The organism is Tessaracoccus sp. ZS01 (genome assembly GCF_022342445.1).
Lineage (GTDB): Bacteria > Actinomycetota > Actinomycetes > Propionibacteriales > Propionibacteriaceae > Arachnia.
Window position 1 is genome coordinate 1 of record NZ_PQFE01000010.1, and the last position, 94501, is coordinate 94501.

General features: G+C 68.0%; 75 protein-coding genes, 3 pseudogenes and 2 riboswitches. Of the genes and pseudogenes, 30 read left to right on the forward strand and 48 right to left on the reverse strand.

The annotated features are described in order from the left end of the window. The 3 genes from C3E87_RS09960 to C3E87_RS09970 form a co-directional block, all read right to left on the reverse strand. Positions 1-561: IS3 family transposase (locus C3E87_RS09960; RefSeq protein WP_143570987.1), on the reverse strand; the 561-nt coding region annotated here is incomplete at its 3' end. Next, complete coding sequence (locus tag C3E87_RS09965; RefSeq protein ID WP_076062255.1) at positions 558-842, reverse strand: transposase; 285 nt, start codon at positions 840-842, stop codon at positions 558-560. The genes C3E87_RS09960 and C3E87_RS09965, both read right to left, overlap by 4 nt. Before the next feature lie 256 nt (positions 843-1098). Next, positions 1099-1659 carry a transposase gene (locus C3E87_RS09970; protein ID WP_233120780.1) on the reverse strand — a complete coding sequence of 187 codons (561 nt, stop codon included), beginning with the start codon at positions 1657-1659 and terminating at the stop codon, positions 1099-1101. Positions 1660-1820: 161 nt separating this feature from the next. Next, positions 1821-1952, forward strand: a riboswitch (FMN riboswitch). A 108-nt stretch (positions 1953-2060) separates the two neighbouring features. Between C3E87_RS09970 and ribD the strand changes: the two genes are divergently transcribed. Genes ribD through ribH form a run of 4 tightly spaced genes read left to right on the forward strand, consistent with a single transcriptional unit; the run spans position 2061 to position 5461 of the window. Beyond that, entirely contained in the window at positions 2061-3146 is a 1086-nt protein-coding gene (ribD, locus tag C3E87_RS09975; RefSeq protein ID WP_233120781.1) for a bifunctional diaminohydroxyphosphoribosylaminopyrimidine deaminase/5-amino-6-(5-phosphoribosylamino)uracil reductase RibD, read from the forward strand. A 2-nt stretch (positions 3147-3148) separates the two neighbouring features. Further along, positions 3149-3772 carry a riboflavin synthase gene (locus C3E87_RS09980; RefSeq protein WP_076062262.1) on the forward strand — a complete coding sequence of 208 codons (624 nt, stop codon included), beginning with the start codon at positions 3149-3151 and terminating at the stop codon, positions 3770-3772. Then, on the forward strand, positions 3765-4994 hold the full coding sequence (ribB, locus tag C3E87_RS09985) for a 3,4-dihydroxy-2-butanone-4-phosphate synthase (protein ID WP_068750357.1): 1230 nt from the start codon (positions 3765-3767) through the stop codon (positions 4992-4994). Before C3E87_RS09980 ends, ribB begins: the two co-directional genes overlap by 8 nt. Continuing rightward, positions 4994-5461: a 6,7-dimethyl-8-ribityllumazine synthase gene (gene ribH, locus C3E87_RS09990; protein ID WP_076062264.1), complete on the forward strand. Its 468-nt coding sequence runs from the start codon at positions 4994-4996 to the stop codon at positions 5459-5461. The genes ribB and ribH overlap by 1 nt, the downstream gene beginning before the upstream one ends. A gap of 82 nt (positions 5462-5543) precedes the next feature. Here ribH and C3E87_RS09995 read toward each other — a convergent pair whose 3' ends face one another. The 4 genes from C3E87_RS09995 to C3E87_RS10010 form a co-directional block, all read right to left on the reverse strand. Next, on the reverse strand, positions 5544-5798 hold the full coding sequence (locus C3E87_RS09995) for a hypothetical protein (RefSeq protein ID WP_076062268.1): 255 nt from the start codon (positions 5796-5798) through the stop codon (positions 5544-5546). Between the two features lie 1094 nt (positions 5799-6892). Continuing rightward, on the reverse strand, positions 6893-9667 hold the full coding sequence (locus C3E87_RS10000; RefSeq protein WP_143570988.1) for a cation-translocating P-type ATPase: 2775 nt from the start codon (positions 9665-9667) through the stop codon (positions 6893-6895). A gap of 223 nt (positions 9668-9890) precedes the next feature. Then, complete coding sequence (locus tag C3E87_RS10005) at positions 9891-10418, reverse strand: YqhA family protein (RefSeq protein WP_143570989.1); 528 nt, start codon at positions 10416-10418, stop codon at positions 9891-9893. A gap of 142 nt (positions 10419-10560) precedes the next feature. Then, positions 10561-13290, reverse strand: coding sequence for a phosphoenolpyruvate carboxylase (locus C3E87_RS10010; RefSeq protein WP_076062272.1), 2730 nt, complete (start codon positions 13288-13290; stop codon positions 10561-10563). Positions 13291-13338: 48 nt separating this feature from the next. Here C3E87_RS10010 and C3E87_RS10015 point away from each other — a divergent pair, with 48 nt between their 5' ends. The 6 genes and pseudogenes from C3E87_RS10015 to C3E87_RS10040 all read left to right on the forward strand — a co-directional run bounded on the left by C3E87_RS10015 (position 13339) and on the right by C3E87_RS10040 (position 21656). Then, complete coding sequence (locus tag C3E87_RS10015; RefSeq protein ID WP_083665557.1) at positions 13339-13665, forward strand: helix-turn-helix domain-containing protein; 327 nt, start codon at positions 13339-13341, stop codon at positions 13663-13665. A gap of 120 nt (positions 13666-13785) precedes the next feature. Continuing rightward, on the forward strand, positions 13786-14283 hold the full coding sequence (locus tag C3E87_RS10020; protein WP_076062274.1) for a carbonic anhydrase: 498 nt from the start codon (positions 13786-13788) through the stop codon (positions 14281-14283). Between the two features lie 59 nt (positions 14284-14342). After that, positions 14343-15461, forward strand: coding sequence for a glutamine-hydrolyzing carbamoyl-phosphate synthase small subunit (gene carA, locus C3E87_RS10025; protein ID WP_076062276.1), 1119 nt, complete (start codon positions 14343-14345; stop codon positions 15459-15461). Beyond that, positions 15461-18877, forward strand: coding sequence for a carbamoyl-phosphate synthase large subunit (carB, locus tag C3E87_RS10030; protein WP_083665559.1), 3417 nt, complete (start codon positions 15461-15463; stop codon positions 18875-18877). The genes carA and carB overlap by 1 nt, the downstream gene beginning before the upstream one ends. Positions 18878-19322: 445 nt before the next feature. Further along, a pseudogene (locus C3E87_RS10035) lies at positions 19323-20353 on the forward strand (IS3 family transposase). Beyond that, complete coding sequence (locus C3E87_RS10040) at positions 20274-21656, forward strand: IS30 family transposase (RefSeq protein ID WP_076062282.1); 1383 nt, start codon at positions 20274-20276, stop codon at positions 21654-21656. Before C3E87_RS10035 ends, C3E87_RS10040 begins: the two are co-directional and overlap by 80 nt. A 7-nt stretch (positions 21657-21663) precedes the next feature. On the opposite strand, the pseudogene C3E87_RS10045 reads toward C3E87_RS10040, so the two are convergent. From C3E87_RS10045 to C3E87_RS10060, 4 genes and pseudogenes are all read right to left on the reverse strand, one after another. Next, positions 21664-22343: pseudogene (locus tag C3E87_RS10045) on the reverse strand (DDE-type integrase/transposase/recombinase); the annotation flags it as partial. Positions 22344-22406: 63 nt separating this feature from the next. After that, positions 22407-22850 (reverse strand): annotated as a pseudogene (locus tag C3E87_RS10050) (transposase); the annotation flags it as partial. A gap of 444 nt (positions 22851-23294) precedes the next feature. After that, complete coding sequence (locus C3E87_RS10055; protein WP_076062284.1) at positions 23295-24578, reverse strand: class I SAM-dependent methyltransferase; 1284 nt, start codon at positions 24576-24578, stop codon at positions 23295-23297. Continuing rightward, on the reverse strand, positions 24575-25822 hold the full coding sequence (locus tag C3E87_RS10060) for an FAD-binding oxidoreductase (protein ID WP_233120782.1): 1248 nt from the start codon (positions 25820-25822) through the stop codon (positions 24575-24577). Before C3E87_RS10060 ends, C3E87_RS10055 begins: the two co-directional genes overlap by 4 nt. A gap of 260 nt (positions 25823-26082) precedes the next feature. On the opposite strand from C3E87_RS10060, the gene C3E87_RS10065 reads away from it, so the two are divergent. The 4 genes from C3E87_RS10065 (at position 26083) to C3E87_RS10080 (ending at position 29150) form a co-directional block, all read left to right on the forward strand. Continuing rightward, positions 26083-26757, forward strand: coding sequence for an SDR family NAD(P)-dependent oxidoreductase (locus tag C3E87_RS10065; RefSeq protein WP_076062288.1), 675 nt, complete (start codon positions 26083-26085; stop codon positions 26755-26757). 35 nt (positions 26758-26792) lie between these two features. Continuing rightward, positions 26793-28154: a glucose-6-phosphate dehydrogenase gene (locus C3E87_RS10070; RefSeq protein WP_076062291.1), complete on the forward strand. Its 1362-nt coding sequence runs from the start codon at positions 26793-26795 to the stop codon at positions 28152-28154. 187 nt (positions 28155-28341) lie between these two features. Next, on the forward strand, positions 28342-28632 hold the full coding sequence (locus C3E87_RS10075) for a hypothetical protein (protein WP_076062293.1): 291 nt from the start codon (positions 28342-28344) through the stop codon (positions 28630-28632). 170 nt (positions 28633-28802) lie between these two features. Continuing rightward, positions 28803-29150, forward strand: coding sequence for a helix-turn-helix transcriptional regulator (locus C3E87_RS10080; RefSeq protein WP_198928278.1), 348 nt, complete (start codon positions 28803-28805; stop codon positions 29148-29150). A gap of 17 nt (positions 29151-29167) precedes the next feature. Here the strand turns inward: C3E87_RS10080 and arsA are convergent, their stop codons facing one another. Next, complete coding sequence (gene arsA / locus C3E87_RS10085; RefSeq protein ID WP_076062399.1) at positions 29168-30907, reverse strand: arsenical pump-driving ATPase; 1740 nt, start codon at positions 30905-30907, stop codon at positions 29168-29170. Then, the gene (gene arsD / locus C3E87_RS10090) at positions 30904-31284 is read right to left on the reverse strand and encodes an arsenite efflux transporter metallochaperone ArsD (protein ID WP_076062295.1); all 381 of its coding nucleotides are present in this window, start codon (positions 31282-31284) and stop codon (positions 30904-30906) included. The genes arsA and arsD overlap by 4 nt, the downstream gene beginning before the upstream one ends. Positions 31285-31377: 93 nt before the next feature. On the opposite strand from arsD, the gene C3E87_RS10095 reads away from it, so the two are divergent. The 4 genes from C3E87_RS10095 (at position 31378) to C3E87_RS10110 (ending at position 37953) form a co-directional block, all read left to right on the forward strand. Continuing rightward, positions 31378-32427: a low molecular weight phosphatase family protein gene (locus C3E87_RS10095; protein WP_083665561.1), complete on the forward strand. Its 1050-nt coding sequence runs from the start codon at positions 31378-31380 to the stop codon at positions 32425-32427. 86 nt (positions 32428-32513) lie between these two features. Continuing rightward, entirely contained in the window at positions 32514-33983 is a 1470-nt protein-coding gene (locus C3E87_RS10100; RefSeq protein ID WP_076062297.1) for an arsenic transporter, read from the forward strand. A gap of 77 nt (positions 33984-34060) precedes the next feature. Continuing rightward, complete coding sequence (locus C3E87_RS10105; RefSeq protein WP_076062299.1) at positions 34061-34447, forward strand: hypothetical protein; 387 nt, start codon at positions 34061-34063, stop codon at positions 34445-34447. Positions 34448-34575: 128 nt separating this feature from the next. After that, the gene (locus C3E87_RS10110) at positions 34576-37953 is read left to right on the forward strand and encodes a hypothetical protein (RefSeq protein ID WP_076062302.1); all 3378 of its coding nucleotides are present in this window, start codon (positions 34576-34578) and stop codon (positions 37951-37953) included. A 6-nt stretch (positions 37954-37959) separates the two neighbouring features. On the opposite strand, the gene C3E87_RS10115 is transcribed toward C3E87_RS10110, so the two are convergent. After that, complete coding sequence (locus C3E87_RS10115; RefSeq protein ID WP_076062304.1) at positions 37960-38619, reverse strand: HAD family phosphatase; 660 nt, start codon at positions 38617-38619, stop codon at positions 37960-37962. A 219-nt stretch (positions 38620-38838) separates the two neighbouring features. Between C3E87_RS10115 and C3E87_RS10120 the strand changes: the two genes are divergently transcribed. The 6 genes from C3E87_RS10120 (at position 38839) to C3E87_RS10145 (ending at position 45746) form a co-directional block, all read left to right on the forward strand. Beyond that, on the forward strand, positions 38839-39510 hold the full coding sequence (locus C3E87_RS10120; protein WP_076062306.1) for a hypothetical protein: 672 nt from the start codon (positions 38839-38841) through the stop codon (positions 39508-39510). Further along, the gene (locus tag C3E87_RS10125; RefSeq protein ID WP_076062308.1) at positions 39510-40595 is read left to right on the forward strand and encodes a hypothetical protein; all 1086 of its coding nucleotides are present in this window, start codon (positions 39510-39512) and stop codon (positions 40593-40595) included. Before C3E87_RS10120 ends, C3E87_RS10125 begins: the two co-directional genes overlap by 1 nt. Further along, the gene (locus tag C3E87_RS10130) at positions 40592-41728 is read left to right on the forward strand and encodes an energy-coupling factor transporter transmembrane component T (RefSeq protein WP_233120783.1); all 1137 of its coding nucleotides are present in this window, start codon (positions 40592-40594) and stop codon (positions 41726-41728) included. Before C3E87_RS10125 ends, C3E87_RS10130 begins: the two co-directional genes overlap by 4 nt. Continuing rightward, positions 41725-43305 carry an ABC transporter ATP-binding protein gene (locus C3E87_RS10135; protein ID WP_076062312.1) on the forward strand — a complete coding sequence of 527 codons (1581 nt, stop codon included), beginning with the start codon at positions 41725-41727 and terminating at the stop codon, positions 43303-43305. The genes C3E87_RS10130 and C3E87_RS10135 overlap by 4 nt, the downstream gene beginning before the upstream one ends. Next, on the forward strand, positions 43292-44128 hold the full coding sequence (locus C3E87_RS10140) for an ECF transporter S component (protein ID WP_076062314.1): 837 nt from the start codon (positions 43292-43294) through the stop codon (positions 44126-44128). The genes C3E87_RS10135 and C3E87_RS10140 overlap by 14 nt, the downstream gene beginning before the upstream one ends. A 142-nt stretch (positions 44129-44270) precedes the next feature. After that, positions 44271-45746 carry a hypothetical protein gene (locus C3E87_RS10145; RefSeq protein ID WP_143570991.1) on the forward strand — a complete coding sequence of 492 codons (1476 nt, stop codon included), beginning with the start codon at positions 44271-44273 and terminating at the stop codon, positions 45744-45746. A gap of 62 nt (positions 45747-45808) precedes the next feature. On the opposite strand, the gene dprA is transcribed toward C3E87_RS10145, so the two are convergent. From dprA to C3E87_RS10230, 17 genes are all read right to left on the reverse strand, one after another. Beyond that, entirely contained in the window at positions 45809-46909 is a 1101-nt protein-coding gene (gene dprA / locus C3E87_RS10150) for a DNA-processing protein DprA (RefSeq protein ID WP_076062318.1), read from the reverse strand. Beyond that, on the reverse strand, positions 46909-48441 hold the full coding sequence (locus C3E87_RS10155; protein WP_076062320.1) for a YifB family Mg chelatase-like AAA ATPase: 1533 nt from the start codon (positions 48439-48441) through the stop codon (positions 46909-46911). Before C3E87_RS10155 ends, dprA begins: the two co-directional genes overlap by 1 nt. Then, positions 48438-48806: a YraN family protein gene (locus C3E87_RS10160; protein ID WP_076062322.1), complete on the reverse strand. Its 369-nt coding sequence runs from the start codon at positions 48804-48806 to the stop codon at positions 48438-48440. The genes C3E87_RS10155 and C3E87_RS10160 overlap by 4 nt, the downstream gene beginning before the upstream one ends. Positions 48807-48897: 91 nt before the next feature. Then, a complete protein-coding gene (locus C3E87_RS10165) occupies positions 48898-49212 on the reverse strand; it encodes a DUF2469 domain-containing protein (protein ID WP_076062324.1) in 315 nt (104 codons plus the stop codon). Positions 49213-49224: 12 nt separating this feature from the next. Continuing rightward, positions 49225-49875 (reverse strand): ribonuclease HII, encoded by a 651-nt coding sequence (locus tag C3E87_RS10170; protein WP_076062326.1) that lies wholly within the window; start codon positions 49873-49875, stop codon positions 49225-49227. Beyond that, positions 49875-50684 carry a signal peptidase I gene (gene lepB, locus C3E87_RS10175; protein WP_083665562.1) on the reverse strand — a complete coding sequence of 270 codons (810 nt, stop codon included), beginning with the start codon at positions 50682-50684 and terminating at the stop codon, positions 49875-49877. Before lepB ends, C3E87_RS10170 begins: the two co-directional genes overlap by 1 nt. A gap of 123 nt (positions 50685-50807) precedes the next feature. Further along, a complete protein-coding gene (gene rplS, locus C3E87_RS10180) occupies positions 50808-51155 on the reverse strand; it encodes a 50S ribosomal protein L19 (RefSeq protein ID WP_076062328.1) in 348 nt (115 codons plus the stop codon). Between the two features lie 221 nt (positions 51156-51376). Then, a complete protein-coding gene (locus C3E87_RS10185; RefSeq protein WP_076062330.1) occupies positions 51377-52132 on the reverse strand; it encodes a succinate dehydrogenase/fumarate reductase iron-sulfur subunit in 756 nt (251 codons plus the stop codon). After that, positions 52129-54147, reverse strand: a complete 2019-nt coding sequence (locus C3E87_RS10190; RefSeq protein ID WP_076062405.1) for a fumarate reductase/succinate dehydrogenase flavoprotein subunit — start codon at positions 54145-54147, stop codon at positions 52129-52131. Before C3E87_RS10190 ends, C3E87_RS10185 begins: the two co-directional genes overlap by 4 nt. Before the next feature lie 23 nt (positions 54148-54170). Next, positions 54171-54833 (reverse strand): succinate dehydrogenase cytochrome b subunit, encoded by a 663-nt coding sequence (locus C3E87_RS10195; protein WP_083665568.1) that lies wholly within the window; start codon positions 54831-54833, stop codon positions 54171-54173. Positions 54834-55022: 189 nt separating this feature from the next. After that, positions 55023-55721, reverse strand: a complete 699-nt coding sequence (gene trmD, locus C3E87_RS10200; RefSeq protein WP_076062335.1) for a tRNA (guanosine(37)-N1)-methyltransferase TrmD — start codon at positions 55719-55721, stop codon at positions 55023-55025. Next, on the reverse strand, positions 55718-56236 hold the full coding sequence (gene rimM, locus C3E87_RS10205) for a ribosome maturation factor RimM (RefSeq protein ID WP_076062337.1): 519 nt from the start codon (positions 56234-56236) through the stop codon (positions 55718-55720). Before rimM ends, trmD begins: the two co-directional genes overlap by 4 nt. Before the next feature lie 77 nt (positions 56237-56313). Then, positions 56314-56562, reverse strand: coding sequence for an RNA-binding protein (locus C3E87_RS10210; RefSeq protein WP_076062339.1), 249 nt, complete (start codon positions 56560-56562; stop codon positions 56314-56316). A 2-nt stretch (positions 56563-56564) separates the two neighbouring features. Beyond that, entirely contained in the window at positions 56565-57053 is a 489-nt protein-coding gene (gene rpsP / locus C3E87_RS10215) for a 30S ribosomal protein S16 (protein ID WP_076062341.1), read from the reverse strand. A 213-nt stretch (positions 57054-57266) separates the two neighbouring features. Continuing rightward, complete coding sequence (locus tag C3E87_RS10220; RefSeq protein WP_198928281.1) at positions 57267-57710, reverse strand: FAD-dependent oxidoreductase; 444 nt, start codon at positions 57708-57710, stop codon at positions 57267-57269. Beyond that, positions 57707-57958: a hypothetical protein gene (locus tag C3E87_RS10225; RefSeq protein ID WP_198928282.1), complete on the reverse strand. Its 252-nt coding sequence runs from the start codon at positions 57956-57958 to the stop codon at positions 57707-57709. The genes C3E87_RS10220 and C3E87_RS10225 overlap by 4 nt, the downstream gene beginning before the upstream one ends. A 158-nt stretch (positions 57959-58116) precedes the next feature. Further along, on the reverse strand, positions 58117-64566 hold the full coding sequence (locus tag C3E87_RS10230; RefSeq protein ID WP_076062344.1) for a discoidin domain-containing protein: 6450 nt from the start codon (positions 64564-64566) through the stop codon (positions 58117-58119). Between the two features lie 127 nt (positions 64567-64693). Between C3E87_RS10230 and C3E87_RS10235 the strand changes: the two genes are divergently transcribed. Beyond that, the gene (locus C3E87_RS10235; RefSeq protein WP_198928283.1) at positions 64694-65041 is read left to right on the forward strand and encodes a metallopeptidase family protein; all 348 of its coding nucleotides are present in this window, start codon (positions 64694-64696) and stop codon (positions 65039-65041) included. Here the strand turns inward: C3E87_RS10235 and C3E87_RS10240 are convergent. After that, positions 65038-66249, reverse strand: a complete 1212-nt coding sequence (locus C3E87_RS10240; RefSeq protein ID WP_076062346.1) for a S49 family peptidase — start codon at positions 66247-66249, stop codon at positions 65038-65040. The genes C3E87_RS10235 and C3E87_RS10240 overlap by 4 nt on opposite strands. 109 nt (positions 66250-66358) lie before the next feature. Between C3E87_RS10240 and C3E87_RS10245 the strand changes: the two genes are divergently transcribed. After that, positions 66359-67291, forward strand: coding sequence for a hypothetical protein (locus C3E87_RS10245; protein WP_076062349.1), 933 nt, complete (start codon positions 66359-66361; stop codon positions 67289-67291). Here the strand turns inward: C3E87_RS10245 and C3E87_RS10250 are convergent. Next, a complete protein-coding gene (locus tag C3E87_RS10250) occupies positions 67284-68357 on the reverse strand; it encodes an amidohydrolase family protein (protein ID WP_233120784.1) in 1074 nt (357 codons plus the stop codon). The two genes, C3E87_RS10245 and C3E87_RS10250, sit on opposite strands and share 8 nt — an antisense overlap. Before the next feature lie 34 nt (positions 68358-68391). Further along, positions 68392-69936: a signal recognition particle protein gene (gene ffh, locus C3E87_RS10255; protein WP_076062351.1), complete on the reverse strand. Its 1545-nt coding sequence runs from the start codon at positions 69934-69936 to the stop codon at positions 68392-68394. Positions 69937-70075: 139 nt separating this feature from the next. On the opposite strand from ffh, the gene C3E87_RS10260 reads away from it, so the two are divergent. The 3 genes from C3E87_RS10260 (at position 70076) to C3E87_RS10270 (ending at position 75291) form a co-directional block, all read left to right on the forward strand. After that, positions 70076-72217: an ATP-dependent DNA helicase RecQ gene (locus C3E87_RS10260; RefSeq protein ID WP_076062353.1), complete on the forward strand. Its 2142-nt coding sequence runs from the start codon at positions 70076-70078 to the stop codon at positions 72215-72217. A gap of 118 nt (positions 72218-72335) precedes the next feature. Beyond that, entirely contained in the window at positions 72336-73871 is a 1536-nt protein-coding gene (locus C3E87_RS10265; protein ID WP_076062356.1) for a Re/Si-specific NAD(P)(+) transhydrogenase subunit alpha, read from the forward strand. A 1-nt stretch (position 73872) separates the two neighbouring features. Beyond that, positions 73873-75291, forward strand: coding sequence for an NAD(P)(+) transhydrogenase (Re/Si-specific) subunit beta (locus tag C3E87_RS10270; RefSeq protein ID WP_076062358.1), 1419 nt, complete (start codon positions 73873-73875; stop codon positions 75289-75291). Here the strand turns inward: C3E87_RS10270 and ftsY are convergent, their stop codons facing one another. The 10 genes from ftsY to C3E87_RS10320 form a co-directional block, all read right to left on the reverse strand. After that, the gene (ftsY, locus tag C3E87_RS10275) at positions 75292-76455 is read right to left on the reverse strand and encodes a signal recognition particle-docking protein FtsY (protein WP_076062360.1); all 1164 of its coding nucleotides are present in this window, start codon (positions 76453-76455) and stop codon (positions 75292-75294) included. 57 nt (positions 76456-76512) lie between these two features. Beyond that, positions 76513-80073 (reverse strand): chromosome segregation protein SMC, encoded by a 3561-nt coding sequence (smc, locus tag C3E87_RS10280; RefSeq protein ID WP_076062362.1) that lies wholly within the window; start codon positions 80071-80073, stop codon positions 76513-76515. Between the two features lies 1 nt (position 80074). Further along, positions 80075-80647, reverse strand: coding sequence for a GtrA family protein (locus C3E87_RS10285; RefSeq protein WP_076062364.1), 573 nt, complete (start codon positions 80645-80647; stop codon positions 80075-80077). Beyond that, on the reverse strand, positions 80644-81483 hold the full coding sequence (gene mutM, locus C3E87_RS10290; protein WP_076062366.1) for a bifunctional DNA-formamidopyrimidine glycosylase/DNA-(apurinic or apyrimidinic site) lyase: 840 nt from the start codon (positions 81481-81483) through the stop codon (positions 80644-80646). The genes C3E87_RS10285 and mutM overlap by 4 nt, the downstream gene beginning before the upstream one ends. Next, entirely contained in the window at positions 81476-82153 is a 678-nt protein-coding gene (gene rnc / locus C3E87_RS10295; protein ID WP_083665565.1) for a ribonuclease III, read from the reverse strand. The genes mutM and rnc overlap by 8 nt, the downstream gene beginning before the upstream one ends. Positions 82154-82176: 23 nt before the next feature. Then, the gene (gene rpmF / locus C3E87_RS10300; RefSeq protein ID WP_076062368.1) at positions 82177-82368 is read right to left on the reverse strand and encodes a 50S ribosomal protein L32; all 192 of its coding nucleotides are present in this window, start codon (positions 82366-82368) and stop codon (positions 82177-82179) included. A gap of 26 nt (positions 82369-82394) precedes the next feature. Continuing rightward, positions 82395-82943 carry a DUF177 domain-containing protein gene (locus C3E87_RS10305; protein WP_076062370.1) on the reverse strand — a complete coding sequence of 183 codons (549 nt, stop codon included), beginning with the start codon at positions 82941-82943 and terminating at the stop codon, positions 82395-82397. Between the two features lie 81 nt (positions 82944-83024). Continuing rightward, positions 83025-83498: a pantetheine-phosphate adenylyltransferase gene (coaD, locus tag C3E87_RS10310; RefSeq protein WP_076062372.1), complete on the reverse strand. Its 474-nt coding sequence runs from the start codon at positions 83496-83498 to the stop codon at positions 83025-83027. A gap of 30 nt (positions 83499-83528) precedes the next feature. Beyond that, positions 83529-84104: a 16S rRNA (guanine(966)-N(2))-methyltransferase RsmD gene (gene rsmD, locus C3E87_RS10315; protein ID WP_076062374.1), complete on the reverse strand. Its 576-nt coding sequence runs from the start codon at positions 84102-84104 to the stop codon at positions 83529-83531. Then, positions 84101-86317, reverse strand: coding sequence for an ATP-dependent DNA helicase RecG (locus tag C3E87_RS10320; protein WP_076062377.1), 2217 nt, complete (start codon positions 86315-86317; stop codon positions 84101-84103). The genes rsmD and C3E87_RS10320 overlap by 4 nt, the downstream gene beginning before the upstream one ends. A 38-nt stretch (positions 86318-86355) precedes the next feature. Between C3E87_RS10320 and C3E87_RS10325 the strand changes: the two genes are divergently transcribed. Next, positions 86356-87555, forward strand: a complete 1200-nt coding sequence (locus C3E87_RS10325; protein ID WP_198928284.1) for an MFS transporter — start codon at positions 86356-86358, stop codon at positions 87553-87555. 49 nt (positions 87556-87604) lie between these two features. On the opposite strand, the gene rpmB is transcribed toward C3E87_RS10325, so the two are convergent. The 4 genes from rpmB to C3E87_RS10345 all read right to left on the reverse strand — a co-directional run bounded on the left by rpmB (position 87605) and on the right by C3E87_RS10345 (position 94446). Continuing rightward, complete coding sequence (rpmB, locus tag C3E87_RS10330) at positions 87605-87790, reverse strand: 50S ribosomal protein L28 (protein ID WP_076062379.1); 186 nt, start codon at positions 87788-87790, stop codon at positions 87605-87607. Positions 87791-87885: 95 nt separating this feature from the next. Then, entirely contained in the window at positions 87886-88878 is a 993-nt protein-coding gene (locus tag C3E87_RS10335) for a ribonucleotide-diphosphate reductase subunit beta (protein ID WP_076062381.1), read from the reverse strand. 28 nt (positions 88879-88906) lie between these two features. Next, positions 88907-91420 carry a ribonucleoside-diphosphate reductase subunit alpha gene (locus C3E87_RS10340; RefSeq protein WP_076062383.1) on the reverse strand — a complete coding sequence of 838 codons (2514 nt, stop codon included), beginning with the start codon at positions 91418-91420 and terminating at the stop codon, positions 88907-88909. A gap of 94 nt (positions 91421-91514) precedes the next feature. Continuing rightward, positions 91515-91706: riboswitch (cobalamin riboswitch) on the reverse strand. Positions 91707-91794: 88 nt separating this feature from the next. Next, on the reverse strand, positions 91795-94446 hold the full coding sequence (locus C3E87_RS10345; protein WP_083665570.1) for an Rne/Rng family ribonuclease: 2652 nt from the start codon (positions 94444-94446) through the stop codon (positions 91795-91797). Between the last annotated feature and the right edge of the window lie 55 nt (positions 94447-94501).

Genomic DNA, 94501 nt, shown 5'->3' on the forward strand with positions numbered 1-94501 from the left:
ACGGATACTACTGTTGCGGATCGCCATCCCCATCGCGTCTGTGACCAACTCCGTGCGCATGTGATCGGCCAACGCGTAACCGACGACCTTCTTGCTGAAGCAGTCCAGCACCGTCGCCAGATACACCCAGCCCTCCCATGTCGGAATGTAGGTGATGTCACCGACAAGCTTCACCCCAGGCTCGCACGCGGTGAAGTCCCGCTGCAGCAGGTCCGGCAGCCCGCCGGTGACCGCCGGCACCGTGGTCCTGGGCACCCTCGGCCTCGGCTGGCACGACACCAAACCACGCTCACGCATCAGCGTCCGCACGGTCTTCGGGTCACAAGGCCTGCCCGCCTCGAGCAGGGCAGCGTGGACCCTGCGGTGACCGTAGGTGCCGTCCGAGTCGGCGAAGATCGCCTCGATCACATCACCGAGCTGGGCACGCCACCGCTCGGTCGCCGACGGGTCACGATCGCGCCACTCGTAGTACCCCGACCTCGACACCTTCGCCCACCGGCACATCGACCGGATCGGATACCCGCCCTCTTCGCTGTTGATGAATGCATACTTCGCGTTCACCGGAACTCCTTCGCGAAGAAGGCCGCCGCTTTTCCCAGGAACTCCTTCTCCATCCGGAGTTCGCGGTTCTCCTTGCGGAGTCGCTCCAATTCTGCACGCTCCGGCTCCGACAATCCTGGCTCGTCGACAGGACTCGACTTCTTGTACCTGTTCACCCACACCCGCAATGTCTCCGTTCCCACACCCAACTCGCGGGCAACATCGGCGATCGGCCGTGACGATTCAAGAACCAGACGGACCGCCTGCTCCCGAAACTCAGGGCTGAACTTCCTACGCGTCATTAGTAATCCATTCCATTCCTCCCGATACCCTACCAATCGGGTCCATGGTCCGGAATCAATCCCTCAGCTCAGTTTATCCCACGCGGGATCATGCTGTTCAGGATGTGACAAGATATATCGAGTTGCGTTACAATCAGAAAAGGTTGCACTCGGGTCTGGAGTATTCAACCCCGAATCGGGTCGAGGCGGCCTGGTACGAGGCCCAACAAGCAGCGTGAAATCATGTTTGGAACCGGTCCGAAATTCGTCCCACCGCTCAGACATGAATCGCGTCGATGAACACCACCGGATACACCGGGTCCAGTGGTCGGTTCTGCCACTCGCCCATCGAGTCCAGGACCTTGTCGGTGATCGTCGAGATCGTGGTCTTCGACACCTCAGAGCCATAAACATCGGCCAGATGCGCCGCGATGTCGCCATGGGTCAGCCCGCGAGCCGACAGCGACAACACCACGTCCTCGATCGCCCCCAAACGCCGTTGCCGCTTCGCCACCACGACCGGCTCAAACGACCCGGCCCGATCCCGAGGCACAGCGATCTCGACCGGGCCGGCCTTCGTCAGCACCGTCTTCGACCGCGTCCCGTTACGAGCGTTGTCGCTGCCCTCGACCCGCTCGTGCTTGTCATAGCCCAGATGCGCGGTCATCTCGCCCTCCAGGGCCGACTCCAGGACCAGCTTGGTCAGCTGAGCCAGCAGCCCGCCCTCGCCCTCCACGGACAGCCCCAGCCGCTGCGCGTCGCCCACGAGCTGCGCCACCAAATCCTTGTCCACCAGCGGGGGCGTTCCCGTCGCCGTCACCTGGTCCTCGACCTCCATCACGACCGCCTCAGCGACCGGCTCAACCTGCATCCTCATCGGGTACCTCCTACATCGGAGTTACACCGGAAAACGTACAGTCCCCTTTTCACCGTCGAAAGTGTTCAGTTTTCAAGCGTTGCCGACAGAGACGCGTGGAGTTCGCTACGCTTTGCCGCAAGAACGTGCTCCGGGGTCGGTGAAACTCCGAACCGGCGGTGATAGTCCGCGACCCGGCGGCTCCTTGTGAGCCAATGGTTGAACCGGTGGGATTCCGGTACCGACGGTTAAAGTCCGGATGGGAGGCGCACGCGGTTCGTGGCATTGCCGCGCGCCGACGCTCCTGCGTTGGCGGGTCCGGCTTCGCTGCGCGCTGGCATGTCCCTGCCCCGGAGTCGTCACACGAGACGACGGAGGGGCAGATGAGTCCGACCATCCTGGAAGACCGGCGATCAGCCGATGCGACCACAAGCGCGCACGAGAGCGCCATGGACCGTGCCCTCATGCTCGCCGCCCGGTCCCCGCGGGCCGACCCGAACCCACGCGTCGGCTGCGTCCTGGTCGACGATGACGGCCGGATCGTGGGCGAGGGCTGGCACCATGGCGCCGGAACGCCGCACGCCGAGGTTGAGGCGCTCAGCGGCGCCGGTCCGGACGCCGCGGGCGCCACTGCGTACGTGACCTTGGAGCCCTGCAACCACCATGGCCGCACCGGTCCCTGCGCCGAGGCGCTGCTGCGCGCCGGCGTCCGTCGCGTGGTGTACGCCCAGGCCGACCCGAATCCGCCCGCGTCCGGCGGCGCGGCCACGCTGGCCGCGGGTGGAGTGGAGGTGCTGGGCGGCGTCCGGGCAGCGGAAGCGGCCCTCCTCAATGAGGCCTGGACGTTCTCGGTGACGCACGGGCGTCCTTTCGTCACCTGGAAGGTTGCGGGCACCCTGGACGGCCGGACCGCCGCCGCGGACGGCACGTCGGCGTGGATCACGGGCCAGCCCGCCCGGCTCGACGTCCATCGGTTGCGGTCCCGCTGCGGGGCGATTGTCGTCGGGACGGGGACGGTGCTGGCCGACGATCCCCGCCTCACCGTCCGCCGCCCCGACGGCACGGAAGCGCCCCGGCAACCCGTCCGGGTGGTCGTCGGACGTCGCCCGATCCCCGCTGACGCCCGTGTCCTGTCGCCAGACGCGTCCACGCTGCTGCTCGCCGACGACCCGGCAGGTGTCCTGGCACGCCTGCAGGAAGCCGGTGTCCGTCATGTCTGGCTGGAGGGTGGGGCCACCCTCGCCGCGGCGTTCCTCACCGCCGGCCTGGTCGACGAGATCGTCGCCTACCTCGCGCCCGTCCTGGTGGGTTCCGGCTCCCCGCTGGTCGGCGACCTCGGCGTCGCCACCCTCGCGGACGCCCACCGGTACGCCCTGGTCGATGTGCGTCGTCTGGGCGACGACGTCCGGCTCACCCTCCGCCCCCTCCCCGATCTTTCAGAACCCCAACCGAACTCTGGCAAGGAGTGATCATGTTCACCGGCATCATCGAAGAACTGGGCGAGGTCGTCGAGATCCGCCACCTGGAGGACTCCGCCGTCGTGACCGTCCGCGGTCCGCTCGTCACCTCCGACGCCACCCACGGCAGCTCGATCGCCGTCAACGGTGTCTGCCTCACCGTGACCGGCCTGGACGGGGACCTGTTCATGGTCGACGTCATGGCCGAGTCACTCCGGCGAACATCGCTGGGCGGCCTCACCCCGGGGGACCGGGTCAACCTGGAGCGGGCGATGGGGTCCGACGGCCGGTTCGGCGGGCACATCGTGCAGGGACACGTCGACGGAACGGGCCGCATCCTGTCCCGTACGCCGGGCGAGCAGTGGGAGGTGGTCGAGATCTCCTGCCCAGCCGAGGTGCAGCGCTACCTGGTCGAGAAGGGCTCGGTCACCGTCGACGGCGTGTCCCTGACCGTGTTCGACATCCGGCCGGACCGGTTCACGGTCTCGCTGATCCCGACCACGCTCGAGCTGACGACCCTCGGTCCCGCCGCTGTCGGGGCGGTCGTCAACCTCGAGGCGGACATCCTCGGCAAGTACATCGTCGCCCACCTCGAGCGTCTCGAACTTGGCGCCCTGCGGGAGACCATCCATGCCTGAGTTCGCCACCATTCCCGCAGCCCTGGACGCGCTGCGCGCCGGCCGTCCGGTCCTGGTCCTCGACGACGCCGACCGGGAGAACGAGGGGGACGCCATCTTGGCGGCCTCGACGGCGTCCGCCGAATGGGTCGGGTGGATGGTGCGGCACACATCGGGCTACCTGTGCGCCCCCCTGCCCGTCGACTGGGCCGACCGTCTGGGCCTGCCCCTCATGGTTCCCGACAGCGCCGACCCGTTGCGGACCGCGTACACCGTCAGCGTGGACGCGGCGTCCGGGGTCACGACCGGGATCTCGGCGGCGGACCGGGCCACCACGCTCCGCGTCCTCGGCAACCCGGACGCCGCGGCGTCCGACCTGATCCGGCCCGGGCACGTCCTGCCACTGCGCGCCCGGCCCGGCGGGGTCTTCGAACGGCAGGGGCACACCGAGGCGACCGTCGACCTGTGCCGGCTGGCCGGCCTGCCGCCCGTGGGCGTGATCGGTGAACTCGTCCACGATGCGGGTGAGGTGATGCGGACGCCCGACGTCGTCGCCCTCGGCGCGGCCGAGTGCCTGCCCGTCATCACGATCGCGGACCTGGTCGCCTGGCGCGACCTGTACGACCGCGTCACGCTGGCCGCCGTAACGACGCTGCCCACCGCCCACGGGACGTTCGCGTTGCACGGCTACCGGGACCGGCGCACCGGCGCCGAACACCTCGCCTTGATCAGCCCACGCGGCCTCACCACCGATGGCGCGGCACCGCTCGTCCGCCTCCACTCCGAATGTCTCACTGGGGACGCGTTCGGTTCCCGCCGCTGCGACTGCGGCCGCCAACTCGACGAGTCCCTCGCCGTCATTGCCCGTCAGGGGGGTGTCGTGATCTACCTGCGAGGTCACGAGGGGCGCGGCGTGGGGCTGCTCGCGAAGCTGTCGGCGTACGCCCTCCAGGACGTCGGCGCGGACACCGTCGACGCCCAAACCCTGCTGGGCCTACCGGTCGACGCCCGCGAATACGGCGCCGCCGCCGCCATCCTGACCGCCCAAGGGGTGGTCCGGGCCGAACTGCTCACCAACAACCCGGCCAAGGCCGACGGCCTGCGCACGGCGGGGATCGACATCACCGGCCTCCGTCCGCTCATCGTGGAGCCCAACCCCGACAACGTGCACTACCTGTCCACCAAGCGCGAGCGGATGGGCCACCGCCTACCCACCGCGTCCACCCTCGTCCAGGAGGCCTGATGGCTGGCTCCGGCACCCCCCACCTCACCGTCGACGGCCGCGGCCGACGCATCACCGTCGTCGCCTCGTCCTGGCACGACCTCGTCATGAACTCTCTCGTCACCAACGCAGTTACCACGCTGGAACGGGCCGGCGCGACCGTCACGGTGGTCCGCGTCCCGGGCACGTTCGAGCTGCCGGTCGCCTGTGCCCGCCTGGCCCACCACTTCGACGGGCTGGTCGCGCTCGGTGTCGTCATCCGGGGCGGGACACCCCACTTCGACTACGTCTGCGCAGGCGCCACCCACGGCATCGTCGACGTGATGACCCGCACTGGAACGCCCGTCGGTTTCGGTGTCCTCACGTGTGACACCGAGCAGCAGGCGCTCGACAGGGCTGGGCTTCCCGGATCACCGGAGGACAAGGGACGCGAGGCGGCCGAGGCCGTCCTGGCCACCCTCTCTGCGCTGACCGCCGCGGTGCCCTGATCCTCCTACCATTGCAAGCGCCCGGACACCCGGAATGGCCGCCGCCGGTGAGCCGTTCGATCGTCTGCGCGTGTCACCACGTTCAAGGCGTGCGTGGCAGCTGGGCGACGTCCCTCACCTCTCCGATTGCTCGCTCGACGACGTCCTCGAGGATCGCGGCACCGATCGTTTCCTCACCGTCGACGACGAGCGCGAAGTGGGTGCCGCCCGCCTGCATGGCGGCCACGGCGGCCTCCAGGGGGGCGTCCTTCGCGATGGTCGCCAGCGGGCGGAGAAATGGACCGCCCGGCGCCACCCCGGCCGAACCCGCCACCAGTGGGGTCGTCGTCGACCGCACGCCGCACCCTGTCCCTGTCATCAAGGGTGGTGGCGACGTCTGGTCCGCCGACGTGGACGTCCGACTCTGGATTCGGCGGACAGGGACGATCCGTAGCGCCAGTCTCCTGGTGGCTTCGCGGCGCCCCTGTCCGCGAGGAGGAGCCGGAGCCCGTTAGGACGGATGTCGTGTTCGCTCGCCGCCGCCAGGAGGACGCCCATGAACCCCGAGCCACACCACCATGTCACCGGGACAGGATTGTGGCTCCAGGAGGCCGACGTCCACGGCGTCCTGCGCCGACGCGGGGCAAGTCGTACACCGAGATCGCCGAGACTGTGGGAGGTGTGACATGGAGGCCGTCGCTGTCACGTGCGTGGTTGCCCGAGGGCTCGTGGACGCCTTGGAGGCACTCCTCTTGAGCCTGCCTGGTCGGCGCCGCTCTGCTGGCAGCGTTGCGGTGAACGCCGGGTGGGTTGGGGCTGCGACGCTTGGCGGTCGTCGGCCTATGCTGAAGGCAGTCTTGGACGCGAGGTCCGCGCGGCCTTGGCTCCGGTGCTATTCCCCACGTATTCCCCACGACAAGGTGACGAAGTAGCAATCAACCCACATAAGACCTTGTCAGGGGGCCATTATCGGCTGACAGAAGAGAGCTTCAACTCCTCTCTCGCGCACAAAAGTGCCTCTGACTAGGGCAAATACAGGGAATCGGCGAGAGGTGAGAACCTCTCGCCGATTCTCTGTCTCTGGGTGCTGGTTCGCCTTTGGCGACGGGTGACACCGGGGGACGCGGTTCCCGATTGCCGTCGAGGACAGGCTTCTTGCCTGGTTGGGGGGGATCATCATTCCCCACGGGTTCCCCATGGGGAATGATGATCCCGGGCCTCAAGGAGGTGACTGACTTTCGGCCAGACTCTGGGTCGTGTGGGCCGCGATGGGCGAGACTGGACCGAGAGGACTGGAGGCGGGCGCAACGTGAGGGCCTGGCCGCGGTGGACTCCTCTGGAGCTCTCCGGATGACCGGCATGTCCGCATCGATGCCGGTGATGCCCTCCATCTGGACGGTCTCCGCTGCGGCCAACGGGCACACGATCCGCGCTGGCTGCACCAGCCCGGCCTCAGTCGCGTCCGATGCTGATGACCACGCCCCTGCCACGATCCACGGCCTTGACGCTCTCGATAAGCACCAGCAGTCCGACACCGGCGGCCGCTGCGATCAGCAGATCGACCGCGCCCAGCGGCTCCAGCCGCAGGAGCACACCCAGCGGCGTGTAGAGCGCTACCAACTGCAGTGCCAGCACCAGTGCGGCGATCCACAGCAGCAACGGGTTGGAACGCCAGCCGATCGTGGTGAGCGAGTCGTGGTGGGACCGGGTGGCGAAGGCCTGCCCGATCTGCAGGAACGCAAGGGTGGTGAACAGCATCGACTGCCACGCCGGGTTGCCGGTTTCGTGGTACCAGAAGCCGATTCCCAGCGCCACGACGCCGATGACCAGGCCGACCCACACCGTCCGACGGCCCAGACCACCCGTCCAGAGACTCCCGCCGGGCACGTGGGGCGGCCTGCGCATCACGGTGGACTCAGCGGGCTCCTTGCCCATCGCGAGGCCGAGCAGGCCGTCGGTCATGAGGTTGAGCCAAAGCAGCTGCAGCGGGAGCAGGGCCACAGCCGCCGTGGCATCGAATGGGAGGAAGAGGAACGGGATGGGCCAGCCGACCATGACGATGATCTTGCCGAGGTTGCCGGCCACGGCGAACGAGACGAACCGGCGAAGGTTGTCATAGATGACCCTGCCCTCCTCGACGGCGGCGATGATGGTGGCGAAGTTGTCGTCGCGCAGCACCATGTCCGAGGCCTCCTTCGAGACGTCGGTGCCGGTGATGCCCATGGCCACGCCGATGTCGGACTTCTTCAGCGCGGGTGCGTCGTTGACGCCGTCGCCCGTCATGGCCACGATCTGGCCATGACGCTGCAGCGAATCGACCAGGCGGAGCTTGTGCTCTGGCGAGACGCGGGCGAACACGCTCACAGTCCTGGTGGCGAGATCGAACTCCTCGGCGTCAAGGCGGTCCAGCTCGACGCCTGTCAGCACTCCACCGTCGCGCCCGATGCCGAGCTCGCGGGCGATGGCCTGCGCAGTCAGGGGGTGGTCGCCTGTGATCATGACCGGTCGGATGCCGGCGCCCTGACAGGTGGCCACGGCTGTGGCCACCTCGGGCCGAGGGGGATCGATGATGCCGACGACGCCCAGCAGGACGAGGTCGGTCTCAGGGTCGGCCGGCGTGTGCCCGGGGCGGATGAGCCGCAGGGCGAGGCCCAGCACCCGCTGGCCACGTGAGGCCAGGTCCTTGTTGGTGTTCTCGACCCAGGCGCGCGTGGCGTCGTCGAAGGCTCGGACGCCGCCGTCGGCGAGCACGCCAGCGGTGCGGGGAACGAGCGCGTCGACGGCTCCCTTCACGAAGAGGAGATCGTGGTCCTGCGGTAGCTGCGCCAGCTCGGAGACCCGCCCGGCTAGCGCCGCGTGCCGGGTGCTCATGCGTTTACGTTCGGAATCGAAGGGCAACTCCCCGATCCTCGGCAGGACCGTGCGCAGGGTTACCACGTCGATCCCGCCCCGCTTGGCCGCGTCGAGCAGGCAGGTCTCAGTAGGGTCGCCGATCGCCTCAGCCCCCTCCCCGGCGACGTGGCGAAGCTCGGCGTCGTTGCACAGTGCCCCGGCCGCCAAGGCGACGAGGGCCAGACCTGACGGCGGGCCACCTCCCGGTGTCCAGAGGCCCTCGGGCAGGATCAGCGTTGAGACGGTCATCCTGTTCTGGGTCAGGGTGCCTGTCTTGTCCGAGCAGATGGTGGTCACCGAGCCCAGGGTCTCCACCGCAGGCAGTTTGCGCACCAGGGCGTTGCGCCGCAGCATCCGCTGGGCACCCACGGCCAGCGTGAACGTCACGACGGCCGGTAGACCCTCTGGGATGACCGCAACGGCCACCGAGATGGCGGTGAGCACCAGGTCGCTCCACGTCTCGCCGGCGAGCGCGCCAAGGACCGCAACGACCCCTGCGGTGACGACGCCCAGGACGGCAAGTTGTTTTCCGACGCTGTCGAGGCGCGCCTGGAGCGGGGTCTGCTCCGCCGTCACCCCCTGGAGCAGGTCGGCGATCCTGCCCAGTTCCGTGGCCATGCCAGTGGCGATGACCAGACCCACGCCACGGCCGTAGGTGACCTCGGTTCCGGAAAATGCCATGTTGACGCGATCACCCACGGGGAGGTCTGAACCCGCTAGAGGTGCGGTCATCTTGTCCACGGCCTCGGACTCGCCCGTCAGTGCCGCCTCCTGGATCCTCAAGGAGACCGCCTCGAGCAGTCGTAGATCGGCCGGGACCACGGTGCCCGCGTCCAGATGGATCACGTCTCCCGGTACCAGTTGCCGTGCCGGTAATGGGACGGTGCCGCCGTCGCGGAGGACCCGCACGGTGGGTACCGTCATTTGGCGCAGGGCGGCGATGGCTTTCTCTGCTCGGTACTCCTGGAAGAAGCCGAGTAGTGCGAACAGCAGCACGATCCCGCCGATGGCACCGGCCTCCAGGAACTTGCCGAGGATCAGCGAGAGGACGGTGGCCGCGATGAGGATCAACACCATCACCGAGGTGAACTGCTCCCACAGGATCTTCCAGGCCGGTGTGCCGCCGCGGTCGATGAGTTCGTTGGTGCCGTAGCGCTTCAAGCGCTCCTCGGCCTCTGGCGTCGTGATCCCGGAGGCCCGCGAGTCAGTTCGCGCCAGAGCGTGGTCGGTGGTGATCAGATGCCAGGACGGATCAGTCTCGGCTGGGCTGTCGTCGGTGAGGCTGTCCGTGGGCAAGCTGTCTCCCGGAGTGAGGTGCATACGAGTGAGGTTCATGCAAAGGAAGAACGTCGAGTCTCTCCCGCCTTACGGCCGATCCGACGGGCTTGCGCCGTGCTGACGTCGGACCCGTTGTGGGGATATTCCCTCTCCGCACAACTCGAGGGTACCTGCCCTTGGGGGCAGCCGCAACTACGCTAGACGCATGCCTGGGCCGCCCCAGTTGCGTGGGACTTGACAGTGAGACAATACGCTGGGCCGACACTTGGCGGAGATGGCCCTATTGGGGTCGGTGCCAGTTGGAGAAAGCGAAGAGCAGTGCACCGATGAGGGTGACACTTAGCCCTACCGCCAACAACTCGTCCGGTTCCGGCCTGGCAACGAGCACCTCAAGGAATCGCACCACGATCACGAGCAGCAGCGTCCCAGCCGTTCGGCCCTTGAGGTGGTCAAAGGAGAGCGTGGTGAGGCTTGGGGGCAGGTTGAGGTCGCCCACAAAGAGTTCCCACAGTCCGTAGCCGACGATGAGCATCACCGTGGCGATGAGGATCGAGTCCACGCTCTCGTACAATTTGACCAGCGCAGCGTCGGGGTTAGTCGACGCGGTGAGCAGCGTCTCGACAAACAACAAGGCCTTGCTGAGTGCCCAGAGGTAGGTGGTCACGGACAGCAGAAGTGCTGTGACCGCCCCGATGGCCGCGATGTAGCGAAAAAGCTCGAGACCCCGTTTCATCGCCCCGGCGCCCCGCATGGATGGCCCTACGCCGGGGGCCTCAGCCTCGTCCCGGTGGGTCGGCTCAGTGTTCATCACGGTCCACAGGGACAAGCGTCCGGGGGTTGCAGCACCGTGGGTATCATGCCGAGAGTGTAGCAGTCCGGCAGACGGAGCATCGGCGCGGGAGCCGGCGCGCCACAAGCAAGTTACGAGGGCACGCCGGTCGTCCTTACGGCTATCCCGTGTTCTGCAGACCGGCAGCCGCTCCGTTCACGGTCGTCAACAGGACCCGCGTCCACTGTTCCCGGTCCTCCTCAGACGGGGCGTCGTCCCCCGGACCGCCCTCGCGGATGACGCGCAGTGCGCGCAACTGCAGGTGGCTGAGCGCGTCGATGGACGGGGCCCGCAGTGCAACCCGGGTGCCGAGGCGGAGTTTGCGTTCCAATAGCTCCTCCTGCTCCAGGGTCGCCAGCACCAAGCTGCGCGTCAGCTCGTACTCCGCCAGCACGGCGCTGGTGACACTCAGCTGCCCACCGAGTGCCAGGAAGGACTTCGCCAGGCGCGGGTTGGCCTTCGCGAGGCTCATCTCCGCAATGTCGATCATGCTGGCAAACAGCGGCCACTGACGGTAGGCCTCGCGCAACCGCTCGAGGTCATCCACAGCGGCCAACCCGGAGCCCAGCCCGAACCAGCCGGGCACGTTCGCCCGGATTTGGGACCATGCGAACACCCAGGGGATGGCCCGGAAGTCACTCAGATCCCTGCCCTTCTCCGCGCCGCTTCGCCGCGCCGGGCGGGATCCGAGCCTCAGCCGCCCCAACTCCTCAAGCGGGCTCGACGCAGCCACGACATCGGCGAAACCAGGCGTGCGCACGAGGCTGAGGTAGGTCTCGCGAGAGACCCGCTCCACCGTCGTCGCGACATCGTCGAACTCCTCAGCGGCGGCACGGTTGCGGTGCACCACGTCGTCGGTGTCTGCGAGCAGCACCGCCGAGGTGAGACGTTCCAAGTGCGCCTGGGCCAGGGTCACGTCCGCGTACCGGGCAAAGATGACCTCACCCTGCTCGGTGACCTTGAACCGGCCGGAGACCGAACCCGGAGGCTGGGCCAGGATGGCCCGGTGAACAGGGCCTCCGCCACGGCCCAGGGATCCGCCTCGGCCGTGGAACAGCGTGAGTTGGATGCCGTGACGCTGCGCCCACTCAACGATCTGGGTCTGCGCCCGGTAAAGAGTCAGGGTTGCGCTGGCCGGCCCGACGTCCTTGGCCGAGTCCGAGTAACCGACCATCACCTCGACGTGCCAGTCCACCTCGTCGAGCCAGCTGCGGGTGCTCTCCAAGGTGAGCCACTCTTCAAGGACACCGACGGCCCCGCTCAAGTCGGCTCCGGTTTCGAAAAGCGGAACCACGTTCAAACTGAGGGCGGCGTCACCGACCGCGAGGCGAGCAAGGGCGCGCACTGCGACGAGGTGCTGAGCCTGCTGGGTGAAGCTCACCACGTGACGGCCGCACGACTGAGCCCCCCAGCGCTCCTGAAGCCAGGACATGACCCGAAGCGTGTCGAGCACCTCGCGGGTGGCGTCGCTGAGAGCCTGGACGTGGGCCGGCCAACCGTTGACCGCGAGCGAGTCGAGCAACTCCAGCCGCGTGGGGCTGCCCGGCGCTTCCGGGTCCCAGTCGAGTTGCCCGAGCAGTTCGTCCAAGACTCGCCGGTGCACATCGCTGTGCTGGCGCACCTCCAGGTCGGCCAGGTGGAAGCCGAAGGTTTCGGCCAGCCAGATCAGGTGCTGGAGCTCCCCGAAAGCCGCCCGTGTGTCTCCTGCCTGCTCCAGGGAGGTCTGGATCAGACTGAGATCAGCCACCAACTCAGCGGGCTCGCGGTATGCGAGATCGATCTGGCCCTCTCTGGTGGCCGTGAGCCTGGTGGCGACGAAGAGTAGCTTCTGCCGATGCGGCTCTCCCGGAGACGATTTGCGGATGAGTTGGAAGATCTCCGGCGCCGTGACCGAATCACGGGCCAGCGCACTGGCCAGTTCGGGCGACGGGGGGCTGGCGTCCTCGCTCATCGTGAGGGTGCGGGCGACGCGATCTGCTCCGGTGGCGAGCGCCTTGAGAATGCACTCCGCCTGGATGGACATGGTCTGCCGGGTGACCTCGGCCGTGACGAACGGGTTGCCGTCCCGGTCACCGCCCACCCAGGAACCGAACCGCAGGAAACCGGGAACCGACGGGCGACAACGGCCCGGCTCCCCGTCGGCGATCGCGGACTCGACTGTGCGGTACAACCGTGGCACCGCTTGAAACAGCGTCTGGTCAAACACGGACATCACGGTGCGAACCTCGTCCGAGGGTTGGGGTGGTGTGGTGCGCAGGGGGGAGGTGCGGCTGAGGATGTCGATCTCCTCCAGCATCCGGCGCTGAGCGAAGTCCCGCTCCTGCGAGCCGGAGCCTGGATCGTCGTAGCGGTCCAGTTGTTCGGCGATACGATGCAGGGCTGAGGAGACAGCGCGCCTGCGAGCTTCCGTGGGGTGCGCGGTCAGCACCGGATGGATGCGGAGGTTCTTCACGCGAGCCGCCGCGGGGCCGAGTGCGGCCACCGCTGGCCAGACGTCCGGCGCCGTGCCTGCCACCTCGGAGTGTGTCCCGCGGATGAGTCTGGAGCGGTACCGCTCCTCGCTGAGGTTGATCAGGTGGAAGTGAACGGTCAGGGCCTGCGCGAGTTGAAGCGCCTGGGTAGCGGTCAGTGCCCCGACGACCCGGCCAGGCTCCTCGGGGTCGCCGCCATCGGCGGCCCGTGCCGCAGAGTCCTGCACTTGCTGCATAAGCGTGGCGAGCGCGCCGGCTCCTCTCTCGTGGAGAACCTGCTCATGCAGTTGTGTGAGGATGTCGATGTCGGCTTCCAGGAGCCGGTCAAGACCGTACGGATCCTGGTCCAGGTGGATCGCCTCGGCAAGGGGATTGGTCATTGCTACCTCTCTATTTCGTGAATGATGAATCGTGTATCATGCTCCGCTATGGCACCTGGCGACTGGACCTTTCTCTCCAACTATGGCCACGTTCTCGTGGCCCTTGCCCGGAACCCGACGGCGCGGATGCGAGACATTGCGCAGCAGGTGGGTATCACTGAACGAGCCGTGCAGCAGATAGTCGGTGAGTTGGTGACGCAGGGTTACGTGATCAAGGAGAAGTCGGGGCGGCGAAATCACTACCATCTGGCTCCCGGCACCCACCTGCGCCATGATCTGGAGCGCGGCGTCAGGGTCGCCGACTTCGTGGCGATGGTGAGCGGGGCGGACGAAACGAACGGGGCCCGCGCGACGCCGAGCAGGGCGAAGAGTTGATGTACCCATGTGCCCACCTCGCGATCAGGCGCTGCGGTTGGTCGACCACCGCCTCGCATCAATACTACTGCCTAGTTTCCGGAATTGCAATTCGCGTGTCAAGTCGCTACTGTTTCGGTCATGGACGAGGACATCTTCGGTGATCTGATCGCTGCGAACCAGCGCTACGCGAGGTCCGGACCTCGCCCCTTCGACGGCATCGCTCACGCCGGGATCGCCGTCGTGACCTGCATGGACTCACGCCTGGAGCCCTTGGCGATGGTGGGCCTGACTCTGGGCGACGCCAAGATCATGCGCACCCCTGGGGGCCATGTCACCGCGGACGCGCTCACCGGATGCGTGCTAGCCGCACACCTTCTCAACGTGGACCGCATCCTGATCGTCCAACACACCAGCTGTGCCGTGGCAAGCGGCGACGACGATGCGATCCGCCGCCGCGTTTCGGAGACGACCGGTGCCGACCTCGGCAACCTGCCCATCGGCGCGGACCCGGACCAGCGTGGCCGGATCCATGCCGATGTCGCACTGCTGCGACAGCACCCCCTGCTCGCTGACCGGGTCAGGGTCGGCGGCTTCATCTACGACGTTGAGACCAGCCTCCTGGAACAGATCACATGAGCGCCCCCCCTGCTCAGGGCGGCTCCACCGAGGCTTCCGCAGGGACCGCTCGTCTTCCGATGCCAGCACTGCTGGTCTTGGAGGACGGGCGGTTCTTCTGCGGCACGTCGTTCGGCGCCACTGGAGAAACCTTCGGGGAGGCCGTCTTCTCCACAGGCATGACGGGCTACCAGGAGACCCTCACCGATCCCAGCTACCACCGCCAGGTCCTGATCGCGACGGCCCCCCACATCGGCAACACCGGATGGAACGACCAGGACAATGAGTCGCGCAGGATCTGGGTGGCCGGTTACGTGGTCCGCGACCCCTCACGGACACACTCGAGTTGGCGCGCCAACGGCTCCCTGCATGACGAACTGCGTCGGCAAGGGATCGTTGGCATCGCCGACCTCGACACGCGGGCGCTGACGCGTCACATCCGTGACAACGGCGCGATGCGGGTGGGCGTCTCCACCATCGAGACCGACCCTCGGCAACTGCTTGCGCGGGTGCTGGAGACGCAGCCCATGCTGGGGGCGGACCTCGTGGCCGATGTCACCGTCGCTTCGAAGCAGGTCGTCCCGGCAGTGGGCAGGAAGCGCTTCACAGTCGCCGCGGTCGATCTCGGCATCAAGGACATGACTCCCACCCGGCTCGCCCAGCGAGGAATCGAGGTGCACGTCCTGCCTGCTGCGAGCACCCTCGACGACATCACCGCGGTGGGTCCCGATGGGGTCTTCTTCTCCAACGGGCCGGGCGACCCGGCGGCAGCCGGGCGTGCGGTGGACCTTCTCACCGAGATTCTGGATGCGGGGCTGCCCTACTTCGGGATTTGCTTCGGCAACCAGATCTTCGGTCGTGCACTTGGCTTCGGCACCTACAAGCTGAAGTACGGCCATCGCGGCATCAACCAGCCGGTGATGGACCTGGCCAGGGGCACGGTCGAGATCACCGCCCAGAACCACGGCTTCGCCGTAGATGCCCCCCTTGGCCAGTCCGTATCCACCCGCTGGGGAACTGCACGAGTTACCCACGTCTGTCTCAACGACGATGTGGTCGAGGGCCTGGAGTTGCGTAACGATTCCGGCCGACTGACTGCTTTCGCTGTTCAGTATCACCCGGAGGCAGCCGCCGGACCGCACGACGCCGACTACCTGTTCGACCGCTTCGTCGACGTCATGGCCGGAAAGGACGACTGATGCCCCGTCGCACCGACATCTCCTCGATCATGGTGATCGGCTCCGGCCCCATCGTCATCGGGCAGGCGTGCGAGTTCGACTACTCCGGCACGCAGGCCTGCCGCGTGTTGCGCGAGGAGGGGTTCCGGGTGATCCTGGTCAACTCCAACCCGGCCACCATCATGACCGACCCCGAGTACGCTGACGCCACCTACATCGAACCGATCAGGCCCGAGTACCTCGAACAGATCATCGCCACCGAGCGTCCAGACGCGCTGCTCGCGACGCTTGGAGGCCAGACCGCCCTTAACGCCGCCATGACCCTGTTCAAGAACGGGGTGCTCGACCGCTACGACGTCGAACTCATCGGCGCCTCCGTCGACGCCATCGAAAAGGCGGAGAACAGGCTGGAGTTCAACCAGATCGTCACCTCACTCAAGGTGCCCGGCGCTGACGCCGGCGTGGCACGCTCGCGTATCTGCCACGACATGGACGAAGTCCTCGCCGCCGCGGGGATCCTCGGATACCCCATCGTGGTCCGGCCGAGCTTCACCATGGGCGGGCTCGGCTCCGGCATCGCCTACAACGAGGAGGAACTGATCCGGATCGCCGGGGCAGGCCTTTCGGCGTCGCCGGTCACCGAGGTGCTGATCGAGGAGTCGATCATCGGCTGGAAAGAGTTCGAACTCGAAGTCATGCGCGACGGATCGGACAACGTCGTGATCGTGTGCTCCATCGAGAACCTAGACCCCATGGGCGTGCACACCGGGGACTCCATCACAGTGGCCCCCGCCATGACGCTCACAGACAGGGAGTACCAGGCCATGCGCGATGTGGCCATCGCGGTAACCAGGGCGGTCGGCGTCGAAACTGGCGGCTGCAACGTCCAGTTCGCACTCAACCCTGTCGACGGGCGGCTGATAGTGGTGGAGATGAACCCGCGGGTCTCCCGATCCTCGGCGCTGGCCTCGAAGGCCACCGGCTTCCCGATCGCGAAGATCGCAGCGAAGGTGGCGGTGGGCTACACCCTCGACGAGATCCCCAACGACATCACCGGCGAGACGCCCGCCTCGTTCGAACCGTCGCTGGATTACGTCGTGGTCAAGTGCCCGCGCTTCGCGTTCGAGAAGTTCCCCACCGCTGACAGCACCCTCACCACGCACATGAAGTCAGTGGGCGAGGCCATGGCCATCGGCCGATGCTTCACCGAAGCGCTCGGCAAGGCTCTGCGCTCACTGGAGGACCCAGCGGCACTCTTCGACTTCACCCGCCCGATCATCGAGAGCGTGGACGAGCTGCTGCGCCGCATCGCCCGACCGCACGACCACCGCCTGGCCTTCATGATGCAGGCGCTTCGCGCCGGCGCCACCTCGGCACAGGTGGTAGAAGCAACCCGCATCGATCCGTGGTTCGTCGACCAGCTCCAGCTGATCCGCGAGACGGCCGACCAGGTGTGCTCGGCCCCAGAGCTTACGGGCGGTCTCATGCGGCTCGCCAAGCGACACGGCCTCTCCGACGATCAGATCGCCGACCTGCGCAATCTCAGCCCTGACGTGGTCCGTGGCCTCCGCTGGGCGTTCGGCATCCGGCCCGTGTACAAGACGGTCGATACCTGTGCCGCCGAGTTCGCCGCCCGGACGCCGTACCACTACTCCAGCTACGACGAGGAGACCGAGGTCGAGCCCCGGACCCGGCCCGCCGTCATCATCCTGGGCAGCGGTCCCAACCGGATCGGGCAAGGCATCGAGTTCGACTACTCGTGCGTGCACGCGGCCATGGCGTTGCGGGACGCCGGCTACGAGACGGTGATGGTCAACTGCAACCCCGAGACGGTCTCGACCGACTACGACACCACCGACCGGCTGTACTTCGAACCCCTGACGCTGGAGGACGTGCTGGAGGTGGTCCATGCCGAGCTCGCGGCCGGGCCCGTGGCGGGCGTCATCGTGCAGCTGGGCGGGCAGACGCCGCTCAAGCTCGCACAGGCGCTCAAAGACCGTGGAGTCCACATCGTGGGCACGTCGCCAGAGGCCATCCACCTGGCTGAGGATCGCGGAGAATTCGGCGCCCTCCTCAGCTCCGCGGGCCTGCTGTCCCCCCAGCACGGCACGGCCGTCTCCGCCGGACAGGCGCTGGCGGTCGCCCACACGATCGGTTACCCCGTGCTGGTTCGTCCCAGCTACGTGCTGGGCGGGCGCGGCATGGAGATCGTCTACGACGACGCCTCATTGGCGAGCTACATCCAGCGCGCAACCGAGATCGACCCCTCGCACCCCGTGCTCGTGGACCGGTTTCTCGACGACGCGATCGAGATCGACATCGATGCGCTCTACGACGGGGCGGAGCTTTACATCGGCGGCGTGATGGAACACATCGAGGAGGCCGGCATCCACTCCGGCGACTCGGCGTGCACCCTTCCTCCGATTACCCTCGGTACCGAGACCATCGACCAGATTCGCAGCTCCACCGAGATCATCGCCAAACGGATCGGGGTGAAGGGCCTGATCAACATTCAGTACGCGCTGCTCGGCGATGTGCTCTACGTGCTTGAGGCCAACCCGCGGTCGTCGCGGACCGTGCCCTTCGTCTCGAAAGCCACCGGCACGCCGCTGGCCAAGGCCGCAGCCCGCATCTCACTCGGCGCGATGATCGCCGAACTCCGCTCAGACGGAATGCTTCGCTCCGGGGGAGACGGCGCGACGGCGCTCGAGTCGGCACCGATCGCCGTGAAGGAAGCAGTGTTGCCCTTCAACCGGTTCCGCAGCCCCGAGGGCGTCGGCGTCGATCCGCTGCTCGGCCCAGAGATGAGATCCACAGGCGAGGTCATGGGGCTTGATGCGGCCTTTGGCACCGCCTTCGCCAAGAGCCAGGCCGCGTCGTTCTCCGCTCTTCCCACGAGTGGGACGGTGTTCGTCTCGGTGGCGAATCGCGACAAGCGGCACGCGATCTTCCCGATCAAGCGGCTCGCCGACCTCGGGTTCCGGATCCTGGCCACAGAGGGCACGGCACAGGTGCTGCGCCGCCACGATGTTGCGGTCACTGTGCTCCGGAAGGCGTCGCAAGGTACAGGTCCCAACGGTGAGCCGACGGTGGTGCAGGCCATCGCGGCAGGCGAGATCGACCTCGTGGTCAACACGCCGCACGGCCACTCGCTCCATGGCAGCCCCCGACAGGACGGCTGGGAGATTCGCGGCGCGGCCATCCGCGCCGGCGTGCCTTGCGTGACCACGACCCAGGCCCTCGCGGCGTGCGTGCAGGGCGTCGAATCCCTGCGCCAAGGAACCCCGGGGGTGCGTTCGCTGCAGTCCTGGAACGCCGCGATTCGAGCTGATCTCCACCGATCCGTGCCCCCTGGAGTGGGCCACAGCCCCAAGGCCACACAAGAGGCGGAGTTGCGCACCGTCGCTCCCGACGACCACTGTACTCAGCGTGGCTGAGCCGACACCCTCGTCGACACTCCCTCTTTCATGAGGCGGCTTGAGAGACCCGCTTGCTGGGCTGGCTGGTCGCGATTTCGGTGCTGGCCGGGTGGGCTGTTTGCCGGCTGACGCTGCCGGGCAACGGCTGTGCAGGTTCTCGGTCGATGGGGTCCACGGATCGTGTGGCTGGAGCCAGCGGCGGGGTGTCTGGGTCTTGTGTGGGGGCCGGGGTGGCGTGCTTGTGTGGACGACGCTCAATAACTGGTCAGTTTCACCGGGGGCGTTGACAGGACTCCGGAGCTGAGGTCTCTGGTGCCAGTCCTTCTTCGCGTACTGGGTGCAGAACACGGTGGAGACGGCGTCGTAGCGGCGTTCGAGGAGTCCCAGCAGCATGCTGCGGGTGCTGTCTGGGGTGTGACACTTCTCGTGGACAGTCGTTACCAGGAAGGAACGACGAGACGAGATGTCATCGAAACGCAGGAAGTACACCCCGGAGTTCAAGGCTGACGCGGTCCAGCTCGTGGTGGTCGCTCAGCGGCCGATCGCGCAGGTCGCGCGGGAGTTGGAGATCAATGAGAGCTCGCTGGGCTACTGGGTCAAGATCTACCGGGAACAGCACCCTGACCCGGCGAAGGCCCCGCCCCCGGTGGAGGCGGCCCGCCTGGCCGCGTTGGAGGCCGAGGTGCGCCGGCTGTCGGAGGAGAACGCGTTCCTGAAAAAAGCCGCGGCCTTCTTCGCCAGGACGCAACCGTGACCGACATGTTCACGCTGATCCACGCGGAGAAGGCCACCCACTCGGTCGAGTTGATGACCCGACTGCTGCACGTTTCACGCGCCGGTTACTACTCGTGGGTGAAGCGACGCGACACCCCGAGCCCGGCGGCGACCCGACGGGCGGAGGTGACCGCCGCGGTGATCGACAGCCATACCGCCTCCAACGGCGTCAACGGGCACCGCCGGGTGCGCGCTGACCTGACCGCCGACGGCGTGCCCGCCTCGGAGGGAATGGTGCGCTCGATCATGCGCCAGGCCGGGATCGCCGGCATCCAGCCCCGCACGAAGAAACGCACCACGATCCCCGCCGACGACGCCGAACAGCGCCCCGACCTGGTCAAACGCGACTTCACCTCCGACACGCCACGGACCAAGCTGGTCGGTGACATCACCTACCTGCGCACCGGCGAGGGGTGGCTGTTCCTGGCCACCGTGATCGATCTCCACTCCCGGATGGTGGTCGGCTGGGCAATGGCCGAGCACATGCGCACCGAACTGATCAGCGCCGCTCTGCGGATGGCCCACACCCACGGACACCTCGCCCCTGGAGCGGTCTTCCACTCGGACCGCGGATCTCAGCGCAGGTTCAACCGGTCGTCGCAACACCTGAGGTCAGGAGGGTGTCGTGGGTCGACCGTCGATGTGGGAGACGGAGGTTGCCAAGCGTGGGCCGATGCGGTCACCGGGGCATCCGGGTCACCACCGCGCGAAGGAGCGTGAGTTCTGGGACGAGGTGGCCACGGGGAAGTTGCCGCGGGAGGCCGCCGAGGCGGTGGGCGTGGCTCAGGCCGTGGGGCAGCGGTGGTTCCGTCATGCTGGCGGGATGACGCCGTACTCCTGGCCTGCCCCGTCAGGCAGGTACCTGTCGTTCGCGGAGCGAGAGGAGATCGCGATCCTGAGAGCGCTCGGCAAAGGCGTCCGCGAGATCGCCGCCACGCTCAGGATGAGTCCGTCGACGATCTCAAGGGAGTTGCGCCGGAACGCGACGACCAGAAGCGGGAAGCTCGAGTACCGGGCCTCGGTGGCTCAGTGGAAGGCGGAGCTGTACGCCCGCCGGCCCAAGACCGCGAAACTCGTGAGCAATCAGCGGCTGCTTCGCTACGTCGAAGATCGGCTCTCCGGTCAGATCCGCTTGCCGAGCGGCGTGACCGTCGCTGGCCCCACGGAGCGGGAATGGAAGGGCTTGAACAAGCCACACCGTGAAGATCGTCGATGGGTCAGAGCGTGGAGCCCCGAGCAGATCTCCAACCGGCTCAAGGTCGACTTCCCCGATGATGAGTCCATGCGGATCAGCCACGAGGCGATCTACCAGGCCTTTTTCATCCAGGCCAGGGGCGCGCTGAACCGGGAACTCATCCTCTGCCTGCGCACCGGGCGGGCCCTGCGGATGCCCCGGGCCAGATCGAAACGTGTGGCCTGGGCCCACGTAACCCAGGAAGTCTTGATCAGCGAGCGCCCTGCAGAGGCCGAGGACCGGGCGATCCCAGGCCACCATGAGGGGGATCTGATCATCGGGACCAACAGGTCAGCGATCGGCACCGTCGTCGAGCGCACCACGGGCTTCACGACCCTGGTCCATCTCCCGCGAGAAGACGGATGGCGCGAACAGCCAATCGTCAAGAACGGGGCCGCTCTGTCAGGCTACGGGGCCACCTCGATGAACAAGGCGCTCGCGGCGGCGCTGGCATCCATGCCCGACGAGCTCAAACGGTCGCTGACCTGGGACCGCGGCAAGGAGATGTCGGCCCATGCCCAGTTCACCATCGACACCGGCCTCAAGGTCTACTTCGCCGACCCCCGAAGCCCCTGGCAACGAGGCACGAACGAGAACACCAACGGGCTCTTGCGCCAGTACTTCCCCAAAGGAACCGACCTGGCTAGGTGGGGACCAGAGGACCTCACCGCCGTCGCCCACGCTCTCAACACACGCCCCCGCAAGAGACTCGGCTGGCGCACACCAGCCGAAGTCTGGAACCAACATCTAGAATCACTCACACAACAACGCGTTGCGACGACCAGTTGAATCCGCCCTGCGACCCGCGGTCGGAATGCACGATGCAGCCGGCGACGTCGACGCCTAGCGCTGCGCGGGCGGTGACCGCGTTGTTCAGCGCCTGCACGGCCAGGCGGGACTTCATGCGGGCATCGATGGAGTAGCCGACGATCCGGCCGGACCAGAGGTCCTTGACCGCGCACAGGTAGAGCTTGCCCTCGCCGGTGGGGTGTTCGGTAATGTCGGTCAGCCACACCTGGTTCGGTCCCTTGGCGGTGAAGTCGCGTTCGACGAGGTCGTCGTGGGCGGGTGGTCCCGGCTTCTTCCCGTTGGCGCCTCGTTTCTTCCCGAACGCGCTCCACCAGCGGTTGGCAGAGGTGATCCGCCAGGCGGTGCGGTCCGCCATCACCTGACCGGCGTCGCGGGCCTCGTCGGCCAGCAGACGGTGCCCGAACTCCGGGTCGTCACGGTGAGCGTCGAACAATGCGTTGGCCCGATACGCGGCGACGAGCTCTCGCTCGCCGATCGGATGGGTGAGCCAGCGGTAGTAGGGCTGGCGGGCGAGCTTGAGGACCCGGCACGTCACCGCGACGGGGATCCCGTCGGCGGCGAGCTCACGCACGAGCGGGTACATCATTTTCCCGGCAGGTTCGCCTGCGACAGATACGCCGCTGCCCGGCGCAAGACCTCGTTCTCCTGCTCCAGCAGCCGGATCCGTCCAGCGACGCCCCACGGCGTCACAGATCAGATGTCACCTACTCGTGCAGCAGTCCCCTCGTTGACGTGCTGGTCGAGCTCGGCGGCCATCCGGGAGACCTGGGACTTCGAGAGTCCGTCGATGCCCAGGGTTTTGACGAGCTTGTCCATTCGGCGGGTGGACACCCCGGCGAGGTAGCAGTCCGCGACCACGGTGATCAGGGCGGTCTCGGCTCGTTTGCGGCGCTCCAGGAGCCATTCGGGGAAGTAGGAGCCGGTGCGCAGTTTCGGGACGGCGACGTCGACGGTGCCGACGCGGGTGTCGAGGGGTCGGTGGCGGTAGCCGTTGCGTTGCGCGAGCCGGTCGGCCGAGGGCTGGCCCCATTCGGCTCCGCAGACCTGGTCGGCGTCAGCGGACAGGAGGGCGTTGATCAGGGTCTGCAGGAGGGTGCGCATCATGTCGGGCGAGGCCTGGGTGAGCAGGTTGCCCAGCACGTGGGCGGGGTCGACAATGTGTGGAGCGGTCATCGTGGTGATGTCCCTTTCGAGAGAGCTGTGAGAGGTGAACTCGAAGGATCCCACGGTGACCGCGCCATCGTCTTCCGACTCGGCCACCGGGGCTACACCACTATGAGGGACTTAACTCCGGCGCGGACGCCCGACTCTGGGCATGAGCGCGATGAAACCCTCTCGGCATGAGCGACCCTCATCGACCGTGCGGCTGGTTGTCATGGCGCCGTCTTCATCCGGTTCGGAGCCAGGGCGGAATCATTGGCCTTGCGCGCGTCGGCACCGTCCCCTCCGTCGCACGTCCGCCGCACGAAACAATCCAGATCGAAGCCGATTCGGCGTACTTCGAAGTCAAACGGATTTCAAAGGAGGTTCAAGTCCTCTCTCGGACACACTGGAAACCCCGGTGATCAGCGGAAACGCAGATCACCGGGGGTTTTGCTTTCTCTACGCGTGCGTCGCTCACCAGGTGGGTCGCAGCGGGAAGCCGTTGGTGCCGTCGTCGGTGGCACGCACCGCGAGAACGTGGTGCAACTGGACGTGGTTGCGTTCGAAACTCAGCCTGGAACCGGCCATGTAGAGGCCCCAGGCACGGGCCTTCGTCTCCCCCACCTCCGCCACGCAGGCATCCCAGTGGTCGACGAGGTTGCGGCACCAGGCGGCGAGCGTGAGGGCATAGTGCGGGCGGAAGTTCTCCTCGTGCATGACCTCGAACCCGGCGTCCTGGGCGTCCCTGATGATGACGCCGGACCCGCTCATCTCGCCGTCGGGGAAGATGTAGCGGTCCAGGAACGGGCCCACCGGCTCGCGGCGGTTGTGGGAATGCGTGATGCAGTGGTTCAGGAGCCGGCCCTCCGGCCGGAGTCGATCCCGCAGGAACGCGAAGTAGGTGGGGTAGTTCTTCACGCCGATGTGTTCCGTCAGCCCGATCGAACTCACGGCGTCGAAGCCGCTCTCGGTCACGTCACGGTAGTCGCCGTGCCTGACCTCGGCGAGGTCAGCGAGCCCCTCCCGCGCGATGGCTTCGGTGGCCCAGAGCGCCTGCTGGCGCGACAGCGTCACCCCCACAGACCGCACGCCGTAATGCTCCGCCGCGTGGCGCACCATGCCGCCCCAGCCGCAGCCGACGTCGAGCAGCCGCATTCCGGCGCGCAGCCCCAGCTTGCGGCAGATCAGGTCGTACTTCTCCGCCTGCGCCTCCTCCAGCGTCGCGTCCTGCCTGGGATAGACGGCGCAGGTGTAGGTCATCGACGGGCCGAGGACATGCTCGTAGAAGGTGTTGGAGACGTCGTAGTGATGCGAGATGGCGTCCGAATCGCGGGCCTTCGAGTGGCGCAACCCCTTGGCGAGACGCCGCCAGCGTGGCGGGTACTCCAGCGGGGGCGGCGGGGGCGGCTTGAGCGTTTCGAGCCCGAGAGAGCGCGCCAGTTCGAGCGCCTCGGGGGCGCTGGGCAGCCGGAACGCCACCTGGTCCTGGACGAGCTTGAGGATCTCGTAGGGGTCGCCCGGGTGCACGCCCCGCAGCTCGAGGTCACCGGCGAGGTACGCCCTCACCATGCCGAGTTCACCAGGGGCGGTCAGCAGGTACGCGAGTCCGCGCCGGGTGCGGAGCGCCAGGCCGAGCTCCGAGTCCTCCGGTCCCGTGGCGCTCCCGTCCGATGCCGTGAATCTCAGGGGCATGCCCTCGCGCAGCAGCGACGCGACCGCGTCGGCGATGGGCATCCGTGCGTTCAGGTTCTGTTTCATCGTTCCTCCACCGCCTTCTCGTACAGGCTGGTCAGCCGGTTCTCAGGGTCATAACGGGCCTTCACCGCGGCGAGATTCGCGCCACCATACAGACGCTGGAACGTGTCCCGGTCGTAGAAGGCCTCGGAGTAGAGCGACTTGTGGCCTCCCAGCGCCTGCACCTTCTCCTCGATCGCCCTGTTGCGCGGCGCGAGCGGCGCATCCGGTCCGACGGGCACCGCGCCCCAGAAGCCCACGTTGACGTAGGTGGTGCCCCCGCACAGGGGGTAGGTCGGCCAGGGCCGGGCGCCGGGTCTGCCCGTCGCCCTCAGGCGCAAGGGGCAGAGCCACACCGGCCGCATCCCGACGGCCCCGTCGAACCAGGTGAGGAACTCCCCCACCCGCTCCACCGGCACCTCGACGTCCTGGATCACGCGTTCCTGCCGCGGGCGGCGGGCCAGTGCGTCCAGACGCTCGCTGAAGCGGGTGCGACGGTCGAGCCCGACCAGCCGGTGGTAGACATCGGAGCGGCGCCAGCGACGGGGCCACAGCCTGCGGACCAACGGGTGCTGAACTCCGAACGCGCGCGAGCACCAGAACCAGTCCGTGTCCCACCGCCAGAGGTAGTCGTAGCCGGTGAGCCGGTCGGTGGAGAGGCTCCGGATGGAGCGGTAGTAGATCTGTTGACCGGTGTAGTCGCTGACAGGTCCGGAGGGCGCGTCGGCCCAGGTGGCGAGGGTGAGGTAGTACTCCCCCGGCGCGAAGGCCACGCCGTCGAGGCCGTCGACCGCGGCGCCGTCGTGGGAGCGGGTCGAGCAGATCTCGGCGATCGTGGCGGCCAGTGGTTCCGTGTCGCTGAAGCGCAGGTGACGGAGTGCGACGAAAGCGGGCGCCGGCTCGAGTTCGATCATGAGGCGGGTGACGTAGCCCAGGGAGCCGTAGGAGTTCGGCACGGCGTCGAAGAGGTCGTCGCCGGGCCTTGTCGTGACCACCTCGCCGGCCCCGGTGAAGACGTCCATCTCGAGGACGGACTCGTGCGGCATGCCGTTGCGGAAGCTCGTGGACTCGATACCGAGCCCGCTCACCGCACCACCGATGGTGATCGTCCGCAACTGCGGGACGACCAGCGGCATCAGCCCGTGGGCGAGCGTGGCGTCCACGAGGGTTTCGTAGGTGCACATGCCCTGGACTTCCGCCGTGCGCGTCACGGGGTCGACGGCCAGTACCCCGGTGAGGCCGGAAACGTCCAGTCCGGGAGCTGTCATGCCGGCTCTCGGACGGAACAGGTTCGACGTGGGCTTGGCGAGGCGCACCGGCGAGCCTGCCGGGATCGCCTCGCACGACGATCGCAGCCTCGCTATTGCCTGGTCATGCTCCGTCCGGACAGGTGCTGCTGCCACGAGGCCACAGTAACCCGGAGCCTCTCGTGTATCTGCCCGGACGGAGAATCCGTAGCCCTTTCGCTTTCGCCACTCAGGCCGACGCTACGCTCGGCGAGAGGGGACTTTGAGTGAAGGAGAGCCTCATGGCAACGTTGGCAATCGTCGGGGCGGGGCCCGGTCTGGGCGCCGCGGTGGCGCGCAGGTTCGGGCGCGAAGGATTCTCGGTGGCGCTCATCTCGCGCGACCAGTCGAAGCTGGACGCGCTGGCGTCCGGGCTCGCCGACGGCGGCGTGACCGCGCGCGGATACGCAGCCGATGTCCGCGATGCCGCGTCCCTCGAGGCCGCGCTGTCGGCAGCGGCTGACGAGCTGGGTCCGATCACCGCTCTGCAGTACAGCCCACTCCCGTCCCGGTCATACCTGGAACCCGTCCTCGACCTCACCCCCGAACTGGCGCTCGAGGCGCTGCGCTTCTCAGCGTTGGGGCTCATCACGGCCGCACGTGCAGTTCTGCCTGCGATGCGCGCCGCGGGCGGCGGCACGATCGTCCTGATCAACGGCGGCACCTCTGTGAAGGCCCGGGCGGGCTTCTCGGGCACGTCGGTGGCCTTCCCGGCCGAGAGCGCGTACGGCGAGATGCTGCATGAGGCGCTGGCCGACGAGGGCGTCCACGTCGTCCAGTTGGTGATCCCCGGCTCCATCCCCAAGCTGAAGGTCGCCGACGGCGTCGACGGGGTCGCGGAGCGCATCTGGCAACTCCACACAACACCGGGTGAATTCAGGACGATGCTCATCCCACTCGAGGAGGGGCGCGAGTAGCGCCCGATCCCGGGCGCGGTGCATAGAGTGGGCGCATGGCCGTTCCAGTCACGCTCGCGATCCTCGGCGCCTCAGGCGACCTCGCCACCCGCCTCCTCCTGCCCGGTCTGGGGACCCTGCTCGAGACCAACCCCGAGTACGACGTGACCCTGGTGGGGTGCGCCGCCGACGAGTTGTCCCAGGAGGAGTGGGTTGGGCGCGTCCGCGGGGCGCTGGGTGGCCGGTGCGCCAAGGCGAGCGTCGAGCGGGTGATCGCCACCACGCGCTACGAACAGCTCGACCTCACCGACGCCGGCGCCCTGCGCACCCTGCTCGATGGCCTCGGGGACGCACCGGTGCTCTACCTAGCGCTCCCGCCCCGGATCTCGATCGAGCTCTGCAAGGCCTTGACCACCCTCGAGATTCCGCCGGGGCTCCGGCTCGCCCTGGAGAAGCCATTCGGCTCCAGCCTGGAAACCGCCCGCGAACTCAACGGGGTGCTCGCCGGCCTCGTGCCGGAGAACCAGCTCTTCCGCATCGATCACTTCCTCGGTAAATCGGTGGTGCTCAATCTCCTCGGGCTCCGCTTCACCAACCGCATCTTCGAGCATGCCTGGAACAACCAGAACATCGAGAGCGTCGACATCACCGTCGACGAGGTGCTGGCGCTCGAGGGCCGCGCCGGCTACTACGACGGTGCGGGCGCGCTCCGCGACATGATCCAGAGCCACCTCCTGCTGGTCCTGGCCCTGTTCGCGATGGAGGAGCCGCCGTCGCTCAACGAGCGCGACGTCCGCGACCTCATCGCCCTGATGCTCCGGCACACCCACGTGTGGGATGACGACCCGGTGGCCTCCTCCCGTCGCGCGCGGTACACGGCCGGCCAGATCGGCGGCGAGGCTGTCCCGAACTACGTCGACGAGCCGGGTGTCGACGCCTCGCGGAACACCGAGACGCTGGCGGAACTCACCGTGAGGATCAACACGGACCGGTGGGCCGGTGTCCCGTTCCGGTTGCGCAGCGGCAAGGCGCTCGGCGACGCCCGCAACGGCATCACCGTGGCTTTCCGTCCGGTGGACCACGTGCCGGAGGGTTTCACGGAGGCCCCGCCGAACGTGCTGAGCATCGGCATGAAACCCGCCAACATCAGGCTGGGGCTGTCGACCAACGCGGAGTCCAACCGCTTCCAGTTGGACCAGTCGGTGCTCTCGACGGACCTCGCGGAGAGCCCGCTCAAGCCCTACGGCGAAATCCTCGACTCCATCTTCCGCGGCGACCCGCTCCTGACCGTGCGCGGTGACGTGGCCGAGGAATGTTGGCGGATCGTGCAACCGGTCATTCACGCCTGGCAGCAGGGCCTGGTGCCCTTGGATGAGTATGTGGCCGGAGGAGCAGGGCCGACGCGCTGGAACGCGTGACCCGGACTTCGGGGCGGAAGCACCGTTGGGCCCCAGATGTCCTTCATCGTCCCTCACCGCTTCCACACTCTTCGACGGGAAGTCCAGCAGCGCATCGGCGACACCTTCCAACAAGTCCACAGGTGACGGAAACAGTTCGGGACGCCTGGCGGACACAGCAGGAAGGGTGGGGGCGTAGTTTGGCTCAATGACGCAAGCTTCCGACGCTTCCCCGACCCCGCCGGGCTGGAAGCGGGCCCTCGGCATCCTGGGGATCCTCGCTCACCTCGTGGTGGGCTACATCTACCTGACGGTGGGGCTTGTCACCCCTATGCCGTGGCTCCTGGGCTTCTGGGTGATCTGGGTGGTGCTCCTGCTGGTCTGCCTGCGGCTGTTGCGGGACCGTCCGCTGCTTGTCCTCCTGGTCCCAGTTCTGGCGCTCGGCATCCTCATCGGCGGCCTGTCGCTTGGTGAGGCTCTGCTGGGATGGAGTGCTTGACCGGGCAGTGCCGCGACGAGGTGGGTGGCCACAGAATGAGCACAGTCCCGGGGTCAGAGGCTCAGGGTCAGCTGGGCGCGGTGGTGTCGGCAGTGCTTCGGTGCCCAGTCCAGCACGTCGAGGCGCGTCATCCAGGTGGCCGCCGCCAGCAATGCGCCTAAACTGGATGGATGTCCACCGTCCCCGAGTGCGCAACAGCCCCCACCTCGATGATGTCGGCAGAACGAGCAGCGTGTCTGGCCGAACTGTTCAAAGCGCTCTCAGACCCCACGCGGGTAAGGCTCCTGGCCCACATCGCAGACTCCCCCGACGGCACCGCCTGCGCCTGCCACATCCCGGACACGCTCGGCATCAGCCAGCCCACCTTGTCACACCACCTGAAGAGGTTGACGGCCGCCGGCCTGGTGAAGCGCGAGCAGCGGGGGCGTTGGGCGCACTACACGGCGGCCAGCGACGTGCTGGAGGTGGCCCGCGAGTTCCTGGGCACCACCACTGAGGACGCGGCCCGGTGCTGCTGACGGGCCGCTCCCCCAGTTCAGCGTGCGGCGCTCAAGCCGGCCAGCTCGGCACCGATCGGCGGGACCTCCTGCATGACGAGTTGCGCCAGTCTGGGCGCGTCGGCACTCACCTGGGCCAGCGGACCGGCCTCGTTCGCCGCCCGCTGCATGAGCAGCGGTGACGAGGTGCCGGTCTGGGACAGGGTCTGGTTGACCACCCAGGCCCAGGGCGCGATCCCCGCTCGAGACAGGTCTTCGACGAGGCCCTGCGCCTCCAGCACCGGGGTCGTCTCCGCGGTGGTGACGATGACCAGCTTCGTGTAGTCAGGGTCCTGGAGCCGCATGAGCGGTGTGGTGAACCTGGCACTGCCCAACCCGCGGGCCACCTCCCGGTGGTACGAACCGGTGGCATCCATCAGCAACAGGGTGTGCCCGGTGGGCGCGGTGTCCATCACCACGAACCGCTTGTCCGCCTGCCCGATCGCCTTCGAGAAGGCCTGGAAGACCGCGATCTCCTCCGTGCACGGCGATTTGAGGTCCTCCTCCAGCGCAGCGCGACCGGCCGCGTCGAGGTTCTTACCCTTCGTGGCCATCACCCGGTCCCGGTAGTCCTGGGTGGCCCGGTCCGGGTCGATGCTGGTGACCTCGATCCCCGCCGCGTCCATGCCGACGGTCCGGTCCAGATGCGCGGCCGGGTCCGTCGTCGTCAGCAGTACGTCCTTACCCCGATCGGCGAGCGCGACGGCGAGTGCAGCGGCAACGGTCGTCTTGCCGACGCCGCCCTTGCCCATACACATCACGAGGCCCTTGTCCGCGCTGACCAGCTCGTCGACCAGGGCGCCGAGCCCCGGGGCGCCGGCCGCTGGCTGGCCGGCCGCCACGGCCGCGGGCGGATCCGCCGGGCCGAACATGCGGCGCAGCGCGTCGACGCCCACCATGTTGGTGGCCCTGAGGGGCAAGGTGTCGAGCTCGAGCCGCTGCAGCCCGAGGGGCAACTGCTCCAGCGCCTGCGCCTCGCGGGCACGGATGGCGTCGGCGAGCGCATCGTGGATCTCCTCCGGGGGCAGGACTCCGTTGACGACGAGGTGGCTGGCATGAATGCCGACGGTGGCCAGTTCGAGCAGTGCCCGCTCAGCCTCGTCGAGGCTGGACTGATCGGCCCGGGCGACCAGGATGATCCGGGTGCGCTCCGGGCTCGCCAGGGCCTCGACGGCCGCAGCGTAGGTGCCGCGGGCCTTGTCCAACCCGGACATCGGCCCGAGGCACGAAGCGTCGCCCAGCCCCTCGTCGAGGAACCCCGTCCATTCGCCGGGCAGTTCCAGCAGCCGGATGGTGTGTCCCGTGGGGGCGGTGTCGAAGATCACGTGGTCGTAGGCCGCCGTCCGGGCGGGTTCTGCCAGCAGTTCGGTGAACTCGTTGAACGAGGCCACTTCCGTCGTGCACGACCCCGACAGCTGCTCGGTGGCCGCCGCAAGATCCTCGGGCTTCAGGAAGTCGCGCACCGGGGCGAGGGTCCGCTCCCGGTAGCGGTGGGCAGCCTCCTCAGGATCGATCTCAATGGCATCGAGCCCGGGGACGGCCGGCACAGACACGACGCGGTGCCCCACCTCGACGCCGAACACCTGTCCGACGTTGGACGCAGGGTCGGTGGAAATCAGCAGGACACGCCTGCCCTCATCCGCCAGCCGCGTGGCCAGGGCGCACGCCACACTGGTCTTCCCCACCCCGCCCTTACCGGTGAGGAACAGGTTGCGGGGCAGGTCCGTGAAGAACCTCATGAGCAGCATCCGCCTCCGCCACAGCAGCCGCCCTCACCAGCGGTGGCAGCCGTGAGGCCCAGATCCGGGTGTTCGTCGACGCCGGCGAATCGCGCCAGCTCCGAGCGGTCCGGGTAACGGCCGGTGAGGACGGTGGTGCCGCCCACGACGACCAGCGGTAGGCCGTCAATGCCGGCCACCCGCATGAATTCCTTGGCCGCCTCTTCCTCTGCGAAGGCTGCCGGGTCCGACGCCAGGTTCGCCCTTGTCACCGCACCCCCACGCTCCTTCAGCCAGGCGACGTCCGCAGCGAAGTCCACCAGTGTCTGGTCCACGTCGGTGCCACAGACACCGGTGTTGCAGCACAGCGGCGGTTCAAAGACCTTGATCGCGTTCATCATGAGACTCCTTTGTATTGATGCACATCGATATGATTCTCTGAGCATACAACTCGTCGAGCAGAGACTCGCCCCGCCCCTGAGAAAGTGGAAATGATGCCCGAGACCAAGCCCCACCTCCTGTTCGTGTGCGTCAAGAACGGCGGCAAATCGCAGATGGCAGCCGCCCTCGCCCGCCAGTTCGGCGGTGACGCCGTGGAGGTCACGTCAGCGGGCACGAAGCCCGGATCATCCCTCAACGAGGCGTCCGTCGAAGCACTCGCGGAGGTGGGGGCCTCCATGGAGGGCGAGTCGCCGAAGCAACTCACCGACGACATGCTGAGGGCCGCCACCCACGTCATCCTCGTCGGAACCGAGGCGCAGGTTGAGCCGGTCCCCGGCATGACCGCCCCCGTCGAGGTCTGGGACACAGACGAGCCGAGCCTCCGCGGCATCGAGGGCGAGGAGCGGATGCGGCTGGTCCGCGAGGACATCTTCACCAGGGTGGCCGAACTGGTCCTCGAGGTGACCGGGCAGAACCGTGCAGACCTCGAGCGGTACCGCGGCATCGTCGGCGACCTGGCACGGCACTATGACGGCATCTTCAGCTACGACGAGGTGCGCGCCGCCGTTCGCACGGCCCACGCCGAACTGGCAGCCACCACCAAGGCACCCCAGTTCCTGCCGCTCTTCGTGGAGCGGTTCGCGCACGACAAGCTCCGCGCTGCAGCGAAGGCCAAGGGACAGCCCACCGACGGCAAGCCGGAATTGCTGTTCGTCTGCGTCCAGAACGCGGGACGCTCGCAGATGGCCGCTGCCATGGCAAAGCACTTCTCCGATGGCCGGGTCAACGTGCGCTCGGGAGGATCCAGGCCTGCGGGCAAGCTCAACCCGGACGCCGAGGCAGTCCTGGCCGAGCGTGGAATGGATGCCACCTACCTGTTCTCCAAGCCGCTCACCAACGACGCCGTGGAGGCCTCGGACGTCGTGATCACCATGGGCTGCGGCGACGAGTGCCCGTTCTACCCCGGGAAGCGCTACGAGGACTGGGCGGTCGAGGATCCCAACGGCCGCCCCATCGAGGACGTCCGGCGGATCGCGGACGACCTCGAGACCAGGGTGAAGGCGCTGCTGAGCGACCTCGGCGTGCTCGAGCGTCAGTGACCCGCACCACCCGCAACCGGGTTTGACCCGCAGGGAGGATGACCCCTAAGTTCATATCGATTTTCATCGATACATAGAGGTGGACCATGGTCCTGGCGGCAGCAATCTTCGTGGCGACTCTCGTGCTGGTCATCTGGCAACCCCGCGGACTGGGCATCGGGTGGACAGCGTTGGGAGGAGCCGCCGTCGCGCTGGCCACCGGCGTGGTCCACCTGTCAGACGTTCCGACGGTCTGGGGCATCGTGTGGAACGCCACGCTGACCTTCGTGGCGGTCATCGTCATCTGTTCGATCCTCGACGAAGCAGGCTTCTTCGAATGGTCGGCGCTCCACCTGTCACGGTGGGCCTGCGGCCGCGGCGACGTCCTGTTCAACCTCATCGTGGTGCTGGGCGCGGGCATCGCTGCGCTGTTCGCCAACGACGGTGCGGCCCTGACGCTCACGCCCATCGTGTTCCAACTGATCATCGCGCTGAAATTCAGCCCGCGCGTCGCCTTCGGGCTGGTCATCGCCACCGGGTTCATCGCTGACACCACCAGCCTGCCGCTGGTGGTCTCCAACCTGGTCAACATCGTGATCGCCGACTACTTCCGCATCGGCTTCGCGCGCTACGCCCTGGTCATGGTGCCCGTCGCGCTCGTCTCGCTGGGCGCCAGCCTCGTTGTCCTGCGCCTCTTCTTCCGCAGGTCCATCCCGGGCGCCTACGACGTGTCGGCGCTGCGCCGCCCCGAGGAGGCCATCCGGGACCGCCCCACCTTCCTCGCGGGAGTCGTGGTGCTCGCCGTCCTCCTGCTCGGCTACTTCGCCGCCGATCCCCTCGGGGTGCCCGTGGCTACAGTGGCCAGCACCTGCGCCGTCGTCATCTCGTTGGTCGCGGCCCGGCAGCCCCGCGCGCTGTTCAGCGTGCTCCTGCCGGCTGCCCCGTCGGCCGACACCCACGCGGAGGATGCCGACGAGCTGCTCAGCGTCGGTGCGGGACATGTCGCCACGGACCTCCCCGCCGCGCCGGCCGGCCACGCCTCGCCCACCCCGCCAACTGCGGCCACTTCCGGCGCGCTGCGTCCCATCATCGACGTCTGGACCGTGGTGCGGTCCGCGCCGTGGCAGATCGTCCTGTTCAGCCTGGGCATGTATCTCGTCGTCTACGGCTTGCGCAACGCCGGCCTGACCGATCACCTCGGCCAGCTGCTGGCATGGGTGGCGGGCCATGGGCACACCGCCGCCGCCGTCGGCACGGGCTTCCTCGTGGCGGTCATGTCCTCCGTCATGAACAACATGCCCACCACCCTGATCGCCGCCCTCGGGATCGACGCGGCAGGGGTCACCGGCCTGACCAGGGAACTGATGGCCTACGCAGCCGTCATCGGCGCCGACCTCGGACCCAAGATCACCCCCATCGGCAGCCTGGCGACCCTGCTGTGGTTGTCGGTCCTGGACAAGAAGGGCATGCACATCGGGTGGGGCACGTACTTCAAGGTGGGCGTCGTGCTGACCGTCCCGGTGCTCGCCGTCACGCTGCTGGCGCTGGCGGGGTGGCTCACCGTGCTCAGCCTGTGACGGAAGGCCGCGCCACCGGGGTGCGTCAGGCTTCGGTACGCTTGCCCAATACCCTCCCCCGGACACAGGAGTCACCCATGGGCATTCTCAACAAGCTGTTCGGCCGATCTTCGGCCAACGACGACGCCCCGGTGACGCTGTCCACCTTCGACCCCGATGCGGTCCGCGTGAAGATCGACGAACTGATCGGCTCCCTGGGCGAGCTCGCGGACGCGATGGACACCGAGGACGCGCCCCTGTCCAACCCCGGTTGGCGCGGGCGGCTCCGCGACGTGCGCAACGCGCGTGGCGAACTGCGTCTGCTGTCCCGCAGGTCCCAGTTCACCAAGGACGATCTTTACGAGGTGCTGACCACCGTCCGGCCCCTGTACCGCGGTGAACCGCCGAAGGATTTCGCTCACCTCGCGGGCCTCAATGAGCGAGTGGTCAATGGAATCGAAGCGGTCCACCAGGCCGCCAACTGAGCCGGCAGGCACATAGGCGCTCAGGGCACTGAGCGATCGAGCAGCCGACGCATCGTAGCGCCACCGGGATTGAGCTATGAGCCACCCCGGCCTGACTGTCGCCACCGCCCCCTCCATAGAGTGGGGCCATGGCGACTTTCGCGGACACCGCTGCAATCAATCTCCGCCTCGGCCTGCTGGGACTTCCCCTCGTCGAGGGCAAGGACTCCCAGGAGGCCCTTAACCTGGTCCGGCCCGTGCTGGCGCGTCAGAGGGAAGCCAACCGGCGCCTCGGGCACCGCCTCCCCGCGGTCGACACCCGGATCCAGAACTTCCTCGATGCCTATCTCGAAGGCGTCGACGCCAAACCCCGGCTCCCCCGCCAGACCCTTGTTCTCGACCAGGCGGGCCTCGCGCGCGAGATGAGCCTCCCCGTCGACGGCGACACCTTCGCCTCCGCGCAACTCACGAGCTACCGCCTCGTCAACGGCATCCTCCACAACCCGGCCAACGACCGCCGCACCACCAAGGGCGTGTTCCACATCGCCGAGGGCGGCCTGCCCATCCAGGACGACAAGATCGCCGTGCCCCGCGGCACGTTCGGCAAGCTGTTGGAGCAGGCGTTCAACCCGCCGGCCGACGCAATGATCCTGCCCTACACCTCTGAACAGCCGGAGCAGCCGAAATGCTGGGTTTCGCTGCTCATGCGCCCCATCGTCGTGCCGGAGGTGCCGGGCTACATCCAGCAGAAGTCCATGGAGACCCGGTTCTTCGCCCCGGCCACCCTGATGGCCAACCTCGATTTCGTCGAGGGCATCTTCGGCAACGGCGGCGACCCGTACATCCCGGAGAACGACGCGAGTCTCAACCCCGAGACCTGGACGGGCCACACCGGCGCCGTCATCCTGGCACCGCACCTGACCAGGCTGAAGAAGAAGGACCTCGGGCTACCCCACTGGGACGACGCCACCGAGCGCCAGCGCCGTGACGGCATGTGCTGGAAGGACGAGGACGAGCTCTACAACGGCGGCTCCGCCTTCAAGGCCTGCGCCCGCGACGAGCGTGGCGTCATCGTCACGGTCATCGCCGACAACTACTTCGGCTACTGCAAGAAGGAGGTCAAGGCACAGATCAGCTATGCCGCGAACCTCCTGGGCCTCGTCGAGGAGGAACACTCGGGCGGCGCCATCGCCTTCCCCCGCTACAACCTGGGCCAGACCTTCACCGCCACCTACACGGACGAGTCCTTCAGGATCGCCGACGTGGTGGCCCGCGACCCCGAGCGCTTCACCGTCCAGCCCGAGGGCCACGCCCTCGATGCCGAGCAGCCGCACGTCATCCTCGTGCCGGAACAGGCGAGCTACTCGCTGCGCGATTCGACGGTGAGCTGGCACATCGACGGTGAGACCCGCACGATCCCGCTGCGCGCCGACGTGCAGTACGTCGGCCCGGACGGCTACCTCGTCGAACTCGGTCACATCGCGGCCGACGGCGACCAGTGGACCCTGCTGGGCACCTCGCCCGTCGCCACGAACTGCCACAAGCCGGCCACCGTGTCGGGTGGCGGCAAGTCCGAGATCTCCAAGTCCATCACCGACGCCTTCGTCTTCGGCAACGCCTACGTCAACGACTTCGTCGAGGACATGGCCGCCGTCGCTGCGATCGTCGACCGCGACTTCTCGACGCGGTTCACCGACCCCGCCGCGGACGACCACCGCCCACTGCTGTCCGACGCGCGCAGCGTGGGCTCCGTGATCAAACTCCTGACCCCCAGCCGCGAGTTCACCGACGAATACAACGAGTGGCTGGCCACCATCCCCCACCACATCAAGGAACTCGTGTTCGTGGTCAAGCGCTTCTACCGCCCCGAGTGGGGTGGCGACTGGGCCTCCCACTTCTCGGTGGGTCGCATCAACGGTCGCGCCGGTCACGCCATGCGTCTCGATGGCGACAAGATCACCGTCAACATGCTGCGGGTGGGGTTCGCACCGGACGGCTCGTGGCGGCTCTTCGGGCTGCGCCACGACTTCCACCCCTCGGCCAAGGTGCAGACGGAGGACGACATCAGCGCCTCCATCGTCGTGCCGGGTGAAGCGGCCGGGCGCGAGGACGGGTTGTCGCGCAAGTACACCACCAACTGCGAGTCGCTGCTCTTCCAACGGCCCGACGACGCCATCCACCGCGGCTACGACAAGCAGGCGGAGGCCGACATCGCCGGCGGCGCGTTCATCAGCAACTTCGAGCCCCTGACCCCCGACGACGCCAGCGCCCTGGTGGACAACGCGATCGAGTTCTCGAAGTTCACCAAGCCGATGCAGAAGCTCATCCGCCGCATGGCGAAGGGCAACCAGAAGGCCGGCTTCTTCGTCTCCTCCGCCCATCCCAGGATCATCAACGGGGCCCGCTCCAAGAACCCGCGCTACCTGCAGATCCGCTCCGACGTCTCCCGCCCGAGGGCCACCGCAACCGCCGAAATGGTCACCCGCCTCCACCGGTCGCTGCCGATGGACGCGCCGTTGCGCCTCCCCGTCGACATCGTGGCAGCCGGCCGCCGCAACAACGCGGCCGAAGAGGGCGTGCCGCCGCTGTGCTCGTACGCCCCGCTGCACTACATGGAACTGCCTGAGCTGTTCATGGAGTTCATCTCGTCGATGACCGGCAAGTCGCCGTCCACGACGGGCGCCGGCTCCGAGGGTGCGATGACGAAGGGCCCGTTCAACGCGCTGCCCTCCGCCGTGGACCTCAACGCCGCCTTCCTGTCGTTCGCGCTCACCGGGTACGACGGCTGGCTCTCCAGCGCCGGGGTCATCGGCCCCAACGTGCGCGTCGACCATGACATCTCGTTGCTCGTGCCGGAGGTGTTCTGCCGGATGACGCCCGAGGAACGTGACGCGAAGCACCTCATCGGCGAAGGCGCCCTGGAGCGGGTCGAGGACTTCGAGCACGACGGCGAGACGCTGGAGGCCTCCCGCCTCGGCTACCGCATGACCGCGAAGTTCCAGTCGAAGTACTTCGGCCGCATCTTCATGCACCCGCACGTCGTGTTCTCAGAGCCCATGCTGAAGCCTGAACTGCAGGACATCGACGCCTACGCAGAATCAGTGCGCACCATCGTCAAGACGCACCAGCGGGTGGCCCAGTCGTACATCGACGACGGGACCATCGCCCTGGCGGTGCCGCCGATCCGGGCGCTGTTGGAGATCATGGCCACCGGAAGCTCCGCCGAGGGCCTGACGTTGCACGACGAGGCGTTCCGCGCCATGTTCGACCGCGACAACGTGCTGGCCTCCGACTGGTACTTCGAGCGCCTCCGCTCGAAGACCGCTGCTGACGCCAAGTTGGCCGAGATGGCCACCGGCGCGATGCAGCGGTTCATCAGCGAAGAGGTCAACGCCGACGCCGCCCAGCGGCTCTGCATCAGCGAGAAGATCTCGGCGATGCAGTCCAAGCTGAAGAAGGCGTCGGGCCAGGAGGCCGCCGAAGCCCTCCGCGGCACACTGGGCCGCCAGGTCAACTGGCGGTTCTAGCGCGGCTCAATCCGCGACGAGGCCCTCGACGAGTTCATGCGTGAGCTCGTCGAGGGTCTCGAGCTTTGTGGTCCTCGCCAGGAGTTCGGCGGCCGGCGGGTGGAAGTGGGGCGGCACGGCGACCACGGCCATCCCGGCCGCCAGTGCCGACTTGATGCCGTTGGTCGCATCCTCGACCGCTACGGACCGCGTGGGGTCAACGCCGAGCAGTTCACAGGCCCTGAGGTAGCCGTCGGGGGCCGGCTTGCCGCGCTCGACCTCTTCCGTGGAGACACTCACCCGGACGACATCGGCCAGACCCATCACCTCGACCCCGGTGTCGATCAGCAGCCGGGGCGACGAGCTGGCGATGGCGACCGGGTAGCGCTCAGCCATCCGTCGGACCGCTTCAACTGCTCCGGTGAGCACCGTGATGCCCCTGCGATAAGCGGCCGCCATGCCCTCGATGGTGCGCTGGGCCGCCTCCTCCGGTGCGTACGGCAGCCCCACGACATCGACCAGGTGCCTGGCCCACTCCTGCGTCGACATGCCCATCATCGCCTGGGTCGAGCCGTCCGGCCAGGTCAGCCCGGCGTCGGCGGCGAGCCCGCGACGCACCTGGTCCCAGATCTCCTCGGTGTCCGTGAGCGTGCCGTCCATGTCGAACACGATGGCCTGAGGGCCCATGGGTGTCTCCTAACTCGATGCGGTTCCGCGCCAGCCTAGTTCTTTCGATAGCATGGGCTCTTGTCGGACGGCTGAATTCGGTGAGATCCCGGAACTGTCGCGCAACCGTGATCCCGCTGCTGCGGGGAGTCGGACCTCCGCCCGGCATCACGGTTACCTCCGTCGCGACCAGCGGAACCGCCTCTCGGGCGACGGACCTACACAGAAGAGGTCCAGCAGATGCTCCGACGCACCGCCCTCACCCGCCTTGCCGTTCCCACCGCCGCCGTCCTGACCATCGGTCTCGCCATCCCCGCACTGCACGCCGCGGCCGCCCCCAGCGAGGCCGAGGAATGCGTCCAGGCGGGCAACGTCTGGGTCCATATCGAATACGACGAGACCGTGACCGGCGCCTGCGCCACCGAGTTCGCCAGCGCGCAGGAGGCGCTCCTGAGCACCGGCGTGACCGAGGATGACAGCTGGATCCAGACCGTGGACGGCCGCCTCTCCGAGGGCACCGAGTGGTGGTCCGTCTACTTCATGTCACCCAACGACGACGGCACGTACCCCGGCGAGTGGGAATTCGCGGAGGTCGGCGTCGCCGAACTGGAGATGTATCCCTCGGAGGTGCTGGCCCTGAAGCTCCAGGACGACTACAACTTCATGGACCAGACGCTCGCACCGGCCGTGAACCCGGTCGACGGCGTGGTGCTGACCGATGAGGAGCCCGCCCCCAGCCCGTCGCCCAGCCCCTCGGTGAGCCAGTCCCCCGCCCCGTCCGCCTCGCCGACGGTTTCCGCATCACCGACGGTGTCCGCATCGCCGGTTGCTTCGCCCTCCGCCTCGGTGGAGCTCACCGCCACGGCCACCGCCGTTCCGAGCCGCCCGGGCCTGCCCAAGACCGGTAACTGATGAACGTGCGTCCTGCCGCCCTGCTCGCCTCCCTGTTCCTGGCCGTCGCCGGTAGCTGGGTGGCATCACCGTCCGCCTCGGCGGCCGTCACAGACGGTCACTGCACGACGGATACGGGGGTCACCCTCGTGGTGGACCACCAGGAGCTGGGCGGCGGACGCATCATCAAATGCGTCGAGGACGTGCCCGACGGCACCAGTGGCCTCCGGCTCCTCAAGCTGGCCGGCCTGGCCTCGGAGGGAACCATCCACGACGGGCCCGGCTTCGTGTGCCGGATCGGCGGGCGGCCCTCGGTCAACGAGAGCATCCCTCTGGACGGCAGCCCCGACTACCGGGAACGCTGCATCGACACCCCGCCCAAGACGGCGTTCTGGAGCTACTGGCACGCCCCCAACAACGGCTCCTGGACCTTCTCGCAGCTGGGTGGAGGCAACCGTGAGGTGATCCCCGGCGGCTACGAGGGCTGGTCCTTCTCCCTCAACAACACCGAGAACAGCAACCCGCCGCCGGGCGTCACGCCGTCGCACCCGGTGGTGAAGCCGCAGCCCGGCCCCACCACGAAGGCGCCGGCACCCACCACCCAGGCACCGGTCGCCACCACGACGGCCCCTGCCGCGACGACGGCCGCTCCCACCACGCAGGCCCCCGCGGCCACGCAGGCCCCCGCGGCCACGCAGGCTCCCGCGACGACGCCGGCGGCACCCACCACTGCGGCCCCGGCCAGAACGACCACAAAGCCCCGAACGAGCACCAAACCCCGCGTCGTCAGCACGCCGACGGAGCCGAGCCGGAGCGCGAGCCCCGAGGCCCCGGCCATCACGCCGTCGTCCGCGGAGCCCGAAAGCGCCGAGGCCACGCCGTCCGCGTCGGCCAGCCGCACCGTCGAATCCGGCATGACGGAAACCGCTGCGGCGGGCTCGAGCCCCACCGACGAGCAGATCGCAGCACCGGAAGGTGCCCCGCCGGTGGCCGCCACTGTCGCCGATGACGGCGGTGTGCCGACGGGCACCCTCGTAGGAGCAGGGGCTGTCGCCGCCATCGGGCTGGGTGGTGGCGTCATGTGGTGGCGACGCCGCGGCCTGTGATCAAACGCTACTTCCTTCCCCGACAACTGCACCCGTTCGCCTGGTGGGGGTGGGCGCTCGCGCTCGCCGTGGCCGCGTCGTCGACCTCCAACCCGCTGTTGCTGGCGGGTTTCATGGCAGTGGCCTCCCTGGTGGTCATCGCACGACGCGCGGACTCGCCCTGGGGAAGGGCCTTCAAGCTGTACCTCTACCTGGGCCTGTTCATCGTGGTGCTCCGTGTGGCGTTCCGGATCGTCTTCGGAGGCGGTGACGGCCCCACCGTCCTCTTCACGCTGCCCGAGGTCCCGCTGCCCGTCTGGGTGCGAGGCATCCGCCTGCTCGGGCCGGTCTCCCTGGAAGCGGTGGTGACCGGCTTCTACGACGGAATGCGCCTGGCCACGATCATCGTGTGCGTGGGCGCGGCCAACGCCCTGGCCAACCCGAAGAAGCTCCTCGCCAGCCTGCCCGGCGCGCTGTATGAACTGGGCACCGTCATGGTGGTGGCCGTGTCCGCGCTCCCCCAGCTGGGAGACTCGCTGCAACGCGTGGCTCGCGCCCGAAAACTGCGCCGCGCCCCGGCCGCACGGGGTCGCAGGCAGCGGCTGAAGGTGGTGGAGACCATCATCGTGCCCGTCCTCTCGGACGCCCTTGAGCGCTCCCTGGCGCTGGCCGCTTCCATGGACGTGCGCGGCTACGGGCGCGCCGGCAGCGCCTCCGCCCGGGACAGGGTCGTCTCCTTGGCGCTGGGGCTGGCCGCCATGTCGCTGTTGGCGGTGTGGGCCTACCGCTTCCTCGCCGCCGCCCCGGACCAGTTCGTCTTCCGGGTGCCGGTGATCTCCACGCTGCTCCTCCTCGCCGGCGTCGCCGCCGCGGTGGGCGCCTTGCGGGTCTCAGGCAGAACGGTGAAGCGAAGCCAGTACCGGCCCATCCGATGGGCGCTGGCGGAGACCGTCGCGGTGGCCGCGGGGGTGGGCGCCGCAGCCGTGGTCTACCTCATCGCCGACTCCGACGACGCGGGGGCGCTCTTCCCCAGCATCTATCCCTTCGTCTGGCCGGAACTGACCCTCCCGCTGCTGTTGGCGCTGGGCCTCGCCGCGCTGCCGGCATTCGTCACCCCGCCGCCCACCGCGGCCCAGAGGAGGACCAGGGCATGATCCGTTTCGAGAACATCTCCTTCCACTACGCGAGCAGTGAGACGCTGCGCCTCGGCGCGGTGGACTTCCGGATCGACGAGGGCGAACTCTGCCTCGTGGTGGGGCCCACCGGTAGCGGCAAGTCCACGCTGCTGGGCTGCATCAACAACCTGGTCCCGCGCTTCACCGGCGGCATCCGCACCGGCCGCGTCTTCATCGACGGCGTGGACACCACGCTCCTGCAGCCCCGCGAGCTCGCCACCACCGTCGGCTACGTCGGCCAGGACCCGTTGGCGGGCTTCGTCACGGACACCGTGGAGGAAGAGCTGGCCTATTCGATGGAGCAACTCGGGTTCGCGCCTCCCGAGATGCGACGGCGGGTGGAGGAGACGCTGGACCTGTTGGGCATCGCGGAACTCCGCGACCGGAACCTACGCACGTTGTCGGGCGGCCAACAGCAGCGGGTGGCCATCGGCAGCGTGCTGGCGAGCTCCCCCAAGGTGCTCGTCCTGGATGAGCCGACCTCGGCGCTCGACCCCATCGCGGCTGAGGAGGTGCTGGCGATCATCAGCCGGCTGGTGCGCGACCTCGGCACCACCGTCGTCATCGCCGAACACCGGATGGAGCGCGTCATCGAGTTCGCTGATTCAGTGCTGCTGGTGGGCGATGAGGTGCGCCACGGCGACACCCGCGACATCCTGGCGAAGGCCAGCATCAAGCCGCCGCTCGTCGAGTTGGGCGCCCGCATGAACTGGTCGCCGCTGCCCCTCACCATCCGCGAGGGACGACGGCTTGCCAGCGAGCATCGTCGCGTCTGGGCCGAGGTACCGCCCGTCCTCCCCCTGCCGGCCCCCCGGACGGAGGCGGAACTCACCGCCCGCGACATCATCGTGCGCTACGGCTCGAAGGTGGCGGTGGCCGGCGTCGACCTCACGTTGCACGCGGGCGAGGTCACCGCGCTGATGGGCCGCAACGGGTGCGGCAAGTCCAGCCTCCTGTGGGCCCTGCACGGCGCGGGCAGGCGCGACGGCGGCTCCGTCACCATGGCCGCCCCTGGCCAGGTCTCCGAGGTGCCAGGCATAGCGCTGGTGCCCCAGACCCCATCGGACCTGCTCTACCTCACATCGGTGGCCGCCGAATGTGAGCAGAGCGACCGCAACGCCGGCCTGCCCTCGGGCAGCACCCTGGCGCTGCTGCGCAGGCTGGTGCCGGACATCGAGCCCGACGCGCACCCGCGCGACCTGTCCGAGGGCCAGAAGCTCGCCGTCGTCCTCGCTGTGGAACTGGCAGGCAACCCCCGGGTGGTGCTGCTCGATGAACCCACGCGCGGGCTGGACTACGCAGCCAAGCAGGCGCTCACGGAGATCGTGGCCGGGATGGCCGCCGACGGCCGCGCGGTGCTGATCGCCACCCACGACGTGGAGATGGTGGCCCAGACCTGCGAGCGGGTGGTGGTCATGGCCGAGGGTGAGGTCGTCTCCGACGGCCCAACGCGCGATGTCCTCGCGGGGTCCGCGCTGTTGGCCACCCAGGTGGCGAAGGTGGTCAACCCCGTTCCGCTGCTCACGGTGGAGGAGTTCGTCGATGCGGCCCGCTGACCCCACGTTGGAGATCCCGGCGCCTGTGGTGGGCGTCGCCATCGGCTGGCGCAGTTGGCTGGTCATGGCACTGTCCACCGTGCTGGGCCTGTTCGCCATCGGCTGGCCGCTCCTCATCCCGGCCGTCGGGGTCGCCCCCGAGCATGCCGACGACGCGCCCTTCGTCTTCGCGGCGCTCCTGCCGGTGATCCTGCTGCTCGTGATCGCCCAGGTCACCGAAGGCGGGCTCGACGCCCGCTCCCTGGCGGTGCTCGGAGTGCTCTCGGCCATCAACGCGGCCATCCGCCCTGCCCTGGGCGCGGGTACGGCCGGCATCGAATCGGTCTTCTTCCTGTTGATCCTCGCCGGCAGGGCCTTCGGCCCCGGCTTCGGCTACCTGTTGGGGTTCACGTCGCTCTTCGCGTCCGCGCTGCTGACGGCAGGCGTGGGTCCGTGGCTGCCCTTCCAGATGCTGTGCGCGGGCTGGGTGGGTCTGACGGCCGGCCTGCTACCCAAGCGCGTCAAGGGTGGCTGGGAGATCGCGATGTTGATCGCTCTGGGCATCCTGTCCGCCTACCTCTACGGGGCGCTGATGAACATGTGGTTCTGGCCGTTCATCACGGGTATCAATCTCGACGGCACCGGTGGGAGCCTCGACTACGTGCCCGGCGCCCCCATCCTCGAGAACCTGACCCGCTTCGGCTGGTTCACCCTCCTCACCTCGACGGCGGGCTGGGACACGGGCCGGGCCATCACCACCACCATCGCCCTGCTGATCGTGGGCCGCCCCGTGCTCACGGTGTTGCGCCGGGCCTCGGGGATGGCCAGGGTCCACACCGGTTGATAGGGTCAGGACCGTCGAGCGGAGAACGCCGGTGTGAATCCGGGACTGACGCGCAACCGTAACTCCAGTGGAGAAGTCGGACCGAAGCTCGTGCATGGATCACCCGCACACCGTGTGCGGGTCTTACGCGAAAGGATCCTCAGTGCGTATGCGCACCCGCCTGATGGCGCTCCCCCTGATTGTCGGCCTCACCTTGGGCCTCGGCTCCCTTGCCTCCGCTGACACCACCAGCGATGCCCGCGAGGCCATGACCTGGTTGGCTGCCCAGACCAACCCCAATGGCACATTGTCTTCCTACGAGGACTATCCGGACATGGGCTTGACTCTTGATGCCGCGCTGGGCGCCGTTGCAGTGGGCGCGCCACAGGCAACAATCGATCGCTGGCTGGCTGGTGTCCAGAATGCGTCCGGCCCGAGTTTCAAGGACCTGACAACGGGTAGCAGTCCCGACAACGGCATGATCGGGAAGGCTCTTGTCACCCTCGCAGCGGCTGGAAGATCGACCACCTCGTTCGGTGGGATCAACCCAACAAAACTCGCAAAAGGCTCTCTGACTGACAAAACCATGCCTGGGCACGCGGCTGGTACAAACGCTTTCGGCCAGGCCTACATCATGATTGGGCTTGCTCGAACCAGTGTCCTTCCGCCGAACACGGTCTCGTTTCTCGCCGGTCAGCAATGCTCCAGCGGCGCATTTCCAATGTTTTTCGACGCCGATCCCGCTAAACACTGTGATGTGGCCAAGAAATCACACGATCCTGATGGAACGGCCATGCTCGTGATGGCGCTGCGGGCCGCTGACGCGGCTGGTGTGACCGCTGCCAAGGCCCCGCTTGCCAAGGCAGTGGCCTGGCTGAAGGCTCGGCAGCAAACAGATGGCTCGTACACAGGCGCACTACCTTTCACGCCGAGCCCGAACTCAAACTCCTCAGGTCTCGTGGCCGCAGCCCTGTCCGGTCTCGAGCCAACGGTCGTTTCGAAAATCGGCAGTTGGGTCAAGACGCTGCAGTTGAACGGACCCGAAAACACCGGGGCAATCGCCTACAACAAGGAGGCGCATGACCGAATTGTTGACGGCAGGATCTCCAGCATCGCGCGTGGCCAATGGCTCCGCGCAACGGCCCAGGCGGTCTTCGCCCTGGCACCGGTGGATCTCCTGCACGTGGGTGCTTCCCGACACATACGCACGGCGCCCTACACCCTCGCAGGGCAGCACTCTGTCAATGGGCGACAGTGGAAAACACAGTGCGAGCCATATTCTCGGACTGAGCGCTGCCGCACGGAGATTCTCGCCACGGTTGTTCGAATTGAGAACGGCCTTTTCGTGCGCAAGACTGACTGGGCTTTCAACAACCTCACCTACCTCCCCTACATGACGGAGGCGGCGTGGCAGGGCAACCCCCTCGCCGCGGACGACATGGACGGTTTCACCTCCGGTGGCCGCGAGTGGCGCACTGAATGCCACACCGCCCAGACCGGCACCGGCGCGTGCCGCTCCTACACCCTGACGACGGTGTACGGCGCCACGGCGAAGGCTGGCGGCGGCTACACGTTCAGCCAGTCCAACCAGTGGGTGTTCAACAACATCGTGATGTTCGGCAGCCCTGAGAAGCGCTGACGCGATCAACTGGACGAGGCCCCGGGTCTGCGGCTCTGCCGCAGCCCCGGGGCCTTGCCCATTCAGCGCCTCGCGGGCAGGGAGAAGAGCCCGCCCTGCTCGTCGAGCCATCCGGATTCCACGAGTTCGGCTGCGTTGGCCAGCGCATCCATCATCGCCTGGCCAGTACGGGCGGACAGTTGGGCGGCGCTCACGTGCTCCTTCGAGCCAACCGCCTCCCGGATCTCCATGAGCGGGAGCGGCAACTGGTCGATGGGCCGGCTCGCTCCACGGCCCGTGGGCTCGGCCACGGCGCCCAACGGGGACAGCACCGCTTGGACGTCCTCTGCACACGTGACGAGGATGGCCTCGCCGTCGCGGATGAGCTTGTGCGGCGTGGACGACAGGGACGACGTGATGGGGCCCGGCACCGCGAGCACCGGGCGGCCCAGCGAGTTGCCCCACGAGGCAGTGTTCTTGGCGCCGGACCGCGCGGCAGCCTCCACCACGATCACCGCGTCAGCCAGCGCCGCGATGATTCGGTTGCGTGCCAGGAAGGCATAGCGGGTGGGGCGGTAACCCGGCGGCAGCTCCGACACCAGCCCGCCTGACTCGATGATCCGATCGGCCAGGCGGCTGTTGGCCGCCGGGTACGGCTCGTCCACACCGCTGGCCAGCACCGCCACCGTGGTGCCACGCACCCCCAGCGCACCCCGGTGGGCGGCAGCGTCCACCCCGAAGGCGAGCCCGCTGATGACGGGACGATCCTGCATCGCCAGGTCTGCCGCCAGCGTCACGGCTGCGTGTTCGCCGTAGGTGGTGCAGGCCCGGGAACCGACAATGGCCACTCCTCCGCCCAGCCCGGTCAGCGGCCGTCCCCTGATCCACAGCCCGATGGGTTCCCCGGTCTGCTTGGCGACCTCCGCCGTTGCCAGGCCGGCCAGGGCGGACGGCCATTCGTCATCTCCCGGGATGATGAACCTGGACCCGCAGCGCTCTGTACTTCGCTGCAGCCCGGGCAGATCGATCGCCTGCGCCCGCCTTCCCCACGACGTATCCGGCTGGGAGAGAAACCCGCGCCAGAGTTCCTCGGCCCCGAACCGGGCGAGCGCCTTCACCACGTTGGGCTGCCCCAGAGGCGTGAGGGCGCACAGCGCCATCCGGGCCTCTACCTCCGTGACCATCACGCCGCCCTCTCCTGGTCGCCTTGGCGAAGGTGCAGCGCGACGCGCAGCTCCCTGTCCGAGATCCCGCTGCCGCCGGCCAGGTCCGCCAGGGTCCAGGCCAGCTTCAGCACCTTGTCCACGCCGCGTGCGCTGATGGCGCCGCGCTGCAATGCGCTGTTCAGCAGCCCCAGATCCAGCGGCAGCGGCAGCTTCTTGCGGAGGTAAGGCCCCGCCACTTCGCCGTTGGTGGTCCAGGGGGTACGGCGCAGCCGGTGGCGCTGGCGCTCGCGGGCCTCGAGCACGCGCTGCAGCACGACGGCGCTGGCCTCCGGCGCCGCGACATCTGAATCGAGCAGCACGCGGTTGATGCCCGCCATCTGGTGCCGGATGTCGATGCGGTCGAGGATGGGCCCGCTGAGCCGCTCCTGATATCTGCGCACCTTGACCGACTCGCAGGTGCAGTCCATCCCCGCTACCCCGAACCGTCCGCAGGGGCACGGGTTGGCCGCGAGGACCAGCTGAAAACGGGCTGGAAAGCGGGTGGACATGCGGGCACGGCTGACGTTGATCCAGCCGTTCTCCAGCGGGGTGCGCAGCGCATCCAACTTGCCGCCGAAATCCGGGCACTCGTCCAGGAAGAGCACGCCTCTGTGGGCCAGCGAGATGGCGCCCGGCTTCAGCTCCCCCGAGCCGCCGCCCACGAGCGCCACCTGTGTGGTGGAGTGGTGCGGGTCCGCGAAGGGCGGGCGGGTGATCAGCCCCGAGAGTTCGTGCCCCGCCAGCGAATGGAGCGCCGACACCTCCACCGATTCGTCGGGGTCCAGTTCCGGCAGGATGGAGGGCAGCCGCGACGCCAGCATGGTCTTGCCGACGCCTGGCGCCCCCGTGAGGAACAGGTGGTGCCGGCCCGCAGCCGCCACCTCGAGGGCGAACTTGCCGTCCTCATGCCCCACGACATCCGCGAGATCAGGGACGAAGACGGAGCTGGGTCCGGCCATGGGCTCTGACGGAGGGGCGGCCTCAGAAGGGTTGTCGACAGTGAGCCCGTTGACCAGCCTCACCACCTCGTCGAGGCGGCCCGCTCCGTCCACCGTGATGCCCGGCACCAGGGCAGCCTCCTCCTGCTGGCCGTAAGGGACGATGGCACGCTCGAAGCCAGCTTTCACTGCGGCCAACATGGCGGGCAGGATGCCCCGCACCCTCCGCACCCGCCCGTCGAGCGCCAACTCGCCGATCAGGACCGTACGCGCGGCCCGGCCGGGGCTGATGTAGCCCTGCGTGGCGAGCGCCGCCACGGCGATGGCCAGGTCATAGTGCGTACCCGCCTTGGGGAGGCCCGCCGGCGACAGGTTGATGGTGACCAGTTGCTCCGGCCACTTGAATTCGCACGCCCGCACGGCCGCCTTGACCCGCTCCTTGGCCTCGTTGAGGGCCTTGTCCGCCAGCCCTACGATCTGGGTGCGGGGCAGGCCGCCGCCCTCCGCCGCCTCCACCTCCACGGGATGCCCGTCGATGCCCTGCAGCGCCACTGACCACGACGACAGGCTCACCGCTCCTCGATCCCGCGGGCGTGCACCAGTTCGGAGCCGCCGTTCCGGGGCCACAGGATGCCGATGGCGTCCACCCTGAGCCGTGGCAGCCCCAGCTTGGACTGCCGGGCGTAGATGCCGGCCAGTTGCCGGAGCCGGCGTGCCTTCGCGTACGTGATCGTCTCCAGTGGCGAGCCGAACCCCAGGCCGGCCCGCGTCTTCACTTCGACGACCACCAGGGCCTGCGCGTCGGGGTCTATCGCAATGATGTCGGCCTCGCCCTCCGTGCAGCGCCAGTTGCGCTCAAGGATCTGCCAGCCGCATTCCAGCAGGTAGTCCGTTGCTCGTTGTTCTCCCAGACGCCCGAATGTCTGTTTGTGGTTCATGGGTCATCACCTCGGACCCATTTATGGTCAGAGGAGGTGGGCGATCACCGTTATCCACAGATTCCGGGGAACCGGGTGCAGCAGGAGGGGCTCAGTTCTCGTTGTCGGGCACCTGGAGATCCGAGTGCGCGATCTCCTCGATGGACACGTCACGGAACGTCAGCACCTTCGCCGACTTCACGAAGCGGGCCGGGCGGTACATGTCCCACACCCACGCGTCGCCCATGGAGACCTCGTAGTAGACGTCTCCGCCTTCGGTGCGCACCTTGAGATCCACCGCGTTGCACAGATAGAACCGCCGCTCCGTCTCCACCGCGTAGGTGAAGATGGACACGACGTCCTTGTACTCGCGGTACAGGTCAAGCTCGAGCTTGCTCTCGTACTGTTCAAGATCCTCGGCACTCATGGTTGCTCAACTCTAGCCTGATTCGGCCGCGGTAACATCTGCCCGCCTGGCACTGAGCCGGACGTTCTCGAAGCACCAGCGGTGGATGGGTGACGGCCCGTGCTCGTGCAGGGCGCCCTGGTGCAGCTTGGTGTTGTAGCCCTTGTGGATGGCGAAGCCATAGCTGGGGTAGGTTGCGTCGTATTCGGTCATGATGCGGTCTCTGGTGACCTTCGCGACGATGGACGCGGCGGAGACGCAGGCGGCCACCTTGTCGCCCTTCCACATCGCCAACCCCGGCACACCGAGGCCGTCCACGGGGAAGCCGTCGGTCAGCACGAACCCGGCCGCCACCTCCAGGCGCCCCACCGCTCGGCGAAGGCCGTGCAGGTCTGCCTGGTGCATGCCCAGCTCATCGCACTCCGCCGGCTCCACCAGCGACCACGCGACGGCGACCGCACGCTTGACGATCTCGTCGTAGAGCCGCTCACGGGCTGCGGCGGTGAGGACCTTGGAGTCGTCGAGGCCCTTGATGGGCCTGTCCGGGTTGAGGATGACCGCGGCCGCGACGAGGGGGCCGGCAGATGCCCCGCGCCCGGCCTCGTCGGCACCCGCGACGGGACCCAACCCGGCGCGTACCAACGCTCTTTCATACCCGTAGGGGCCCCGACCCGGCCGAATCATCAGCAGCCAGGCTCCACCCGGATGAGGTCCGGCTTCTCCGGCGCGGGGTCCGCAGGCGCCGGCACGCTCGCATAGGTCTCCGGCACGGTGAAGGTGGAAAGCCTCTGCAGCGGTGCGACGATGGCCACTGATGAACCCACCACCTTGCTGACCGGCACGAAGGCGCGCTCCCCCGGCACCTGCGACACGTCGCCCAGCCGGCAGCGGGAGTCGTTCGAGGCGTTGCGGTGGTCTCCCATCACGAAGATGCGGTCCTTCGGCACGATGATGTCGAACGGGACGGTGAACGGAGCCACCTGGACGCCGTTGGCGGCGTACAGGTACGCCGACTCCTCCAGCTGGTGGCCGTTGACCTCCAGGAAGCCGTCGTCCGTGGTGCGGACGTGGTCTCCCGGCATGCCGATGACGCGCTTGATGAGGTGCTCGGTGCCTGAGTTGGGCAGCACACCGATGAACTCGAGCGACTTCTTGACCGGGTTGTCCGTGGGGGTGCTGGGCGGCAACCAGTTGCCCGGATCCTCGAACACGACGACGTCCCCCCGCTGGAACCCGCCGAACTTGGCCACCAGCACCCGGTCATTGACCTGGAGCGTGTTCTCCATGGATCCCGATGGGATGACGAACATCTGCCCGACGAACGTGCGCAGGAGCGTGGCGATGACGACCGCCCCGACGATGATCAGGATGCCCTCCCCCAACCAGCCGAGCAGGCGACGGCCGAAGCCCGGCGGGGCGGGCTCGACATGCTCTGCCTGCGTCTGGGATGCCCCGACTGCGAACGGTTCGGTGGGCTCGGTGGTGGATGCCACGAATTCAGTCCTTAGAGGTCAGGCGGGGTCGCTCATCTGAGCATACCGCCGCCCACAGACGTGGATAACGCAGAACCGCCGGGCACAGGCCCGGCGGTTCATGCAGCTCTCAGGAGCAGGTGATCAACGCTTCTCGCGGATCTTGGCGGCCTTGCCGCGCAGGCCGCGGAGGTAGTACAGCTTGGCGCGACGAACGTCACCGCGACGCTCGACCTCGATCTTCTCGATGATGGGAGAGTGCAGCGGGAACGTACGCTCCACGCCCACACCGAAGCTCACCTTGCGGACGGTGAACGCCTCCTGCACACCACCGGCGTTGCGGGCGATGACGACACCTGCGAACACCTGGATACGGGAGCGGCTGCCTTCAACGACGCGCACGTGCACCTTGACGGAGTCACCGGCGCGGAACTGCGGCATGTCATCGCGCAGCGACGCCTTGTTGACCTCTTGGATGAGGGGGTTGGTCATGTTCAAACCTTTCCGTCAGCGCCACAGGTCACCGCGGTGTTGTCTGGCCCGGCAAACGCTCAGACGATCCCCCCGTGGCAGGAGCTGGCATTGCTGGGGTTGCCCAGGTGAGGGCAACGGCTACTCATTATGGCACCTTGGGCGCACCGTCGGAAATCAGGGTCCCACACAACGAGAGAGGGGCGGCGCCGAAGCGCCGCCCCTCCCTGTGTGGCAGATGACTACTTGCCGTCGCTCATGAACATCGCCTTGATGAGGTCGCGGTTCAACTGTGAGATCGACTCCAGCGGGATGCCCTTCGGGCAGACAGCGGCGCACTCACCGATGTTGGTGCAGTTGCCGAAGCCCTCTTCATCGTGCTGCGCCACCATCGACTTCACACGGCGGTACCGCTCAGGCTGACCCTGGGGCAGCATCGCCAGGTGCGTGATCTTCGACGAGGTGAAGAGCATGGCGGAGCTGTTCGGGCAGGCCGCCACGCAAGCGCCGCAACCGATGCAGGTGGCGTTGTCGAAGGCCAGATCGGCTTCGCGCTTCGGTGCCGGGGTTGCGTGGGCGTCCGGCGCCGAACCGGTGTTCGACGAGATGAAGCCGCCGGCGGCGATGATGCGGTCGAAGGCGGTGCGATCGACGGCGAGGTCCTTGATCACAGGGAAGGCCCCGGCACGCCAAGGCTCGATGTCGATCGTCGCGCCGTCCTCGAAGGAACGCATGTGCAGCTGGCAGGTGGTGGTGCGGAACTCGCTACCGCCGTGCGCGATGCCGTTGATGACGACGCCACACATGCCGCAGATACCCTCGCGGCAGTCGTGGTCAAAGGCCACCGGCTCTTCGTTGCGCTGCGTGAGCTGCTCGTTGAGAAGGTCAAGCATCTCCAGGAACGACATGTCCTCGGACACGCCGTCGAGGTCGTACTCGACCATCTTGCCGGCCGCCTGCGGACCGGCCTGGCGCCAGATACGTAGCTTGAGTTTCACTTGTAACTCCGTTGCTTCAGTTCGATTGCCTTGTAGATGAGAGGCTCGCGGTGCAGCACGGGCTTGCCGCCCTCGCCACCCCACTCCCAGGCGCCGACATACAGGTACTCGGCGTCGTTGCGCATGGCCTCGCCGTCCTCCGTCTGCGACTCGGCGCGGAAGTGACCGCCACACGATTCGCGACGGTGCAGGGCGTCGACGCACATCAGTTCGCCGAGTTCCATGAAGTCGGCCACGCGGCCGGCGCGCTCGAGGGCCTGGTTGAAGTCCTCGTTGACGCCCGTCACGCGGACGTTGGTCCAGAATTCCTCACGCAGCGCACGGATGAGGCCGATGGCCTTCGTGAGGCCCTCCTCGGTGCGCTCCATGCCGCAGTACTCCCACATGATGTGGCCGAGTTCCTTGTGGAAGGAGTCGACCGAGCGGGTGCCCTGGATGCTGAGCAGCTTCTCGATCCGGCCGCGGGCGGATCCGACGGCCTCGATGACCGCCGGGTGATCCAGTTCGACCTTCTCGAACGGGGCATCAGCCAGGTAGTCGTTGATGGTGTTCGGCAGCACGAAGTAGCCGTCGGCCAGGCCCTGCATGAGGGCCGAAGCACCCAGGCGGTTCGCCCCGTGGTCGGAGAAGTTCGCCTCGCCTGTCACGTACAGGCCGGTGATCGACGACTGGAGGTCGTAGTCCACCCACAGGCCGCCCATGGTGTAGTGCACGGCCGGGTAGATGCGCATCGGGGTCTCGTACGGGTTTTCGCCGGTGATCTGGGCGTACATGTCGAAGAGGTTGCCGTACTTGGTTTCGACGGCCTTCTGACCCAGGCGGTTGATGGCGTCCGAGAAATCGAGGTAGACACCGCGACGCATGTGCCGTTCGTTGCCCTCGGAGTCGCGCTCGGCGACGGCGGGGCCGACGCCGCGGCCCTCGTCGCACATGTTCTTCGCCTGACGCGACGCGATGTCACGAGGCACCAGGTTGCCGAACGCCGGGTAGATGCGCTCCAGGTAGTAGTCGCGATCCTCTTCGGCGATCTCACGGGGATCCTTGCCACAGTCTTCGGCGCGCTTGGGCACCCAGATGCGGCCGTCGTTGCGCAGCGACTCGGACATGAGCGTGAGCTTCGACTGGGTCTCACCGTGCACCGGGATGCAGGTGGGGTGGATCTGCGTGTAGCAGGGGTTGCCGAAGTAGGCACCCTTGCGGTGCGCGCGCCACGTCGCCGTGACATTGCAGCCCATCGCGTTGGTGGACAGGAAGAAGACGTTGCCGTAGCCACCGGTGCCCAAAACGACGGCGTCTGCGGTGAAGGCCTCGATCTTGCCGTTGATCATGTTGCGGGTCACGATGCCGCGCGCCCGGCCGTCGACGACGATCAGTTCGATCATCTCGTGACGGGCGTACATCTTGACCGTGCCCGCGGCGATCTGGCGCTCCAACTGCTGGTAGACGCCGATCAGGAGCTGCTGACCCGTCTGGCCACGCGCGTAGAACGTGCGCTGCACCTGCACGCCGCCGAAGGAGCGGGTGTCGAGCAGGCCGCCGTACTCGCGGGCGAAGGGCACGCCCTGGGCGACGCACTGGTCGATGATGTTGGCCGACACCTCGGCGAGACGGTGGACGTTGGTCTCGCGGGCGCGGTAGTCGCCGCCCTTGACCGTGTCGTAGAACAGGCGGTGCGTCGAGTCGTTGTCATTGCGGTAGTTCTTCGCCGCGTTGATGCCGCCCTGGGCGGCGATCGAGTGGGCCCGACGCGGGCTGTCCTGATAGCAGAAGTTCAGCACGTTGTAGCCGGCCTCACCGAGCGTCGCGGCGGCGGCGCCACCGGCGAGGCCGGTGCCGACGATGATGACGCTGAGCTTGCGGCGGTTGGCGGGGTTGACCAGGCGGGCCTGGAACTGGCGGGTCTTCCAGACCTCGTCGATGGAGACGCCCTGCGGCGCCTTCGTGTCGGAGATGTCCTGGCCGACGGTCCAGAAGTCCGTGGCCGCAGGCGTGGTGACGGCGGGCGCGGTCTCCACAGGAGCGGTTGCAGTGGTCTCGGTCACGAGATGACTCCCATCAGAACGGCGATCGGCATGACCATGAAGCCGATGAACAGGACAGCGGCGACGATGACGGACAGGATGTTCAGCCACTGGCGCGACTTGGCACTGGGGTTGCCGCCGAGGGTCGCGAAGGCGCTCCAGAAGCCGTGCCGGATATGCATGACGATGAGGACCATGCAGATGCCGTAGATGACGACCATCCACCACAGGCTGAAGCTGGCCAGCACCATCTCGTGGGGGTGTTCGCCGCTGCCACCGGCGCCGAGGGAGCCGGGGACGATCGTGAACTGGAGGAGGTGGAAGATCAGGAAGGCCGCGATGATGATGCCGCCCCAGCGCATGGTGCGCGACGAGTAGGTCTGGACCTTCTTCTTCGAGGTCACGTACTTGTCGCCACGCTGCGCGAGGGTCTTGGCGGACAGCGTAGCCGCCGACCAGATGTGCAGTACGACCGAAAGCACCAGGGCGAAGCGGAACACCCAGATGAAGGTACCGGCGGGCATGATCGGGTACAGGATGCCGCCATCGGGCGTCTTGCCCTTGAGCCATTCTGCGTAGTAGTCGAAGGCATGGAAGTTGTCCGCCGTGTAGAACATCTTCAGGTTGCCGTACATGTGCACTAGGAGGAAGGCGATCATGATGAGACCGGTCACCGCCATGATGACCTTCTTCACGACCGTGCTTCGCCTCGCACGTTGATGAATGGTGAGATTTGTTGCCACGGCGACACTCTAGCCAACGCGAATCACCTTGTGGGCCAAGGGGTCAGGTTAACCGACAGCCCGTCCTCATGCACTATTTACGTGCGTTTCAGCTCGCCAAATTCGCTGGAGGGGACCAGGTGGTTGTCAGCCCTCGTGGAGGAGGTCCGGGCGCCGTTCCCGGGTCCGTTCGGTGGCCTGTTCGAGGCGCCATTTCGCGATGTTCGCATGGTGTCCACTGAACAGGATCTCCGGCACTTCGCGGCCGCGCCAGAGCGGGGGCTTGGTGTAATTCGGGTACTCGAGCAACTGGTGCTCGGCAGAGTGGGATTCCTCGACGAGGGACTCGGGGTTACCCACGACGCCCGGCAGAAGGCGCACCACGGCCTCAGTGACGGCGAGCGCGGCCACCTCTCCCCCGTTGAGCACGTAGTCGCCCAGGCTCACCTCGATGACCTCGTAGTGCTCTGTGCAGTGGTCGATGACGCGCTGGTCGATCCCTTCGTAACGGCCGCAGGCGAACACCAGCCGCTCCTTGGCTGTGAGTTCGTAGGCCAGCGCCTGGGTGAACGGCCTGCCTGTCGGGGTGGTGACGATGACGGTCATGGGCCGGGGATCTGATTCCTCCAGCGCGTCGAACGCCTCGCCCCAGGGCTCCGGCTTCATCACCATGCCGGCGCCGCCGCCGTACGGCGTGTCATCGACGGTGTGGTGCCGGTCATGGGTCCAGGTGCGCAAGTCGTGCACGGCGACGTCAATGATGCCGCTCTCGATGGCCTTGCCCACCAGCGAGAGCTGGAGCGGTGCGAAGTAGTCCGGGAAGATCGTGACGTAGTCGAGCCTCATTCGATGTCCTCCAACAGCCCCGGCACATCGGCCAGTTGGACGTAGCCCGCCTCCACCTCGACGGTGGGCACCAGCGCCTCGACGAACGGGACCAGCCGCTCTTCGCCGTCGACGTCCAGCTGCAGCACGTCCTGCGCCGGGAGGTGCAGCACCTCCGTCACGGTGCCGCGTTCCGCGCCCGTGTGATCACGCACGACGAGGCCGACCAGGTGCCGGTCGAAGAACTCCTCGGGTTCGCTGGGCAGCTCGGACTCTGCCACCCGGTCGTAGAGCAGCTCTCCGGTGAGCTTCTCGACGGCCGTGCGGTCCGGGGTGTCCGCGAAGCTGACCAGCAGCCTGCCGCGGTTCCAGCGGACGGATGCGAGCTTCACCGGGCGGCGCTTGTCCCCCATCTGCAGCGTGCCGCCGGCGATGAACCGGCGCGCCGGCTCGTCCGTGCGCACGTCGATGAACACCTCGCCCCGGAGGCCGTGGGCGCGGCCGACGCGGCCGACGATGACTTCAATCTCGCTCATGTCTTCATGTCCTAGATAGGCGATGCCCCGGGACTTTCGTCAAGTCCCGGGGCATTGCTCGGCTTGTGAGGCTGCTGTCAGCGGCGGCTGGGCCGGTCCACATCGACGAAGTCGACACGGACGCTCTCTTTGCCCGCCAGCGCACCGACCACGGTGCGCAGGGCCTGGGCGGTGCGGCCCTGACGGCCGATCACCTTGCCCACGTCGTCGGGGTGCACACGCACCTCGAGCAGACGACCACGGCGCAGATCCTTGTCCTTGACAGTCACGTCGTCAGGATTCGACACGATTCCCGCGACGAGGTGCTCCAGGGCTTCAGCAAGCATGCTCAGGCCTCTTCGGCGGGAGCCTCGGCATCTTCGGCCGGGGTGGCCTCTGCGGCCGGGGCCTCAGCGGCGGCGGCTTCTGCAGCAGCCTTCTTGGCGGCGTCCTCGTCGGCCTTCTTCTTGGCCTTCGAGATGGCCGGCGCGGAAGCGTCGGCATCCTCGGCGAGGGCGGCTGCGAACGCGGCGTCGCGGTCGCGCGGCTCACGCTGCGGCAGGACGCCGGACGGCGAGGTGTCGCCGGAGAACTGCTGCCAGTCACCGGTGCGCTTCAGGATGGCCACCACGGCCTCCGTGGGCTGCGCACCGACGCCGAGCCAGTACTGCACGCGCTCGGAATCAACGCGGATGAGGCTGGGCTCGTTCTTGGGGTGGTACAGACCGATCTCTTCGATGGCCTGACCGTCGCGCTTGGCGCGCTCGTCGATCACGATGATGCGGTAGTGGGGCGAGCGAATCTTGCCGAGACGCTTCAGACGAATCTTGGTAGCCACGTGTGTGGGGTCTCCTGTTGTATCTGCCTCAGGGAGGCTGTGTCGAAAGGTGCCGCGCGACGTGTGGGGCACGTCGCACGTAAACCAAAGGGTCCTGCCGGGCGCGTGAGAGGGCACGCCTCGACGAGGTGCATCCGCCATTCTGCCAGAAATGATGCCTCTGGCCCAAACACCGCTTCCCGGTGCCCGTGGCCACATTCCCTGCGACGGCGGTCAGTAGCCCGAGAACTCCTCGGTGCGGATGTTGTCTTCGTCAGCGCCGGCTTCCAGAAGCAGGCCGCGCATGGCCTTGACCATACCCGCCGGACCCGACAGATAGTAGATGGGGGCGGCGACGTCTGCGACGTGGCGGCGCACCATCGCGCCGTCGATCCGGCCCACCTCCCCCGGCCAGTCCTCAGTCGGGGTGGAGAGGGCCTGGACGTAGGTGAAGTTGGGGTTCTCGGCCGCGAACCGTTCGAAGTCGGCGACGAACGGCGCCCCGCTGGCGTCCTCGTTCGCGTGGATGAGCAGCAGCTGGTGCCCGGTCCGGTCGTGGGTCGCCTGCGAGATGATGCTGCGCACGGGCGTCACGCCGATGCCGCCGATGAGGAAGACGGCCGGCGTCGACTCCTTCTTGTGCAGCCTGAAGTCACCCCAGGGCCCGTCGAACTTCACTTCGGTGCCGACGGGATATCCCCCCTGAGCACCCGTTTGAAGGCACTGTCCCGGAGCCTCGTGGCGAGGACCAGCTCGCCCTCATGCGGCGCCTGCACCAGCGAGAAGATGCGGGAGTTTCCCTCCTCGTCGGTTTCCGGAGGATCCAGGAGAGTGAATTCGCCGTATTGACCCGCGCGGAATTCAAAATCCGCGGGCTTCTCGAAATGGAAGGCCATGGTGCCCTCGGCAACCAGTTCCTTGCTCACCAACCTCAACTTTTCGACCATGAAAAGCCTCCGATCTTTGGCACATAGTAGGCCGGGATAAGAGGGTTGAACAGGGGCGCATGTCCCAGGACGGAGCACCGCCGGGAGTGGGGCTTGCCCACTCCCGGCGGTTCTCGTCGAGGATCAACCGGTCAGGGTCAGCGCCAGGACGGGTCTCCGAAGAGGACCATGTTGTTGAACACCCACCTGTTGGTCTGGCTGAAGGTATAGCCACCGCCAGCCTTCGCCGCGGCCGCGTACACCGTCGTCATCGTGTAGCTACGGCACGCGCCGCGACCGGTCGCGGCGGTGTCACATTCGGTGCGCCACTGCCGTCCGGCTGACGAGAACACCCCGCCCGTGGTGGCGGAAACGTCACCGAGCGGGTTGCCCCGCCACGACTCGCGCGTCATGTACGGGAGGTAGGTGAGGTTGTTGAACGCCCACCCGGACTTCCGCACGAACTGGCCGTCCTCGATGACCACGATGGTCGCCCAGATGTCGGTGCGGCAGCGCTCCGTCTGCGAGTACGCCTCGCAGGTGGTCATCCACTCCCGGTTGTTGACCGTGTGCTTACCTGGTGCCGTGTACGGGGCGGTGCGCTCGTACTTCGGCGGCCTGGGCGGCGTCGTCGGCTTGGCGGACGGCGACGTCGAGGGCTTCGGCGACGTCGAGGGTTCGGGCGACGTTGACGCCGACGGAGTCGGGGATACCGACGGCGACCCCGACGGGGACGGTGAAGGCGAGGCCGACGGTGTCGGCGACGGCGAGGGTGATGGCGAGGCCGACGGCGACGGCGACGGCGAGGCCGACGGCGACGGCGAGGCCGACGGCGACGGTGACGGCGACGGTGACGGCGACGGCTTCGGCGACACTGTCAGGGTGAAGATCCGCGTGGACACATTGCCCGATGCGTCGGTCACCGTGACCGTGAGGGCCGAGGTGCCCACCGTCGTCACCGTGCCCGTGATCAGGCCCGTGGCGCTGATCGACAGTTCACCGTTGCCGGAGAGCGCGTACGTCATGGCCTGACGATCCGCAGCGGCGACCTGGATGGACACCACCGAGCCGGCCTGCACAGAGCGGTCGGTGATCACCGCGATGGCGGGCCCGGTGGTGTCCGACACCGCGATCGTGAACGTCTCCGTGTCGGTCCCCGCCGCATTGCTCGCCGTGACGGTCACGGTGACCGGGGCGGCCGTGACGGCCGTCGGGGTGCCGGCGATGTCGGCCGTCGACGCGTTGAATGTCACGCCGACGGGCAGGCCCGTCACCTCGAGGGTGATCGGCGCCGTCCCCGTGGTGGACACGGTCACGGGGAGGATCGACAACCCCAGCTCGATGCTCTGGTCGGCGATCACCCCGATCAACGGCGCGGTCTCCGTAGCGGTCACGGCCACCTCCGCGGTGGCGAACGTGGTGCCGTCGGTGGCGGTCACGGTGGCCGTCCCTCCCGGCTGGTCCGCGGCGACCGACAGCGTGACGGCGATGGTGCCGTCAGCTGCGGCAGTGACGCTCTGGGAAGCGCTCCCCAGCGAGACGGTCACGGTGCCGCCGGCCGCGAAGCCTGCCCCGGTGACGCCCAGCGAAGCGCCGGCCTCCACCGTGGACGGGTCCACCACGAGCTTGGCGCCCAGGGGCACGTCGTCGAGTACCTCGGGCGTCTGGACCGTCGGCCCCGCCACCTTCAGTTCGGCGGCGTGCGCCCACGGCTGGCTCGTGCCGTTGGAGTTGGTGATGGCGGACAGCGACTTCAGCTTGAGGTAGCGCGTGGTGACCGGCTGGTCGAAGACGACCGTCTTGGCCGAATCGTTCGCCACGGAGAAGGTGCCCTCTGCCACCTTCGTGAAGGCGGCATCAGCGGGCTCCGCGAACGTGGTCAGCTTCAGTTCGGCCGGGGTGCGTTCCCCGAACGAACCGGTGCCGGCGTAGATCTCGTAGCCGGCGATCTGGCCGTTGCAGATAGGCGGTGCGACGGAGTTGCTGCACTCCGCGGAGGTGCGGGGCAGGTAGGTGAACGACGCCACTTCCTGCACGCTGCCCAGGTCGATCACCACATGGTGCGGATGGGTGGGGTTCGTCCCGTTCCACTGCGTGTGCCAGAACGTCGCCGGGTTACCGTCGACGGCAGCCGTGATGTAGCCGTTGGGAGACGCGGTGCCACCCTCGGCCGGTTCGGCCGAATCCCAGGCCACCGCACCCCCGATGGTCCGGACGGACGGGTCGTACAACGCGACGGTGAAGTCCACCGTTGAGCTCTTCCCGTCGAGCGCGGTGACCGTGGCGGTGATGACGCCCGACGTACCCGTGGCGGGTGCGCGGAGCGTCACGGTCGTGGAACCGTCACCGGGGGTCAGCCACTGCTCAGAGGGTGAGACCTGCCATCCCTCCGGCACCTCGACGCTCAGCACGCTGAACTCGAGGATGTCGGTGGTGGTGAAGGTGACCTCCGCGTCGCTCGACCACGCCATCGACGACGGCGCACTCTCGACGGCGATCTTCGGAGCCACCCCCACGCTCAGCGTGAAGGAGGCGGTGGACTGGTTACCGTTGGGGTCGGTTGCCGTGACGGTGACCTCGAAGAGGCCCTTCTCCGTCGGGGTGCCGACGATGGTGCCGGTGGTCTCCATCGTCGCGCCGGCCGGGAGGCCGGTGGCGGTGAACGACACCGGGGTGTTGCTGTCCTCGGCGGTGACGAGGATGTCGACCGGGTCGCCGAATTCGATGAATGCGTCGGCCACAGGAGCGATGACCGGGCCGGTCACATCCGTGGACAGTGAGTAGACGGCCAGCTCAGCGGCGTTGCCGAAGAACTTCCCCGAGCTGTCGGCGCGGGTGTGCGATTCCACCACCAGCAGCCTGGCGATGCTGCCCTCCACCGGCTGGTCGAGGGTGACGGTCTTCGTGCCGAAGGTCGCCGGCCAGGCGCCGGACGCCACCGTCGTGAAGGTGGTGCCGTCGGTGGACACCTGCCACTGGTACTTCGTGACGGTGCCGTTGGCCACCTCGGTCGCTCCGGAGATCTGTCGGGGCGTGTACGCGAAGCGCTGCATCTCGACGACCTCCGGCGAGGTCACCTGGATCCAGTGCGGCGGCGCTGCCGGGGCCGGCGAGTAGTCGGTGTGCCAGAAGGTGGCCGGGTTCTCGTCCAGCACAGACTGGGGGCGGCCGTTCGTCGGGAACTGCGACGAGGTCTCCCCGTTCTCCTCATAGCTGGAGGCCTGCGCCGTCCAGCCCGCGGGGGTGAGCTTGGTGCTGACGACCACGTTGAGGGTGAAGGCAGTGGTCGTGACGCCCTCGCGGCCGTCGTCGACGGTCACCGTCACCGGGTACGCACCCTCTGCGAGGGTGGAGCCGGAGATGACGCCGGTGGCCGCGTCGATGGTGACGCCCTCGGGCAGGCCGGTGGCGCTGTAGGTGAGGGTGTCGCCGTCCTGCGCGAGCACCGCGATGTCGACGGCACCGCCCCGCTCCACGAAGGACGTGGGGATGTCGGTGACGACGGGAGGCACGTTCTCTTCGGTGACGTTGAGCGGTGCCCATCCGACGACGGAGCCGTTCGTGCCGCGCAGCTCGACGGTGTAGTCCCCGGGCGCGACCGCCGTCGGGATCAGCACCCGGCCGGCGATCTGCCCCTCGGCCGGCTTCATCCAGCCGATGTTGGTGCGGGCATCCGCGTCATCGGTGATGGTGACGTAGCTCCAACCGGCGGGGGCATCGGGCACAGTGAGGTGCCCGCCGGCGGGTGCCGTGAGCGCGTTGCCGTTGAGCAGGTGGTTGAACGTGCCGGCCGTGATGTCGGGCAGGGTGGCCGGGGCCGAGGTGGGCGCGGCGTCGCTGGCCGGGGGCGCGAACACGTTGATGTCGGCGGCCGAGGTGAAGCCTCCGACGCCGCCGGTGGGGGCGTTGAGCCTCAGGTAACGGGCCGTCACCGGCTCGGTGAGGTTGACGGTCTTGGTGGTGTTGGTAGTGGCCCAGGCGCCGGAGTTGATGGTGGTGAAGTTCGTCCCGTCGTTCGACGTCTGCCACTGGTAGGCCCCCAGCGTTCCATTACCGGCGGACTCCGCGCGGGGCACGTAGTCGATGCGGTTGAAGGCGGTGGCCTCCCCCATGTCGATGGTCAGCCAGTGGGGTGCCGCCGTCTTGCTGGGGGTGTACTGGGTGTGCCACTTGGTGGAGCGGTTGTTGTCGAGCACGTTGCTGGCGCGGCCGTTCTCGCCGCTGACCTCCTGGCTGTTGGTGGTGGCCACCCAGGTGGTGGCATCCAGGCGGCCGTCCGACGGCGGTGGGGTCGCCGTCGACGCGGTGATCGCCTCGTTGGAGGCCTTCGCCTCGAACAGCAGCGTCTGGAACGGCTGCAGTTCGAAGGTGTGGGGGCGGAAGGCGTCAGCGGTGAACGGGGCGGCGTCGCCGTCGCGCTCAGTGAACGTGTAGCGGGTGGCCTGGTTCGAGGGCAGCTCGAAGGCCGTGGCCGGGTTGACGGTGAACGTTTTGGCCGACGCGGTGGGGTTGCGGAGCATCATGACGCCCTCGCCGTTGTTCTTCGGCCACCAGGATGCGGAGCCGTAGACGCCCACCATGGGGTCGGCGCCGATCATGCGCGCAGAGGTGAACAGTTGTTCGTTGTCGCGCGCCCACTTGGCGTAGTCCGCCAGGGTGTCCCACCACTCGACGGCGCCGGCCTTCTTGGCCTCGGTGCCGGTCGTGGGGTCGACCTCTGTGGAACGCACGTAGAGTTCCTGAAGCCCCAGACCCATGGAGAAGTAGGCCTTGATCGCCCGCTTCGCGTCGGCGAGCACCTCAGGCTTGCTGAGGTCGGTGTCGAAGTCGAAGTGCTGGGTGTTGGGGCGCGGCGAGAAGATCAGGCCGTGGTTCATCAGGCTGGTCTCGGGGAAGAGGCGGTTGCGCTTGGTGAAGTTGCGGTACTGCTCCTTGTCCCGGTAGGTCATGTACCTGTCGGTGGAGGATCCCTGCGCGCTGTTCCAATCTGCCGAGCCCTGGATGACGGCGTCGCCGCCGTCGCGCCAGATGGAGTCCACGTACCACAGCCAGTAGGGCGATCCCCAGGTGCCGACGGTGGCGTTGACGAAGACCTCCTGGTTGTGGTCGCGCATGTCGTCGAGCAGTTCCAGCATCGCCTCGTAGTCCGCGAGGTAGTTCATGTTGACACCGGTCTGGTAGAGACCGCCGCCGATGCCGTCGAACTTGAAGCCCTGGACGCCGTTGTTGTCCATCATGTCGAAGACGACGTCGCGGAAGTGCTGACCGTAGCGGGCGCCGGCCAGTGAGAAGCCGGCTGCGTTGCGCTCCATCTGCTCCGCGACAGGCTTGGAGGCGTTCAGGTCACGTCGGCGCGAGGCGGACGGGTCGTAGCCGCCGAACGGCGACATCCACACCGACATCGACGCGCCGTAGCTGTCGGCGATGGCCTTCTGGGGCGCGAATCCCGTGGGGTACTGGGTGGGGTCGAAGGACCAGACCTTCAGGTTCGTCTCGTCCGCGACCTGTGGGTCACGCAGGTAGTCCCAGCCGTCGTCGACCCAGAACGAGTCCAGCTTGGCGCTGCGGCTGGTGAGCTCGCGGCCGAACAGGTCCATCGACTTCTTGAGGTTCTCGCCGTTGACCATCAGCGGGTTCGCGACGGCGCCGGCGTTGGGCTTGAGGTCGTACCAGGACTGGTAGTGGAGGTAGGTGCGGCGCTCATGGGCCCGCTCACGCTCCACGTAGTACTGGGCGGAGCGACGCAGCTGGCCCGGGTTGCTCACGCCGTAGACGACGGTGCCCTCGATGGTCGGGTTCGTCGTGGCCGAGTAGGTGCGGCGCGACGGTACGACCTGGCGCACCACGTTGTCGGCGCCGATGGTGGTCTTGGCCATGGGGTGCTCCACCGAGGTGAAGAACGTCTCACGGGTGTTGATCCCCGAGGCCACCGGGGAGCCGTCGACCGGCGAGGTGGTGCGCGCGGCGGGCAGGGTCACCTCGAGCAAGCCGAGGTTGAGCGGATTGGCGCCTGAGGGGCCGACCGAGCCGGCCGTGATGTCCACTTTCAGGTGCTGACGCACATAGTTCGCGTCCTGGCGCAGTTCCGCAGTCCAGGTCACGTTCGCCGCGAAGCCGCTGGTGTTCGTCGCGGTGTAGGTGACGGCCACCTGCTTGCCGGGCAGCGTCTGGGCGATGCGGCTGGAGGTGGCATCTGCAGTGAGATCGGACACTGCGGGGGCCGCAGTCCGCGTCCACGTCAGCGCCCCGAGGTCGGTGGTGCCGTTGGCCGAATGCAGGAGGCGGCCCTGGTCGATGCTCTGAGGTGCGCCGGTGGCCTTGTTCAGGAAGGCGGTGACGTCCGGCACGGCGGAGACATCGAAAACGGCCTTCAGTGCCCCGTTCTCCAGAGTCACCACGTCTCCCGCGGCCGTCACGTTGGCAACGCCGGGCACAGGTCCGATGAACGCGACACCGGAGGCCTCGGCATACGTGGGCAGGGGCTGCAGGGTGGCCGCGATGGGATCTGGGGCCGCTTGGGCGGCCGGCGCGGCGAATCCGCCACCGGCCAGCAGCGCCAACGAGGCCACGATGCTCGTGACCCGGGCGGTGGGTGTGTTCAACTTCACTGGGGCTCCTCCACGGATGGGATCAGCGTTGATCTGCGTGCAACGTAAGGCTGTTAGCGCTAGCAGGGAAGGTTCCAAGCAGTATGAGTGCGCGCTTCCTTGGGCCCGCCCGCCTAGGATCGGGTCCGTGGAGATCAGTGGGGATGCGTTTGAGGGGCTCGTCGAGGAGGCGCTCGAGATGCTGCCCGAGCGTCTCACGGAGCATCTGGACAATCTCGTCTTCGTCATCGAGGACGAACCTGAGGACGGCTCGGACACGCTCGGCTGGTACGAAGGCACCTCGCTGACGGACCGTGGCGAGACCTACGGCTACGGTCAGCTACCCGACCGGATCGTGCTGTTCCAAGGCCCGCTGACCCGCCTCTGCGAGACGGAGGACGATCTCTACGAGGAGATCTGGATCACGCTCGTGCACGAGTTGGGGCACTACCACGGCATCGAAGAGGACTCGCTCCACGAGCTGGGTTGGGGCTAGCCGCAGACGGCGGCCAGTTCACCGGAGAACGCCAGCGGCTGTCCCCCGCCGCACAGGGCGCGGCTCACCGCCGGCACCATGCCTGGCCCCTGCTCGACGGCGGGAGCCTCACCGAAGGCCCGCTGGGCGCCCAGCAACGCTTCCCACGCCGTGGGTTGACGGGTGGCTTCGACGCGGGTGTTGTCCGGGTCCAGACCGGCGGCCTCCGCCGCGTGCCGGAAAAAGGCGTCGCGGCCCATGATGTCGTCGATGAGGCCGTGTTCCTTCGCCGTCTCCGGGTCGAACAGGTACGCCCCCAACTGTCCGGTGATCTTCTCTGCCGGGATGTCGCGATGCGTGGCCACGTGGGAGACGAAGTTGTCGTACTCGACGTCGAGGCCGGCCAGGTAGTGGGCCCTCTCCTCCTCCGTGATGGGGCGGAAGGGGTTGCCGAAATCTTTGCCCTTGCCCGCGGACAGGTATTCCTCGGTGATGCCGCCGGTGGTCGTGACGCCGGATTCGAGGATGGTGCCGGTGGTGGCAACCACGTCGGTGTACTGGCGCAACGGGCCGAAGATCACGCCGATGGAGCCGATGAGCGCGCCGTGGTCCGAGATGATCTCGTCTGCCGAGGCCGTGGCGTAGACGCCGCCGGAAGCAGACATGGAGGTGACGTGCACGAGCACCTTGTGGCCGGTGCGCTCCTGGTAGCGGTCGACGGCGTCGCTGATGGCGCGCGACCCACCGATGCTGCCGCCGGGGGTGTTGACCAGCAGCACCAGCCCCGAGGCGTCCTCCGCCGTCAGTTCGTCGATCTGGGCAGCCACCTCGTTGCCGAAGGTGCCCGCGGAGAGCAGCGCCCCGTCGGAGGCGTCGGACAGGATGGCGCCGGAGACGTTGACGGCGCGCAACGTGTCGGAACCACTCCCCCACATCGTGGTCAGACCGGTGCTCGCGGAGCCCGCGGCTGACGGGGCGAGCGCCGCGAGGCTCACCACCATCATGAGGGCGGTGACCAGCGAGGTCACCAGCAGCATCCCGCCCAGACCCAGGCCGAGCCCGACCCCGCCGCCGAAGCCCCGTGCGAACGCCCCCTTCGCCGGGGACGGACCCACCGGGAGGGGCGGTGGCCCCTGCGGGCCCTGCCTGGGCATGAGATGGGGCGACTGGATGTCGGTGCCGCGTTCGCGGGGTGAGGGTGGGGGAAAGTTGTGCCTGTCGTCGTTCACTGCCTGATGCCTCCTGATAAGCCTTGCCCACCCTAGTGGAGCGCCAGTCCGGTAGATTCAAGAACACCTCTCGCCGGCTGTGGTGGAGCCACGGATCAGGAGTAGTCAGATGAAGACCGTCACCCGTTGGGCAGCCGTGATCCTGAGTGCACTCGCGCTGGTCGTAGGTTCCGGCCCGGTGGCTGAGGCCGACTACCCCACCCCCACCTCCTCGGTCGGGCAGCACCTACTGGACATCGTCAGCGGGTGGAACCAGATTTTCCCGGGCTCGGTCGACGCATGGGAACTCCACGGGTCGGCCGCGCACTTGGCCTACCTCGACAGTTCGGTCCTGACCTGGCCGAGCATGCAGGAGGATCTGCGCCAGAAGATGCGCAAAGCCGGCGCCACCACGGTGGGCTTCACCGCGGTTGCGATACCGTACGCCACCGTCGAGGCGGCCGTGGCGACGCTCGAGAAGCGGTACGCGGCGGAGTTCACCAGCGGGGCGTTGGCGGCGATCTACCCCACCCCCGGCCTCACGCAACGGTCCCTGCAGGTGGCTGGGGAAAGCGCCGGAGTCGCGCTGCTGCAGGCACAACTCGGCACCAGCTACCAGGGCCTGCCCGTGGTCTACCGCGTGGGCGCGCAGCCGGCACCCGCAGGCCTGGACGTCTACATCACCCCCGGCATGCACCTGCTCAACGGCAGGGAGTGGCGCACCCGATGCGAGCCCTACTCGCGAACCAAGCGCTGCCGCACCGAGATCAAGGCCACTACCATCCAGAACACCAGCGGCAGTTACGTCCAGACCACCGGCTGGGTGTTCAACAACCTCACCTACGCCGCGTCGCCGCGTTCGCTGTGGAAGGGCAACCCCCTGGGTTACACCGTGCGCTGGTCCGCCGCCGACAGCCGGCAGTGGCGCACGGAGTGCGACACTGCGCTGACCGGTCGCAACGCGTGCCGCTCGTTCGTGATGTCGACGTTCATCGCGTTGGAGAACGGCCGGTTCGTGCAGAAGACGGACTGGCAGTTCAACAACATGGTGCGCTTCAGCTGAGGGCCACCCCGCGCAGCACCATCGCCAGCGGCCGACGGATGGTTTCGGCGCTGGTGCGCGGGTCCGCATCGAGCACGATGAGGTCTGCGCTGGCCCCCACCTCGATGCCGTCCGCGCCCAGCCATTCGCGGGCCGCCCAGCTGGCGGCGGCCATGGCGAACGCACGGCCCCCCACCTCTGCGAGGGCGTCGATCTCGTCGCGGATGCGGCCGTGTTCGACGACGGTGCCAGCGTCGGTGCCGGCGAAGACGGGCACCCCGGCTTCGATCGCCTTGCCGATGGTCTGCTTGCGGCGCGCGTGGAGGTCGTGCATGTGGGCGTAGTAGCTGGGAAACTTCTCCTGTGCCGGAGCGGCGTACATCGGGAAGTTCTCCAGATTGATCATGGTCGGCACCAGAGCCGTGCCCAGGCCGGCCATCTGCTCGATGCCCTCGTCGCTGAGGCCGGTGCCGTGCTCGATGCAGTCGATGCCGGCGGCAACGAGCTCATGGACGGCCTGCTCGCCGAAGCAGTGGGCGGTCACGCGGGCGCCCTCCTCATGGGCGGCGTCGATGGCCTGCTGCGCGATGTCCGCCGGCCAGAGCGGCGCGAGGTCTCCCACGCCGCGCTCGATCCAGTCGCCGACGAGCTTGATCCAGCCCTCGCCGGAGCGGGCCTCGTGCCGCACCTGTTCGACGAGCTGGTCCGGCTCCACCTCGACGCCGAGGTAGCGGATGTAGCGCCGGGGGCGGGCGATGTGGCGGCCGGAGCGGATCAGCCGGGGCAGGTCGTGCTCGCCGTGCACCCACCGGGTATCCGACGGCGACCCCGCGTCGCGCACGAGCATCGTGCCGGAGCGCAGGTCCTCCGTCGCCTGCCGGCGGACCGTCTCCGGGCTGACCGCGCCTTCGACGCCCAGCCCGATGTGGGAGTGGGCGTCCACGTAGCCGGGCACGATGAAAGCGTTCCGGGCGAGCATGGTGGCGTCGCGCACCGGTTCGTCGGTGAGGACGCCGTCGACGATCCAGAGGTCGCGGGGCTCCTCCTCAGGGAGGAACGTGCCATGAATGTGCAGGGGTTGGGTCACGGGTCGCTCCTCTGGCTGTCCTCAGGCTCGAGAATCAGAACTTCGGCTTGTTCTCGTTGAACATCTTCTGCAGTTCCGGCGGGAGCTGGAAGTCGTCGATGGTCTGGGGGATCTGCGGTGCGGCGGGATGGGCCGCCGGGCGGTTCGAGCCGGCGGGGCGTGCGGTGCCGCGGCGACCCTTCTTACCCTTCTGGTTCTGCTGCTTCTGCGGCTTGCGGCCACCGGGCATCCCAGGCATGCCGCCCATGCCGGGCATCCCGCCCATGCCCGGGAACTTGCCGCCAGCCATGGATTCCATCATCTTGCGGGCCTCGACGAAGCGGTTGACCAGCTTGTTGACGTCGGAGACCTCGACGCCCGCGCCGCGGGCGATCCGGGCCCGGCGTGAGCCGTTGAGGATGGCCACGTCGTCGCGTTCCTTCGGCGTCATGGAGAAAATGATCGCCTCGATGCGGTCGATCTCCCGCTCATCGATCTCGTTGATGGCCTGCTTGAACTGACCGGCGCCCGGCAGCATGCCGAGGATCTTCGACATGGGGCCCATCTTGCGCAACTGCTGCATCTGGGAGAGGAAGTCCTGGAGACCGAACTGGTTCCGGCTCATCAGCTTCTCAGCCGCAGCACGCGACTCTTCGGCGTCGAAGGTCTTCTCCGCCTGCTCGATGAGCGTGAGGACGTCACCCATGCCGAGGATGCGCGAGGCCATCCTGTCCGGGTGGAACATGTCGAAATCTGCCAGCGACTCGCCGTTGGAGGCGAACATGATGGGCTTGCCCAGCACGCGGGCGACCGAGAGCGCGGCGCCACCGCGGGCGTCGCCGTCGAGCTTGGTGAGCACCACGCCGTCGACCCCGACGCCCTCGTCGAACGCCTTGGCGGTGTTGACGGCGTCCTGGCCGATCATCGCGTCGACGACGAACAGCGTCTCGTGCGGGTTCACGGCGGCCTTGATGTCCGCGGCCTGCTGCATCAGCTCCGCGTCGATGCCGAGGCGGCCGGCAGTGTCGACGATGACGACGTCGTAGAGCTTGGCCTCCGCGTGGGCGATGGAGCCCCGGGCAACCGCGATGGGGTCACCGACTCCGTTGCCGGGCTCCGGGGCGTAGACGTGCACTCCCGCGCGTTCGCCGACGATCTGGAGCTGCTGCACGGCGTTCGGCCGCTGGAGGTCAGCCGCCACCAACAGCGGGGTGTGCTTCTCCGACTTCAGCCAGCGGGCGAGCTTGCCCGCGAGCGTGGTCTTGCCGGCGCCCTGGAGGCCGGCGAGCATGATGACGGTGGGCGGCCGCTTCGCGAAGCGGATCGTGCGCGCCTCCCCGCCGAGGATGGAGACCAGTTCCTCGTTGACGATCTTGATGATCTGCTGCGAAGGGTTCAGGGCCTTGGACAGTTCAACTTCCAGGGCGCGGGTCTTGACCGCTGCGACGAACTCTTTGACGACGCCGAGGTTGACGTCGGCCTCGAGCAGCGCGATGCGGATCTCGCGCATCGTGGCGTCGATGTCGGCCTCGGTCAGCCGGCCCTTGGCGCGCAGCCCCTTGAACACCGACGCGAGCCGGTCCTGCAGAGTGTCAAACACTGAGTCAATCCTTCTACGGTTGGAGGCAACTGAATCAGGATACCCAACGGTGCCCCGACCCCGATCCACGGCGGCGGATGCGGTCAGACCTGGGGCTGCTGTTGATAACTTTGGGGGCTTGTCCGACGGTCGTGCTTCCATGGTGGGCATGAGCGACGAAGCACTCGGCATCCTCCAGCAACTCACCGGCCGGCCGGACGCGCAGTTCCACCCGGGCCAGCGCGAGGCCATTGAAGCACTCACTGAGCACGGGCGCCGGGCGCTGGTGGTGCAACGCACCGGCTGGGGCAAGTCTGCGGTGTACTTCATCGCCGCCCTGATGAGGAGGAGGGCAGGCCACGGCCCGGCGCTGATCATCTCTCCCCTGCTGGCGCTCATGCGGGACCAGGAGGCGGCGGCCGAGCGGGCCGGCGTGCGCGCGGTGGCCATCAACTCCTCCAACGTCACAGACTGGGGCCAGATCGAGGAACGCCTCGCTGAGGACTCGGTCGACGTGCTGTTCGTGTCGCCGGAGCGCCTCGTCAACCCCCGCTTCCGCGCCGAGCAGCTCCCCCGGCTGATGGCCCGCACCGGCCTCCTGGTGATCGATGAGGCGCACTGCATCAGCGACTGGGGCCATGATTTCAGACCGGATTACCGCCGGCTGCGCACCCTCATCGCAGAACTCCCCGACGGCGTGCCCGTCCTGGCCACCACGGCCACGGCCAACCAGCGCGTCGTCGAGGACGTTGCCGAGCAGATGGCCGCCGGAGGACACGAGGTCTTCACGCTGCGCGGCGCCCTGGCACGCGAATCGCTGCGCCTCGGGGTGCTCGACGTGGGCACGTCCTGGCGCCGGCTGGCCTGGCTGACGCAGCACCTGGGGGACCTTCCGGGCAGCGGCATCGTCTACTGTCTGACGGTCTCGGCTGCGGACGACACGGCTGCGGCCCTCCGCGCCGCGGGGCACCAGGTGCTCGCCTACACCGGTCGCACGGACCCGGCTGACCGGGTGGCGGCCGAAGAAGCGCTCAAGAACAACGAGGTCAAGGCCCTGATCGCCACCTCGGCGCTGGGGATGGGCTTCGACAAGCCGGACCTCGGGTTCGTCGTGCATGTGGGGGCACCGTCGTCTCCGGTTGCGTACTACCAGCAGGTGGGCCGCGCGGGCCGCGCCACGGACCATGCGGAGGTGTTGCTCCTGCCCGGCACGGAGGACCGGGAGATCTGGCACTACTTCGCCACCAACGCGATGCCGACGGAGGCCAAGGCCGGCGCCATCCTCGACGCGCTCAATGCTGAGGGCCGGCCGCTCTCCACACCGGCGCTCGAGGCCCGTGTCGATATCCGCCGCTCGCAACTCGAACTGCTGCTGAAGGTCCTCGCTGTCGACGGCGCGGTGCAGGCGGTTCACGGCGGTTGGGAGGCGACGGGCCGGCCCTGGGTCTACGACCAGGAGCGCTACGACCGGATCGCGGCGGCGCGGGTTGCGGAGCAGCAGGCCATGGTGGAGTACCAGCGCCTGCCCGAAGGATCTTGCCGGATGGAGTTCCTCACCTCGGAGCTCGACGACCCCACCTCGGCGAGGTGTGGCCGGTGCGACACGTGCGCCGGGCCCTGGTATCCCACGGAGGTCACCGTCGAAGCGGCGGAGCAGGCGCGCTCGACGCTCGATCAGGTGGGCGTGCCCATCGCGCCGCGGGGCCAGTGGCCCTCCGGCCTGGACCAATTGGGCGTCACGGACGAGGACGGAAAGCCGATGCGCGGCAAACTGTCCGGCAACGAGACCCTCGACGAGGGGCGGGTGGTGGCCCGCCTGACGGACCTCGGCTACGGCAACGCGCTGCGCGAACTCTTCGCACCGGGTCCTGACGGGCAGCCCCTCGACGGCGAGGTGCCGGCGGAGCTGGCCGGCGCCTGCCTGCGGGTGCTGAAGGAGTGGAACTGGCAGGAGCGGCCGACGGCGGTGGCGTGGGTGCCCAGCCTGTCGCGCCCGCAACTGGTGGAGTCGCTGGCCACGGGCATCGCGCGCGCCGGGAGGTTGACGTTGCTCGGGCCTCTGGATCTGAACCCCGGCGCTGAGGAGCTCAGCAGGTCAACCAACAGCGCCTTCCGGGTACGGGACGCGTGGCACCGGTTCCGCGTGCCCGCTGCCATGGCCGAGTCGCTGGCGGCTGGAGGACCGGTCCTGCTCATCGACGACCTGGTGGACTCGCGCTGGACCCTGACGGTCGCCGGCCGGTTGCTGCGCCGGGCCGGGGCCGGCTCGGTGCTGCCCTTCGCGCTGGCCAGCGTGGCCTGACACACCGGGGCTTCGTCGGCGCCCGTTAAAGGGACCCCTGCTCTTCCGCGCGGGGGGTTCCCCCAGTAGCCTTCCAGAAGCGAGTCCGCTGCAAGTCAGGACAAAAAAGGAGGCAGCGGTGTTGATCGGTATTCCCAACGAGGCGCCGGAGGCGCGCGTGGCCGCCACGCCGAGCACCGTGACCCATCTGGCACGTCTCGGGTACGAGGTGGCCGTTGAGGCCGGGGCGGGCGCACGCGCCTCGTTCCCGGACCACGCCTTCGCCGAGGCGGGCGCTCAGGTGGTGTCAACCGAGGCGGTGTGGCAGAGCGACGTCATCGCCATGGTCGGCGCCCCCACCCCGGAACAGACCGCCCTTCTGCGGCCGGGCCAGACGCTCGTCGGGTTCCTGAATCCCCGCACAGACCTGTCGCTGACGGAGGCCCTCGCGGAGCGGGGCGTGACGGCGCTCAGCATGGACATGGTGCCGCGCATCTCGCGCGCCCAGTCGCTCGACGCCCTCTCCTCGATGGCGAACATCGCCGGCTACCGCGCCGTGATCGAGGCCGGTCACGCCTTCGGCCGGATGTTCGGCGGCCAGGTGACCGCCGCCGGCAAGGTGGCGCCGGCCAAGGTGTTCGTCATCGGCACCGGTGTCGCCGGGCTGGCGGCCGTGGGCGCGGCCCGCAGCCTGGGCGCTGAGACCTTCGCGACAGACGTGCGGCCGGAGACGGCCGAGCAGGTGGAATCCATGGGGGCGCGGTTCCTGCACATCGCCACGGCCAAGCAGGTCTCCGCGGACGGGTACGCCCAGGAGTCCTCCGCCGACGACGCGGACAGGGCCACCGCGCTGTACGCCGAGCAGGCCCACATCGTCGACATCATCATCACCACCGCGGCCATCCCCGGCCGCCCCTCCCCCAAGCTCATCACCGCCGACATGGTGGCCAGCATGCGTCCCGGCAGCGTCATCGTGGACCTCGCCGCGGCGGGTGGCGGCAACTGCGAGCTGACCCGCCCGGGCGAGGCGTACACCACCGATGGCGGCGTGACGATCATCGGCTGGACCGATCTCGCCTCCAGGCTCCCCGGCCAGGCGTCCCAGCTCTACGGCACCAACCTGGTCAACCTGTTCAAGCTCCTCACCCCGCAGGGCGACGGTGCGCTCACCGTCGACTTCGACGACGAGGTGCACCGCCAGATGACCGTCACCCGCAACGGGGAGATCACGTTCCCCCCACCGCCCATCCAGGTGTCGGCAGTCCCCGCGAGGACCCCGGCGACCCAGGTGCCGGCCCAGGTCGCCAAGGCCTCCCCGCCCGATCAGTGGGCGCGGTTCCGTCGCCTGATGCTCGTGGTGGCCGCCTGGCTCCTGCTGGCCCTGCTCCTCCCCGGTGGGTTCCTCAGCCACATCCTGGTCTTCGGGCTCGCCTGCGTGGTGGGCTACTACGTGGTCTGGGGCGTGCAGCCTGCGCTCTACACCCCGCTGATGAGCGTGTCCAACGCCATTTCCGGCATCACGATCGTCGGGTCCATCACCCAACTCACGTCGCCCCTGTTGTACGTCCAACTGATCGCGTTCGTCGCCATCGTGCTGGCCGGTATCAACTGCGTCGGCGGCTTCGCCATCACCCAGCGGATGCTGGGGTTGTTCGCTTCGTCGAAGGAGGCCTGAGGTGCTCGACGCCTTTGTCTTCGGCTGCTACATCGCCGCCGCCCTGCTGTTCATCCTGAGCATCGTCGGGCTGTCGAAGCAGACCACCGCCCGCTCCGGCAACGCCTACGGCATCGTCGGCATGACGCTGGCCGTCGTCGCCACCGTGGTCCAGACCTTCGCCGCCCAATGGGACCTCCTCGGGTTCGCGCTGCTGGTGATCGCCCTGGTGATCGCCTTCGCCGTCGGGCTGCTCTACTCGGCCAGGGTCGCCATGACCGGCCTCCCCGGCCTGGTCGCCCTGTTCAACGCCTTCGGCGGTCAGGCGTCCGCGTTCGTGGGCATCAACGCGGCCCTGGGCGTCGAGAGCTACCCGGCGCTGACGGACCAGATCGTGCACGGCGTCGAGGTATGGGCCGCGGTGTTCGTCGGCTCGCTGACGTTCTCGGGCTCCATCGTCGCCTGGGGCAAACTCAACGGGAAGATCACCTCGAAGCCCACCGCGCTGCCCGCCAAGAACCTCGTCGTCGGCCTCCTGGTGCTGGGCCTGATCGGTTCCCTCGCCTGGCAGCTCATCAGCCCCAACCTGTGGGCGCTCATCATCGCCCACCTCCTGGGCTACGCCTTCGGCATCATCATGGTGCTCGCCATCGGCGGCGCGGACATGCCCGTGGTGGTCAGCTTCCTCAACTCGTTCTCCGGGTGGGCCGGAGCCCTGTCGGGCTTCGCGGTGGGCTCTGACCTGCTGATCGTGGCCGGCACCATCGTCGGTCTCTCCGGCATCATCCTGTCCGTCGTGATGGCCCGTGGCATGAACCGCTCCATCACCAATGTGCTGCTCGGCGGGTTCGGCACCGGCGACTCCTCCGGCGCAGCGGTGGCGATCCTGGACGCCGACGGGAACCCGAAGCAGGCTGTCATCACCAACGTCGACGAGGTGGTGGGCTGGCTCACCGATGCCCGCCGGGTGGTCATCGCGCCCGGGTACGGCATGGCTGTCGCGCAGGCCCAGCACCCCGTCGCAGAACTGGCCAAGCGGCTGATCAGCAACGGCGCGCAGGTGCGCTTCGCGATCCACCCTGTGGCCGGTCGCCTGCCGGGGCACATGAACGTGCTGCTGGCCGAGGCGCACGTCCCGTACGACATCGTGCTGGAGATGGACGAGATCAACGGCGACTTCCACGAGACCGACGTGGTGCTGGTGATCGGCGCCAACGACACCGTGAACCCCGCCGCCATGGAGCCGGGCACGCCCATCAGTGGCATGCCGGTGCTGCGCGTGTGGGAGGCCGACAGGGTGATCGTCTTCAAGCGTTCGATGGCCCCCGGCTACTCCGGGGTGGAGAACCCGCTGTTCTTCGAGGACAACGCCACCATGTTGCTGGGCGACGCCAAGGTGAGCTCCGACGCCCTCGTGGCGGCCATCCGAGCCCGCGTCTGACTACTCGCCCAGGATGCCCTGGACGAAGTTCTCGGGGTCGAACGGCGCGAGGTCGTCGACGCCCTCGCCCAGGCCCACCAGCTTGACGGGCACGCCGAGTTCGCGCTGTACCTGGATGACGATGCCGCCCTTGGCGGAGCCGTCCAGCTTGGTCAGCACGATGCCGGTTACGTTGACGACCTCCGCGAAGATGCGCGCCTGGGTCATGCCGTTCTGACCGGTGGTGGCGTCGAGCACGAGCAGCACCTCGGTGACGGGGGCCTTCTTCTCGATGACGCGCTTGACCTTGCCCAGTTCGTCCATGAGCCCGGTCTTGGTGTGGAGCCGGCCGGCGGTGTCGATGATGACCACGTCCACGCCGTCGCGGGCACCCTTGTCGACGGCGTCGAAGGCGACGGACGCCGGGTCTGCACCCTCGCCGGAGCGCACGGTCTCGACCCCGACGCGCTCACCCCACGTCGACAGCTGCTCAGCGGCGGCCGCACGGAAGGTGTCTGCCGCCCCCAGGACCACGGACTTGTTCTCAGCCACCAGCACGCGGGCCAGCTTGCCCACGGTGGTGGTCTTGCCGGTGCCGTTGACGCCGACGACGAGGACGACGGCCGGGTCACCGTCGTTTGCGGGGGTGAGGTTCAGCGACCGGTCGAGCGTGGGGTCCACCAGCTTGAGGAGTTCGGTGCGCAGCACGTTCTTCGCGCGGACGGGGTCTGCCACGCCGTCGATGGCGAGCTCCCTGCGGAGTGCCTCCGTCAGTTCGGTGGTCGGGCCGACGCCCAGGTCTGAGGTGATCAGTGTGGTCTCGAAGTCATCCCACACCTCCTCGTCGATCCGGTCCGCGCTCAGGAGGTCGCCCAGTGCGCGGGCCAGGGCGTTGTTGCTGGAGGAGAGCCGCCTGCGCAGCCGCGCCCAGCGCGTGCCCGGCGCTTCCGGAGCCTCGATGCCGGGCTCCACCACCACGGGTTCGGGTGCGACCACCGGCGGCGCCGGTTCGACCACGACCTCCTCGGGCGCGACGACCGGCGGTTCACGATCGGTTGGTTCGATCTCCGCCCGGGTCTCGGCCTCGAGCCGGCGCTGCCGGCGTCCGTCGACGGTGATGATGATGCCCGCGACCACGATCGCGAGGCCGATGATCCCGATGATTACCCAGAAAAACCAATCCACGCGCTCATCCTACTGGGCACGCGCGTCCCGGCTGCGGGCGGCTGCGGGGAGCGGGGTTCAGCCGGCCTCTTCGGCGAGTCGCTGCGAGACGACCGTCGAGATGCCGTCGCCGCGCATCGTGACCCCGTACAGCGAATCCGCGATCTCCATGGTGCGCTTCTGGTGCGTGATGACGATGAGCTGCGACGACGCCCGCAGTTCCTCGTAGATGCCCAGGAGCCGGCCGAGGTTGGCGTCGTCGAGCGCCGCCTCCACCTCGTCGAGGATGTAGAAGGGGCTGGGGCGGGCGATGAACAGCGACACCAGGAAGGCCACCGCCACCAGCGAGCGTTCGCCACCGGACAGCAGCGAGAGCCGCTTGACCTGCTTGCCCGCGGGCCGCGCTTCGACGTCGACGCCGGTGGTCAGCCAGTTGCCGGGGTCCGTGAGCACGAGCTTGCCCTCGCCGCCCGGGAACAGGCGGGCGAAGACCTTGTCGAAGCTCTCCTCCACGTCGCGGTAGGCGGCCTCGAAGACCTCCTGAACCCGCTTGTCGACCTCGGCGACGATATCGATCAGGTCCGTGCGGGTCTGGCGCAGGTCCTCGAGTTGCTCCGCCAGGAACTGGTGGCGGGCCGTCATGGCGTCGAACTCCTCGAGCGCCAGTGGGTTCACCCGCCCCAGCACGGCGAGGTTCCGCTCAGCGGCGCGCAGCCGGGAGGTCTGCTGATCCCTGTCATAGGGCACCGGCTCGGGCTGCTCATCGTCATCGCCCAGCGCCGTGCCATCGGGGCGCGTGATCACGGGCACCAACTCGTCCGGCCCGTACTCCGTCACCAGTTGCGCCGGCTCGAGGCCGAGTTCGCTCAGGGCGCGGTCCTCGAGTTGTTCGATGCGCATCCGGTGTTCGATGCGCACCATTTCATCGCGGTGGGCGCCGCGCACGATCTCGTCGAGACGCTGGGAGGCGGCCTTGGATGCATGACGTGCGCGCGTGGTGCCGGCTTCGGCCTCGCGCCGGGCGGCGTCCGCGGCGTCGCGCTGGGCGGCGGCCTTCTGACGGGTGGCCTCCACGCGCTCCGCGAGGATGAGGGCCGCGTCGTTGACCACGCGGGCGATCTCGCCCTCCCGACGCAGGTGCTCGGCCCGCTGCCTGGCCTTCGCCCGCGACTGGCGCTCGTGTTGCGCGGCCCGCAGCAGCGACTCGGCGCGGCCGGAAATGGCCTTGACCTGCTCCTCGACGGAGCGCAGTGCCAGCCGGGCGTCCATCTCGGCCTGTCGGGCGCGGCGTGCCTCGCCTGCTTTCTCGTCGCGCTCCGCCGGGTCCGGCTCCGTCACGTCCTCTTGGGTCGACGCGGCCTCCAGCCGCTCTGTCAGCTCAGTGAGTTGCTGTTCGTCGCGGGCGCGGGAGGAGCGCGCCGTGTCGATCGCCTCGGCGAGCCGCTCGGCCTCCTTCATGGCGGCGGCCTGCGATTGGCGGAAGGAGCCCAGCTGATCGGCCACGGCTGCGAGCTGGGCATCCGAATCGTGCAGGGCCGCCAGCGCGTCCGCCTCGGCGCGCCGCGCGGCGACGAGCCTCTCCTCCAACTCGTCCGCGGCGAACTTCAGGCGGTCGGATTCGTGCCCGGCGGCGGCCAACGCGTCCTCGGCCTCGGTGAGTTCGGCCTGCACCTCGAGCAACGACGGAGCCGCCGCGGTACCGCCCTCGACCAACCAGGACGAGAAGAAGTCGCCGGCCCTGGTCACAGCGGTGAGGTGGGGATGCTCCCCCACCAGTTGCGCAGCCTCCTCGGCCGTCTCGACCGCAACGGTGTCGCCGAGGAGGCGGCTGAGGGCAGCCGCGAGCGAATCCGGCGCCTCGACGAGGCTCAGCAGCGAAGTGCCCGGCGCGCCCTCCGTCCGAGCGTCGGGCGCCGGGCTCACGGAAGGGTCTGCCACGACCAGGGGCGCCCGGCCCAGGTCCTGGTCCGCCATGTGTCTCGAGGATGCCAGCGCCCCGTCGAGGCCCTGCACGACGACTGCCTCCGCCAACCCACGCAGCGCCGCCGACACGGCGGCCTCCCAGCCGGACGTGACCGTGAGCAGATCACTCAGGCGACCCACCACCTCGTCGCGGCCGGCCCCGAGCAGATCTGCTGAGCCGTCCTTGCGCTGGGTCAGCAGCCGCAGCGCGTCCACGCGCGCGTTCAGCCCGGCCCGCCGCCTGCCCACGTCCGCTTCCCGCGCCTTCAGTGCAGCACCGTCGGCCTCGAGCGCTTCCAGCGCGGCCGCGGCCTTCTCGTAGTCGGCATCGAGGTCCGATTCGGAGGCGCCCAGCCCCGCCAGGGAGGATTCAGTGTGGTGGAACTTCGCCGCAGCCTCTTCGGCGCGGTGCAGCGCCTCTGCCCGGCGGTTGTCGAGCCGGGCGATCTCCTCGTCGGAAGCCTCCAGGCGCGACTTGATCGAGTTCACGCGCCCCGTCAGCCGGGCCAGCCCCTCGCGCCGGTCCGCGATCGCCCGCAGCGCGGAGCTGTAGGCCTGCTCGGCGGCCGAATGTTCCTGCTCGGCGCCGTTGCGGCGCAGCGTCGCGTCCGTCAGGGCGCTGTTGGCCGCCTCCACCTCTCGGCGCAGCCCCTGCTCCTTGATGCGGATGTCTGCCGCCTCGGCCTCGAGGGCCTCGGGGTCGCGCCCGCCGACGTCGAGCGTGGGTTGGTTCTCACCGGCGCGCATGCGCTCTGCCGAGATCGAGATGGTCGTGGTGACGCGTTCGCGCAGGCCGGCCAGCGCGTACCACTGCTCCTGCGCTGCGTCGAAGTCTGTCGCTGCGGCCCGGAGCCGACGCTCGGCGGCTTCCTCCGAGGCCTGTGCCTCTGCCACGGCCTGCTCGGCGCGCACCTTGGCCTCCTCGGCGGCCGCCTCGTCTGCCAGTTCGGCCTTCAGTTTTGCCTGCGCGCTCGACAGGTCGTCTGCCAGCAACCTGGCCTTCGCGTCGCGGAGTTCGGCCTGGATGACCGCCGCCTTGCGCGCGGCTTGCGCCTGCCGGCCGAGGGGCTTCAGCTGACGCTGGAGTTCGCCCACCAGGTCCTGCAGGCGCTCGAGGTTGGCGTTGGTGGACTCGAGCTTCCGCAGCGCCTTCTCCTTGCGCTTGCGGTGCTTGAGGACTCCGGCGGCCTCCTCGATGAAGCCGCGCCGCGACTCCGGGGTGGCCTGGAGGATGGCGTCGAGTTGCCCCTGACCGACGATGACGTGCATCTCGCGGCCGATACCGGAGTCACTGAGCAGTTCCTGGACGTCCAGGAGCCGCGCAGGGGTGCCGTTGATCGCGTACTCCGAACCGCCCGAGCGGAACATCGTGCGGGTGATGGTGACCTCGGCGTACTCGATGGGCAGGGCACCGTCGGTGTTGTCGATGGTGAGCTCCACCTCAGCCCGGCCCAGCGGGGCACGCTTGGCGGTGCCGGCGAAGATGACGTCCTCCATCTTTCCGCCGCGCAGCGTCTTGGCGCCCTGCTCACCCATGACCCAACTGAGCGCGTCGACGACGTTCGACTTGCCGGACCCGTTGGGCCCGACCACGCAGGTGATGCCGGGTTCGAAGACCAGCGTCGTCGCGGACGCGAAGGACTTGAAACCACGCAGGGTGAGTTTCTTGAGATACATGTCAGACGGTGGGTCTCTCTTCGACGGGAGCCTCTGCCACCGTCAGCTTAGAGGAGCGCACCGCCCTGAAGGTCCAGACCTTGTTCACGATGAAGTTGATCGGCATGGTGAGCATGATCGCGATCAGCTGTGCCCAGTATTCGCGGGAGTTGAGGCCCCGTTCCTCATGGAAGTAGGGCTCCGGCAGGTAGACCGGGCTCGAGGGGTTCGTGAGCAGGATCTTGATCACCAGGCCCACTGCGGCCGCCACGGAGCCGACGGCGAGGAAGGGCCAGAACTCGGCCCACCAGGTGGCATGCTTCGTGCTCTGGAACGTCCACCAGCGATTGAGCTGGAAGTTGTAGAGGTTGGCCACCAGGAACGCCACGATCCACACCACAGCCGTGAAGCGCAGGTTGAACTCGCTGCCCGGGATGGACCAGACGATGTCCTGGGCGTTCTGGGAGCCGCCGTTGAGTCGGTTCATCACCACGGCCACCACCATGTTGATGAGGACGCCGGAGCCGCCGACGATGCCGAACTTCAGGAACTGCCCGATCGACCTTCGGTAGCGGGCTTTGTGAGAAGCGTTCACTGACGTCCTTTCGGGGCCTGCTGGCAGGCCGGACACAGGTAGGAGCTGCGGTTCATGAAGACCCGCCGCACGATGGGGCGGCCGCAGCGGTGGCACGGTTGGCCTTCCCGACCATAGGCGTTGAGGGAGCGGGAGAAGTAGCCGGACTCACCGTTGACGTTCACATAGAGGCTGTCGAACGACGTGCCGCCCTGCTCGAGCGCCTCCGCCATGACCTCACCCGCGGCCCGGATCAGCTCCACCGCCTTGCGCGGCCCCAGATCCGGCGTCGGGGTGTCGAAGTGGACGCGGGCCCGCCACAGGGCCTCGTCGGCGTAGATGTTGCCCACCCCGCTGATCAGCGACTGGTCCAGCAGCGCCCGCTTCACCGTCGTGCGTCTGGCGCGCAGGCGGGCGGCGACGGCGCGGGCGTCGAAGCCGGGGTCGAACGGGTCCAGGGCGATGTGCGGCACGGGGCACGCGGCCAGTCCGGGACGGAAGTCCAGGCCACCGAACATGCGCTGGTCGACGAACCGCAGTTCGGTGTCGTCGTCCAGGTGGAACACCACGCGGGTGTTGCGCACCAGTTCGTCACCCGGGGAGTTGAAGCGGAACTGGCCGCTCATCCCGAGGTGCGCCACGAGGGCGTCCTCACCGAGCACGGCCCACAGGTACTTCCCCCTCCGCCGGATCTCTTCGATCCGGCGCCCGGCCACGTCTGCACGGAACCCTTCGGGACCCACCGCGTGGTAGCGCACGGGACGCGGGTGGTGGACGGTCACGTCACTGATCGTGCGGCCGGCGGCGTGGCGGTGGAGACCGAGGCGGACCACTTCCACCTCTGGCAGCTCAGGCACTGGTGAGCTCCGCCACGGCGAGCCGCGCGGCGATCTGTTCAGCGCGCTTCTTGCTGGGAGCCGTCCCCTCACCCACGGCGCGTTCCTGCACGTGCACCACTGCGGTGAATGTGCGCTGGTGGTCCGGGCCGGTGCCGTTCACGACGTACCGGGGCAGGCCCCATCCGTTGGCGGCGGTGAGCTCTTGGAGGACCGTCTTGTAGTCCGCGTAGTCACCGGACTGGGCGGAGGCTGCGATCAGAGGATCGAAGTTGTGGTGGATGAACCGTGCGGAGGCGTCCGGGCCTTCGGAGAGGTGGATGGCGCCGATGACGGCCTCCATCGTGTCCGCCAGGATGGAGCCCTTCTCCTGGCCGCGCGTGGCGATCTCACCCTTCCCCAACCGCAGGTGCTCCCCCAGTTCCAGGGAACGGGCGAGTTCTGCCAACGGTGCGGAGCTCACTACGGAGGCGCGCAGCTTCGCCAGGTGGCCCTCGGCCAACTCGGGGTAGCTACGCACGATGTGCTCGGTCACCACGATCTGCAGGACCGCGTCGCCCAGGAACTCCAGCCGCTCATTCGAGGGCAGGGAGTTCTCGTAGGCGAAGCTGCGGTGCGTAAAAGACAACTCAAAGAGCTGGGCGTCAACCTCGACGCCCAGCTCCTTCAGCTGGTTTTCAAGCCTGCTCATCCCCTGGCTCGGGGAGAGCCCGCTCAGGCCTCGACGACCTGGCGACGCGCACCGCGGGGGCCGTACTGGCCACAGGCGGGGCACGCGGTGTGCTGCAGGTGCGGCTCACGGCAGGCGGGGTTGGCGCACACAACCGTGGGCACAACGCTCGTCTTCCACTGCGCACGGCGCGAACGGGTGTTGCTGCGCGACATCTTCCGCTTCGGAACTGCCATGATCTTCTCCTAGATTCTCAGCAAAGTCAGTTGTTGCTCTCGCCGCGCAGTCCAGAGAGGTTCTCCCAGCGGGGATCAATCTTCTCCCCGTGGCTGTGAGCGGGATCATCGTTGCGGTTGAAACCGCAATCGGGGCAGAGCCCGAGACAATCTTCGCTGCACAGTGGCGTGAACGGCAATTCGAGCACCACAGCGTCGCGCAGGGTTTCGTCCAGATCGATTGTTTCGTCGACCACGACGCTCTCGTCCTCATCGACCTCGCGGCCGGGATAGAAGAAGAGTTCCTGCAGATCGAAGGACTCTTCGTCCTCGATGTCATCCAGGCAGCGGGCGCATTGGCCGTGCAGTTGCACGGTTGCGGTTCCCGTCACCAGGATGCCTTCGACCACCGCTTCGAGCTTGAGATCAAGCTCGATATCGGAGCCCTGTGGCACTCTGATCACTTCGATACCAAGGTCGGCAGGCGCCGGAACCGTCTCGTGAATCACCTTCGTGGAGCCCGCGCTCCGACCAAGCTCATGCACCTCGAGAACAAGGGGTGAGCGACGATCGGGGTGCTGCTGTACCGGTGACACGTCGGATTCCCTTCGCCTAACCGTCCATGACCTCGTCATGACCGACTGCCAACTCTACCGAATCTCCAGGCTCGGGCCAAATCACCGTGCGCGTCTGGCCCGGAGCGCCGCCGCCACGTTCGCGGGCACGTACCTCGAGACGTCGCCGCCCAGGTTGTGGACCTGCCGGATGATCGTCGACGACATCGTGACGTGGTCACGCGCGGCCGGCAGGAGAATGGTGTCGAGGGCCCCCATGTCGTAGTTCATGTGGGCCTGCTGCAGCTCGAAATCGAAATCTGCGCCGAACCTGATGCCCTTGACCACTGCCCCGATCCCCCGCTCGCGGCAGAACTCGACGAGCAGCCCGTCCATCGCCTCGACGGTGATCCCGTCCACGCCGGTGGTGGCTCCCTGGACCAACGACACCCGCTCGTCGAACGAGAACAGGTACTTCTTCGAGGAGTTGTTGCCGATGGCCACCACCACCTCCCCGAACAGTGCCTGCGCACGGCGGATGATGTCGAGGTGCCCCACCGTGATGGGGTCGAACGAGCCGGGGCACAGAACCTTCATTCCGCAACCCTAGCGGGCCGGCCGCACGCCTCAGTCGACCGAGCCGTAGTAGAGCACCGTCTCGCCGTAGCGCTTCTCCCACGTCTCCGTGAAGGCCGGTGGCCAGATGGGCGCCCGATCACGTTTGGACCGCTCCACCACGACGAGCCCCCGCTCGGCGACGACACCCCGGGCGAGGCTGGCCAGCAGCTTCTCCACCTCTTCGGTGGTCAAGCCGTAGGGCGGGTCCATGATGACCACGTCGAATGACCTGTCCGTGCCGTCGACGAACGTCTGGGCCTTGGCGGTGCGCACGTCTGCCTCCACCCGGATGGCTCGGGCGTTGGCCGAGATCAGCCCCGCCGTCGCCCTGTCCGATTCCACCAGCACGACGGGGTGCGCCCCCCGGCTGGCGGCCTCGAGACCGATGGCGCCCGAGCCCGCGAACAGGTCGAGGACCGAGCATCCGCTGAGGTGCTCCGAGGCGTCGTGGTCCACGGTGTCGAACCAGTTGACCAGCGAGGAGAACAGGCCCTCCCGGGTGCGGTCCGTGGTGGGCCGCGTGTTGTCGCCCTTCGGCGTCTCCAGACGGCGGCCCTTCGCCCGGCCTGCGATGATCCTGCTCACGTCTTCTCCATCCACTCGGCTGCGGCCACCTCTTCGGCCTTGGCCATGAGGTCTGCCAGCAACGGGTCTGTGCCTGACCGCGGGTCCGCCAGGACCTTCTCGGCCAGTTTCCTGGCGCGCATGATGACCTCCGCATCATCCAACGCGCGCAACAACTTCAGCGAACCGGCTCCGGACTGGGCAGCGCCCAGCACGTCACCCTCGCGGCGCAGCCGCAGATCCAGTTCTGCCAGCTCGAAACCGTCTGTGGTGGTGGTCAGCGCGGTGAGCCGCGTGTGGGCGTCCAGGTTGTCGCCGATGGCCGCCAGCAGTAGGCACAGGCCCGCGTGGCCGCCCCGGCCGATGCGGCCGCGGAGCTGATGCAGCTGGGAGAGGCCGTAGCGGTCTGCGTCCATGATCACCATGACGGTGGCGTTGGGCACGTCCACCCCCACCTCGATGACGGTGGTGGCCACCAGCACGTCGAGGTCGCCCGCCGCGAACGCGGCCATCGCCGCATCGCGGTCCTGCACGTGTTGCTTGCCGTGCACGACGCCGATCCGGAGGCCTTCGAGCGGCCCGGAGGCCAGCAGCGGAGCGAGTTCCTCCACGGCGGTGAGCCCCTCCCCCTCTTTCGCCGTGATCGCCGGGCACACGACGAAGGCCTGGCGCCCCTGGCCGACCTCCTCGCGCACCCGCTCCCAGGCGCGCGTGACCCAGGTGGGGCTGCGGTGGGTGTCGACGAAGACTGTCTGCACCTCCGCGCGTCCCGCGGGCCGTTCGCGCAGTTCGCTGGTCTCGAGGTCACCGAAGACCGTCATGGCGATGGAACGCGGGATGGGGGTGGCGGTCATCACCAGGGTGTGCGGCTTGTGTTCCGCCTTGGCGGACAGCGCCGCCCGCTGCTCGACGCCGAAGCGGTGCTGTTCATCCACCACCACCAGGCCCAGGTCGAAGAACTCGACGGGATCCGACAGCAGGGCGTGCGTGCCGACGACGATGCCCGCCTCGCCCGTGACAATGGCGTTGAGGGCCTCCCTCTTGGCCTGCGTCGAGCGGGAACCGGTGAGCAGCACCACGCCCGTCGCGTCGGGATGGGCACCCAGGGAGCGGCCCTGGCCCAGGTCTCCCATGAAGCGCGTGATGGTCTGGAAGTGCTGCTTGGCGAGCACCTCCGTGGGGGCGAGCAGTACAGCCTGGCCGCCGGAATCCACCACCGCGAGCATGGCGCGCAGCGCCACCAGCGTCTTGCCTGAGCCCACCTCGCCCTGCAGCAGGCGGTTCATGGGGGCAGGGCGCGCCAGTTCGTCGAAGACCTGCTCGCCGATGGCGAGCTGACCCTTCGTCAGCGTGAACGGCAGCCGCTCGTCGAACGCGTCCAGCAGCCCACCCACCCGCCGGGGGCGGGGTGTGGCCAGTTCCCCGGCGTACTGGGCGCGACGGTGGGCCATGGCCAACTGGATGCCGAAGGCCTCGTCGAACTTGAGCCGCGCCTTGCCCACCTCCGCCTGCTGCCTGTCCGTGGGCTCGTGGACGGCGGTGAGAGCCTCCTGGAACGGCAGCACACCGGCCTCCTGCACCACCCACGGGGGCAGCGTGTCGCCGGCGACGGCGGGCAGTGCCATCTGGATGGCTTCCGCGATCACCCACGTGGGCAGCTTGCCGTGCGCCGGGTAGAGGCCCACCAGCGTGGAGCGCTGCACCGCACGGCTCATGGCGGCGCGGTTCTGCTGCTTCTCGGTCTTGGGATTGCGCACGGCGGCACCGTCCAGCATCACGAACTCCGGGTGCGTCAGCTGCAGTTGGTCACGGAAGACGCCGACCCTGCCGATGAAGATGCCGCGTCTGTCTCCAGAGAGCAATTCCTTCACCCACCAGTCCGCCATGTTGCTGGCGCGCCCGTAGGACGAGTTGTTCTTCACCCTCGGGGCGAAGAACGTGACGTCCACATCCGTCTGCCCGTCGGTGATGACCGCGTTGACGCGGAACTGGCCGTTGGATTCGGCCTTGGCGGCCCCCTTCACCTGGGCCACCAGAGCCGCGTCCTCGCCGACGCGCAGGCCGGAGAAATCCGACATCTCTGAGCCGGCCAGGTACCGGCGCGGCACGTGCCGCAGCAGGTCGTCGACAGTGTGGATGCCCAGCTTGGCGAATTCCTTGGCCGTGGGCCCACCGACCACGTCTCCGAGACGTCGGTTCAGTTCGCGGTAGAGGGTGGTGCGCCACATGCGCATAACCCTACCGAGCGCCGCGGACAGTACGATCGGCCATCATGTACCGCCTGATCTTCTGGCCGGTCCTCATGCCGTCCTTCCTGTTCGCGGTCGGCGCGGGGGCCATGCTGCCCGTCATGGTGTTGGCCCTGCTCCAGCTCGGCGCTTCGGAGTCGTTCGCCAGCGCCACCATGGCACTGTTCGGCGCGGTCGCGCTCATCGTCACCGTGCCGGTGGGGGCCGTCATCGACAAGGTGGGCGACAAGAGGGCCATGACGCTGGCCACGATCTCCTCGGCGGTCCTCTTCGGCCTCAGCGTGGTGGCGCTGGCCTACCCGTCGTCGTTCTCCCTGGCGCTGTTCGTGGGCGCGCTCGTATTGCAGACGCCCGCCGCGGTCGCGTGGAACCTGGCGCGCCAGGCGGTGCTGGCGGAGACGGTCCCGGAGGCCCAGCGTGGCCTCGCCATGACGGCACTGGGCGGCACCATGAGGGCCGGCAACCTCGTGGGCCCGCTGTGCGGAGCCCTCCTGCTGCTGTGGCTCCCCCTGTGGTCGGTCTTCGTCCTGGGCGCCGTCATGGCGGTGGTGGCCACGGGCATGCTGTACATCAAGAGGCTCAACCGCGACTTCGATGCCCAGGTCCAGCGCAACAAGGCGGCGCACCAGCAGGACGAGGCCACCGTCGGCGTGCGGTGGGCGGCAGTGAACCTGGCCGGCATCGCGATGACCACCCTGACTGTGGCCCGCATCGCGCAGCCCATCCTCATCGCCCTGTGGGGCGTCCACCTCGGCTGGAACGAGGCGCAGATCTCGTTCCTCGTCGCGATGGGCTCCGGCATCGAACTGCTGTTGATGATGCCCGGCGGCTACGTCAAGGACGCGATGGGCAGGGCCTTCACCCTGGTGGTGTGCCTGGTCGTCTACGGTTCCGGCTTCGCGCTTGCGGCGCTGTGGCCCACGTCGTTCGGCTTCATCGCGGCGGTGGTCGTCATGAGCGTCGGCAACGGACTGGGCGCGGGCATCAACATGACGATCGGCGCGGACCTCTCACCGGCGAGGGGGCGCGCGAAGTTCCTGAGCATCTGGGCGATGTTCAGCCAGGGCGGGGCGCTGGGTGGGCCGCTCTTGATCTCGGGGCTGCTCGCAGCGGCGTCCCTGCCGGTGGCGATGTTCAGCGTCGCCGCGGTAGCCGGGGCCGGCGCCGCGTGGATGGCCGCGTGGGCACGCGTCATCGGGCTGCCCGGCAGGCGGAGGCAATAGAGAACCGGCGGCCCGCTCAGCGGACCGCCGGTTGTCAGATTGTCTCAGCTCAGCGCGCGACCTTGCCGGCCTTCAGGCAGGAGGTGCAGACGTTGACGCGCATAGCGGCACCATTGACGGTGGCGCGGACGCGCTGAATGTTCGGGTTCCAGCGACGGTTGGTCTTCTTCTTCGACCAGGGCTTGTTGTGACCGAAGCCGGGTCCCTTGGCGCAAACTTCACACTTGGCAGCCACTGGAATCTCCTTGTTGGTTCGTTAGGGGTACCTTCAAAAAGGCAACCGCACAATGCTAACCCGTTGCGGACAGATTCGCCAAACCGGGGAGCGGTTCAGCTCTGCCGTCCGGTGGCCATCGCATTGACCTCGTAGGACGTGTTGGTGGCTTCGAAGAAGTTCACCAACTGCAGGGTGTCGTTGGCCGTGGCCATCCACTTTGCGGGGTTGGGCACATGATACTCGGGCGCGAAGCCGAGCTCCTCCAACCGTCGATCCGTGAGGTAGCGCACGTAGTCGTTGACCAGTTCGGCGTTCAGCCCCAGGATGCCGCGCGGGAGCAGGTCTCGGTTGTAGGCGACCTCCAGGTCCACTGCCGACAGGATCATCTCCCGGATCTCGGCCGCGAACTCCTCCGTCGCGATCTCCGGGTTCTCCTCGAGCACGGTCAGGATCAGATTGATGCCGAACTTGAGGTGGAGCGACTCGTCGCGCACGATCCAGTCGATCAGCGAGCCGAAGTTGCGCAGCAGGTTGCGCTGCCTGAACGACAGGGCCACCATGAACCCGGAATAGAACCAGATGCCCTCGAGGATCACGTTGTAGGCCACCAGGTTGCGGACGAAATCCTGCTTGCCGGCCACCGTCGAGATGTCGAGGGTGTCCTGCGTCATGCGCCGGATGTAGCGCACCTCGAACTCCTCCTTGGCGGCCATCGACGGCACGCTCACATGCGACTCGTAGGCCGCCTCCCTGTCGACGGGAAACGTCTCCAGGACGTACTCGAACGCCATGCAGTGGTTGGCCTCCTCCCACATCTGCTTGGCAAGGTAGAGATGCGCCTCGGCCGCGTTGACGTAGGGGTAGACGCCGAACGCGAGCGCCTTGTTCACCAGGAGTTCGTTGGGGTTGAAGTAGCTCATCAGATGGGTCAGGGCATGGCGCTCGTCGTCGCTCATGCGGTGGAAGTCGGCCAGGTCCTCCCCCAACTGGATCTCGTTGGGGAACCAGGTGTTGGCCACGGCCTGGTTGTACAGGTCGTAGGCCCAGGGATAGGTGACGGGTTTCAACAGGAGCCCGTCCTGGATGCCGGCGCCGAGGATGCTCATGGGTGTGTCCTTCGTGGGAGTGGGGTCGTCACTGGCAGGAATCGCACTGGAGGCGCTCCTGGGGGTCGACGGGGCAGGCGGCCCCGTCGACGATGTCGATCTCGACGGCGGGCCGGGCCACCGCCACCGCCGCAGCCACCGGGCGGGCGGCACCGAAGCCCCGTCGCGGCGCTCCCCCAGCGCCGGTCAGTTCAGCCGCCTTGTTGATCCTGACCGTGCTCTGCTCCGCGGTGTGGCGCGGCATCATGTGCAGGTAGTAGGTGGTCTTCACACCCATCCGCCAGGCGAGTTGGTAGAGGTCCTCCATGGTCGCCACGTCGCGGTCCGCGAGGTAGATGTTGCGGCTGATGGCCTGGTCGATCCACTTCTGCGCGCGGGCCGCCACCTGCACGTAGGCTGCGGGGTCCACCTGGAAGCTCGTCCGGTAGGTGGCCTTCAGGTGGGCCGGCACCGTGGGCAGCACGCTGAGGTCGCCCTGACTGCGTAGGAGGTCGTCGCGCACCTCCTCCCACAGGCCCAGGGCCTTGAGGTCGTCCACGAGGTTGCGGTTGACCTCCAGGAACTTGCCGGACGACGTGGCCCGGCTGAACAACTGCGAGAACTGGGGATCGATGCCGGGAGTGGTACCGGCGACCAGCCCGATGGAGGCGGTGGGCGCGATCGCCAGCAACGTGGCGTTGCGGATGCCCCCGCGGACCTTGGCCCGCAGCGCGTGCCAGTCCATGCGTTGCGTCCGGTCCACGGTGACGCGCACGCCCCGGTCCTCCTCGAGGGCGTCGAGCGAGTCGATGGGTACCCACCCCTGGGACCAGCGGGAGCCCACGAAATTGCGGTAGGGGCCGCGCTCGCGGGACAGGTCACAGGAGGCGTCGATCGCATGCCAGCTGATGAACTCCATCACCTCGTCGATGAGCTCATAGGCGGCCTCCGAGTCGTAGGCGTGGCCCAGCTTCTCGAGCACATCGGTGAAGCCCATCACGCCCAGACCGACGGCACGGTTGTCGCGGTTGGCGCGCTCTGCCTCGCCCACCGACGAGATGGTGATATCGACCAGGTTGTCCAGTTGTCGCACCGCCGTGCGCACGGTGGCAGCCAGCCTGTCCCAGTCGAACCCGAGCCCGACGAGGTGCCGGGCGAGGTTCACCGACGCCAGGTTGCACACCGCGATGTTGTCGACGTCCTGCGGCAGGCAGATTTCGGTGCAGAGGTTGGACAGGTGGATGGTGCCGGTGTTGTTGTTCAGCGCGCGGGTGTTGATGGTGTCCTTCCACGTGAGCCACGGGTGCGAGGTCGTCTGCAGGGTCACCAGGATCTGGCGGTACTGCTCCCGCGCCCCGATCTTCCGGAAACGGCGCAGCTCGCCCGCCTCAGCCATCGCGACGTACTGGCCGTAGCGGGCGGAGAACGCGGCACCGTAGAGCTCGACGAGGTCCGGCGTGTCCAGCGGGTCGAACAGGTACCAGTCGGCGTCGTCGGCCACCCGCTTCATGAACTCGTCACTGATCCACACGGCGGTGTTGGCGGTGCGGACGCGGCGGTACGGGTCCCCCGAGTTCTGCTTCAGGTCGAGGAACTGGGGAAAGTCGAGGTGCCAGTTCTCCATGTAGAAGCACAGCGCACCGAACTTCTTCCCGCCGCGCGACACCGCCCGCAGCGTCGAGTCGATGGTGTGCATGAACGGGATGGGGCCGGTGGAGGTCGTCTGGTTGGACCGGATCGGGGACCCCTCGCAGCGCAGCTTCGACACCGACAACCCGATGCCGCCGGTGCCCTTCGTCAGCCACATCACGTCGCGCACGGACTTGCCGATGTGCTCGATCTCGTCCTCCATCTGCATCACGAAACAGTTGGACAGCTGTGCGTAGCTGGTGCCGGCATTGGCCAGGGTGGAGCCGGCCGCGAGGTAGCGCAGCCTGCTCATCGCCTCGTACAGCTCCAGCGCCACCGCAGTGGGGTCGGCCTCGTTCAGGCTGAGCCCCATCGCCACGCGCATCCAGAAGAACTGCGGCACCTCGAGCGGGCGACGGTGCTCACCGGCCAGCAGGTAGCGGTTGCGCATGGTGGTCACCCCGATGTGGCGCAGGAGGTCGTCGCGCTCGGGGCGCAGGGCGAGAGCCAGCGCCTCCAGATCGAACAGCTCGGCGAGCCGGGCATCGAGCAGCCCGCTCCCGACAGCCTTGGCGATCGTCGGGGCGAAGTGGGCCACGTGGAGTTGGCGGATGGTCTCCGGGCCGCCGTGGCCGAACAGGTCGTGGGTGTCACCGAAGACCAGCTTGTAGATGTGCTTGACCAGCAATCTGGCGGCGATGGTGTCGAAGGCCGGGTCGTCCTTGACGTTGGCCAGCGCCACCTGGATGACGGCCTCGTCGAGTTCTTCGGTGGTGATCTGGTCGAAGAGGGTGATCTCCACCTCGGAGCGGAGCTGGACGGCCCGCGTGAGGTCGTCGTCGAGGCCCCGGGCGGCGTCGGAGATGGAGGCGGCGACTTCGGCGCCGTCGTAGGGGACCAGGGAGCCGTCACGTTTGCGCACACGGATGGACATGGGTGTTTCCTCGCACTCGATGGGGAGTTCGAGAATGCGCGAAACACGATCCTGCGTACGGGCCGTTTCCACGCGGCTCTCGAACCGGACCCCGCGGATGCGGGGCCACGCAGGCAGGTCTTCGGACTCCTGAGCCACCTACTGGCCGTCGCTTCCCGGGGATCACCCAGTGCTGATGACGGCGGTCGTTCTCACTTACCGCTGCGGGACAGTTCCGGATTTGCACCGGATTCCCTCTTAGCCGACAACCCTGCGGTTGGCGGAACCTTGCGTTGCCGCAACCATATCTGGTGAATCACACGGATGTAAACACCATATATTGGGAATGCGAAAGGGGCGGGTGACACATCGTCACCCGCCCCCTCATGGCCTGATCAGCGGCCGCGGCCACCGCGTCGGCGCCCGCTGCCACCCTTGCGCTCGCCACCGTCGGACGGCGCCTGCGAATCCACCGGCTCTTCGAAGCGGTGGTACCCGGCGCCGTCGCAATGCTCGCACGGCTCGGTGAAGGCTTCCTGCAGGCCGGTGCCGATGCGCTTGCGCGTGAGCTGCACCAGACCCAGGCTGGTGACCTCCGAGACCTGGTGCCGCGTCCGGTCACGGCTCAGGCACTCGACGAGCCTGCGCAGCAGGAGGTCGCGGTTGCTGGGCAACACCATGTCGATGAAGTCGATGACGATCATGCCGCCCAGGTCACGCAGCCGGAGTTGGCGCACGATCTCTTCCGCAGCCTCCAGGTTGTTGCTGGTGACCGTGGCCTCGAGGTTGCCCCCGGCGCCGGTGAAGCGGCCGGTGTTCACGTCGATGACAGTCATGGCCTCGGTGCGGTCGATGACGAGCGAACCACCGGATGGGAGGAACACCTTGCGATCGAGCGCCTTGGCGATCTGCTCGTCGATCTTGAACTTCGCGAAGATGTCCTTGCCGTCATCCCCCACCTCGAAGCGCTCGAGGCGCTCAGCCAGGTGCGGGGCCACGTGTGACACGTAGGCCGCGATGGCGTCGTAGGAGTCCTCCGGGCCACCGTCGCCCTGGACGATGAGCTGGCCGAAGTCTTCGGTGAAGAGGTCACGCACGATCCGCAGGGTCAGGTCCGGCTCCGAGTACAGCGCCTGCGGGGCACTGCCCTTCTTGGACGCCTTCTCGATGACCTCCCACTGCGCCTTCAGGCGGTTCACGTCGCGGACGAGCTCGTCCTCCGGAATGCCCTCGGCGGCGGTGCGCACGATGACCGACTCGTTGTCGGAGATCAGCGAGCTGAGGATGCCGCGCAGGCGGTTGCGCTCGGTGTCCGGCAGCTTGCGCGAGATGCCGGAGAGGTGGCCACCCGGTGAGTACACGATGTAGCGGCCCGGCAGGGAGATGTGGCCGGTGAGGCGCGCACCCTTCGCTCCGACCGGGTCCTTGGTGACCTGCACCAGAACGGACTGGCCGGACTTCAGGACGTTCTCGACCTTGCGGTTCTCGCCGCTGACCTGGAAGGCGTCCCAGTCCACCTCGCCGGCGTAGAGCACGGCGTTGCGGCCACGGCCGATGTCGATGAACGCGGCCTCCATGCTGGGCAGGACGTTCTGGACCTTGCCGACGTAGACGTTGCCGATGAGCGACGCGGCCGAGGCCTTGTCCACGTAGTGCTCCACGAGGATGCCGTCCTCGACGACGGCCAGCTGCGTGTAGTCCTCCGACTGGCGGATCACGAGCTTGCGGTCCACCTGTTCGCGGCGGGCCAGGAACTCGGCCTCGCTGAGGATGGGTGCGCGGCGACGGCCTGCGGCGCGGGACTCCTTGCGGCGCTGCCGCTTGGCCTCCATGCGGGTCGAGCCTTCGATGCCCGTGACCTCGTCCTCGTGACCGGTTTCACCCGAGGACTCTCCGTTGCGACGGCGACGACGACGACGACGGCGCACTGTGACGCCTTCGCCATCCGCATCGTCGGCCGACTCGGGGCTGTCGGCGTGCTCGTCCGAATCAGCGGCGTCGGTGTCATCGTCGTCGGATTCGTCGGACGAGTCGTCGTCGCCCTCCGAATCCGCCCGACCACCACGACGGCGGCGACGGCCACCACGGCGACGGCGGCGACGCGTGGGACGGTCGTCGTCTGCCGAGTCCTCATCGGATTCCTCGTCGGAATCGTCGTCGGAGGTTTCGTCGTCCTGGGTCTCGGACTCGTCGGTGTCGGTATCGGCTTCGGTGTCGACGGTTTCCTCGTCGTCCTCGTCCTCGTCCTCGTCCTCAGCCTCGTCGTCCGCGGTTTCGGCCAGTGCCGAATCCGCCGCGATCGCGCCGGCCAGGGCGGCCAGCTGCGCGTCGCGGGCGGCGGCGGTCATGAAGGGGTCGCTCAGCACAGCCTTGCGGGCCTCTGCGATCTCCTCGGCCGCACGGAGCGCGGCGGCGATGGGGTCTTCGTCGGGATCTGCGGCGGTGCCGCGACGCTCAGGCGCTGCGGCCGGGCGGCTCACCCGACGACGGCGCCCCCTGGGCGCAGCCTCTTCGCGGGGGGTCTCCTCGCGGGGAGCAGCAGCTTCCTCCTGGGGCGCCTCAGCTTCTTCGGCGACCTCGGGGGTCGGGGTGCTCTCGATGGCGCGCGCCTCAGCGCGGCGGCCGAGGGCGCGTGACTGGCGGCCGCGGCCCAGGGCGGCGGGCTCGCGCTGCGGCTCGGGCTCGGGCTCGGCGTCAGCCTCGGGTGCGACGGTGGCCTCCGCGGTGGGTGCAGCCTCGGGGGCCGCGGCCTTGCGGGTGGCGCGCCGACGACGGGCGGGCTGGGCGGACTCGGCAGGCGCCTCGACGGGCGCCGGGGCCTCGGCCTGTACGGGCTGGGCTTCGGGTGCGGACTCGACGGCTTCGGTGGCGGTCTCGGCGGGCGAGCTCGGGGCCTCCGAGGGGGCGGCGGCCGCGGTGCTGCGCGTGGCGCGGCGACGGGCGGGCCGCTTCTCGGCGACGGGGGCGTCGGGCTGGACGACCTCGGGCTGGGCGGCCTCGGCCTGAGGCGACTCCGCCGGCTCACTGCCCTCGGCCTTCGGCTCCACGTCGACCTTGCGGCGACGGGTGGTGGTGGTGCGGGTGGTGGGCTTCGTCGAGGCG

What these genes read in the sequence shown, in the direction of transcription:
- C3E87_RS09965 (WP_076062255.1), bottom strand. Translation starts at nt 842, where the DNA reads ATGACGCGTAGGAAGTTCAGCCCTGAGTTTCGGGAGCAGGCGGTCCGT.
- C3E87_RS09970 (WP_233120780.1), bottom strand. Translation starts at nt 1,659, where the DNA reads ATGGAGGTCGAGGACCAGGTGACGGCGACGGGAACGCCCCCGCTGGTG.
- ribD (WP_233120781.1), top strand. Translation starts at nt 2,061, where the DNA reads ATGAGTCCGACCATCCTGGAAGACCGGCGATCAGCCGATGCGACCACA.
- C3E87_RS09980 (WP_076062262.1), top strand. Translation starts at nt 3,149, where the DNA reads ATGTTCACCGGCATCATCGAAGAACTGGGCGAGGTCGTCGAGATCCGC.
- ribB (WP_068750357.1), top strand. Translation starts at nt 3,765, where the DNA reads ATGCCTGAGTTCGCCACCATTCCCGCAGCCCTGGACGCGCTGCGCGCC.
- ribH (WP_076062264.1), top strand. Translation starts at nt 4,994, where the DNA reads ATGGCTGGCTCCGGCACCCCCCACCTCACCGTCGACGGCCGCGGCCGA.
- C3E87_RS10000 (WP_143570988.1), bottom strand. Translation starts at nt 9,667, where the DNA reads ATGAACCTCACTCGTATGCACCTCACTCCGGGAGACAGCTTGCCCACG.
- C3E87_RS10005 (WP_143570989.1), bottom strand. Translation starts at nt 10,418, where the DNA reads ATGAACACTGAGCCGACCCACCGGGACGAGGCTGAGGCCCCCGGCGTA.
- C3E87_RS10010 (WP_076062272.1), bottom strand. Translation starts at nt 13,290, where the DNA reads ATGACCAATCCCCTTGCCGAGGCGATCCACCTGGACCAGGATCCGTAC.
- C3E87_RS10015 (WP_083665557.1), top strand. Translation starts at nt 13,339, where the DNA reads ATGGCACCTGGCGACTGGACCTTTCTCTCCAACTATGGCCACGTTCTC.
- C3E87_RS10020 (WP_076062274.1), top strand. Translation starts at nt 13,786, where the DNA reads ATGGACGAGGACATCTTCGGTGATCTGATCGCTGCGAACCAGCGCTAC.
- carA (WP_076062276.1), top strand. Translation starts at nt 14,343, where the DNA reads ATGCCAGCACTGCTGGTCTTGGAGGACGGGCGGTTCTTCTGCGGCACG.
- carB (WP_083665559.1), top strand. Translation starts at nt 15,461, where the DNA reads ATGCCCCGTCGCACCGACATCTCCTCGATCATGGTGATCGGCTCCGGC.
- C3E87_RS10040 (WP_076062282.1), top strand. Translation starts at nt 20,274, where the DNA reads ATGTGGGAGACGGAGGTTGCCAAGCGTGGGCCGATGCGGTCACCGGGG.
- C3E87_RS10055 (WP_076062284.1), bottom strand. Translation starts at nt 24,578, where the DNA reads ATGAAACAGAACCTGAACGCACGGATGCCCATCGCCGACGCGGTCGCG.
- C3E87_RS10060 (WP_233120782.1), bottom strand. Translation starts at nt 25,822, where the DNA reads ATGACAGCTCCCGGACTGGACGTTTCCGGCCTCACCGGGGTACTGGCC.
- C3E87_RS10065 (WP_076062288.1), top strand. Translation starts at nt 26,083, where the DNA reads ATGGCAACGTTGGCAATCGTCGGGGCGGGGCCCGGTCTGGGCGCCGCG.
- C3E87_RS10070 (WP_076062291.1), top strand. Translation starts at nt 26,793, where the DNA reads ATGGCCGTTCCAGTCACGCTCGCGATCCTCGGCGCCTCAGGCGACCTC.
- C3E87_RS10075 (WP_076062293.1), top strand. Translation starts at nt 28,342, where the DNA reads ATGACGCAAGCTTCCGACGCTTCCCCGACCCCGCCGGGCTGGAAGCGG.
- C3E87_RS10080 (WP_198928278.1), top strand. Translation starts at nt 28,803, where the DNA reads ATGTCCACCGTCCCCGAGTGCGCAACAGCCCCCACCTCGATGATGTCG.
- arsA (WP_076062399.1), bottom strand. Translation starts at nt 30,907, where the DNA reads ATGAGGTTCTTCACGGACCTGCCCCGCAACCTGTTCCTCACCGGTAAG.
- arsD (WP_076062295.1), bottom strand. Translation starts at nt 31,284, where the DNA reads ATGAACGCGATCAAGGTCTTTGAACCGCCGCTGTGCTGCAACACCGGT.
- C3E87_RS10095 (WP_083665561.1), top strand. Translation starts at nt 31,378, where the DNA reads ATGATGCCCGAGACCAAGCCCCACCTCCTGTTCGTGTGCGTCAAGAAC.
- C3E87_RS10100 (WP_076062297.1), top strand. Translation starts at nt 32,514, where the DNA reads ATGGTCCTGGCGGCAGCAATCTTCGTGGCGACTCTCGTGCTGGTCATC.
- C3E87_RS10105 (WP_076062299.1), top strand. Translation starts at nt 34,061, where the DNA reads ATGGGCATTCTCAACAAGCTGTTCGGCCGATCTTCGGCCAACGACGAC.
- C3E87_RS10110 (WP_076062302.1), top strand. Translation starts at nt 34,576, where the DNA reads ATGGCGACTTTCGCGGACACCGCTGCAATCAATCTCCGCCTCGGCCTG.
- C3E87_RS10115 (WP_076062304.1), bottom strand. Translation starts at nt 38,619, where the DNA reads ATGGGCCCTCAGGCCATCGTGTTCGACATGGACGGCACGCTCACGGAC.
- C3E87_RS10120 (WP_076062306.1), top strand. Translation starts at nt 38,839, where the DNA reads ATGCTCCGACGCACCGCCCTCACCCGCCTTGCCGTTCCCACCGCCGCC.
- C3E87_RS10125 (WP_076062308.1), top strand. Translation starts at nt 39,510, where the DNA reads ATGAACGTGCGTCCTGCCGCCCTGCTCGCCTCCCTGTTCCTGGCCGTC.
- C3E87_RS10135 (WP_076062312.1), top strand. Translation starts at nt 41,725, where the DNA reads ATGATCCGTTTCGAGAACATCTCCTTCCACTACGCGAGCAGTGAGACG.
- C3E87_RS10140 (WP_076062314.1), top strand. Translation starts at nt 43,292, where the DNA reads ATGCGGCCCGCTGACCCCACGTTGGAGATCCCGGCGCCTGTGGTGGGC.
- dprA (WP_076062318.1), bottom strand. Translation starts at nt 46,909, where the DNA reads ATGGTCACGGAGGTAGAGGCCCGGATGGCGCTGTGCGCCCTCACGCCT.
- C3E87_RS10160 (WP_076062322.1), bottom strand. Translation starts at nt 48,806, where the DNA reads ATGAACCACAAACAGACATTCGGGCGTCTGGGAGAACAACGAGCAACG.
- C3E87_RS10165 (WP_076062324.1), bottom strand. Translation starts at nt 49,212, where the DNA reads ATGAGTGCCGAGGATCTTGAACAGTACGAGAGCAAGCTCGAGCTTGAC.
- C3E87_RS10170 (WP_076062326.1), bottom strand. Translation starts at nt 49,875, where the DNA reads ATGATTCGGCCGGGTCGGGGCCCCTACGGGTATGAAAGAGCGTTGGTA.
- rplS (WP_076062328.1), bottom strand. Translation starts at nt 51,155, where the DNA reads ATGACCAACCCCCTCATCCAAGAGGTCAACAAGGCGTCGCTGCGCGAT.
- C3E87_RS10195 (WP_083665568.1), bottom strand. Translation starts at nt 54,833, where the DNA reads ATGGCGGTGACCGGTCTCATCATGATCGCCTTCCTCCTAGTGCACATG.
- trmD (WP_076062335.1), bottom strand. Translation starts at nt 55,721, where the DNA reads ATGAGGCTCGACTACGTCACGATCTTCCCGGACTACTTCGCACCGCTC.
- rimM (WP_076062337.1), bottom strand. Translation starts at nt 56,236, where the DNA reads ATGAGCGAGATTGAAGTCATCGTCGGCCGCGTCGGCCGCGCCCACGGC.
- C3E87_RS10210 (WP_076062339.1), bottom strand. Translation starts at nt 56,562, where the DNA reads ATGCTTGCTGAAGCCCTGGAGCACCTCGTCGCGGGAATCGTGTCGAAT.
- C3E87_RS10245 (WP_076062349.1), top strand. Translation starts at nt 66,359, where the DNA reads ATGAAGACCGTCACCCGTTGGGCAGCCGTGATCCTGAGTGCACTCGCG.
- C3E87_RS10260 (WP_076062353.1), top strand. Translation starts at nt 70,076, where the DNA reads ATGGTGGGCATGAGCGACGAAGCACTCGGCATCCTCCAGCAACTCACC.
- smc (WP_076062362.1), bottom strand. Translation starts at nt 80,073, where the DNA reads ATGTATCTCAAGAAACTCACCCTGCGTGGTTTCAAGTCCTTCGCGTCC.
- rnc (WP_083665565.1), bottom strand. Translation starts at nt 82,153, where the DNA reads ATGAGCAGGCTTGAAAACCAGCTGAAGGAGCTGGGCGTCGAGGTTGAC.
- rpmF (WP_076062368.1), bottom strand. Translation starts at nt 82,368, where the DNA reads ATGGCAGTTCCGAAGCGGAAGATGTCGCGCAGCAACACCCGTTCGCGC.
- coaD (WP_076062372.1), bottom strand. Translation starts at nt 83,498, where the DNA reads ATGAAGGTTCTGTGCCCCGGCTCGTTCGACCCCATCACGGTGGGGCAC.
- C3E87_RS10320 (WP_076062377.1), bottom strand. Translation starts at nt 86,317, where the DNA reads ATGCGCATGTGGCGCACCACCCTCTACCGCGAACTGAACCGACGTCTC.
- C3E87_RS10325 (WP_198928284.1), top strand. Translation starts at nt 86,356, where the DNA reads ATGTACCGCCTGATCTTCTGGCCGGTCCTCATGCCGTCCTTCCTGTTC.
- C3E87_RS10335 (WP_076062381.1), bottom strand. Translation starts at nt 88,878, where the DNA reads ATGAGCATCCTCGGCGCCGGCATCCAGGACGGGCTCCTGTTGAAACCC.
- C3E87_RS10340 (WP_076062383.1), bottom strand. Translation starts at nt 91,420, where the DNA reads ATGTCCATCCGTGTGCGCAAACGTGACGGCTCCCTGGTCCCCTACGAC.